Genomic DNA, 113,268 nt, shown 5'->3' with positions numbered 1-113,268 from the left:
TCCAGGAAGGCCCGATCCACCGGCATCTGGTGGCCGGGCATGGTCTCTTTCCCCATCATAGAAGCCTCCATCATGGGCTTCATATCGGCCCGCATCATCTGCATGTAGCGCTGGCTGGGGGCTACGCCATACCAGGATTTGAGCCAGCCGGTTAGTTGCGCTATTTCCTTGTTCTGCACGGCCACAATTGCCTGGGCCGCCTTGCGGATGCGGGCATCCTTCGAGACCTTCAGTATGGCCCCCGCCATCTCCACTGCCCCTTTGTGATGCTCAATCATCATGGACATGTAGGCAATGTCGAAGTTGCGCCCCGAGAGCTTTCTGAGCTCGTTCATGAACTGCATGGCCATGCTGCCATGGCCGCTGTGGTCGGTCTGGGCCAGGCCCCACCCGAGCAGCAGAGCCACTACGAAGCCGAACAATTTTGCGTGCATATGCGCCTCCTTAGAGATGGACTTGTCATGAACTAACCCACAAGCGGGCGTTAGCCACCTGTGTTGATGGGGGGTTTTCACTGAATAAACTCATACCTGCGGAACCAGCTTTCCCGCCGGTGCCCCGACCCTGGAACCCAGCGGCGCTCTGAAGGAGCGCAGCCGCAGGGCGTTGGACAGTACAAACAAGGAAGAGAGGCCCATGGCCGCCCCGGCCAGCATGGGCGAGAGCAGCCAGCCCGTAAAGGGATACAAGACCCCCGCCGCTACCGGAATCAAGAGCACGTTGTAGGCAAAGGCCCAGAACAGGTTGAGCCGGATATTGCGCAGGGTGGCCCGGCTCAGCGCGATGGCATTCGGCACCCCGCGCAGGTCGCCCGAGATCAGAATGACGTCGGCGGTCTCCATGGCAATGTCGGTGCCTGTACCGATGGCCAGCCCCACATCGGCCTGGGCCAGGGCCGGGGCGTCGTTGATGCCGTCCCCCACAAAGGCGACTCTGGCCCCTGAACGTTGCAGTTGTTGCACAGCCTGGGCCTTGCCTTCGGGCAGTACCTCAGCCAGCACCTCGTCTATGCCCAGTTGGCGGGCAATGGCCTGGGCGGTATGGCGGTTATCGCCGGTAATCATGGCCACCCGGAAGCCCAGCCGGTGCAGGGCCTGGATGGCCGCCGGGGTCTCGGCCTTGATGGGGTCGGCGACTGCCAGAACCGCCGTCAGCTGGCCGTTGATGGCCACGTAGAGCGGGGTCTTGCCCTGCTCAGCGAGTTGCCTGGACTGCGCTCTGAAGGGGGCGATATCCACCCCCCGTTGGGCCATGTAGCGCTCCGAGCCCGTGTCCACACGGTAGTGAGCGACCTGCCCGGTTGCGCCCAGGCCCGGCACGGCTTGGAAATCGAGCGGCTCCAACAGCTCCAGCCCTCGAGCCTGGGCGGCCCGCACGATGGCCTGGGCGATGGGGTGCTCCGATTTTTGCTCGAGGGAAGCCAGCAGCCTCTGTACCTCTGCCGGGTCGAAGTCCAGGGTTTCAAAATCGGTGAGCTCGGGGCGGCCCTGGGTCAGGGTGCCGGTTTTGTCGAGGGCCACAACGCGGGCCTCCTGCAGGGTTTGCAGGGCTTCCCCGGTGCGGAACAAGACCCCCATCTCGGCGGCCTTGCCGGTGCCCACCATCAGGCTGGTGGGGGTGGCCAGCCCCATCGCGCAGGGGCAGGCGATGATCAGCACCGCCACCGTGTTCACCAGGGCAAAGGTCAGGGCGTTCTCGCCGCCAAAAACCAGCCACACCCCCGCCGTGAGGGCCGCAATGATGAGCACAATGGGCATGAAGACCGCCACCACCCGGTCGGCCAGGCCCTGAATGGCGGGTTTGGAGGCCTGGGCGTTCTCGACCAGCCGGATAATCTGGGCCAGCACCGTACCCTCCCCCACTGCCGTGGCCCGGAAGGTCAGGCTGCCATTCTGGTTGAGCGTACCCCCCACCACTCGAGTACCCTCGCTTTTGGCCACCGGCACAGGCTCGCCCGTAATCATGCTCTCATCCACGTAGCTGTGCCCCGAGACCACCACCCCGTCCACCGGGATTTTTTCACCGGGGCGTACCACCACCAGGTCGTCCACGAGCACCTCGTCCACCGGCACTTCCAGCTCGGCCTGGCCCTTGAGCACCCTGGCGGTGCGGGCCTGCAAGCCCAGGAGCTTTTTCATGGCCTCGCTGGTGCGGCCCTTGGCGATGGCCTCGAGGTACTTACCCAACAAGACCAGCGTGATGACCACCGCCGCCGCCTCGAAGTAAACGTGCTGGGCTTTGGGCGGGAAGAGCTGGGGAAAAAGCACCACCGCCAGGCTATAGAAGTAGGCCGCCGAGGTGCCGATCATGACCAGACTGTTCATGTCGGGCGAACCCGCCCGCAGGGCCGAGAAGCCATGCCGGTAGAAGCGCAGCCCCGGCCCAAACTGTACCGGGGTGGCCAGGGCCAGCATGACCCAGTTCCACACCGCCTCGGGGGCCAGCGAGCGCAAGAACATGTGGGCCGGCATCCAGAGCATCGGCAGCATGGCCAGCAAAAAGAGCGGCAGCGAAAAGTAGTAAGCAACCGTGAAGGCCCGCCGGAGCGAAGCGATTTCCCGCTGCCGGGCTTCGCGTTCGACATCGGTGCGGTGCTGGCCGGGGGTGGCCTCGACCACCCCGTAGCCCGCCTCCCGCACGGCCCGTTTGAGCTGGGCCGGCCCGGTGAGGGCGGGCAGGTACTGAATGCTGGCCCGCTCGGTAGCCAGGTTGACGCTGGCCGCGAGCACCCCTTCGGTTTTGCGTAAGGCCCGCTCGACCCGCCCCGCACAGGCCGCACAGGTCATGCCGGTAATGCCGAGCTCGAGCTTCGCCACCAGGGGCTTGTACCCAGTCTCTTCAATTTTGGCCACGAGCGCAGCCGGGCTTACCTTTTCGGGGTCGTAGGTAACGCGGGCATTCTCGGTAGCGAGGTTGACCTGGGCCAGCTCCACCCCCTCCACCTTCTGCAAGCCCCGCTCCACGCGGGCCACACAGGCCGCGCAGGTCATGCCCTGAACGCCAATTTGAAGTTCTTTGCTCATAATGCCGATAGCCGATGGTCTATGGCCGATTGCCTAGAAAAACCATGCCTTAGAGCTTGATGACCCCAGCACGGGTTGGACGATTGCCTGAGCTCCCGAGGGGAGTGAAACTGCGCGCCGAAGGCAGCAGATGGTTTCACCGGATGAAAGCTGTTTGAAGAGCCTGCCTTGGCTGACATGGGAGTTAAGTTGCGCCTGTATGAGGTCTAAAGATGAATCCGGGCTGCGCTAGAAAATCATGCTCCGGGCGCAATACCCGAATGATTTTCGATCATGCCATTAACCAAAACATTGGTGGGAGGCACTTAGCGATACTTCAGCACTTCCATCAGTTCCTCGACCATCTGCTGGGTGTCGCCCCGCAAGGCGGCGCTGGCCACGTGGTGCTCGAGGTGGCTCTTAAGCACCATATCCCCCACCTTGTCCAGTGCGCCCTGCACCGCCTTGATTTGTTTGAGCACATCCACGCAGTAAGGCTCGCCCTCGAGCATCTTGAGGATGGCCTCGAGGTGCCCCTTGGCCGAGAGCAGGCGGTTGCGGGCCTCCTGCTGCACCTTGGGGTCAAGGTGCAGGGGGTGTTGGTGGATCATCTCAGGCCATCCTGGGGTGTAGCGAAGGGGAATCCACGCGGGCCGTGTAGCCCTCTTCCTGCACCGCCTCGATGAGCTTGTCCACCGGCGCAGAGCCGGTCACGGTAGCGCGGCCCTCTTGCAGCGAAACCTCCACCCGCTCCACCCCTTGCACGCTTTTGAGGGCTTCGGTCACATGGCGAACACAGTTGTTGCAACTCATACCTTCGATCTTGAGCTGGATCATGGTTTCCTCCACTGAGCAGAGTATACCCACCCCCCCTGGGGTGGGGTAAGGACACAAGTCACTTTTCATGGGGGTTCCTGACCGAGCTTTGAATCGGCTTGATACCATTTTTTTAGATGCACAACCGTCTTTCAGCAGCGTATGAGGTAGGAGTAGGCAGTGGAGGGTAGGTAGTGGGTTTCAAACACCTCTTCCTTACTACCACCTCCTACTACATGCAAAGCGTTCAAGTAAAGACTTTATCGCTATACTCAGCACAGCCTCTCATCAAAAATACCATTATCCTGTCCAGGACAAAGTTTTCTTGAAATCGGATGGCTCAAAATATGCGAAGAGCGCTGGATTCTACCCTGGGAGTGTTACCTTTGAGTCAGGAGGTGCTTTATGTATGCCCGTACCCACATCGAACAACACTTCACGGGCTCCGAGACCATCAGGGATGTGGTGATCGGAATGTCCGACGGGCTAACGGTGCCGTTTGCCCTGGCGGCTGGGCTATCGGGCGCAGTGGATAACAGTTTTGTGGTCTTGGTTGCCGGTATCGCCGAGGTAGCCGCAGGCCCCATTGCCATGGGGTTGGGCGGTTTTCTGGCAGCCCGCAGTGAGTCTGACCACTACAAGGCTGAGCTCGAGCGCGAGTGGCGCGAAGTGAGGGAACTCCCCGAGCGTGAGACCGAAGAGGTGCGAGCAGTATTCAGAAGGTTCGGGCTGGATGGCGAGCCTCTGGAACAAGCCACCCAGGCTGTCACGGCCAAACCCCAGGCCTGGGTAGATTTCATGATGAAAGAGGAACTGGGCCTGGAAAAACCCGACCCCAAACGGGCCTTGACCAGTGCGCTCACCATTGGCGGCTCGTACATCGTGGGTGGAGCCATTCCGCTGATACCCTATGCGCTTCGGCTTCCGATGTCGAGTGCGCTCTTGTGGAGCGTGGCAGTGACCCTGGTTGCGCTGGCTGTATTTGGGGCGGTCAAGGCTCGCTTTACCGGCATCAGCATGTTCAAAGGCGCATGGCAGACAGCCCTGGTGGGTGGTTTGGCAGCAGGGGTAGCGTTTGCGATAGCGCGCCTGGTGAGCGGGTTTGAGTAGGCGCAATTCGCGTCCTGGTTCGTCCCTACGAAGGCCAGGTGCCCATCACCCGCCGCAACACGATCAGCTCGCCGGTGTGGTAGGCATTGTGGGCAGCTACGATGTGAATCTCACGCAGGAGGTTGTGCTGGTGCTTGCCGCTATTGGGAAGCGGGGCCAACAGGTCCACCGCCAGATTCTGCACGATGGCCACCAGTTCCTGCCGATCCGCCATGAACTGCCGGATACTCGCATCCCAGCCTGAAGGGTCGGTTGTGGCGTTGGCATCGGGCCAGTAATCATCGGGGAAGGCGGGCCAGCGGTAATGGTCGGAGACGATGTAGTCCAGAATGTCGCGCTGGGCCAGCCGCAGGTGCTCGACCAGGTGCCAGAAGGTGTAGGGGCAGCCGGGGGGACGGATGTTGATGTGTTCCTCTGGAAAATCCGCCACCGCATCCTCGAAATCGGCATGGGCTTGCCGGAGGGTGAGTAGGTTTACCAGTTGAGTCCGCAGCTCGAGGTCGGGGTGCATAACTTCCTCCCAGCTAGGGGCGGGGTCGCTTGATGGTTTCGACATGGGCCCCGTTGTGCAGCACGGCGGTAAAAAGCTCCCACAAGGGCACCGCCAGCTCGGGCTCGGTGGTGAGCTCGGTAAAGCGAAAATAGGCAGCGTCGCCCGAAGGCAATACAAACGTGGGCGTCCCAAACACCCCTCTTTCGCCTGCTTCTTCCAGGTCGCGGGCCAGCTCGAGGCGGCGGTTCTCCTCGTCTTCCAGGTCGGCCATAAAGCGTTCCAAGTCCAGGCCCGCTCGGCTGACGGCCTCCACAAAGGTCTGGTCATCGTCCAGTTCTCGCCCGTCCTGGTGGCGCAACCGAAACAGCTCGAGGGCAAAGCGCAGGTGAGCAGCCTTTCCCTGCTGCCGGGCCGCGTGCGAGGCCAGAAAGGCCCGCAGGGCCCTGGGGCCCTCCAGGGGTTGCTCGGCCAGCTTCCAGACCGGGGCGCGGCGCGGCTGGCCCTGGTTTTCCGGGTGGTTGCCCTGCTCCAGACTGAAATGCCGCAGTTCCAGTTCCAGGCCCAGTTGGGGGGCTACCACATGAATCAGCTCGAGGCCCCGCCAGGCAAAGGGGCACAGGTAGTCGAGGTACACCGTAACGATCTGCATCGTTAGTCCCCAAAGTAATCGTAGGTGTGTGGGCCTTCCAGGCCCAGCATCAGGTCGAGGTTCTGCACGGCGGCCCCCGAAGCGCCCTTGCCCAGGTTATCGAAGCGGGCTACTAGAAGAGCCTGTTCGCGGGCGGGGTTCTCGAAGACGAAGAGCTCGAGCATATTGGTGCCGTTGAGGGCCTGGGGGTCCAGCACCGGGTGGTGCGCCCCGTAGGTTTCCAGGGGCATCACCCGCACAAAGCGCTGGCCCTGGTAGCGTTCTGCCAGAACCTCATGTAGCTCGGCCCCGCTGACTTTTTGGGGCAGGGCCCAGAGGTGAATGGGGATGAAGTCCAGCATGCCCTGGCGGAAGCGGGCCACCGCCGGGGTGAAGATGGGGGGGTGCTCAAGGCCCGAGTAAAGCGTCATCTCGGGCAGGTGTTTGTGGTTGAGCTCGAGGCCATAGGCGCGGTAGTCCCCGGCCAGCCGGTGCTCACCCCTCCCTTCCATGGCCTCCATCAATTGGCGCCCACCCCCGGAGTAGCCCGAAATGGCGTTCACCGAGGCCGCAAAGCCGGTGGGCAGGAGTCCCGCATCCACCAGGGGTCGCAGCAGGGCAATCACGCCGGTGGGGTAGCAGCCGGGGTTGGAAACAAAGCGGGCCTGGCGAATCTGCTCGGGCTGCTCGGAGCTTAGCTCGGGAAAGCCATACACCCAGCCCTCGGCCACCCGGTGGGCCGAGCTCGCGTCCAGAATGCGGGTCTCGGGATTTTCCAGCATGCCCACCGCCGCTCTGGCTAGGTCGTCGTGCAGGCAGAGAATGGCCACGTCCACCGCGTTTAGTAGCCGCTTACGCTCGGCTTCATCCTTGCGCTTGGCGGGGTCAATCGAGACCAGTTCGATATCGCTCCTGTGCTGCAAGCGCGCCCGAATCTGGAGGCCGGTGGTGCCGGCTTCGCCATCAATAAACACGGTGGGTTTTTTCATGGTTCTTCCCTCAACAGCTTTTTCAGCACCTCTACATCCAGCCGGTCTTGTGGGCGCAGCAAGCTCTGCTTGAGCATAACCAGCCCCTCTGGTTCCAGGTAGCGGATGGTGACATTCTCCAGTGGATAGCTTCGGCTATAGGGCAGCAGGTCGGTGTAGGTGTGGCCGTTCATTACGGTGAAGATGTCTATTGGAAAATCTTCGTTAACCCTGATGCAACCTTCCTCGCGGGTAAAGTCAGCAGGGCTCAGCTCTCGGGCAGAGCCGGAACCAAAACCCCCCAGCACCCTCAAAAGGCGCTCCAGATTTTGCTTAGAATCCTCTACCAGAACATCTACAACGAAGGTAGCCCTTGGAAACCCGCAGAGGGCTACAGCAAGCCCTCCTACCAGCATGAAATCAACCCCGCCCCTGGCGAGGGCGGCCAACAGACTTTCGAAGGTCGGAGGGCTCATTAGGTTTTACACCCAGTTCCAATAGCATGGCCCTCAGGCGAAAAACCATCGCCAGGGGCGATTCTTCGCGCGGCTTGCCAACCTGCTTGCGAACGGGTTCAAGGAGCCCCACATGCCTAGCTTAGCAGATGGTAGAGCAGGGCTTTCTGCGCGTGCAGGCGGTTTTCGGCCTGGTCGAAGACCCGAGACTTCCGGTGCAGGGTGGCCTCCTCTACCACCTCCTCGCCGTAGTGGGCGGGCAGGCAGTGGAGAAAAATTCCCTCGGGGTCAATCAGCTCGAGCATAGCCGGGTTCACCTGGAAACCGGCGAAGTCCTTGATTTTGCGCTTCTGGCTGGCCTCGGCCTCCTGGCCCATCGAGACCCAGACATCGGTATAGAGCACCTGGGCCCCCTCGGCGGCAGCGCGGGGGTCGTGGGTGAGGGTGATGTCGGCGCCCAGCTTGAGAGCTTCCATGTAGATGACCGCGTTGGGCTCATAGCCGCGGGGGGTGGCGATAGTTAGCTTTACGCCCGACAGCACTGCACACTGGATGTGCGCGTTGGCCATGTTGTTGCCATCGCCAATATAGGCCACCTTGAGCCCCCTGGTGTCGGGAAAGGTTTCCTCGATGGTCTGGTAGTCGGCCAGCAACTGCACCGGGTGCAGCAGGTCGGACAGGCCGTTGATAACGGGCTTGGAGGAGTATCTAGCCAGCTCCTCGAGGGTGGAGTGCAGGTAGACCCGGGCCATGATGCCTTCCACCCAGCGCTCGAGGTTCAACGCAATATCGCGCACCGGCTCACGGGTACCCAGGCCAATTTCGGCGTTGGTCAGATTCACTGCATGACCCCCGAGCTGGTTCATGGCCACCTCAAAGGTGGTGCGGGTACGCAGGCTGGGTTTCTCGAAGATCATGGCCAGGGTCTGGCCCTCGAGCGGACGCAACCCCTTGAAAGCCCCTCGCTTCATGGCGTGGGCGGTGTCCAGCACGGCCCGATACTCGGTAGGTGATAAATCGAGGTTGGAAAGAAAGTCGCGGCCTTTCAGGCTCGAAACCGGCTTAATAGCTTCAACCACAGGCTGCCTCCAAAGGTATCGTGCGTATAAAAACGCATCAAGAGGGTTTGATTATACACAGCATCTCGCTCGAGTCAGAGGCTCTCGAGGGCCACTTCAACCATCTGATTGAAGGTCTCCTGCCGCTCCTGCGGGGTGGTTTGCTGGCGGGTAATCAGATGGTCGCTGATGGTCAGAATAGCCAGGGCCTGCACCCCAAACTTGGCAGCCAGGGTATATAGGCCCGCCGCCTCCATCTCCACGGCCAACACCCCAAACTGGGCCCAAATTCGGTAGGCATCGGGCTGATCGTGGTAAAAAGTGTCGGTCGAGAGCACATTCCCCACCCGCACCGGCATTTCTTTGGCTTTGGCGTGGTCGTAGGCCCGGCGCATCAGCTCAAAATCGGCGATGGGGGCAAAGTTCTGTCCTCCAAAGCGCAGGTTGTTGATGGAGGAGTCGGTACAGGCTGCCTGGGCAATGACCAGGTCGCGCAGGCGCAGATGTTCGGTGATGGCCCCTGCCGTGCCCACCCGAACCAGGGTCTTGCAGCCGTAAAACTGAATGAGCTCGTGGATGTAGATGCTGGCCGAAGGAATGCCCATACCGGTGCCCTGTACACTGACCCGTTTGCCCTTGTAGGTTCCGGTATAGCCATACATGTTGCGAACCTGGTTGTATAGCACCGGGTTTTCCAGAAAGTTCTCGGCAATGTACTTGGCACGCAGGGGGTCTCCTGGGAGCAGAACGGCCTCGGCAATGGCACCGGACGGAGCAGAGATGTGTGGCGTCATGTCTGTACTTTATCGTGTAGAACAGATACCGTACATGGCCCCGGTTCGCTGGTTCGGAACCAAAGGTGGGCAAAGCCCTGCCGTATTTCCAAATTATTCATCGGCCCAGTCCCCAAAGCCCTGGTTATCGGACTGGCGCAGGATGGCGAGTTCAAGCTGGGTGGGGTTTTGAGCATACAGGCGGGCCGTCTGGTAGTCCACCCGGCCCTTGTTGTACAGGGAGAGCAGGCTTTCGTCGAAGCTCTGGTAGCCTTCCAGACCCTGTTCACGCAGCACTTCGCGCAGGCGGTCGGTCTGGCTGGGCTGCTTGAGGGCCTCGCGGATACGGGGGGTCATGGTGATGACCTCGGTCACGGGCACCCGCTCGCCATCGGTGGTGGGCACCAGGCGCTGGTGGATGATGCCCAGGAGGCTTTCGGCCAGCAGTACCCGGTTGATGTTGCGCTCTCCCTGGCTGAAGAGCTCGAGCATCCGGTTAAGCACGCTGCTGCTATCGCTGGAGACAAAGGTCGAGAGCACCAGGTGGCCGGTATAGACCGCATTGAGCACCGCCGAAGCGGTGGCCGGGTCGCGGATCTCGCCAATTACAATCACATCGGCGTTCTGGCGCATGGCTGCCAGCAGGGCCTTTTCGTAGGAAACCGCATCGGAGCCAATTTCGCGCTGGATCACTGCCGAACGCTTGGGGCGGTGCAGGTATTCGATGGGGTCTTCGACGGTGACGATGATGCGGGTGTGGTGGGTGTTGATCTCGTCTACCAGGCGGGCCAGAGTAGTAGATTTTCCAGCGCCTATAGGCCCAGTGACCAGCACCAGGCCCCGGCGCTGGTCGCGGAAGAACTCGAGGTACTCCCTACCCAGGCTCACCTTGCTGAGGTCTTTGTCCTCACTGCTCAGGGTATGCAGCACCGCACTGATGGAACCCCGCTGGTAAAAGAGGTTCACCCGTAGCCGGGTCAAGCCCGGCAGACTATAGGCCACATCCACCTGGCGGAAGGTTCGCAGGCGGGCCTGTTGCTGAGGCGTGCAGAGCTTCTCTGCCAGACTGGTGGTGAACTCCGGGGTGATGGCGCTCTGGCTCACGGTCTTGAGTTCACCCCCGATACGAGCCAGCACCGGCATTCCGACGTGCAGGTGGATATCCGAAGCGCCTTTGTGTACCAGCAGGGTGAGCATTTCTTCAAAATGCATAGGCAATCAAGGGGAAGCCTATCATCTTTGGCGTAGTCCTGATGCTGTGTTCAAACCGTAGAGCGTTAAGAATCTCCCTGCCTTCCTCATTAAGGGGCATAGAGACCGGTTTTTTAGGCCCCCTTGTTGAGGCAAAAAAAATCGCCCCTTCCGGGGAGGGTAGGGTTTTGGAAAAGCTCAGTCGAACGAGAGGCTATCGGCCAGTTGGGCCACCGGACGACCGGTGATGCGCTGGACAGCTTCGGGGATCAGGGGCAGGATGACCTCGAGGGAGTCTTTACACCCCTGGGGGCCGCCCGGCAAGTTGATGATCAGGGTTTTGCCCCGTACACCGGCCACCCCTCTGGAGAGGGCGGCCAGGGGGTTTTTCTTGTACGTCTCCATGCGGATTAGCTCGGCAATGCCGGGAGCCTCTTTTTCCAGCATCTCGCGGGTGGCCTCGGGCACGTGGTCGCGGCTGCTCAGACGGATGCTGCCGTTGGTCAGAATTAGATCCAGGCCGTCCCGATCTGTCCACAAGCGCAGCAAGCGCTTAATCTGGGCTGGCTCGTCGGGGATAATTTCATAGTTGGTAATCTCGTAGGGGCCGAAAGCCAGGGTCTCGCGCAGCACTGCATAGGTGCGGTCTTCGACCTCGCCACGGGCTTCACGGTCGGATATGGTGAGGATGCCGACTCGAATCATTTAGTACACAGTGTAGACCATAAAGATGATAGTTTTGGGTTATATGTGGCACGAGAGCATTCCACTGGAGGGCCGCTTTATCAGGCTCGAGCCTCTGGGCCTGGAGCACGCCCCTGCCCTGCTCGAGCACTTCGACGCCGAGATGGTGCAGTACCTGAGCAACGCTCCCCGAGAAGCCACCCTGGAGGCCATGCAAAACTACATCCGCTCGCTGCTGTCAGCCAAGGATCGGGTCAACTGGGCCATCTTCGACAAGGCCAGTAGCCAGATGGCGGGGCGTACCGGCTACGTACGGGTCAACCCCGAGTACCGTTCGCTGGAAACTACCACCTGGATTTTTACCCCCTTTCAGGGGGGCTATGTCAATGCCGAAAGCAAGTATCTGCTTCTCTGCCGCGCCTTTGAACAGCTAAAGGCCATTCGGGTGCAGTTCCGGGCCGATGCCCGCAACAGCCGCAGTTGCAAAGCCATCGAAAAGCTGGGGGCTACCTTCGAGGGCATCCTGCGCAAAGACCAGATTTATCCCAACGGCGTCATCCGCAACACGGCGGTTTACTCCATCATTGACGAGGAGTGGCCTCAGGTCAAAAAGGGGCTCGAGGCCCGGCTTTACAAGAAATAGTCCGGGCCCGTCCAACGTTAGGCTTTGATCTGTGAGGCAAAATCCAGGCTCTTATCATTTACCTGGGCATCGTCGCTTCAACCCCTCGCCCGGCGACAGCGGATACCGTCAGAATTGCTTTATTTGGCAAAAGGGGCGCCAAACTGGCCAGCGCTGTCGCCACCCTCTCCCGCAAGGGGAGAGGGAAAGGGGAAAACGATAAAAGCCTGAGGCAAAACCTACAAACCGGGCCTTTCCGACCCGAATCAGCTAGAATAGGGTCGGTTCCGGTTTTTTGAGCGAACGGGTGCCTGGTGATGAACCTGCCTGACTTGTTTCCCTGGGGGAAGTCGTGCATCTGACCAGCATTGCCATTTTCGATCACCACGCCTACCCGCTTTACACGGAAGAACGCTGGCGCACTGAACCGCTCGAGCGCTACTTCACCCTGAACCCAAGCCCCGAGATGCTCCCCTTTGTGCGGGACAGCCTGTTTTTTCGCCGCAGCCTCCGCGACCTGGCCGAGTTTTTTGGCTGTGAACCCAGTCTGGAAGCTCTCGAGGAAGCACGTCTGCGTCACCCCTACCTCGAGCTGGCCCGCTGGCTGTTTGCCGAGGCCAACATCTCGCACCTTCTTATCGAGGACAGCCCAGGCAACGACGACCTGTGGCCGGCAAAGACCCATGCCCAACACCTGGCTTTGGGGGTAGGGCGGATTGTGCGGCTCGAGGCTGAGCTGGAGCAATTGCTGAACCATCACGACAGCGCAAGCCGACTCCTGCAGGCCTTTGAAGCTCACCTGCGCGGGCTGACGCCATCAGCAGCCGCCTTCAAGAGCGTGGTAGCCTATCGCAGCGGCCTGGATATCGGGCGGCACAACCTGGTCGAGCTCGAGCGGGCCTACAGCGAATTGCGCCGCAGTCCACCTTCGCACCAAGCCCCGCGCATTACCAGCAAACCCTTACTCGATTCCATGCTATGGATCGCCCTGAAGGTAGCCTGCGAAACCGGCAAGGTGGTGCAGTTTCACACCGGCTATGGCGATTCCAGCCTGGATATGCGCCTGGCCAACCCCCTGGGGCTTCGCACGGTGCTCGAGGCCCCCGAGCTGCGCAGGCTTAAGGTCGTCCTGCTACACGGCTATCCCTACCTGCGGGAGGCCGGCTATCTGGCCAGCAGCTACCCCGGGGTTTATCTAGATCTGGGGCTTACCATTCCTGCCGGAAGCATACACGCCATGCGCACCGCCCTGCACGAAGCGACCCACCTGGCCCCCCTCAGCAAGGTGCTCTTCTCCACCAGCGCCCGCCACAGCCCCGAAATGTTCTGGATTGCGGCCCGCTGGGGGCGGCGCATTGTGGCGCAGGTGCTCGAGCAAGCCGTCTACAATGGCGATCTCAGCAGCGAAGAGTCCGATTGGGCTGCCCAGCGCATCCTTGCCCTCAATGCGGCCGAACTCTACGGCACCTTTGCCAGCTCTCCTACCGAGCCCGTGGTGTCATTGTTTTAGATTGTTCTGCCGCGAACGGTCTTTTTATCGCGCTCTTCACAAACGTAGCCGAGCACAAAAACGAGAATGCCTCTGGGCCCAGGCCAGGTTACGCACCCAAGCGCAGGCCGGGCCCGGCCCACGGGTGTTTGGGTTTCGAGTTTCCAGGCAGCCGCGGTTCGGTTCAGGACAAGACTTTCTTGAAGCTGGATGGCTCTGCGCCCTAACAACGCTACAGAAGGTGGGATTGGGTGGTAGTGAACACCTCTCCCCTACCCCCTGCTCTCTACCTCATCGCTCGACCAGTATGCAAAGTGCTCAAGCAAAGACCAAATCATGTAGCGCCAATGTTTTCCCCTCCGCCAAGCGCCGGCGCTCAGGGATTGCCCTCGAGCCCCTTCAAGCTGACTCGTGCCCCGGGGCCAATCTGGTTGCGGGCAAACCAGCCTTTGGGCACCACGAGCACCTGCCGGTAAACCAGCACAGGTGCGAAGCTCGGGCATGCCTTACCTACGGGCGAACTGGGGCAGGGTTCAACATCCCCCAGGGCTAGAACCTTCCCAAGCCGATCCAGAAAGGCTACCGAGATGGCCTCCTGGTGGCCCAGCCCCGACCAACTATCGTCGTGGGGAGCGGAAAACTGGTACAGGATGCCCTGCCCCTCGGATAGTTTGCGCCGGGGGAAAGGGTCTTGCGGATTGGGGTTGCGGATGACATAAACCTTGAGCGTTTGGGTTCCTTTATCGGTCGTGATGCGAAGCTCCTGACCAGGCTGAACGGGCCGCTGGGGCCGGGCCATCCGATTAAGGGTCTGGCCGGCTAGAAAATACCCGGCGGTTGAAATAGCGATAATCAGTGCCACCAGAATCACACTGTAGCCACGGAAGGGGCTCGAGCCGTTCATGGATTCTGCACAACCTCAATCTCGAACAAGAAGGGCCAGAGTTTCCCGGTCACGAAAATGCGCCGGTTCTGGCTGTCGTAGGCGATGCCGTTGAGCACGGCGTCGGGGTCGGGGTTGCGGGCCTGGGCCAGCAAGGAGAGGCCGGTCAGGTCGAGCCAGGCTTCCACGTTGCCGCTCTGGGGGTTGATGATGGCAATGCGGTTGGTCTGCCAGACGTTGGCCCAGATGCGGCCCTGAATGTACTCGAGCTCGTTGAGCCGCGTGACCGGCTGCCCCCCTGCCCGTACCGTAAGGGTGCGCTCGGGCCGCAGGGTACGCGGGTTGAGGAAGAAGAGCTGCGCGGAGCCATCCGACAGGATGAGCCGAGCCCCGTCGTGGGTCAGGCCCCAGCCTTCGGTCTGGTAGGTAAAGCGCCCCACCGGATTGAAGTTCAGGTCGTAGATGAAGCCCTCCTGGTTCTGCCAGGTGAGCTGGTAAAAGCGGTTCTGAAACAGGGTAATGCCTTCGCCAAAATATTTCTGGGCCAGCGGACGGCTTTGCAGCACCCGCCCGGTCTTGAGCTCCACCTTACGGATGCTGGACTGGCCGTAGAGGCCGGTGCCTTCATACAAAAAGCCATCGTGGTAGATCAGCCCCTGGGTAAAGGCGGTGGGGTCGTGGGGGTAGGTATTCACCACCCGGAAGCCCCACACCGGAACCTGGGGCTGGGCCAGGGCCATGCCCAGCAAAAGCCAGAGGGATAACAGGGCGCGAAGCACGCCTTTACCTTACCGCAAGCCCCCAAAGATGAATGAGACCGGGGTCAAGGGTGGAGTCTGGTATCGGCGCCAAGCCCTGCCTCTGCCAGCAGACCTTGCAGATACACCTGCAACTGGGCTTGCAGTTCCTCCGGGGTCTGGGTTGCATCCAGCACCACAAAACGCTCGGGTTCGGCGCGGGCCAGCTCAAGGTAGCCCTGCCGCACCCGCCGGTGGAACTCGAGGGGTTCGCGCTCGAGGCGATCCCGCCCTTCAAAGCGCTGCAAGCCCACCTCGGGGGGCAGGTCGAACAGGAACGTTTTGTGAGGCTTCACGCCCAGCGTCGCACCCTGGGCAACCTGGCGCAGCCAGGCCAGGTCTAGCCCCCGCCCGTAGCCCTGATAGGCCAGCGAGGAATCGAGCCAGCGGTCACAGAGCACCACCTCACCCCGCAGTAAAGCGGGTCGGATGAGGGTTTGCATATGCTCGGCGCGGTCGGCGGAGTAAAGCAGGTACTCGGCCTCGGCGCACATGGCGTCCTGGTGCAGCAATAGCCCGCGAATGGCCTGCCCCAGCCGGGTACCACCGGGTTCGCGGGTCTGCACCACCGCAAGGCCCTGCTGTTCCAACCAGGCCGCAAGCAGGCGCGTCTGGGTCGACTTTCCAGCACCCTCGGGGCCTTCGAAGGTCAGGAAGAGGCCGCGCAGGGTTTCTCCTTCGGTGTGAGCCCTCATAACCCCGTTGGATGCTCCAAAAACACCCAGGGCAGGCCAAACGCCTCTTCCAGCCGCGCAGCCAGGGCCTTGACCCCAAAGGTCTCGCTATCGTAGTGGCCTGCATAAATCACGTTAAGGCCCAGCTCGAAAGGCTCGTGGTAGTGCGCGTGCGAAGGTTCGCCGGTAATGTAAAGGTCGCAGCCCAAAGCCTGGGCCAGCCCCACATCACCGGCCCCACCCCCCGAGACAACGCCCACCCGGCGCACCTCATCCGGCCCCCCCTGGTGCAGGAGCGGCTGCATGCCGGTCAGCTCGCCGATGCGATCCACCACCTCGGCCAGGGGTTTTGCCGCGGCAAAGTGCCCCACAAAGCCAATGGGGCCGTACTTGGGGTGCGGGAAAGGCTCCAACCCCTGCAAACCCAGCTCGCGGGCCAGCACCGCATTGTTCCCCACCTCGGGATGGGCGTCGAGCGGCAGGTGGGCGGTGTAAAGGCTGATGCCTGCCGAGAACAACTTTTCCAGGCGTCTTTTCTGGTAGCCCACAATGGCAAACGGCTGCCCCCAGAAAAGCCCATGATGGGTGATCAGAAAGTCCACCTTGGCTTCTGCGGCCTGGTCGAAGATCGCCTGGGCCGCATCCACCGAGACCCCAATTTTTCGCACCTCGGCTTTACCCTCTACCTGCAAGCCATTGAGCGAGGGGTCTTTGAACTCGCGGATTCTGAGGTACTCATCCAGCCAACGAACCAGGGCATCGCGCTGCATGACTCAAGTCTAATACCGTCGTAATCTCGGCACACCCCAGGGCTCAATCAACAACTTCACGAGGCTGGCGGGAACCCAAGATGTTTTGCCTTCAGCCTTCAGCTTTCGGCCTTTCGCCCCAGTTCCCCCAGCCCCAGGCGCACCTCCTCTACCTCGTTCCAGGGCAGTATTTCGGTGCCCCGCTCGAGCGTCCGCTCGTGGCCTTTGCCCGAGAAGAGCACCGTGTCGCCGGGCCGGGCCTCCTTCAAGGCATAGCGGATGGCCTCGCGCCGGTCGGGCACCAGCACATAGCGGCGGGGGTCGCCGTGGGCCCGGGCCATGGTCTGCAAAATTGCCTCCAGAGGCTCGGTGCGGTGGTCTTCCTCGGTGAAGATGGCCAGGTCGGCCAGGCGCGCCGCCACCTGTCCGATGCCCGTTCGGCGGCCTGGATCCTGGTTGCCGGCAGCCCCGATCACCACCAGCAGGCGGTGTTGGGTGGTGGGGCGCAGGGTATGCAGAGCGGCCTCGAGGCTGGCCCCGGTGTGGGCAAAGTCCACCACCACCCGAAAAGGCTCGCGCTGCACCAATTGCATCCGGCCCGGTACACCCGGAAAACGGGCCAGCCCGGCCTGGAGTTGCGCCACCGAGAGGCCCATCCGGCTGGCGGCGGCCAGGGCTGCCAGGGCGTTCTCGGCGTTGAAGCGCCCCAGCATGGGCAACTGCACCGGGAACGACCCGATGGGCGAGATGACTTCAAACGATAGACCGCTGCTGCTTTCCTCCAGGCGCTGTAGCCGCCAGTCGCCCTGGGCGCCATAGCTCCAGGTCTGGGGGCGACCCGCCAGGGTTTGCGTCCAGGGGTTGTCGCTGTTCACCACCCTGAACCTCGAGCGCTCCAGGAGCTTCTTTTTCTCAGCAAAATAGTTTTCCATGCTGCCGTGCAGGTCGAGGTGGTCTTCATAGAGGTTGGTGAAGACACCCACTTCGTAAGAGAGCCCCCGCACCCGCTCCAGGGCCAGCGCATGGCTGCTTACCTCGAGCACCGCCTGCTGACACCCGGCTACTGTAAAGCGGTGCAGCATCTCCTGCACCTGCGGGGCCTCGGGGGTGGTGAAGTGGCCGGGCAAAAAAAGCTCCTCATCCCCAATTTTGACCCCCACCGTGGAAAGCCGGCCCACCGGCGGAGAGGCCGATTGCAACAGGTGGTGGAGCAGCACCGTAACGGTGGTCTTGCCCTTGGAGCCGGTCACGCCGACCAGCTTCAACTTTTGCGCCGGATAGCCCCAGAAGGCTGCCGAGAGGTCGGCCAGGGCGGCCCGTGCATCGGCCACCCGCAGGTAGGGTACGGGCAGGTTCAGCTCGAGCATCCCCACCACCGCCACCGCCCCCTTTGCAAGGGCCTGGGGAATGTAGTCGTGTCCGTCGAAGGGCCTGCGGCTCGGCAAGGGCACACCGGGCACGGCCACGAATACAAAACCAGGCTGCACCAGGCGCGAGTCGTGCGTAATGCCCGTCACTTCCACGGGGGGAGCGCTCTGGCCAAACAGGGAAAATAGCTCTGCCAGCGTCGGCATGGGGTTTAGTTTAGCGCCTGCTTACCGCTCCTCGAGCCGCTCCACGACTCCACCCACCCGCACCCACTCGGTAAAACCGCCCTCAATATGACACACCGGCTCCAGGCCCATCCGCTGCACCGTCTGGGCGGCCAGGGCCGAGCGCCAGCCCCCCGCGCAGTAAAAGACAAACTTCTTGCCCGAAGCAAAGATGGGCTTGTGGTAGGGGCTTTCGGGGTCTACCCAGAACTCCAGCATGCCCCGTGGAGCGTGGAAAGCGCCGGGAATCTTGCCCTCGCGCCTGAGTTCGCGGATATCGCGCAAGTCCACGAACACGTAGTCGGGGTGGCCCAGGTAACCCCTGGCCTCCTCGGCTTTGATGGTCTCGATCTCGGCCAGGGCAGCCTCGAGCAACGCTTTGTAGCCGATTTTCATACCCATGCCTCAATTTACTCATCCAGGCTCTTTAAGCTAGGTGTGCTATGCGAATGCTTTTGTGGCTCCTGCCTCTGATGCTCTCGGCGTGTGTGGCCGTACGACCTGAACCCACTCCCCCCCCACCGGTGCGGCCTGCACCCCAACCCACCAGCTTTGTGCTCAACGCGCGGCTGGGTTTGCCACCCTATCCGGGCAGCGTGGCCCTCAAGCGCGAGGAGCGGGGGGGCTCGAGCGAGGCCGAGTTCGAAACCCGCGACCCCCTCGAGCAGGTCTATACCTTCTTTCACAACTGGCTCACCAGCCGGGGCTGGGTACGCACCCGCCTCGAGTACAAGAGCGCTGCTACCAAAGTGGAGGCGGTGTACCAGCGGGGCGCTGAGCGCTTCCAGCTCGAGCTCGACCAGCAGGGCCGCAGCGGGCGGTATAAGCTCGAGATCGATTTTTAACCAGGGTTAGGGTTTCGGCCATCTAATCCTTCATTCGGCGATCCAGGGCCCTGGCATGGGCTTCCAGACCTTCCTCGCGGGCCATGCGGGCCCCCAGCGCCGAGAGCTTGCTGGCGGCTTCCTGGGTGAGCCCCACCACCGGAATCACCTTGAGAAAATCGCGTAGCGAAAGTCCACCGCCAAACCGGGCCGTGCCAGAAGTGGGCATCACGTGGCTGGGGCCTGCGATGTAGTCACCCAGCGCCTCGCAGGAGTGCTCCCCCAGGAACACACCCCCGGCGTTGCGTACCATCCCCAACGCAGCCAGGGGGTCGTGAATGGAGAGGCACAGGTGCTCGGGGGCGTACAGGTTGGCCAGTTCCAGGGCTTGCTCGAGATGCTCCACCAGCACCAGCCCGCTACGCTCCAGGGCCTGCCGGGCGATGGGGGCCCTGGGCAGGTCGGCTAGCTGGCGCTCGAGCTCCTCCGCTACCCGCTCCAATAGCTCGCGGTAGGCCGAGAGCAGCCAGGCTTCCGAGTCCGGGCCGTGTTCGGCCTGGGCCAGCAGGTCGGCGGCCAGCAGCTTGGGGTCGGCGGAGGCATCGGCAATGATGAGGGTCTCGGTAGGCCCCGGCAGCCCCTCCATGCCCACCACCCCGTACACCTCGCGCTTGGCCAGCACCACATAGCGGTTGCCCGGCCCCATGATTTTGTCCACCCTGGGCACCGTCTCGGTGCCGTAGGCCAGCGCGGCAATAGCCTGCGCCCCGCCCATGCCAAACAAGCGGTCGGCCCCCGCTACCCAGGCGGCAGCCAGTATGCCGGGGTGCACCCTGGGCGGCGTGGCCACCACAATTTCGCCCACCCCCGCAACCTTGGCCGGCACAGCCGTCATCAGCACGGTGGAGAGCAGTGGGGCCGACCCTCCCGGCACATACACCCCAACCCGATCCAGTGGGCGCACCAGTTGGCCCAGCACCCCCTCCGGCCCGGCCTCCAGAAAACCCCCCATCGGCTCGCGCCGGTAGAAGGCTTCAATGCGCTCCCTGGCGGTCTCGAGGGCATCCCGCAGGTCGGCATCCAGGCTCTCGTAGGCCTCCCGCCAGACCCGCTTGGGAATCTCCTCTACCGGATGCCCATCTATTTCCTGGCTAATGCGGTGCAAGGCGGCATCGCCTTCCTGTTCAACCTGGTGCAAAATATGCCGCACTGTTTCCAGCGCATCGCCATACTCCACCGTCATGCGGCGGTTTTTGAAGTGCCCACGGATTTGCTCTGGGGTTTTGATCATAAATAAGACCCTTTGGCAGCACAATTAAGGTCACAGGTCGCAGGTCAAAAGGTTTTGGGTCAAGAGTCAACGGTCTAGCGCAAGAGACGGGAACTTTTTCTTGCCATCGGCCATTGACCATAGACTATCGGCTCTTTGGGATTGGTTATCTGCGTTTGCGTTTTTGGCCTTCGGCTTTCGGCTCCCCCTAGTTATACCGTCTGCGGCGGCGACGACGGCGGTTGGAGCTCTCCCCTTCGCGCTCTTTGGGGGGCTCACCAGCAACCACCCTGGGCTTGCCAGGCTCCGGGGCCGCCACGCGGGGGCGGCCTGCGTTGCGCTGGGCGTTGGCGCGTGAACCCGGCTCCGAACGTCGCTCTAGAGGCTGCAAACGTTGCCCGGCCTCGAGGCGCTCCACCTGCACCAGCTCGGCCTCGAACACATGCTCCCCTACCTTCTGGGTAAGGCGCACCGGATAGCCGTCCTCGTCGAAGTAAAGCAGGCTCAGGCCGGGGCGCAGGCGGTAAACGCGCATATTGCGAAGGGTTTTCTCGCCTCCGGTGTCCACCTCGAGGGCCTGGTCGGGCAGGCGTTCGACATAGGCCCTGCCGCCCACCAGGGCGAATTTTTCGACCCCCCCCACCTCGAGGTTGAGCCTCCCCACCGCCAGAATGAGCGAGAGCGGGTCGTACATATCGGCCAGATAGGGAATGGCAAAGTCGTCCCTGCCCTGGCTCACCGTTACCAGGCCGTCTTCGCGGGAAAAATCTACCTCCATTACCCGGGCCCCGTTGCCCTCCACCCGCTCGCGGTAGCGGCGGGGCAGGCCCTCGCGGTCTACCTCGCTCTCCCAGCGCTGACGGGTTTTGGGCGGCGGAAGCTCCACATTGGCTTCCAGGGTCAGGCGCAGCCCATCCCGGCGCGGCTCCACGGTCAGGCGCTGCTCCCCTGCCGAGTGTCCGGCGTACCGAAGGCTATACCGTAGTGACTGCGGAATCGCCCAATCCATGTTCTCCATCCTACCAGCCCTGGGTCAGTCGCAAGTCCAGGGTCGAGGGTTCAGCGCCAAAGGATGAAGCGACCCAGATCACCAAAGCGCTTGTTTGTTACCTCACCCGTGTCTTTAGCCTTCGGCTTTCAGCTTTTGGCCATCGGCTATAGACTATAGACCCCTCATCTACCCCAGCGCCTCCGCCAGCAGCCGGTGAAAATGATGCACCCCCTGCTCCCGCGCCACGCTGAAGCGGCCCCGGTCGTAGAAGCGCGACTTGACTCCCTTCTGCACAGCCTCCACCACCACTTCGTCTTCCCGCTCCACCCGGTCGAGCGCAGCCCCAGCCCCCGCCTCGAGCTTGCCGGCGTCCCAGATATAGGGCAAAAACGAGACCTTGGTCAGCTCGGGCCCCAACGGGCGCACCACATTGACCGAAAGGCCCCAGGGGTAAAAGTTGAGCATCAGGTTGGGGAAGACCCAGTAGTAGTAGGCGGCAATGCGCTTGCCGTAGTCGGGGGAGTCTTTGGGCAGATCAAAGCCAGGCTCGCCGGGGGCCGCAATCCCCAGTTGCAGGTTGCACCAGTCGTAGACCTCGGTGGTGTAACTGCCGTAGTCAATGGCCGTGTTGAGCGAGGCGTGGATGAAGGGGATGTGGAAGCCCTCGAGGTAGTTGTCGCAGTAAAGCGCCCAGTTGGCCCGCACCAGGTAGTCCCGCGCGCGAGCCGGCTCGAAGTAAAACTGCCGGAAGGGCATCCAGCCGACGCGCTCCTGGATGGGCCGCAGCACCTCTTGCAGCGAAACCGCAGGGTTCAAGCTGGCAAGTAAAAACTTCTCCTGGCCCCAGGTCTCGAAGGCCACCCTGGGCAGGTCGTCCTGGGGGCTGGGAAAGCCCTGCACGCCCTCGAACTCCGGCATGGCCTGAAAGCAGCCATCCAGGCCAAAGCGCCGCCCGTGGTAGCGGCAGCGCAGGTAGCGGGCGTTGTCGCCGGTCTCGGCCACCAGCATCCCCCGGTGGGTGCACACATTGGAGAGCAGGTGCAGTTGGTCGTCAAAATCACGGGTCAGTACCAGGGGCTCGTCCAGGCAGCCCTCCAGCAGGATGAAGGGCTTGACCGTGCCGGGGGCCTTCAGGTCGTCGGTGTCGCCCACCCACTGCCAGCTCCGGGCAAAGACCTTCTCTTTGGTTTCCTCGTAAATGGCGGGGTCTTTGTAGAAGCTCGAGGGCAGGGTGGCGGCCTGGGCAATATCGGGGTGAACTTCCAGTTTCTTCATGGGTGCTCCTTGGGCGATTGGGCTGGGTGTTTTGAGTCAACAAACCAGGTCGGTACAGCCAGGCTTCGACTGTACGAGGGCGGTTGGGGTTTTATTTACCGGCAGCAATAATGGCCCTGGCAAAGCGCAATAATTTGGTCTGAATATCGAGCCAGAGCGGTTCCCATGAATAGTCGGTGCGGCGGTTTTTGCCGTACCGACTACAATACGACGCACCGCGTGCGTCGTATTGGTGGGAAACGCGACAGGAGCGCATGGCTCCCATTATAACAAGGCCCCCCGCGCCTCCAGCGGGGGGAGAGGGGGTGGGGGACTTACTTACCCCACTCCAGCTTGACAATCATCTCGCCGCCTCTGGGGCTTACGCTCACCTCGAGCTTGTCCCCACCCCGTCGGTACTCTGCCTGGTAGGCCAGGTTCTTCTTGCCCCCCTTGGACTTGAAGTTCACCTTCACCCAGCCCTTCGAGAGCAGGTCGCGGTGGTAGTAGCTAAAAATCTGCTCCACATCGCCCCCCCGGTAGGCCACGCGGTACTCGGTGTCCTCGCGGTCTTCCCACAGCACCCCGTAGCCCGGCATGGGGGTGATAAAGAAGATGGGCGGCCTGGGCACTACCGCCACCGGCGGCTCGGGATTGCTGGCCCAGCGGGGCTGCACGTTGTAGCGCACCACATCGCTCACCCAGTCGCGGTCGGGCAGCGGGGTGACCACAATCGAGAGGGCCCGGGCCAGGTTGCTGGCCCCCTGCACCCGCATCTGCCCGCTGCGGATGTCAGCAATCTGCGCGAGCGAGAGCGGCGTGCGGCTGGCCACCGCCAGTACCTGGTCTATGCCCGCAGGCCCGCTGATGGTGAACTCGTAGCGGGCCCCCGGCTCGGGGAAAAACCGAGTCTCGCCCGCACGCAGGTAGTTGTTCTGGTTGAAGGCGTTGGGCAGGATCAGGTCAATCTGGCCGTCGGCGTTGATGTTGAACAGGTAGACATAGGCGTTCTGGTTGACGCGGGTGTAAATTTTGATTTTGTCGCCGAAGAAGTAGGTAGCGTTGCCCAACCCCGAAGGGTCGCGGTCGAGCCAGGTCTGCACGTCCAGGTCGGTGGGCACCGGGTTGACAATGATGCCCTGGGGGCTCAGCACCGGCGCCGCAGAGGCCATCAGGCCCAGCAGCCCCATCATGCTTGCAATCAGTCGCTTCATCTCGTTCCTCCTGAACCCAGGGTAGGAAACCAGAAGCGCCCTGCCATGAAGCCTGCGTCAGCAAAACTTAACCTTGGCGTTGAGCGAATCTTTAGTTGCTACACCAAAAACCCCCTTATGCGAAAACTGCATAAAGGGGTTTTGGCGTTTTGGATTTGGTGGGCGACGAGGGACTCGAACCCCCGACTTCATCCTTGTAAGGGATGCACTCTACCAGCTGAGTTAGTCGCCCGTGTGGTGACCCCAAGGGGATTCGAACCCCTGTTACCGCCGTGAGAGGGCGGCGTCCTAGGCCACTAGACGATGGGGCCGTGGGGTTTTTGGCGTTGCGGGAATGGGCCCGCCAACAAGACCGTTCATCAGGGTAGCACAGGCTTGCCGGTTCGTAAAGCCAATCCCCCGGATTTCCCCGGGGGATTTTTGGTGGACCGCACAGGACTTGAACCTGTGACCAACCGATTAAAAGTCGGTTGCTCTACCAACTGAGCTAGCGGTCCGGTTTTGCAGCCTGTGGAGCAGAGAGCTTCCTACAGCCTTAGAGATTATAGGCAAAGGGCCCACTGTTGTCTATAGCGTGAGCAGCCCTAAAAAGGGCCGAGGGCCGGGCAGGCGCCGGCCCACGAGCTCCATTTGTTACCAGATATAGAAGATGGTCACGATGAAAAGCCACACCGCATCCACCAGGTGCCAGTACATCGAGGAGCCCTCGAGGGTACCCTGCTCGTGGTTGTTGATTTTGCCTGCCAGACCCTGAGCATAGGCCAGGGTGAGCCCGGTGCCCCCAATAACCACGTGCGCTCCGTGCAGCCCCACGATCAGGAAGAAGGCGGTAAACCAGAGCGCAGCCTTTTGGGCAGCTTCGGACTGCCCAGCAGCATTCAGCGCTTCAACATAGTGGCTCGAGGCAATGGCGAATTCCCAAATCTGGAAGAGGAAGAAGACCACCCCTAACAGGATGCTGATGAGCATCCCGAGCTTGAAGGGCGAGAACTTGTTAGTACGTAGATCATGGTGCGCGTAGTGCACCGTGAACGAGCTGGCCACTAGGAAGAAGGTGTTCAGAAGGGCCAGCCACAGGGCCGGACGGTGCTCCTCGGGCGGCAGCGCAGCCCCGGTCAGACGTAGGTAGAGGTAACCCGCTATCAGAATGCCGAATAAGGCAATTTCCGAGACGATGAACCAAGCCATCCCCACCCAGGCATTCGACTTGCCCGTAACAGTGTGGTGGACTACTGGGTGATCGTACTCCTTGCGCAAAGCCCACCTAAAGAGGCTATAGAAAAACACCACCAACCCCACCGCCAGCCAGCCACCCCAGCCAGGCACCCCACCCACCGGAGCGTTGCCCAGGTCGGGGGCCAGCGAGACCCCAATACCGGAGATCAAGAGCCCCACTGCAGTCATGAACGGCCAGATGGTAGGGGCCGGCAGGTGAATGGTAGCGGGGTCTACCGGGGTGGGCTTCAGGCCTTCTTTTTCCCAGTCGTAGAGGGGCCGCTCAGACTTGAACACCGTGGGGAACTGCACCGCAAAGTTGTAGGAAGGCGGGGGCGAGGAGGTGGCCCACTCGAGGGTATACCCGCCCCAGGGGTTGTCGGGGGCCTTGACGTTCTGGCGGAAGCTCTGGATCACCGCAATCATCCAGGCAATACCCCCCAGGGCCAGAATCACCGCCCCCACGGTGGAAGCGAAGTTCAGCTCATTCCACAGGTAGAGCCCATCCGGGTAGGTGTAGTAGCGGCGGGGCATCCCCAGGAAGCCCAGCACGTACTGGGGCATGAAGGTTAGCAGGTAGCCCACCAGGAAGAGCCAGAAGTGCATCTTGCCCCAGAACTCGGGGTACATGCGCCCGGTAATCTTGGGCCACCAGTAGTAAAGCCCGGCAAAGGCCAGGAAGCCCGAGCCCGCCATCAGCACGTTGTGAAAGTGGGCCACTACAAAGTAACTGTCCTGCACCTGGTAGTCGAAGGGCACCACCGCCAGCATCACCCCGGTAATGCCGCCCAGCAGGAAGTTAAACATGAAGCCCATCACGAAGAGCATGGGCGTTTTGAAGTCCAGTTGGCCGCCCCACAAAGTGCCCAGCAGGTTGAAGATCTTCACCCCGGTCGGCACCGCTACCAGCACCGTAAAGAAGACAAACACCAGCTGGAACAGGAGGCTCTCACCCACCGTGAACATGTGGTGCGCCCAGACCAAAAAGCCCACCACCGCAATGCCCACCAGGGCAAACACCATGAAACGATAACCAAACACCGGCTTGCGCGAGAAGGTCGAGGCCACTTCGGCGGCAATACCCAGGTAGGGGAGCAGCATGATGTACACCGCCGGGTGCGAATAGAACCAGAAGAACTGCTGGTATAGCACCGGGTCGCCACCAATGGTGGGATCAAACAAGCTGAGGCCCAGCTTGCGCGAGAGCAAGACCGTCAGGCTGGCTGCGGTAATACCGGCCAGGGCAAAAAGCGAGAGCATGGAGGTCGCAAAGATGCCCCAGACGAAGATGGGCATCTTCCACAGGCCCATGCCCTTGGCCCGCAGGTTGTAGACCGTAGCAGCGAAGTTGGCCGAGCCCAGGAGGCTCGAGAGCCCCACTAAGAGCACGCCCATCATGAAGAAGTCGGTGCCCAGGCCCGTAGTGCGCGAGAAGGGGTAGTAGAAAGTCCAGCCCACGTCCGGCGCCCCGCCAAAGAAGAGCGAGGCATAAATCAGCACCGCCGAGAAAACGAAGAGCCATGCCGCGAAGGCGTTAACACGCGGCAGGGCTACGTCCCGCTCCCCCAGCATGAGGGGCAGGATGAAGTTGCCAAAACCCGCCAAGCCCGCGGGGATGATAAAGAAGAAGAGCATGGTAGCCCCGTGCAGGGTGAGTACCTGGTTGTAGGCATCGCCCACCAGGAACTGCTGCTCGGGGCCCGCCAGCTGCCAGCGAATGGCCACCGCCATCAGACCGGAAAGCCCGAAGGCCACGAAGGACGTGACCAGGTAGATCATCCCGACTTTTTTGTGGTCACTGGTGGTCAAGAGATCCCAGACCAAAGCCCAGAAACTCATTCGGGAAGCGCTTTTTTGTGGAGTTGCAACCGCCATATTGACTCAAACCTCCCGTTAGAACTTCTCCAGCTTGCTAAAGTCTAGGCCATCCACCTTGTGGCTCATCAGGTAGGCCGCGATGGCCTTTACGTCGTCGTCGGAAAGGTTGGGGAAGGCCGGCATCTTGACGCCGGGCTTCATGCCAGGGGAGTTTTTGATCCAGGGCTCGAGGTACTCGGGCGTATTGGGCCACATCCCCGCCCCCACCGTGGTGCGGTTACCAAAGAAGGTCAGGTCGGGGTTGTTCACCAGGCCCTGAGATACCCCTTTAATGGCATGGCAGGCCGCGCACTGCTGTTTGTAGAGCTCCTCACCCCGCACCAGGGTAGGGTCGCTGGGCGTGGAGGCCTGGTAGGCTTTGGCGCCCGCAATCCAGCGGTCAAACTCCTCCTGGGGCACCACCTTGACCCGGAAGCGCATGTTGGCGTGGGAAGTCCCACACAGCTCCACACACTGCCCATAGTAGGTGCCCACCTTTTCGGGCGTAACCTCGAAGGGGATCACCACCCCCGGAATGGCGTCCCTCGCACCCACCAGACTGGTTATGCGGAAGGAGTGGATTACGTCGTAGTTACCGTCCACGCCGCCGGTCACTTCAAAGCGCACCGGTTTGCCCACCGGCAGGATGAGCTCGTTGGAGTTGCGAATGCCATGGTCTTTGTAGTGGAAGTCCCACCAGAACTGCCAGCCGCGCACCTCCACCACCATGGCCCCTGGGGTGGGGCGATCCAGCTTGAACATGCTCTGGGCGGTAAGGCCAAAGATGATCAGCACAATGACGGTAGGAATCACCGTCCAGGCTACCTCGAGGCGGTCGTTACCGTGCATCTGCTCGGGCTCGCTGGTCTCCTTACCCGTGCGGCGAAACTTGACCGTCACATAGATAAGCGCACCCGTGACCACCACGAACACCAGGGCCGCAAAGCCCATCACCCAGGCCAGCAGCCCCCGAACCTCGCGATTGAACGCCGAGGCATCCCGATCCAGGATGTTCAGGGTATGTCCCCCCGCCTGACCTGGCTCGGCCGCCAGCACCAACCCCAGCATAAGCAGGATTATCAAACCTATACTTCGTTGCAGCATTCCTACGTCCTCCCTTGGTTGCTTGGGCTATTCTAAGGCATTTTATTTGGAAACATTTCAGACACGGTTACCACAACCCGTACCCGGCCAGGGTATTGTATCTACATCCACAGGGCGCGGTCTACAGCCATCGCAACAAAAAGCAATGCCAGATATAACATGGAGTATTTGTACAGTGATAGCGTCCAGGGGCGCTCGAGGGTCTGATACAGGCGCAAGCTCTGCACCAGGAGTAGCCCATTCAACACCAATGCTGCCACCAAGTAAAACCAACGCAGCTCCCCCATCAGCACCGGAATCAGGGCAATAACCGCGGTCAGGATGGCGTAGAGGCAGATCTGATAGGCCGTTTCCCGCTCACCCCGCACCACCGGCAGCATAGGAATGCCCACTGCGGCGTAGTCGTCTTTGATCATGAGGGCCAGGGCCCAGAAGTGCACCGGCGTCCAGAAGAAAACGAGCAGAAATAGATACCAGGCAAAAAGGCTCAATTCGCCCGTTACCGCCGCCCAACCCACCAAAGGCGGGAAGGCCCCGGCAGCGCCGCCAATCACGATGTTGCTCCAGAAGCGGCGCTTCATGTAGAGGGTGTAAATGAGCACATACCAGCCCAGCCCGGCCATGGCCAGCAACGCAGTAGTCAGGTTGGCGCCCCACCACAAGAGCAGGAAAGAGAACACCATCAGGGCCGTGGCGAAAATAGCGGCATCGCGGGTGCTGATTTTGTCGGTGACGGTCGGGCGCTGAGCGGTACGCTTCATGCGGCCATCAATATCGCGGTCAATAACCATGTTGTAGGCATTGGCCGCACCCGCCGCCATATAACCGCCCACAAACACCACCACAAACAAGCCCAGGCCCGGCCAGCCTCCCGCCGCAATGAACATGGCCATCAGGGTGGTGAAAAGCAACAGGCTAATCACACGGGGCTTGGTTAACCAGAAGTAATCGCGCCAGGTGGCGCGTTCGGGATTGGCAACAGAGACCACCATAGTAGTTTACCTTGCTTCGGGCGCAGGAATCCTGGCCGAAGGCGCATGATACGCCAGACTCAGGGCCGAGACCGTGAGCAACAACCAGGTGACCCAGATTACATCGGACAGCAGCAGATGGGGTAGCTGGGTGTAGAGCGGCGCCAACTGCTGCACGTTGAGGTAACCCATGCCCAGTTGCAGGATAAATACCACCCCTGCTGCTCGAGCGAACCACCTGGTATAGATGCTAGGTCGAAGAGTCGCCACTAGATTAGCAATCAAGACCATATACACGCTCACCATCACCGCAATGAAGGGATGGTAGATGCGAAGCTGCACCAGAAAGTGCTCCCCTGGCGTGAGCGCACGGCCCACCGCTTCGGCGGTGTTACGCACGGGGAATAGGGTGTCGCCCAGCGAGGTCAGCGCCCCAGAGGCTGCCACCCCCAGAATTCCCATAAAGCCCAGGCCCAGAGCCCAGCCCACCCAGCCCTGCCCTTTCCAGACTGGGCGGTGATCGGGGTGGCTCGACCACCACGCCGTGAGGGCCAGTGAACCAATCAGGAAGAGGGTGTTGATGAGATGAATGGGGGCTATGACGGCCCTGGCAATGCTGGCATCCGCGCCCACCAGCCGAAAGAGCACCAATCCCGCTCCCACCAGGCTCTCGGTAATCATGAAGAACATCGAGAGCGCGGCCCCGAGCCGTACCAGGTGCCCTTGGGGGAAAGTTCGGCGCGACCAGACCAGAAGCCCAATGGTCAGGAGCAGCGAGAGGCCACTGGTGATGCGGTGGAAGAACTCAATGAAGGTTTCCAGACCCCGAAAAGCGGGCAGCACCTCGCCGTTACAGGTAGGCCAGTGCGCTCCACAGCCATCCCCGGAGCCGGTGGCCTGCACCACATCCCCCCACAGAATGACCACCAGGGTAAAAATCACCACGCCCCAGGCGTAGAAGGTAAAACGTCGGTTGTTCATAAGGAAAATCCCCCCTCTGGGGTATGCACCTCATTCTGCCAGAATCGTTCCAGAACCTCCATAAGGACATTTGTCCCCAAATGCGGGCTGAAAGCCAAAAGCTGAATGCCGAATTCAGGGCAAGCCCCTGTACATGGCTGCTTCTCATCCGTTTCAGCAAAGAGAAAACATTGGACGGAGAACTCAATAACCATCCTCAACGGATTCCAGCATGGGAAGTCAGTTTTCGGAGATGAACTCTACCTCACCGGCTGCCGCCTGGAAGCCTGCCCGTTTGTGGCTACCATCGCAAAAAGGCTTGTTTTCCGAGTGGCCACAGCGGCACAGGGCTAGTTTGGCCCGCTCGAGTACCCGTTCTTCCCCATTCAGGACGAATCTCGCGCCTTCTGGCAAATCCAGCACCAGCGACCCATTCTCACGCAAGCGGATTTTCATAAGCTTAGTTTAGGCATTATCGTTTGGCTCGAGCCGGGGCGATTGACCCTACTGGGTTCTGGGCTCGTAGTGGAGACTGGCTTTGAAGGCTTGTGAGCCTTTTATCAAAGTCGCCAACCTGCCGGAGGAGAAACCAACAATGCCCGTGAAATATCCAGGTACAACCGTTAGAGTAAGGAACAGTATGCAAAACCTCGAGTTCCCTCCCTACATCAAAAGCGAGCGGGTCAAGCAATGGATCACCCAGGCAGTCGCTCTATGCAAGCCCGATCATGTCCACTTTGCCGATGGCTCTGAAGAGGAGTACAACGCCCTCTGCGAGCAGCTTGTTGAGGCGGGTACTTTTATCCGCCTCAACCCCCAGCTGCGCCCCAACAGCTTCCTGGCCCGCTCCGACCCCAGCGATGTCGCCCGGGTGGAAGACCGCACCTTCATCTGCTCCATCAACAAAGAAGACGCAGGCCCCACCAACAACTGGGTCAACCCCAAAGAGATGCACGCCACCTTGCAGGGCCTGTTCGATGGTTGCATGCGGGGCCGCACCATGTATGTGGTTCCCTTCAGCATGGGACCGCTGGGTTCTCCCATTAGCTATATCGGCATCGAGATCACCGACTCGGCCTATGTGGTGGTCAATATGAAGATCATGACCCGCATGGGTAAGGCCGTGTATGACGTGCTGGGCGAGGATGGCGACTTTATACCCTGTATGCACACCGTGGGGATGCCTCTGGAACCCGGCCAGAAGGATGTCCCCTGGCCCTGCAACCCCAAGGTCAAATACATCGTGCATTTCCCCGAGGAACGCAGCATCTGGAGCTATGGATCCGGGTACGGCGGCAACGCCCTCCTGGGGAAAAAATGCCTGGCCTTGCGTATCGCCAGCGTGATTGGACGTGACGAGGGTTGGTTGGCCGAGCACATGCTGATCCTGGGGGTCGAAGACCCCAAAGGTCAGAAGACCTATGTAGCCGCCGCCTTCCCGTCGGCCTGCGGCAAGACCAATTTCGCCATGCTGATCCCACCCAAACCCTTCCAGGACGACGGCTGGAAGGTTACTACCGTGGGTGACGACATCGCTTGGATCAAACCCGGCCCCGATGGGCGTTTGTATGCCATCAACCCCGAGGCCGGCTACTTTGGGGTGGCCCCTGGCACTTCCTATGCCACCAACCCCAATGCCATGGAGTCCATCAAAGCCAACACCATCTTCACCAATGTGGCCCTGACTCCAGAAGGTGATGTGTGGTGGGAAGGCATGGACGGCCCACCTCCCGCCAAAGCCATTGACTGGCAGGGCCAGGAGTGGACCCCCGACTGTGGCCGTAAAGCCGCCCACCCCAACGCCCGCTTTACCGCTCCGGCCAGCCAGAACCCGGTCATTGACCCCGAGTGGGAAAATCCCAGGGGCGTACCCATCAAAGCCTTTATCTTCGGTGGACGCCGCGCCACGGTGGTGCCGCTGGTCTACCAGAGCTTCAACTGGTCGTTTGGGGTCTACCTGGGGGCCACCATGGGCTCAGAGATGACTGCCGCCGCCTTTGGGCAGATTGGCGAAGTGCGCCGCGACCCCTTCGCCATGCTGCCCTTCATCGGCTACCACATGGCCAGCTATTTCAACCACTGGCTGGATATCGGTCGCCGGGTAGTAGACCCACCCCGCATCTTCAGTGTGAACTGGTTCCGCAAGGATCAAAACGGCAATTTCGCCTGGCCAGGCTTTGGCGAAAACATGCGGGTTTTGAAGTGGATTGTAGACCGGGCTAATGGACGTGGTCGTGGCACCGAATCGCCGCTGGGGTACGTTCCCCATTACGAAGACCTGGACTGGCGCGGCCTGAACTTCAGCAAGGAGCAGTTCCAGGAGCTGATGGCCATTGACCGTGACCTATGGCTTAAAGAAATCCTCTCTCACGAAGAACTCTTCATCAAGCTCTACGAGCGGATGCCCAAAGAATTCCTGGCCATGCGTGAGCTGCTCATATCCAACCTCTGGCGTTCGCCAGAGCACTGGGATGTGGGGGGATTGGAAGACTAAACCCAGGTACAGCGCTTGCCCAACCTCCCCTCCATCAAGGGGAGGTTTTTTTAGGCATGTGGCCAACTTTCAGCAACGCACGAGATGGGGATAGGTGGTGGGAGGTAGGCGGCGGTATTCTTCATCTACACCCTACTCCCCACCTCCTAGTGGTCTGGTAAGTAAATTTATGGGTTCATTCCGAACGTAGCGAAGCGAAGAGAGGAATCTGATGTGCTTCAGTCCACTGTAATCACTGTTCCTTTGCAGAGCCAGATTCCTCGTTGCACTGCGTGCGCCTCGGAATGACTACAAGAAATCAAGAGCAGAAGTTGGGTTCAATGGAGGCATCTCAAACACTTTGTTACCAGACCACTAGTGTATGGTGGGTGTTCAAGTAAAGATGGTTCGGTCTTTGTAAAGAGCCCTCTATATTGAATACCGTGAACCGCTGCGATTTTTCCTTCTTCCACCGCTTGCGCGTCCGCTGGGCCGAGGCCGACCCACAAGGCATCGTGTTCAATGGGCACTACCTGACCTACTTTGATGTAGGCATTACCGAGTACTGGCGGGCCTTGGGTATCCCCTACCCCAGCACGGTAGAGCGCTACGGGGTGGATTTGTTCGTGGTCAAGGCCACCGTGGAGTACCATGCCCCTGCCCGCTACGACGACGAACTTGATATTGGCGTGCGTGTAGGACGCATCGGCAACAGCAGCATGCAGTTTGTTCTGGGCATCTTTCGGGGCGAGGCGCATCTAATCAGCGGCGAGGTGATTTATGTGGCCGCCGATGCCCAAACCCGCAAGCCGCAGACCGTTCCGCCAGCCCTGCGCGAACTGCTCGGTCACTAGACACCGCACTTACAGCTACCCATCAAGCGACTTGTCTCCCTTGCATCAAAAACAACCCCGTCATGCCATGAGAGAGCCAATAGGAAATCAGATACGCCCCTGTGCTAGAGGAGGAAGTTGCAGCGCACCAGATTCCTCGCTTTGCACGGAATGACCATTGCGGGGTTGAAATTGATGCATGAACGGCAAAGAAGAAAATTCACAGTAGTGCAATTTCCACAACAAAGCTCGATTACTCCACACCCTCGGCTTTCAGTTCTTGGGCCAGGGCCTCCCAGCCCTTACGGCCCATCAGGGCGTAGGTGTACTCCTTGCCCAGTTCCACCCCCGGCTGGTCGAAGGCGTTAATGTTCCAGAGCTCGCCCAGGAAGGCGGTTTGCCACATCAGGTGTTGTAGCAGCCAACCCAGGTGGTAGGCATCGAGTCTTTCCAACGTGAGGGTGTAGTTGGGCTGTCCGGCTTTGGCTAGGGCATGGGCGGTGGCCTTGGCCTCGGCATCCAGGAGCTCGAAGAAGCTCTTGCCGAAGAGGTACTCGAGCCCCTCGAGGCCCTTCACCGCCGGGATTTCCAGGTTTTCGCTGGGGGCCAGGAGCCGCACAAAGGTGGTGAGCTTGTCGTGGGGGCCCTCGCGGAAAAGCTGCACCTGGGCGTGCTGATCGGTGGTACCAATGGCCCTTACGGCGGTGGTGCCGGTGCGGACTTGGTTCCCCTGACGGTCGCGCATCTTGCCCAGCGATTCGTCGTGCAGTTGCACAAACCAGTCGGGCAGGTAGCGCAGGCGGGTCGAGTAGGGCATGAAGACCACGATGTTCTTACCCCTCTGGCTGAATAGATGGTTGACCAGGGCGGTCTGGGCCGGGAGGTTGTGTTCCAGGGCCCCTCGAGCCTGCTCGTTGGACTTTCGCGCCCCGGCCAGCAGGCTTTCCAGGTCTACCTCGGCAAAGGCCAGCGGCAGGGTGCCCACCGGGCAGGTCACGCTGAAGCGCCCACCCACCGAGGGAGGCACCTCGAAAGCCGTAAGGCCCTCGGCCTGGGCATAGGGGCGCAGAATGCCCTTGGCAGGGTCGGTGGTGACCACCACGTGTTTTTTCCAGTCGGTCACGGCCCGCTCGAGCCACTGTCTGAACACCAGAAAGGCCGCCATGGTTTCTGCGGTGGAACCCGACTTGGAAATCACATTGACCAGGGTTTTGTGGGGGTCAAGGCTGCGGAGCAGCCCAATAATGGGCTCGGGCTCCACATTATCCACAAAATGCAGCCGCACCGGGCCATTCCCCAGGGCGGCACTCACCGCCTGCGCCCCTAACGCCGAGCCCCCAATACCCAGCACCACCAGGTCTTCGACCCAGCCGTTGGCCTGGCGGTAACGCAGCACCCGGCGCAGGGTTTCGGTATCTTCGGGCACGTCAATCCAGCCCAGAAAGGCCTCGGGGCTGGATTTGCGATTCCATAGCGCATCGCGCGCCGCTTCCAGGCTCCGCGCATGGGCTGCCAGCATCGCTGGCCAGTCAATCCCCTGTGAGCCGATGCGCTGGGAATGTAGGTTCTTAAGGTCAAGATGCAACATGCGATTAGTCTAATCGGAAATGGCCAGATGGAAACAAAATGCTAGACTGAGAAAGGTGTCGCCTGTTGTTAACCAGTAGCAAGACCCAGAACTGCCATGACCAAACTTTCCCATGAACCCGTGGTGACCCCCCTATCGCCCGCAGAGCATTCGGCGGTGGCGACCCTGTGGCAGGGCCTGGAACCGCATCTGCACTATCTGACGGCTCACTCAAAAGCACAGGTGCGGGCGGCGCTGGAGTTCGCCTACAGAGCCCACGAGGGCCAGAAGCGCAAGAGCGGGGAGCCCTACATCATTCACCCGGTCGCGGTAGCGCAAATTCTGGCCGAGCTGGGCCTGGACGCCGAAACGCTCATGGCCGGGCTGCTGCACGACACCATCGAGGATACCGAGGTACGGCCTGAGGAAATAGAGGAGCGCTTCGGGGCGGCGGTGCGCAAAATTGTGGAGGGGGAGACCAAGGTTTCCAAGCTCTACAAGCTGGCCCACGCCGCCCAGGAAGACAAGCCCGCCGAGGAAAAGCACGCCGAAGACCTGCGTCAGATGTTCATCGCCATGGCCGAGGACGTGCGGATTATCATCGTCAAACTGGCCGACCGGCTGCACAACCTGCGTACCCTGGAGTTCATGCCCCCCCACAAACAACAGCGCATCGCCCGCGAAACCCTGGAAATTTATGCCCCGCTGGCCCACCGGCTGGGGATTGGGCAGGTTAAGCTCGAGCTCGAAGACCTCTCCTTCCGCTACCTCGACCCCGCGAATTACCAGGCCCTCGAGACCCGCCTCAAAAGCCACCGGGCCGAGCGCGAGGCCGCCGTACAGGCCGCCAAGGAGAAGCTCGAGCAAGCCCTGGCGCGCGACTTTATCCTCAAGCAGTCCATCAAGAACATCGAGGTCACGGGCCGCACCAAACACCTTTTTTCCATCTGGAAGAAGATGGAGCGGGAAGGCAAAGCCATCGAGCAAATCTACGACCTGCTGGCCCTGCGGGTGATCCTGGAGCCGCGCCAGGGCCCGAACCCCGAAGAGAACGCCCTGCGCGAGAAACAGGTCTGCTACCACGTGCTGGGGCTGGTGCATGCCCTCTGGCAGCCCATCCCGGGCCGGGTCAAGGACTACATTGCGGTGCCCAAGCCCAATGGCTACCAGTCGCTGCACACCACCGTCATTGCGGTGAATGGCCTGCCGCTAGAGGTTCAGATTCGCACCCGGGAAATGCACCAGGTAGCCGAGTTTGGAATTGCTGCCCACTGGCTCTACAAGGAAGGTGTGACCGACCCCGAGGCCCTCAAGCGGCGGGTGAGCTGGCTCAAAAGCATTCAGGACTGGCAGCAGGAGTACAGCAACTCCCGCGATTTTGTCGAGGCCGTCACCAAAGAACTGCTGGGTGGGCGGGTGTTTGTCTTTACCCCCAAGGGCAAAATCATCAACCTACCCAAAGGCTCCACGCCGGTGGATTTCGCTTACCACATCCACACCGAGGTAGGTCATCACATGGTGGGGGCCAAGGTCAACGGGCGCATCGTACCCCTCAGCTACGAGCTGCAAAACGGCGAGATTGTCGAAATTCTCACCGCCAAGACCGCCCATCCTTCCAAAGACTGGATGGAGTATGCCAAAACCCGCTCGGCCAAGCAAAAAGTGCGGATGTTCTTCCGCGCCTTTGAGCGAGCCGAGACCCTGGAAAAGGGTTCGCGGATGCTGGAAAAGTACTTCAAGCGGCGGGGACTGCCCAAACCTTTGGAAAGCCAGCTCGAGGAGGTGGGCCGCAAACTCATCAAAAGCGCCTCACCCGAGGATTTGTACGCAGCCATCGCCGGGGGCCGGGTGGCACCCCAGCAGGTTGCCCGCATCCTGGCTCCAAAAACAGAAACGGTCGCTCCCAAAACCAAGCCGGTCAAGAACGAGCTGGGCATCCGCCTCGAGTCCAATCTGAACGTCCCCATCAAGCTGGCCAGTTGCTGCGAGCCCGCCAAGGGCGATGCCATCCTGAGCTACATCACCCGGGGGCGGGGGGTGACTATTCATAAAGCAAGTTGCCCCAACATGCGCCGCCTGATGGAGCAGGATTCGGGGCGGGTGGTGCCCGCCTACTGGGAAGGGCTTGGCCGGGTCATGCAAATAGAAGTCCTGGCCGACGACCGGGCCGGCCTGCTGCGCGACATCATGGACGCCATTGCCTCGATGGGCAAGAGCGCTATGGGCGTGAACTCGAGTCCCACCTCACCCCTCTCCTCCTTGTTTCGCATCAATACCCGTGTAGACCTGACCGAAGGTGAGCAAAAGGTGCTGGATGAGCGCCTGCGCAGCGTGCCTAACGTGCGCACGGTGAACTGGTCGCAGGTACTGTAGGTGTCGAGGGTTGAGGGTCTAGCGTCGGGGGCCAACAGTGCAAAGGGCTTTTGCGCTTACCTATGGGCTCCAGTCTTCTGGCCATCGGCGACTTCCCCCTTATGAATCCGCTTCCAGCTCTGCTCATCGCCTTTGCTGTGGGCCTGCTGGCCGAACGGCTGGGCTGGCTTAGGCCCAATGCTGCCTGGGCTGCGGCACTGGTGGGCGGGTTGCCGCTGTGGGCGGGGGGCCCAACGGCTGCGCTGGCAGTCATTTTTTTGGTAGCGCTGGGCAGCATCGCTAGTCGGCTCAATCCCAAAAGCCATGACCGCTCAGGTCGCACGGCTTTTCAAGTGCTGGCCAATGGGCTTCCGGCTGCAATAGGCATGGCGCTGGGGTCGCCGGTCTTTTTTCTGGCTGCGCTGGCTACAGCCGCCGCCGACACGCTGGCCACCGAAATGGGCAGCCGTAGTCGGTGGGCCTGGCACCCGCTCAAAGGACGGGTAGAGACCGGAACCAACGCAGCGGTGAGTGGGCCCGGAACCCTTGCACTGGTGCTGGGGGCTGGGCTATTTGCGCCCTGGGCCTGGGGGCTGGGTGTGCCGGCTCAGGCTGTGGTGCTGGGCGGCATTGCCGGGGCTCTGGCCGACACCCTGCTGGGGTTGTTGGAAGACCGTTTTGAATGGTGGAGCAACGACCTGACCAATCTGCTGGCTACCGCCACAGGCGGTTGGGTGGCGCTGTGGCTGGCTTGAAGGGCTGAAACCGGCATTAACCTGAACAGTCATTTTTTGAGAGGCATTCTTTATACCCCTCATCCGGCGACACCCCAGACGCAGTTAATAACGTCTCCGGCACTATTCTCAGTGCGCCCGTGATAGAAATATCATGCTGCTCAACGGAAGTGCGAATTCTGGGGTTTGCAGCGGCGCAGCCTCGTGAATCACCCTTTCCTTACCCATTACGTTTCTATCGTGGAGATACTTCCTTATACTGCTACCGAGGTGTCGCCACCTTCTCCCGCAAGGGGAGAAGGAAAGGGGTTCTGGTGGATTGGGTATGACATCGGTTCAGGAAATGCCCCTGACTCAAACCAGGCTTGCATCAGGGCAGTGTAGAGCGCTCTTCGTATAATTTGAGCCATCCAACATCAAGAAAGCTTTGTCCTGGACAAAACAGTAGCCGCCCGGATGGGCGGCTACGTCTGTAAAGAGCGCGATATGCTGATGGTGGAAGGGCATTGCACCGCATTGCATGCCCTTTTGAGGAGGTCAGGTGCGCTGGCACAATCTATACCGTCGCTGGGTGTTGCAAAGGCACTTCCGCTTCGCCAAGGAGCATCTGGGCGATTATTTTTACGATGCCCTTACGGCGTATGCGCTGGGCCTGAGCAAGCTCAACGTTCCCGAGGCCAAAGAAGCCGCCTGGGCCTTGAGTGAGCTACGCAAAGACCCCATTCCAGGCTTTAGCGGGCAGCTCGAGGATATTTTTTTCACCATAGACTTTCATCTGCGTGAGCGCTACGGTCACGAGATTGCAGGAGCCTTGCGGCGCGGCCTCTCCCGCAACGACCTCGACCTCACGGTGTTTCGGGCCTACGCCTGTGAACGGCTGCTGCGGGTGCTGACGGCGCTGTCCGACCTGCGGCGGGAGTTGCTGGGTTTGGGCCAGACCCATCGGCAAACCCTCCTGACCGCCTACACCCACCACCGCCCCGCCCAGCCCACCACCCTGGGGCACTACCTGACGGGCGTGGAAAATCTGCTCTCGCGCGACTACCAGCGCCTGCGCTCTGCCTTCCATACCACCGACAAGTGCCCGCTGGGTGCTTCAACCCTGGCGGGCAGCCCCTATCCGGTAGACCGCAAGGCCCTGGCCCAGTGGCTGGGCTTTGGGGGCACCCTCGAGCACACCTACGATGCCATTGCGGCGGGCGACTGGGCGCTGGAAATTGCCTTTGCCCTGGCCGGGATGGGCACCAGCCTCTCCCGCCTGGTGGCCGACCTTTTGTTCTGGGCCGAGCAAGGAGGCTTTCAGGTAGCCGAAAAAATCAGCCAGGGGTCTTCGATCATGCCGCAGAAGGTGAACCCGGTGGTGCTCGAGCATGTGCGGGGCTTCCTGGCCGAGCTGATGGGCGGCCCCACCACCCTGGGCCACCTCAACTACAGCACCCCCTTCGGCGACGTGAACGACCACGGGCCAGGGGTACTCGAGCCCCTCTACAGCCTGTTTTATGCCGCCGAGGGGGCCGTGGCGCTCCTGCGGGTGGCCTTGCAAGAAAGCCGCTTTGTGCCGGAGGTGCTGGCCCAGGGCCTGCGCGACCGCAGCGTGCTGGCCTCCGAGCTGGTGGATGTGCTGGTTTCGGGGCACCACCTCTCGCTGGCCGAGGCCTACCCCAGAGTACAGGGCATGCTGCGCGAGCTGAGCAGCAAGGGTCGTACGGTGGCCGAGCTGGGCCTGGACGACCTGCAAAGCCACCTGGGCTTTGGCGACCCGGAGTTGCTGAAAGCCCTCGAGCCCGAGCGCTTTATTGCCCGTCGGCGGGTGCTGGGCGGGGCTGCCCCGGAGGCCCAGGCGATTTACCTGGACTACGCCCTGAACCGGCTGAAGCTCGAGCGCTTGGAGCTCAAGGAGCTCAAAAGTCGCCGTCGCAAGGCCCTGCGAACCCTGGCCCAGGAGCCCCTCAGCCTGCTGGGCGAACCCTCCCGAAGCGGCCAGACCCTGAAGGCTGCCCCGTAGTTCAGCCCGGCAAACCGGTGGATGCACGGTAACGGGTCGTACCAAAGACAAATAACCAAACTTTCAGCAACGCATAAGGTGGGGGTGGGCAGTGGGGGGTAGGGGGTAGGTTACCAACACCTACCCTCTACTCTCAACCTAAAATTGTGCAAAGTGTTCAAACGAAGATGGTATCACGGGTCAGAGGCTGGTGGATAGCACCTCTTCAAACCGCGCCAGGAGAACAGAAGTGGCCAAGGATCACCTGAAAGATGCGTTTACCCGAGCAGCAATCGTTCGCGGCTCAGGTGACAAAAGACAGCCGTGGCACTCAATCACTTAAGCTACAATCATTGTTGAATGCGCTCGAATTGGAGATCGTCCTGGACATCCGCCCCCGGTAAAACACACCTCGTCCGGTTGGGCCTGCCAACCCAACTGCGTACCCGTGCATAGGAGATGTATGCTCGAGACCCGTCTGCAACCCCACCGCGAATACCTGCTGGCCAACATGCCCGGCCAGAAGATGTTTTTGGCCCTCAAGGTGCGCCCCGAGGCCCAGGCTGCAGGGGCCCGGCCCCAACTGGCCATTGCCTTTGTGGTGGACACCTCCGGCTCGATGCGCGAGGTGGTGACCGAACCCAAAGAGCGCACCGGACAGAGCGTTCGGGTGGATGGCAAGTCGTATGAGGTGGTGCGCGGCGCCAAGAGCAAGATGGACCTGGTGGTGGAAGCGCTGCAAAACCTGCTGAATAGCCGCCAACTCCAGCCTACCGACCGTCTGGCGCTCATCAAGTTCGATGACCACGCCGGGGTGGTGCAGCCCTTTACCGATGCCGCCCACAAGGCCCGCTTGATCGCAGCCGTGGAGCAACTGCCCCAGTTCTCCGGCGGAACCCACATGGGTGCGGGGATGCTGGAAGGCATGAAGCAACTGCAAAAGGAGTCGGGCAGCCGCCGCATGATTCTGCTGACCGACGGGCAGGCTTTCGATGAGCCACTCGTTGAGCAAGCCGCCCAAGAGTTGGCCGAGGCCCACATCCCCGTAACTGCCATTGGCGTGGGCGACGACTGGAACGACGACCTGCTCACGGCCATCACCGACCGCACCCAGGGTAAGCCCTTCCACATTGTGCCCGATACCCAGAACCCGCTGCCCCCAAGCCTCAAGGCCACCGAGCTGCCCAGGGCTATTCTGGGCGAGCTGGAAAACGCCGCCAACGAGGTCATCACCAATATTGGCCTCGCGGTCAGAACCGTGAAGGACGTGACCCTGGATCGGGTCACGCGGGTCTACCCCACCCAGGCCGAGGTAGACCTGAAGGCCAGCCCCTACCCCCTGGGCAACGCGGCCAAGGGCGACTGGACGGTGTTTATCCTCGAGTTCACCCTGCCGGCCCGCCCGGCTTCGCGCATCCGCCTGGCCCAGATGGGCCTGACCTACGAGGTGCCCGGCCAGGGCTACCGGGGCGAGGTGCCCCCCATGGACGTGGTGGTGGAGTTCACCACCGACGAAACCCTGGCCGCCCGCATCGACCCCGAGGTGATGCAGTGGGTGCAGCAGCGCAACATTGAGCAGCTCATCAAGCAGGCCACGGTGGAGGCCCGCACCGACCCCAGCAAGGCCGCCAAAACGCTGGAACTAGCCCGCAACATGACCGTCAAGCTGGGCAACACCGCCATGACCCGCGCCCTCGATCAGGCTGTGGGTGAGCTCAAGAGCAGCAAGACCATCAGCATCGGCACCGCCAAGACCATCAAGATTGGGGCCAAGACCCAGGTACTCAAACAAGGGCCTGAGGCCGCGCCGGGCGGGGGCGACCTGCCCTCCGACGAAGAAATTCGCAAGATGACCGGCGCTTGATGGGGCCAGGGCGTGGGTATCCCCCCAAACAGGTGCACCGCACCGCAGTTTCGCGGGATTCTGGGGGCCAGTAAAAAGCTATACTCGAGCAGGTGTAGCCCAGATGTTTTGCGTCCTGTTCATATCGCATAACCCCTGTACTCTCGCGTAGCGTATGGAACGCTGCCCCTACTGTGCTTCTCCTATTCCACCGGGTGCAACCACCTGCCCGGCCTGCGGCATGGGCATCGATGTACACGCCAGCCACCACCTGCCGGTAGGCACCCGGCTCAAAGGCGGGCGCTACACCCTGGGCAAGGTGCTGGGGCAAGGCGGGTTTGGGATTACCTACCTGGGAGCCGATACCCAGGAGAACCGCCCCGTAGCCATCAAGGAACTGTTCCCCGAGGGGTCGTCGCGGCGCGCCAACTCGCGCAATGTGGTGCCGCCCACCAGTCTGCTGGGGGCTGGCTTTGCCGAGACCATGGAGAAGTTCGAAGACGAGGCCCGCGTGATGGCTAAGTTCAATCATCCAGGCATCGTGCGGGTCTTTGATATTTTTGAAGAAAACGGCACCGCCTATCTGGTGATGGAATTTCTGAAAGGCCAGACCCTGGGCAAGCGCATCGAGAAGCAGGGCAAGCTGCCAGCCCGCGAGGTGCAGGATATTGCGCTTAAGCTGCTGGATGCGCTGGAAGTGGTGCACAACGCGGGGATGTTGCACCGCGACATCAAGCCCGACAACGTGTTCTTGCACCAGGATGGCCGGGTGGTGCTGATTGACTTTGGCTCGGCAAGACAGTTTGCCCAGGGCAAAACCCTGCAACACACCCGGCTGGTGACCCCTGGCTACGCGCCTTTGGAGCAGTACGGCACCGCCGGCAAGTTTGGCCCCTACACCGACCTCTATGCCCTGGGCGCTACGCTTTATCACGCGCTGATGGGGGTGGTGCCCCCCGCCGCTACCGACCGGGTGCAGAGCAACCAGCCCCTCCGGCTACCCCCCGAGACCCCCGATGGCCTCGAGCAGGCCGTCAACCGAGCCCTGGAAATCCGGGTGGAGAGGCGCCCCCAGAGCGTGGCCGAGTTCCGGGCCATTTTGCTGGGCCAGCGACAGCCTACGCCCGCCGCCCGAACTGCCCCGGCTCCCGCACCGGCTACCGGCAACCTCTCGATTCGAGTGAGCCCGCCCCAGACTGCCGTGCGGCTGCAAGGCCCCAACAACTTTCAGCAGGTTGTACAGGGTGACACCGACCTGAAAGGGCTGCCGCTGGGCACGTATACCCTTTATGCCGACGCTCGAGGCTTTCAGCCTCAGCAGGTCAAGGTACAGCTCCGAGCTGGGAGCGTCCTCGAGGCCCGTTTCAACCTGGCCCCTGCGCAGCGCCCTACCCCAGCCCCCGTTCCCCAACCCCCTCCCACTCCCAACCCCACACCGCCCCCCCAACCCAATCCCACCCCCAGTCCAGTCCCCGAACCTTCAGCCAGGACACTGCATAACCTCCGGCTCAATCTGCTCACGCTGGTAGCGTTTTTGGCCCTATTTTATCTCTTCTTCGAGGTACGACCCGTCGGTCTGCAAACCCTCTTGCAACCCCTCGACCAGCAACTCGAGCGCGACTTTAACACCTGGGTGCCAAATTTCCCGGGGGTCTTCCCCTGGCTGCGGGCAGGCTTTTACAGCGCGATTGTGCTGGGCGTTTTCTACACCCTGAGCTTTCTGGTGACCCAGGTGGGCTGGCTTCTGCCGCTCCTGGTACTGGGCGGTACGGGCTTGCTCATCTACAACAACCTGATCTCGCCTGAGCAGGGCGCCCTGGCCGCCGCCGTGCTGGGCGCGGTGTATCTGGGGGTGCTGCTCCTGGAACGCCAGAGCATCCCCCTGGCGGTGGTGCTGGGCCTGGCGGCAGCGTTTCGCTGGGCCGACGCCGCCAAGGGCGAACTCCTGGAACCCGGTGGCCTGGCGGTCGCGGTGCTGATTCTATGTTTTGGTGGTATCGTTCGCTTGACCCGCGAACGGCGCAGAGAGGAGCGTAATCCATGATTGTGTGTAAGGTATGCGGAACCGAGAATCCCGATGGCACCCAGTATTGCGAAAGCTGCGGGGTCGAGCTCACCCCGGAAGCAGCGCCGGCACCGATCCCCGAACCGGTGATCACCGAGACCCCGCCCCCTGCACCCGAGGCAGCCCCCGCCAATCCGGCCTCGGGGCATGAGGCCGCCCTGCCGGCCGCACCCGAACCCTCTCCGCCCCCCCCTCCAGCGCCGGTCTTCCGTCCGGCCAAACTGGTCTTCAAGCGCTTTGGCGCCCTCACCAGTGAAACCATCCCCCTGCAGGGCCCGCGCCTGGTGGTGGGGCGATTTGATGCCTCTACCGGCCCGGTGGAGATTGACCTGACCGGGGTGCCGGGGGCCGAGAACATCTCGCGCCGCCATGCCGAGCTTTACTTCGAGGGGGTCTGGAAAGTGCGCGACCTGGGCTCGACCAACGGGGTCTTCATCAAGCGGGCCGGGGAAGAAGCTTACTCCCCCCGCCTGGTGGAGCCCGCCGAACTCAAGGACGGCGATGAGATTGCGTTTGGCAATGTAATTGTGGTCTTTCAGGAGGGCTAGCCATGCCGGACGAACGCTCCGAGTTGGAGCAGGCCACTCCGGCTTACGACACGGAGGACATCCAGGAAGTCGCTCAGGCTGAGGCTGAGGGCATGGGATCACTCTCGAACCAGCCTCCCCCTGCGTCAGAGGCGCCGCTGGATGCGCTGGATTTGCGGGAAATTGCCGAGGCCGAAGCCGAGGGTATGACCCACGCCGATATGGGCCTGCCCCCCGAGGAAGAGCTGGCAGACCCCGCTAAAGAAGCCCCTCCTCCTCTGCGCGAGGAAGGTCACCTCGAGGAAACCGTACTACCCTCCACCGTGAAAAACCACGAGCTACAGCCCGGCTCCCACACCTGGGGCCCCTTGACCTTTCAGGTGGAAGGCCCCTACCTGGGTAGCTGGATGAGGGCAACCCAGGGAGCCCAAAGGCTGCTGGTAGGGCCCAAACAAGATGGCCGCCTGCTGGCCGGGCTGGAAACCCACCGCCTGCTGCCCCGGCTGGTCTATGCGGGCCCCGAAGGCATGGCGGTCGAGGCGGTAGAGGGCGAGCCGGTAGGCCGCAAGCTCTCGCTGCCGGCGGCCCTGGGAGTGGTACAGCCTCTGGCCCAGCTGGTGTACTTCCTCGAGCTCAAGGGCCTGGCGCTTGTAGACCTCGAGCCCCAAGCACTCTACCAGACCAATCAGGGGCTGAGGCTGGCCCTGCCGCCCCGGCTGGCCCCCATAGGCGAGACCGCGCACAAAGTCTGGCGGCAGGGCTACACCCCCCCCGAGGTCCTGGCCGAAGCCACCGTGAGCAGCAAGACCGGGGTGTACCTGCTGGGGGCCTTGTTGTTTGAGCTGCTCACCGGCACCGCGCTGCTGGTGGAAGGGCCCAGCGAGCTGCTGCTCTCGAGCATCCCGCTGCCGGGCGTACCCCAGGCGCTGGCCCAGATGCTGGCCACCCCAGCAGAGCGGGCCAACCCCAAGCAGGCCCTGGCCCTGCTCAAGAAGCTTTCGCGCCCGAGCGAGGTGGAGGTAGTGCTGGAGTTTGGCGAGGCCACCAGCGTGGGCCTCAACCCCAGCCGCCACTACAACCAGGATGCCTACTCCTACCGCCTCGAGCGCGTCCAGTCAGAGTTTGGTCGCACCCTCTTGCTCCGGGCCTGCGTCTCGGACGGCATGGGCGGCATGGCCGCTGGTGAGCGGGCCAGCCAGGCCGCCGTCGAGACCTTCATTGCAGGCAACCTGCCCCACCCCCTCGACGACCCCCAGGCCCAGTCCGACTGGGGGGTGCGGCTGGTCTGGGCCGCCAATCAGGCCGTGCTCGAGGCCCTCGCGGGCCTGGACGGGGGCTGCACCCTGAGCGGGGTGATTCTGTGGGGGGCTCGCTACACCGTGGCCCACGTGGGCGATACCCGTATTTACCTCTGGCGTTCGGGGCAGCTCCAGCAGCTCACCCGCGACCACTCGCTGGTCGCAGCCCTGGTGGCCAGCCAGATGATTACCCGCGAGGAGGCCATGCACCACCCCGACCGCAACCAGGTCTTGCGTTCGCTAGGCAACCTGCGCCAGCCTCAGGAAGGCTACGTGGAGACCCTGGAAGCCACCACCGGCCAGGTTTCCGGCACCCTGGAGCCGGGCGAGGCGCTGGTGCTGCTCTCCGATGGGGTCTGGGGCGAGGTCACCGAAGGCCAGATGGCCCAGATTTTGAGCCAGGCCGGTAGCTCCCAGGCCGCCGCCGAAGCCCTGGTGCAGCAGGCGCTTACCGCAGGCGCTCCCGACAATGCCGCTGTGCTCATTATTCGGCGCAGGGCATAAAGCGCTCTTTACAAATATCGAGCCATCCGGGACTAAAAATCCTTTGCCCTGGACAGAACACTCGTTTTCGCGGGCGACCACGTCTGTGAAGAGCGCTTAATACCCCAGTCCTCAAACCGGGGATACATGGACTCTCCCACGTACCCTGTAGGGGCACATAGCATGGAGAGCAGCGAATGTGTGGTAAGCCCTCGCACTGGAAGTCCGTAGATTAAACCATGATCAGAATCTGCCCGCGAAGTTCACCAGCCCTAAAGGCCGCGGTGTGGATGTCGAAGTATAGCTCGCCCCGGTAAAGCCGGTTCAGGTCGTCCAGACTCAGCTCGAGCCGATCCGAAAAGGTGCCACTCTTGCCATCGGGGGCGCTTGTAACCTTGAGCGCCTGCAAAAGCGGGCCATTCTGCCCCCGGGCCCCCCGGTGGATATGCACTGCGCTGGTGAGGCGGGCGTTCAGGGCTGGGTCGTCCACAGGATCGCGGGCATAGTCACGGAAAGGCCCGCTCAAGTTAGCCACTGCTCCCTGGACAGTAAGGGTGAAGCCGGAAAGCTCGAGGCGCACCACCGCCAGAGCGGCTGTGTTGACCGGATTCGGTACCACTTCAACTCCGCTCAATACCACCGCTCGCGTGAAACCAAGGCTCTGTGCACGCACCGGGCTCAACCCAAGCGTCAGCGCGCTCGCACCCATCCCACTAAGAAACACTCGCCGCTTCATGACTCAAACCCCCTTTTTCAGCGTATTGATGGGCCCCACAGCGGGTGGGGCCCAGGTCTATGGATTTTATCGACGGACAAAGCCCTGCACGGCCTGGCTGGCTTGCTGAGGGGTGATGGCAACGGCAAAAGCCCGGCCTACCGGGGTTTGGGGGCCTTCTACCTTACCCCCCAGACTCAGCACCGCATCGCGCAAAACCGCCAGGTGGGCCTCCTCGTTCATGGCAATACTGGCCGCCGCAGAGAGCACCGCCTTGTTCTGGATGAGGGGGATAGCTCCCAGGTAGGCCCCGGTGAAGGCGGTCTCGAGGGCCACCAGCGTCTCCAGCACCTTTACCCGGTTGGCCGTGTTGAATTGCAGGTCGCCGTAGGTGAACTGGGGGCGGGCCACCGGCATTGCCGCAAAGGGCCCGCGGATGGTGTCGGTCAGGGCCTTAACGTGGGCCTCCTCGTGCTTGAGGGCCTCAGCCAGGTAGTCCCTGATCTCGCCGGGGAAGCTCACCGTAAGGGCACGGGTGTAGGCATCAGTGGCCAGATACTCGGCGGTGAGAGCCAGGTTGAGTACATCCAGGTCGCTCACCCCCTGCGACTGGGCCAACACCCGCCCCACCAAGCTGTGGGCGACCGCCGCCGAGAGGCCGGTAGCCGTCAAGACCTTCACAAACTGCCTGCGGGCCAGATTTTGGGGTTGCGTTTCCATATTTGCACCTCCAACCCGCTGTTCGCAGGAGGAGGGCTGTTTGGATTTCCCCCCGGCTACAGCCCTTTCTTTGGCGCGATCTTACAGTCTCAGGGTTGTGGTAGGCCCAGCAGGGTTGTGGGCCTTTGGCTCCCGCCAGGCGGCTCGAGGGAAACCGCCACCGCCCGGGCTCCGGCAGGCAGGCGCAGGCTCTTGAGGGGCGTGCGGAATGTGGGCAGGGGCACTGGACTGCCCTGGGCCAGGCCCCAGGCCTGGAAAACCTGGCCCCGTGGCGGCCAGCGGTCGAGGAGCACCAGGGCCGTCTTGTCGGCCCTCAAAATGGCCCGCCCTACCACCTGGCCCTGAGGGCTGGCCAGGGTGAGCACCTGGGTAACCGGATCACGCAGGGCCAGCAGCCAGCCCAGCCCCCACCAACCTCCATACCCCAGTACCAGCACCAGCAGCACTGCAGCGGCGCGAGACAGCCAGATCGCCCATGGAAGGCGTCTTGGGAAGTGCAGCTGGGCCATCACCCTCTCTTCCAAACCGGGGGGAACCGGCGCCTGCGGGCTTAGCTGGGCCAGGTCGGCCGCGGTCTCCTGTAGGGCCCGGGCCTCGGGCCAAAGCTCGGGGTAGCGCTTTAGGGCCTCCTCGAGGCGCACCCGCTCCTCCGCCGTCAGCCCTCCCAGAGCGTAAAGCGGTAGAAGCTCCCGCACCTCCTCAAGCTTCATGGAGTTCCTCCTTCAAACGAGTCAGGGCCCGCCGGGCCCGGGTCTTTAGGGTACCCAGGGGAATGCCCAGCCGCTCGGCGGCCTCCTGGTGGGCATAGCCCTGGTAAAAAATCACCTCGATGACCGCCCGTTCCTCATCACTCAGACAACCTAAGGCCTTCTGCAGCCGGATGCGATTGAGACGACCCTCCTCGTCCAGACCCAGCCCAGGCAGGTCGAAGGCTTCTTCCGCCGCCTCCTCCTGAGGCTCAAGCGGCTTGGGTCGGGCTTCCAGGCGGCGAATTTGATCCACCGTGGTGTGGTGGGCCACGGCCAGCAGCCAGGCCCTTGCCGAGGCCCGACGAGGGTCAAACTCCCGGGCGTTTTTCCAAATTTTGCTAAAGGCCTCCTGCACCACGTCCTCCTGGGTGGCCGCATCGAGCCCCATGCGCCGTGCGAGGCCCAAAAAAGCCCCGGCATAGCGGCGAAAAAGCTGTTGCAAGGCTGTCTCGTCACCCCGAACTACCAGGGCCAAGAGCACCTCGTCGGAGAAGGCCTCGAGGCTCATGCTCAGCCATGTTAACATACGGCGCCTTAGACCTCTTTGGTTTGCCGAGTACAATCAAGGCCGCTCCCATGAAAGCCCCGTTGTTGAACCAGGCTGGCCACCTCAAATTCATTTCGGCCTACAAACTCACCTCTCGCTCCGGCCATCCCGCCTCTTCCCCGAAGCTCCTCGCTGGGCAGGGGCAGGATGAATATCAGGGAGATCAGTACAAAGAGGGCAGCGTACATGAATATCTCCTTTTCCGCCCGGGTAAGCTATTGTTGAGGGCCTCGTGAAGTTTGTTTTTGGTCTCCTCGAGCCTGGCCACTACCTGTTTGGGCACCCCCTGCAAGGCCTGTTGTTCGACCACAGCCAGGTTTTCACGGTTGGCCTGCAAGGCCTTCTCCAGTGCAGCGGCCTGGGCTTTTTGTAATTCAGACAAAGACCTGTGGCACCCGCCCCACCAAAGCGGGGCGGGAAGCATTGCGCACGCCTGCTGATACGGAGACGCTTTCTTCGCCGCGAAGCGGGGTGTCAAGGTTCGGGGCCTTCGGGGACGGATACGGCAAGGGCCGTTCCTTGAGAACCGAGAAGCCTCGGACTGAAGTCCGAGGAGTTGTCGCTTTACCTGGGCGTGAAGAAGAAAGCAAAGCCCAGGAGCGCATAAACCCCCAGCAGCAGCACCCCTTCCAACCAGTTGCTCTGGCCATCCCGCACCACTGCGTTGGTGGCCAGAATCGAGGCCGCCAGGGCGGCGAGCTCCAGGGGGTTCTGGAACACCAAATCCATCGGGCGGCCCGCAAAATAGCCCACAATCACCAGAATGGGTGCTACCAGCAGGGCAATCTGCAGGGAAGAACCCACCGCAATCTGCACCGCCAGATCCATCTTGTTTTTCACGGCAAATACCACTGCCGCAAAATGCTCGGCTGCGTTGCCCACCAGCGGAATCAGGATGATGCCCACAAAAAACTCCGAAAGGCCCAGCACCTTGGTGGCCTCTTCCAGGCTGCCCACCAGAAACTCGGCCATCACCGCCACCCCCACCGTGGCAGCGGCCAGCACACCCACCGCCACCGGAAGGCTCCAGGTCGCCTCGTGGTGCTCCTGGTCGGAGATACCGGAGATCAGGTCTTTGTGAGTACGCAAGGAAAAATAGATGTTGGACAGATAAATCAAAATCAGCACTCCCGCTGTGGCCAGGCTGAACATCTGGTCGGGCAGGGCCGGGTTTTCCACCTTGAAAAAGTTGCGCTCAGCAATGTCGAAGAAGGCCGGCAGCATGAAGGCAATCAGGGTTAGGGTCAGGAGCGAAGTCATCAGGCCCGCAGCCTGAGCATTGAATTTCTGGGTGCTATGGCGCAAACCGCCCAGGAAGATCGAGAGCCCCAGCACCAGCAGCAGGTTGGACAGGATGGAGCCGGTGATGCTGGCCTTCACCACTTCAATCTTTCCGGCGAGCAGGGCCACCAGCGCGATGATCAGCTCGGCAGCGTTGCCAAAGGTGGCATTGAGCAGGCCCCCTACGGTGCTACCGGCCCTCGCGGCCAACTCCTCGGTAGCCCGGCCCATGAGGCCCGCCAGCGGCAGCAGGGCCAGTGCGGATATCAGAAAAATCCATACGTCTGGCGCGTGAAGCACTTCCAGTACCACAGCCAGGGGCACAAAGGCCAGCAGAATATAGTTCCACATGCCTCTAATCTTACGCCTTATCGCAGCTCTGGTTTTTTGCTGCTGAGATTGGCGGTAAATACGCGTTTAGTACGATTTTTACACCTGAAGATCGCTGCGTTCTTCTCGAGAACCGCTCTAACCCAGCCACTTCTCCATGAAAATCAGGTCGTCGCGGCGGTAGCCCAGGCGCTCGAAGAAGTCTTGGGCTTCGGCATACGAGGGCTCAACCAGCAGGTTCAGCTTCTGGCAACCCTTGGCACGCAGACGGGACTCGAGCTCCTCCAGCAGCCGCTTACCCCAGCCCTGCCCCTGCCCAAAGGGGTGTACCGCCATGTGGTAAAGCCAGCCCCGCCGTCCATCGTAGCCCGCCAGCAGGGCCCCCAGAATCTGCCCGTCTTCCTCCACCACCAGAAACAGGTCGGGGTCGCGCTCGAGCTTCTTTTGCAAACCCTCGAAGCTATCCGAGGGGTTGAGCTCCAGGCCAGCATCCTGCCAGAGGGCCAGCACGCTGGCGTAGTCTGCCATTCGGAACTCGCGGATGGGCATGATGCTACTAGCCTAGCGCAAAAGGCTGTCGCAGCAAAAGGGCTTTTCGCGCTTCTCGCTATTTCTGGGGAAATAGCGCCTCGGATAGCCGGGCCATCTCCGCAAGCTCCGGGTGTTCGGTCGCCTTGACCCAGAGGGCAGCGCGTAAGCTCTGGCCCTTGGTTTCAGCCTCGAGGGCCCGTTCGCTCCATTGTTGTCGCTGCTGCTCGGCCTGGCCAGCCCGCCACTCCGCGCTCTCGGCCCGCTGACGGTTGACCTCCCGCCCAAAAAAATACCCCGCCGCCGCAAAGGCAATGGCCTCCACTCCCGCAAAGAGGTAGAGGGCGCGGTTCCAGGTGGTCTCGCTCGAGGTCAGCAGGCTAAACATGTAAACCACCAGAACCGCAAACCCCATCAGCACCGCCACCCCTATCCAGATGGTCGCCCGATCCCTGCCATTGGTCGGTTTGTCTCCTGTCATAAACCCTCCCGTTTGTTGCAAAAATCACCGCGCAAGAGCGGTTTCAGTAAATAACCTGGGGGTGAGGCAGTCGGTAACATCATCGGGGAAGCGGTTTGCCATCCTCTATATCGAATTAAACCGCAAACCGCCATAACTGGCTGCCATGCGGTGAAAGCAGGAACGATGCTTCAGGGGTATCGCGCCAAGCGCCACGCACGCTGGCCTGAAGTTCGCATATCGACAATCAAAGGATTCCGAAAGGGCCCGCAACCAGCGATAAGCGCTCTGCTACTTGGCTATCAGCTATCAGCTATCAGCTATCGACCATGCACTATCAGCCCTCTAGGGCTTGAACACCACCTTGATGCCCCGCCGTGTAACCGCGGTTCTGATGGCCTCGGGCCAGGCTTCCAGGCCAAACTGATGGGTCACCATGGTTTCGATACCGTTTAGCTCGGGTAGCAGCTTCACGGTCTGGGCAAAGTCGTCCCAGCTATAGGCGTAGCTCCCAAAGAGCCCAATCTCGCGGAACCAGTAGGGCGAAAAATCGTGGAGGGCGGTAGCGGGGGCTCCCAGCAGCAAGACCCGCCCCCCCTCGAGCACCGCCCAGCTGGCCTCCTGCAAGCCTCCAGGAGAGCCGGAAGCCTCCACCACCCCCTCGAAGCCACCCCGCCAGGAGTTTGCTTTCAGAATACCCCTGTAACGCCGGGCCCCCATTGCTTGCTGGGCAGCCTGGGTAGAGGGGAAAATCTGGTTGGCGCCAAACACCCTGGCCAGCTCGGCCTGGCGGTGGTGGCGGGCTACAGCGTACAAAGGCCCCTCGAAGCCCAGCACCCTGAGCATTTTGATGGCCAGGAGCCCAATGGTTCCTGCCCCAATGACCAGAATCTGCGCTGGCCAGTCCATGCTGTCGGCAGACCCGTACAAACCCTCCGGGTTTGGCCGGAGCCCCGTCGGTAGCCTGCCCTTCCCCCAGGCTTGCCGCAACCCGTGCAAGACCACCGCCGCAGGTTCGGTCAGCACGGCGCGTTCATCGGGCACCTGTTCGTCTATGGGAAAGATGCGCTCGCGGTGGGCCACCATGCGCTGGGCCCAGCCACCCCCCAGGCTACGGCAAAAGCCAATCATGCCGGGCGCAAAATTGCCTTCGGCCACGCTAGCGCACAGGTGATCGTCGCCTCTAGTACAGGCCGGACAGTCGGGCAGGCCGCGCTCGAGGCACGAGAGCACCGGATTGACCGCCACCCGCACCCCCCCCAGCTCGGCCAGAATTTCGTGTCCCAGCACGGCTGGAAAAGAGAACATCCCCGAGAGGGTGGGCGCTTGTTTGCCGTAGAGCAGGGCCAGGTCGCTCCCACAGATGCCCGCCAGCCGCACCTTCAAGCGCTCAAAGCCCGGAGGACGTTCAGGCTCGGGCAGGATGGCCAGTTGAAGGGACAGCGCCCTGGGGGGATAGCGTTTGCCCAGCAGCTTGGCGGCCACATAACGCGGTATGGAGGGCGTGAAAAGCAAACCGCGCATGAGCACCTGGGAACCAGCACCCTGGCGGGTCAGGCTTTGGGCAGGGGCTGCTACCGTGGTTTGCATTCCCCTCCATTTTGCCCCGAAATGTGCCCTGGGAAAAGATCATCGCAAAACCGTTTGCAGATTCTGCATCACCCTCCGGGTGGCGGGCGATTTGTTGAGGGTGTAGAGGTGAATCCCCGGAACCCCCGCTTCCAGCAGTTCCTGGGCCTGGCGGGTGGTGTGTTCGACGCCAATTTCCAGCACCTCCTCGGGGGTCTGGGCTTTCTCCAATCGGGAGAGCAGCGGCCCCGGAATACTGGCCCCACACATGTCCATAAAGCGGCGAATCTGGGCCAGGTCGGTTATGGGCATCAGGCCCGGCACAATCGGCACCTCGATACCAACCCGGCGCGCGCGTTCGACAAAACCAAAGTACAGGGCATTGTTGAAAAAGAGCTGGGTCACCACGAAGTCCAGCCCGGCATCCACTTTGCGCTTCAGGTTTTGCAGGTCGGCCTCGAGGCTCACCGCCTCCGGGTGTCCTTCGGGGTAGCCTCCTCCCGCCACGGCAAAGGTAGCGCCGAACTCAGAACGAATCAGCTCAACCAGCTCGGAGGCATAGCGAAACCCCCCGGCCACCGGCTGGAATTCCCGCACACCTTTGGGTGGGTCGCCCCGCAAGGCCATGATGTTCTTCACCCCCACCTGGGCGTACTGGTGCAGCACCGAAAGCAACTCTTCGCGGGTACTGCCCACACAGGTCAGGTGGGCCATGGCCAGCAAGCCCACCTCGTTCTGGATGCGGGCCGCCCACTGAGCGGTCTTGCTTCGCTCGCTGCCCCCAGCGCCATAGGTGATGGACACAAACGCAGGTTTGAGGGGCTTCAACTCGTGCAGGGTGCGAAAGAGCGCAACCTCCCCCTGCGGCGTTTTGGGTGGAAAAAACTCAAAGGAGATGACGGGTTTGGCGCTTTGCAGCAGGGTGCTAATCTTCATGGCTTACCCATTCCACTGCTTGCAAGCCCTCGGCAAGCATTTGCTGGATGTCGTGCGGGCTTTCCAACCCCACCGATAGGCGGATCATCTCCGGCCTGACCCCCGCTGCCAGACGGGCAGGCTCGGCAATTCGGGAATGGGTGGTTGTCCAGGGGTGCACCGCCAGGGTACGGGCATCGCCCACGTTGGGGGCCTGGATGATTCGCAGATGGGCCAGAAAACGGCTGGTTCCTTCTATCCCCCCCCGAATTCCAAAGGTCAGGATGCTACCAAACCCACCCCGCAGATACTGGGCCGCCCTGGGGTAGGCAGGGTCGGAGGGGAGGCCCGGATAGCGCACCCAGGCCACCTGGGGCTGGGACTCGAGCCACCGGGCAAGGGTCAGGGCGTTTTGACAAGCCCGCTCGATGCGCAGCTCGAGGGTCTCCAAACCCTGGAACAGCAGGTAGGCATTAAACGGCGAAAGTACCATACCGCCCAGCGATAGCCCCAGTTGGCGCACCCGCTCCAGAAAACATCGCGCCCCGAACTGCTCCCAGGGAATTTTGCCCTGGGCATCGGGGTTGGTGAACTGTGGGTAGTGCTGCCAGAGCGGGGTTTCCCGCGACAGCACCGCTCCCCCCAGAATCGAGCCGTGCCCGCTGGCCCACTTGGTCAGGCTGTGCACCACCACGTGCGCCCCGTGCTCGAGCGGGCGGGCCAGGGCCCCCACCGCGCCAAAGGTGTTGTCCACCACCAGGGCTACCCGGCGCTCTTCGCAAAGCCGGGCAAGCCCCTCTAGGTCTGGAAGTTGCAGCGATGGGTTCCCCAGCACTTCCACAAACACGGCCCTGGTTTGTTCATTCAAAACCGCCTGTACCGCCTCCACCTCGGGCTCCACAAAATGCACTCGAATACCCATCAGCCCAAACACCTGGTTCAAAAGCCCCACCGTGCCCCCGAACAAACCGGGGCTGGCCACAATTTCATCGCCCGAGCGCACCAGGGCCAGCAGGGTAGCAAAGCTGGCAGCTTGCCCCGAGGCCAGACACACCGCTCCGACGGCGCTTTCCAGCGCAGCCAGACGGGCCTCGAGGGCCGCTACTGTGGGGTTCTGGATGCGGGTGTAGGTGTAGCCCTGGTTGGTGGCAAATTTATAGGCTCCATCTTCCAGATCCGTAAACCCATAGGCAGCGGTGGCATAAATCGGCACCCCCACCGGGTGGTAGGGATCATGTTCGGGAAGCCCACTCAAAACAGCTAAACTGGCAAAATCCATAAACCCTCCTTCAGTGCTACTTGAAGAAGGGCACATCATCCCTTCTTCCATCTTTCCCCTGGGGTCTTTGCTGTGCCTAGCGACCACCGGGGCGGATTTGGCACCAGGCGCGGGTATTTCTCGGTAATGGGCGAGGCCACCCGCAGGTTGCCGCAGCTTCGTCGGGCCGTTCCCTCCACTGCTCTTGATAGAAGAACCACTCGCCCCAACGGGCAAGGTTCTCTGCAATGCTATGGGCTAAAAGTAGCAGCGTCAAGGCTGCCCGGAGCGCCTTGCTCCTTGACCGTGCAGTCGCCGTTTTTTGCAGTCTGTCAGCGTTTCCACCAAGAGGTGAAGGCAAAATAGAGGCCTCTTTACCAAATCCATCTGAACCTCTTGCCTTCTCCCCTGGACGGGAGAAAGTGGCGACACCCCGTCAGCGGCATGCAGGAATGACGTCAGTGAGGTCAATGGCTAGGTCTGGGGTGTCGTCGGATGAGGGGGCTTTGGAACGATTCTCAAAGATGACGATCCGGGTTTTGATATAACTCACCAGGGCAGCACTGCCCCAGTCTCCCCGGATTGCTTTGCGGCCAACGAAAACCAATTTTGGGGTCAAGCACGCAACTTCAGATGTACCCCACCCGCTTGAGTTCTGCCTCCACAGCAGCCAGCACCTGCCGGTAGGCCTCGTCCAAGGTTACCCCGCGCAGGGTAGCCCCCGCCGCAGGCACGTGGCCGCCCCCTCCCAGCTTTACCGCCACCGCCTGGGCCGAAACGCCGCCGCGGCTGCGGATGCTGAGCTTGATACCCTCCTCGCGCTCGCGCAAGAAGACTGCAATCTGGCTGCCTTCGGCATAGCGAATCATGCCCACAAAGTCGTCGGAGTCCTCTACCGTAACCTCGGAGGGCATGTGGGCCGTGACGAGCAGGCCGTTATAGTGAAACCCCACCGTGGAGAGTACCGCCCCCAGGGCCTTAAAGTAGCTAACCGGTCGCCACTGCAAGCGGTCGGTCAGCTCGGCCAAATGCACCCCATGCCCCACCAACTCGGCAGCGGTGTGGAGTACCTCGGGGGTGGTGTTGGCAAAGCGAAAGTTGCCGGTATCGGTAATGAGGCCGGTCAGCACCGGCGTGGCGATCTCGGGGTTCCAGGTCACCCCCAGCGCGTCTATCAAATCCTTGACCATCTGGGCCGTGGCGGCCTTGGAAGGGTCTACTACCGAAAGGTAGCCGAAACGGGGATTGGTGCCGTGGTGGTCAATGTTGATGACAAACCCTTCCACCGGCGCACCGGCCACCCGGCTCGGTTCGGCGGAGTCCAGCACCACCAGGGTGGCGCCTTCCGGCACATGGGTAATGGGCTCGCTGTATTCGTCTTCCTTCACCAGAAAACGCAGGTAACGCGGTGGGTCGGCAATCCAGGTCACTTTCTTGTCTAAAGCCTTGAGGGCTCGAGCCAGCCCCAGTGAAGACCCAATGGCATCGCCATCAGGATCCACGTGCGAGACGATGATGATGGGGCCCTCGAGCTCGCGCAGCGTGTCTGCAACGGTGCGAATCTTCTCCCAATAGCGCGGCTCGGGGCCGTTGAGTGCAGCATCCATAGCACCTAAACTATAACGGCTAACCGCGCTGGGAATTTGATGTTTCTGAGTTCTTGTGGGTAAGTCGCAAATTGCGAAGCGTAAGCACAGACCCCCCACAGGCTATAATCCCGGTTGGACTTATGGAACGACTCATCTCCCCTACCGCATCCCTCAAGGGTACCCTGCGCGTTCCCGGCGATAAATCGGTCACCCACCGGGGGCTGATGCTGGGCGCCCTGGCCCAGGGCGAAAGCACCCTCTACTACCCCCTCAAGGCCGGCGACACCCTCTCCACAGCCCAGGTCATGCGGCAGTTGGGGGCCGAGATTAGCGAGCAGGGCGAGCATTTTCGCATCAAAGGGGTGGGTCTCAAGCTCCACGAGCCCGCCGACGTACTGGACTGCGGCAACGCCGGAACCCTCATCCGGCTGGTGGCCGGAATTCTTTCGGGGCAGGAAATCTTCACGGTGCTCACCGGTGACGCCTCGCTGCGGCGGCGGCCCATGGGCCGGGTAACCACTCCTCTGCGGCAGATGGGGGCCCGCATTGAGGGGCGTGAGGGCGGCAAGCTGGCGCCCCTGGCCATACGCGGCGGTGGCCTGCGGGGCATCCACTACGAGCTTCCGGTGGCCAGCGCGCAGGTCAAAAGTGCGGTCTTGCTGGCTGGTCTGTTCGCCGAAGAGGACACCGAGGTGGTGGAGCCCGCCCCCACCCGCGACCATACCGAGCGGGTCTTCCGGCACTATGGCCTGCCCATCGAACTCGAGGGCCCCCTCATCCGCACCCGCCGGGCCGAGCCGTTCGCCGCCAAAGACCTGACCGTTCCGGGCGATTTCAGCAGCGCGGCCTTTTTCCTGGTGGCGGCCCTGATTACCCCCGACTCCGACCTCACCCTGGAGGGGGTGGGTCTCAACCCCACCCGCACCGGCCTGCTCACGGTGCTCAAGGAGATGGGCGCCGACCTGAGCTGGCAGGTCAGCGAAGGGCAGGACGGCGAACCGGTGGGCCGGATTCGAGCCCGTTCGTCCGCGCTCAAAGGGGTATCGGTAGACCCCAGGCTGATTCCGCTGATGGTGGACGAGGTGCCCATCCTGGCCGCCGCGGCAGCCTGGGCCGAGGGCGAGACCTTTATTCCCAACCTGGAGGAACTCCGCGTCAAGGAATCGGATCGCGTAGCGGCCATCGCTAAAAACCTGCAAAACCTGGGCGTGCCCGTCGAGGTGGGGCACGACTGGCTCAAAATTCGGGGCGGTAGCGTGCAGAGCGGCGGCATGGTGGAGCCTTTCCACGACCACCGCATCGCCATGGCCTTTGCGGTCTGCGGCCTGCCCACAGGGGTGGTGGTGAAGGAGGCCGAGTGGGCCAGCATCAGCTTTCCAAGCTTCTGGGAAGACCTGGAGCGGCTAGCGGGTAAGGTTTAGTGCAGTAGCCCCAGGAGTCTGAGCAAATGTCGAAATGTACGAGCAAACTCGAGATGTCACACCGATATGCGCTGAGGCAATCACAGGCTCGTATGTGCCGTGACCTCCCGCTTTCTGACTTGCGACCTGAGACCCAAGACATGGGGCAACTCGCCGGCTTTTTTGCAATAGCGTTCTGGCACTGCACCTAGCATATGCAAGGCATCATCACCATAGACGGCCCCTCCGCCTCGGGGAAAACCAGCGTGGCCAAGCTGGTCGCCCAGCGCCTGGGCATCCCCTACATCTCCAGCGGCCTGCTGTACCGGGCGGTGGCCCTGATGTGTTTGCTCGAGAACGTCTCCGCCGAGGAAATCGAGCAAAAGCTGGGGAAGTACCGCCTCGAGCTCAAGCCCACCCCCACCCAGAACCTGGTTTTTCTGGACGGCCACGAGGTGAGCGAGGCGTTGCACAGCCTCGAGGTAGACCAGATTGTCTCTGCCGTGGCCGTGCGCCCGGCCATCCGGCAGTACGTCAACGACGTACTACGCAGAATTCCGCCTCCGTTCGTGGTGGACGGGCGCGATATGGGCAGCACGGTTTTTCCCCAAGCCCAACACAAGTTTTATCTGACCGCCAGCCCCGAAGTGCGGGCCAGACGCCGCGTCCCCGAGCGGGATGCAGCCTTCGAGACGGTGCTGGCCGAAATCATCCGGCGCGACCAGGCCGACCACCAACAGAGCGCACCTGCCAGGGATGCCATCATCCTGGACACCAGCCACCTCGACCTCGACGGGGTGGTACGGGCGGTGCTCGAGCACATCGCCCCCTCGTCCTAGCACAACAGGGTTATACCAGCTTTACGCGGATAGTTTGGGCACTCCAAAGCCCCCTCATCAGGCAACACCCCAGATGCAGTCAATGGCGTGATAGCACTGGCGGGGTTTCGCCACCTTCTCCCGCAAGGGGTTCACATGGTTCTGGTATTACCCCTACCACCCTGCCCATCAACTGCGCAGCGACACCCCCCAAACAGCCCCGTACCCACCAGGGGTTGATTCTTAATACAACCCCATTTTTCCCGTAACACCCATAACGCCCCACCCCCGAAAGTGCCTCTGATAGGTGCTTTCCTGGATTGGCGTTACTTGCGGGGGCAAGTAACGGTTCTTTTCGCGCTTGACCTTGAGGTTTTTGCCTAGGTTGGGGTTAGCAAGAACTCTACGGAGCGAACCCTATGCATGAAAAACGCCATTCCATCCATATCTGGCTCTACCAAGCCATTGTACTTGCGCTAGTCGCGCTGCTGGCAGCCTGCGGTGGCCCAACCAGACCCACCGCCCTGCCCGCCAGCGATAACGGCTACCTGCTGACGGTGCCCATCACCGCCAGTGACACCCCCGAAGGCCTGGCCCAGCGCTACGGGGGCGAGGTGATTGCCTGGCTAGGGGAGCAGGCCATCCTGAAGCTCAGCAGCCAGGCCGCAGCCGCCCTGCAGGGGAGGGGGGTCTCGCTGCAGAACACCACCCTGCAACCCAACGCCACCGTGCGCGCCCCGGCCACCGCCCTGGGCTACAACTCCTGGGCCGGGGGGTTCAATAGCTGGGCGGGAGGCTTCAATAGCTGGGCTGGTGGCTGGAATAGCTGGGCGGGGGGTACCAGTACCATCCCCGCCCTCCCCAGCGAAAACCGCTTCCAGTTTATGCTGACCAAGGTGCCCCAGGCCCAGGCTCTGGCCCGCAGTTTTGGGCAGGGCATCAAGGTAGCGGTGCTGGACACCGGGATTGACCTGGCCCACCCCCAGTTTGTGGGTCGGCTGGCCCCTTTAGGTGAACACAACGACTTTGTAGATAGGGACGGCATTCCCCAGGAGGCCGCCGGCACCATGTACGGGCACGGCACCGGGGTGGCCAGCCTGATCCTGCAAGTGGCCCCCCGGGCCACCATCCTGCCCATCCGGGTCTTGAATGGCGATGGGGCGGGCACGGTGGCTGATGTGATCTCGGGCATCCAGCACGCCATAAATATGGACGCAAAGATTATCAATATGTCCTTGGGAACCACCGAAAACAACGCGGCGCTCAAGACTATGGTGGACGCTGCAACTGCACAGGGCAGGTACATCGTGGCTTCGGTGGGCAACACCGGCGACAGTAACATTACCTACCCCGCCGCCTGGGCCAGGAGCGGGAACGGGCAGCAATTCCTGCTAAGCGTGGGCAGCGTGAGCAGTGCTCTGACCATGTCGTTCTTTTCCTGCACAGGCACAGTGTTGGAGCTGGTGGCACCGGGTGAGGGAGTGGCAGGAGCCTATCCAGGCTTGCGCTATGCCTTCTATCGCGGTACCTCTTTTGCCACCCCACAGGTCTCCGGAGCGCTGGCACTTGCCATGACTGAGACCGCTCAGGGAAACTGGGGTACCCTCGAGTCACGTCTCTGGAGTGCAGGGAGTCCCATAAGCGATTACCGCTTTATCAATCTGGTGCGATTCTTGCAGGAGTTACCCGAAGCACCCCGCAAACAGGCTCTGTTTGTGGTGGGGAATACCAACCTGAGTGCTGGGGATGCAGCTCTTCGAACCCGCCTCGAGAGCATCGGTTATATCGTTACTGTTCGAGCTGATGCAGCCAGTATGTCTACTGATGCTATAGGCCGCGATGTGGTCGTTGTATCAGGGAGTGTAAGCCCTGGCAACGTAAGCACCAAATTCCGTGATGTGGCAACCCCTGTGGTGGTAATGCACTGGGATCTGTTCGACGAGATGCGGATGACCGGTGGCAAGGCTGGCGATCGCAACACCCAGACCGGACAGACCCAGGTCACCCTGCTTAACAATACCCACCCCCTCTCGGCAGGCCTGCCCGGAGCGAGCCTCTCTGTTTACAGCAGCGCTGACGCACTTAACTGGGGTAAGGTGGCAGCTGGAGCGGTGAGCGTAGCCAGCCTGACCTCTGACAACACCCGCTCGGTTTTGTTTGGCTACGATATTGGCACTCTTATGCAAAGCGGGCTTGCTTTACACCGCCGGGTGGGCTTCTTCCCCAGCAGCACCGGCACCACCCGCCTGACCAATATGGGAATGCATCTGCTCGAGGCCGCCGTCACCTGGGCCGTATCGGGAAACTAAGGAGCTGCCATGTTGACCGAATCCAAGAAACCCCAACTGCAGGCCATCCTGGTGATGGACTCCCGCAAGACCTCGCTGTCGGTGCGCCACCAGAACTTCACCGGGGCCTGGTCGCAACTGTACAAGGCAGGCGACTTTTACCTGGATCTGAGCCTGAAACCGAATAACCACAAAGCCTACCTGCAAGGGTACCTGGTGGCCGATCCTAGCAGGCTCGCCCAGATCCAGGGCACCACCGCCCTGCGCAACGAACAAACCCAACTGACCGCACCCCTCAGCCTGACCGGCTCGTTCCGGCTGGAGGTGCCCACAGGGGGCGCCTACCATCTGGAGATTGCCCTCCAGGATCAGGTTATCCGGCTGGAGCACATCGAAATCTAGCCCGGTGTCACCAAACCCAAACCCCCAGGTAGGTTCCAGGGGGTTCGATAATGCTATAGCTCAACCCTCAAACCCCAGCAAGAAGGGGTCTTCCAGCATCTCGGCCACAAAGCGGCAGAAGCGGGCGGCGTCGGCCCCGTCAATCAGGCGGTGGTCGTAGGAGAGCGAGAAGGGCATGATGTTGCGCGGTTCAAAAGCGGCCTTCTCGGCGTTCCACACCGGCTCTATGCTGCTACGCGAAACCCCCATAATGGCCACCTCGGGCCAGTTGACGATGGGGGTGAATCCCGTCCCCCCGATGCCGCCCAGGTTGGAAATGGTGAACGAGGCCCCCTGCATCTCCTCGGGGGTGAGTTTGCGCTCTCGAGCCTTGGCGGCAATCTCGCCCAACTCGGCAGCCAGGGCGATGACGCCCTTTTTGTCCACATCGCGCACCACCGGCACCAGCAAGCCCGTGGGGGTGTCCACTGCTACCCCAATGTGGACGTAGTCTTTGTAAATGATCTCGTTCGTGGCGGTATCGATGGAGGCGTTGAACTTGGGGAACTGCTTGAGCGCAGCGGCGGCAATCTTCAGCAAGATGGCCGTCATGGTAACCTTGGCCCCGCGTTTTTCAGCCCGGGGGGCCATCCTTTTGCGCAGGGCTTCCATCTCGGTGATGTCGGCCTTGTCGAACTGGGTCACCATCGGGATGGTGCTCCAGGCCTGGGCCATGCTGCGCACCGTAGCCCGGCGAATCCCCGACATGGCCTCACGGCGCACCGGACCAAACTTGCTGAAGTCGGGCAGCGCTGGAGCAGACGGGCTCGAGGGCTGGGGGGCAGGCGCGAGCACCGGCGCCTCACCCGAAGCAAAACGCTTTACATCGCTCTCGGAGATGCGGTAGGCGGGGCCGCTGCCCACCACCTCCAGCAGATTAACCCCCATTTCTCGAGCCAGCCGGCGCACACTCGGCGCCGCGGGGATCAGCCGGCGCTGCCCTGCCGGAGCGCCGGGCAGAGAAGCCGCGCTACGCGGGGGGGCCGGTACGCTGGGGGGTTGGGCTACTGACGGTGTACTGGCAGGCTGGGCTGCGGCAGGGGCAGGGGTCGGCGGGGGGGGCGTTGCGGGTGCAGGCTTGGGGGTTTCCGCAGATGGCGCAGTACCGCCCAGAACCGCTATCACCTGCCCGCTTTTCACCTCGTCGCCGGGTTTGACCATCACTTTAGAAACCGTGCCCCCTTCGGAAGCGGGAGCTTCCATTACGGCCTTGTCGGTTTCCAGTTCCAACACCGGCTGTCCTGCCTCTATGGTATCGCCTTCCTTGATAAGCACCCCCACCACCACAGCGGAGGTCACGTTATCGCCCAGGTCGGGTAGTTTGAGTTCGGCCATGCAATGCTCCCTTCGATCGCACCAATAGCTCATTGCGAATGGCTGTTCTATTGCTATGAGCTATCGGCCATTGGCTATCAGCGTTTGTGCGGCGCCTCCCGCTTGGGGTCAATGCCCAGTTTTTTGATGGCTTCGGTGAGGGTATTGACGTTAACCTTGCCTTCGCCGCGCAGCGCCGAAAGCGCTGCCACCACCACATGCCTGGCATCCACCTCGAAGAAGTCGCGCAGGGCCTCGCGGGTCTCGGAGCGCCCATAGCCGTCGGTGCCCAGACTGTGGATGGGGCGGTTCAGGTAGCCCGAGAGCAGGTCGGGCAGCACCTTCATGTAATCCGAGGCGGCCACAATCGGGCCTTCGGTGGGGTTCAGACACTGCGCCACATAGGGCAGCCTGGCCTTGCTGCTGGGGTTGAGACGATTGTGGCGGGCGGTTTCCTGGGCCTCGTAGTAGAGGGCTTTGTAGCTGGTCGCGCTCCAAACGTCGGCGGCAATGTTGTACTCGGCGAGCATCTCGGCAGCCTTGATAACCTCGTTCAGGATGGTGCCCGAACCCAGAAGCTGCACTCGAGCCCGGGGCTTTTTCAGCTCACTCCGTTTGAACAGGTACAGACCTTTCAAGATGCCCTGGCGGGTTTCCTCGCGTGGCTCGGGCATGGCCGGCTGGGCATAGTTCTCGTTCATCAGGGTGATGTAGTAGAAGATGTCCTCGCCATCGTGGTACATGCGCTTGAGCCCGTCTTGCAAGATCACCGCCAGCTCGTAGGCAAAAGCCGGGTCGTAGGCGGGCATGTTAGGTACCGGCAGGGCCAGTACATGCGAGTGGCCGTCCTCGTGCTGTAAACCCTCGCCGTTCAGGGTGGTACGGCCTGCCGTGGCCCCCATCAGGAAGCCCTTGGTGCGCTGGTCGCCGGCGGCCCAGACCAGGTCGCCCACCCGCTGCAAGCCGAACATCGAGTAGTAGATGTAGAAGGGAATGGTGGGTATGCCGTGGTTGGCATAAGCCGTACCGGCGGCGATAAAGCTACACATGGCCCCGGCCTCGTTGATGCCCTCCTGGAGCAACTGGCCGGTCTCGGACTCGCGGTAGACGGTCACGGTGCCGGCGTCTACCGGGGTGTAAAGCTGGCCCTTGGGCGAGTAGATGCCCACCGAGCTGATAACCCCTTCCATGCCAAAGGTGCGGGCCTCGTCGGGCACGATGGGCACGATGAGTTTGCCCACCTCCGGGTGGCGCACCAGCTTGGTGAGCATCCGCACAAAGGCCATGGTGGTGGAAATTTCCCGCCCGCCCGAGCCCGTCAGAAACTCCTCAAAAAAGGCCAGGTCGGGGGTGTTGAGCCGGTACTCGCGCACCCGCCGCTCGGGAATCAGCCCGCCCAGGGCCTTGCGACGCTCCAGCATGTAGCGCACCTCCGGCGAGTCCGGGCCGGGGTGGTAGAAGGGGGTTTTCTCGAGGTCCTCGTCCGAAATCGGAATACCCAGCGCGTCGCGAGCCTCGCGCAGGTCTTCTAAGGTGAGCTTCTTGACCTGGTGGGCCACGTTCTTGGCCTGGGCGGTGGGACCCAGGCAGTAACCCTTGACGGTGCGGGCGATGATGACCGTAGGCGAGCCCCGGTGCTCGGCTGCCGCTTTGAAGGCCGCGTAAATCTTGCGGTTATCATGCCCACCGCGCGAGAGCGTCAGGCGGTCGAGGTCCTCGTCGGTCATGCCCTCAATTAGCCTTTGCAGGGCCGGGGTGTTGAAGAACTTTTCCCGCAGTTCCTTGCCGCCGTAGGCCGCGTAGCGCTGGCTTTCGCCGTCCACCAGTTGCTCCATGCGCTCCAGCAACACCCCCTCGGTGTCCTTAGCGAACAACTCGTCCCAGGCACTGCCCCAGACCACCTTAATCACGTTCCAGCCGTTGCCGCGGTAGACGCTCTCGAGCTCCTGGATCACCTTGGAGTTGCCCCGCACCGGCCCATCGAGGCGTTGCAGGTTGGCGTTGATGACGAACACCAGGTTGTCCAGCTCTTCGGAGGCCGCTACCCGCAGAGCGCCCAGGGTTTCGACCTCGTCCTGCTCACCGTCCCCCAGGAAGGCCCAGACCTTGGCGCTGGTCTTGGGCTTGAGGCCGCGGTCTTCCAGGTAGCGCATGAAGCGGGCCTGGTAGATGGCTTGCAAAGGCCCCAGACCCATGCTGACGGTGGGAAACTCCCAGTAGTCGGGCATCAGCCAGGGGTGGGGGTAGCTGGCCAGGCCACGGCCCGGCCCGCCCAGCAGTTCGCGGCGAAACTTGCCCAGGTCGTCCTCGTTCAGGCGGCCCTCCAGGTAACTGCGGGCGTACACCCCCGGCGACATATGCCCCTGGTAGAAGACCAGGTCGCGGTCGGGGGAGTCCTGGCCCCGGAAAAAGTGGTTGAAGCCCATCTCCATCAGCTCGGCAATGCTGGCATAGGTGGAGATGTGCCCCCCGATGCCGTCGGCCTTCTTGTTGGCCTGTTGCACGATGGCGATGGTGTTCCAGCGCAGAATGTTGGCAATGCGCTGCTCGAGCTCGAGGTCGCCGGGGTAAGGTGGCTGATGCTCTACCGAGATGGTGTTCACGTAAGGGGTGTTGACCTTGTCGTGGATGACCACCCCATAGTGGTAGGCGTAGTTCTCGAGCATCTCCATGAGCTGTGCGACCCGGTCTCGGCCCGCAGTGCGCAGGATGTACTCGAGGCTCTCGCGCCACTCCTGGTTCTCGAGGTCTTCTAGTTTGATCTGCTCCTCGGCAGATAGCCCCGCACGGGCAGCAATCAGTTCGCGGTCTTCAACCATTGGGCGCTCCTTTGAGCCGATAGCCGATAGCCCATGGCCGATGGCTCTCTTCTTCACGGCCTCTGGCATTCAGCATTTGGCGACTGTTTTTTGTCATCAGCCTTACATTACAGCAGATTTTCGGGGAGCCAATCGTAAGGAAGTATGTTTTTTACAGCTTATAAAAAACTTTTACCAAATGGCAAATTTGACCGCTGCAATCTTCGTGTCCAAGGAATCAATCAGGTTTATCAGATGCCTGGCAGGCTGCCGCTATGAAGCGTTGGCAAGAGGGCCGAAAACCCTGCGGTTCAGGGAAGGGGGATAATGGCGTCACTCGGAAAGGCGGCGGGGGCCACTGCTGCGCCTTTTTGCACAGTGAACTTGGTCAGGTACTCGCCGTCCTGGGGATCGCGGTAGACCTCGGTGTGGCCGGCGTTAAGGTTGACAATCCAGACCTCGCGAACCCCGTTCTCAGCGTAGCTGGGCAGCTTTATTTCACGATCGTACTTGATGCTGCTGTCCGCAACTTCGATCACCAGAAAAGCGTCGGCAGGGGTCGGGTAGGCAGTGGTGTAGAAATCGTCTCTGGGCTTCAACAGGGCTACATCGGGCTGGGGAAGCCCCAGGTCGCCCATACGAAGGGGGTTCTGGCTGCTTACCAGGGCGCGTTCGCCAAAGACCTGCTCCAATAGCTTGACCATGCGAATAATCGTGCCCGCGTGACTCTCCCCAATCCCCATTTCGTAGACCTCTCCGTTGATCAACTCAATACGCTTGGATGGGTCGAGCAGACCGGCTCTGTCCATTGCCAGCAGCTCGTCTACCGTCCACTTTTTTAGTGTTACCATATCTATCAGGATAGCGCATTCGGGCATGACCCCGATGAAACCACTGGCGCGACCCTTGAGTTTTTCCAATGCTCAACCGCACCAAAGCGGGGCCGTTTTCAGCTCTCGGCTTTTAGCTTGTGGTTTTTAGCCCACTACGGCCCCAGCTTGCGCCTGAGGTACAAAAGCAAATCCTCCAGCGCGGTGCGCAGGGCCCGCTGCTCGCGCAGGATGGCCTCGATGCGGTCTTCGGGGGTGGCCAGGGTGAGGGTTTTGAAGATCATGTTGGTGTTGCCGCAGCGTGGGCAGGGGATGGTGGGAGGCGAGCTGGAGGGGGCGTAAAAGATGCGGGTGTTGTCGCGGGTGCAGAGCATGTACTTGGCCCCTGCTGCTTCGCCGCGCCGGATGGCCTCGGCCAGTTCCCTGGCTTCTTCGGTGGCGTAGCCCAGGAAGAAGTCGCCCCCTACCTCCTCGATAGAAGGTACTACCTCGCGGGTAGCGGTCAGGTCGGACTTCAGACCGCGCGGGGCTGTCCAGGAGATGCCATTCCACTTGAAGTGGCGCAGGTGGCGCTTGCGGGCCTTGTCTTCAATTTCGACAATCAGGTTGACCTCGGGGTCTTTGGGGTAGTAATAAAGCCGGACTGCCGCCACTCCGCTCAGCGCAGGCTCCGGAGGCATGGTGTAGGAAAGGGGGCCGTCCACCTTCAAGCGGCTGCTATAACCCACCAGGTTCTGCAGGTCGTAGAGGGTCAGGCCCGGGTGCTCAAAATCGCCCTCCAGGAAGGCCCGCACCTTGGCAAAGGCTTGCTCGAGACCCACATCTACCATAGCTGGCTAAAGTCTACCATCCAGGTCAAGGGGCAAAAACCACGGCCTGGCACCCGGACAGCCCAGAGGTTGTGTTGATCATCGGCCATAGGCTATGGACTATCAGCTTTGCTTGGCGCTTTCAGCCACTGACCCAAACACCAAATCGTATAATGACCCCTCGTGTTGATTCGCGCTGGCAACACCGACTTCCCCCTACCCAGGCCCCCCCAGGTGCTCGAGGTGGGCTTTGGCGACGGGCGCTTTACCGCTCAGATTGCCCGCCTGTACCCCGATTGGCAGATTCTGGGGGTGGAAATTTCGGCGGGCTCGGTAGCCCGGGCCCTTAAGCGCTTTCGGCGGGAGGGCATCGGGAATGTGCAGATCTACCACGGCGAGGCCCTTTTTGCCCTGCGCAACCTGGTGGCCCCGCGCAGCCTGCGGCGGGTCTACGTCAACTTCCCCGACCCCTGGCCCAAGGCCAAGCACGAAGAAAACCGCCTGTTGCAGCGGGCTTTTTTCCGAAGGCTTTCTACCCGGCTGGCCGAGGGGGGCGAGCTGTTGCTCACCACCGACCACGAGGAGTACTGGCGGTTTGCCCAGGCCGAGGGCCAGGCCAGCGGGCTGTTCGAGGTCGAGACCCCACCCCCGCCCCAGCACCACCTGAGCACCAAGTACGCCCTCAAGTGGAAAGAGCAGGGTCGCAGCTTCTATCACGCGGTTTTTCTCAAGATGGCCGAAGACCCCACCCCCTGGCCCCCCCTACCGAGGTATCCTATGCCCCATGCCCTGATGTCTGGTACGCTACCCGAACTCAACCATTTCGAGAAAACTGTGGTTCGTTTTGAGGGTGGCACCGCCATACTGCTCGAGGCCACCCGCGCCCTGGGCCCCGCAGGCGGCTACTACTTTCACACCCACATCGAGGAAGAAGACCTGATCCAGGATGTGCTCCTAGAGGCCCGCCCCAGCGCACATGGGTTGTATGTGGGCATCTCTCGCTTTGGCGCACCTCTCAGCACCGCAGGGGTGCGGGCTGCGGTGGAGTGGCTGGTGGGCTGGCTCGAGGGCCAGGGTCTAGCAGTAAAGCAGCAGTCGTACTAGTGCATAGTCGTACAAATACCCTTACAGAGCCGCCCATTTTGGCACGTACAATGCTGTATGCTCTGGCAAAAGCCGTAGTAGACGCCCTTTCGTTCCTCCCCTACAGCGTAGGGGAGGTTAGGTGGGGTTGCTGAGCAGCGCCTTCGTGTAGTTGAGCGGTTGAGGGCTTCGCCCAATACCCTCCCCGCCCTCCCTACGCGGTAGGGAGGGGACTAGAGATCAATACCTCCGAGAAACCTGGAGGTGTATGGACATCTCTACGACGGTGTACTAGGCAGTCTTTCGTAAAGCGATGTCAATCTTGCAGATGTGCTGGGTCAGCCAGTCTGCCAGCAAGGCGTGCAGGCTTTCCAATGCTGCAACGGAGACTTGATGGGCGGTGTGTTCGCGGTTAAAGTCGGCCCATAGCTGTAAAAACTTGTCGTGGGCCTCCTTGTTCTTCTGAGCCACCTTACAGCCCCGCAGGGCCATGCAAAGCTCCTCGTAGGCAAAATGGGTATTAACGTAGGCATCCAGAAAGATAAACACGTCCTCCACCGCACGCCGGTCAAGCTGGCCTGTTTTGCCCTGCTCAATCAGGTTCTCGATGCGATTGACATAGTCAAACAGGTTCTGATGCTGAAGATCGGTTCGCGTATCGCCGACCTCGTACTGTTCACTCCACTGGATTGGCATGCTCACCCCCGCTCGAGGTTTGTGCGGAGCATTCTAGAGGGGTGAGGGCAGAAAAATGTCCCGATACGGGCTAAGGAGTGCTACCACTGCCCAGCTGGTTGAACAACACAAACCCCAGAAGGCCAAACCACAGCAGGAGCAAAATCACACTGCCCCAGCGCTGCCAGAAGGTGGGTTTCTTTTCCGGCTCGACAATCTGGGTAGTGAGCACTTCCGGGTCGGTGCCGCTTTGCAGATGTACCGGCTTCCCATCGTTGGCCTCGAGCGGCAGGGCATAGGGCCTGGGGTTTTCGGCCACCTGGCTGCCAATCGTGACCACCACTGCACTAATGTTGTCGGGGCCGCCCCAGTCGTTGGCCAGCTTGATCAGCTTGGCCACCGCCGGCTCGGGGGGGTTGGTAAGGATCATCTCGGCAAGCACCTTGTCCTCCAGCACCCCACTGAGGCCGTCGGAGCAGAGCAAAAACACGTCGCCGGGCCGCACCTTGAGACCCACCAGATCCACCCGCGCCTGAGGAAACGAACCCAAGGCATTGGTGATGACGTTGCGCCAGCGGTGGTTGCGGGCTTCGTCCTCACTCAAGAGGCCCTGGCGCACCCGGTCGGCTACCCAGGAGTGATCCTGGGTCAGTTGCAAGAGTTCTCCGTCGCGCAGCAGGTAAGCCCTCGAGTCGCCCACATGGGCAATCAGGGCATAGGGCAGGTCGAGCCACAGGGCGGTACAGGTGGTGCCCATCCCCCGCGATTCGGGCTTTTGCCCGGCCAGGTAGATGGCCTCGTTTGCAGCTTCGTAGGCTTCCAACAGCCCCTGCGGCGAGGGTTCGCTACGCTTGAGCACCTCCACAATCTGGCTTACCGCCATCTGCGAGGCCACCTCGCCGGTTCGATGCCCACCCATCCCGTCGGCTACGATAAAAATACCGCCGTAACTGGTGACGAGCTGGCTCACCGCATCCTCGTTGAGGGCCCGCTTGCGGCCCGGGTCGGTCAGGGCCGCCGCAAAGACCATCGGGAGGCTGTCGGAACCTGGCATACAAGGGGCATTATAGGCCACCCCAGGGGAGTTTGAGGCCAAAAATCACACACCTATTCTCAATTGCAGCCGTCTCATCATTTGCTTCATGGCTTTTACCCTACCCTGGAATGTGTGAGACAGTTCTATTTCAATCTACCCCGGGGCCCTATGGGGGTGCTCTTGCTGGCGCTGGCCGGAACGGTGGGCCTGTTTCTGGTGTTCTGGCTCCTGACCACGTTGTGGGTATTGGCTGTGGGGGCCGGCATCGTCGGCGCTCTGGCCTATGGCTGGCGGCGTCTGGAGGCCCGGTTTCGTCGGGGCCGCTGGCGCAGGCTCCCTGAGCGGGTTCGGCGCTGGGAAGACTGATTTAGGCCGATAGCCCAAAGCCAAAAGCTCAAAGCCTGACGCGGGAGTCCGGCTGGGAAGGGAGGAAGTCGAAGTCTATCCTGCTCGGCCTTGCACAAGCGGCCAGCAACCTCCCTAGTTGCAAACCAGGTTCACAGCCAGTGCCTTTCCTCTGCCATGCGACCTGAGACCCGAGACTTGCGACACTTACCAGGCACCTTTGCTCAGGCACTCGACATAAAGCGGACAGCCCTCGCAGCGCGGTTTGCGGGCGGTGCAGTGGTAGCGCCCGAACAGAATCAGGGCGTGGTGGATAAACACCCACTTTTCCCTGGGAAAGAGGCGCTCGAGGTCGGCCCCAATTTTCTCGGGGTCTTTCTGCTGGGAGAACCCCAGTCGGCTTGCGAGGCGCATCAGGTGCGTATCCACCGCAATCCCCGGCACCCCGAAGGCCGCCCCCAGCACCACGGTGGCGGTCTTCCAGCCCACGCCGGGCAGCTCGCGTAGCTGGGCCTTGTCCACCGGCACCTGGCCCCCGTGCGCCTCCACCAGCTTCCGGGCCAGCAGCACCAGATTCCTGGCTTTGGCACGGTACAGGCCAATGGTCTTGATGTAGGGCTCGACCTCTTCGGGCGTGGCCCTGGCCAGGGCGTGGGCATCGGGAAAGCGCTTGAAGAGCGCTGGGGTGGCTTTGTTCACCGAGGCATCGGTGGCCTGGGCCGAGAGCACCGTAGCCACCAGCAGCTCGAACGGGTTGGTGTGGGCCAGCTCGGTAGCAGCCTGGGGGTATAGCTGCTCCATGACCGAGAGCACCTTGGCCGCTCGAGCCTTCCGGGCTTTCAGGGACTCCCGCCCCCTCCCCTGGGGCTCTTTGCTGCGGCTCTGCGCTTTTGGCGCCGGGCTTTTGGCCTTTGGCGTTTGGCTTTTCGCTATTAGCTTTCGGCGTTCAGCTTTGGGCCCCTGGCTCTTCCCTGTACCCTCGACCCTGGGCATATTTCAGTACGCCTTGGCGAACAGAATCCGCTTGCCGTAAGCACTGGGTTTGCCGCACCGAATACAGCTTCCGTGGGCTTCGGGTTCATCGTAGGGGATGCAGCGGGTGGTGGCGGTGGTCTCGGCCTTGATCTGCTTTTCGCAGTCCTTGTCGCCGCAGTGGAAGGCCTTCACGAAGCCCTGCTCGACCTTTTCCTTGAACACCTCGTAGCTGTCCACCTCCCAGGTGTGGGCGTCGCGGAACTGCAAAGCCCGCTCGTAGAGGTCGTGCTGGAACTGCTCGAGCCGGCCCGGCAGCAGAGCCTGTAGCTCGGCAATCTGCACGGTCTCCTTGCCCCCCAGGCGGCTGGCCAGCACCGCCGTTCCGGCCTCCACATCGCGGGGGCCGACCTCGAGGCGCAGCGGTACGCCCTTCAGTTCCCACTCGTTGAACTTATAGCCGGGGCTGTACTGGTCGCGGTCATCCAGGTATGCGCGGATACCCGCTTGCTTTAGCTCATGGAGCAGTTTCTCGCACGCCGGGAGAACTGTCTCTCGAGTCTCAGCTTTGTAGATGGGCACGATCACCACCTGGATGGGGGCCAGGCGGGGCGGCAGAATCAGGCCCTTGTCGTCGCCGTGGGTCATCACGATAGCCCCCACCACCCGGGTGGTAAAGCCCCAGGAAGTGGTGTGAACGTACTTGTTCTGCTGGTCTTTGTCCTGGAACTGGATGTCGAAGGCTTTGGCGAAATTCTGGCCCAGGTAGTGCGAGGTGCACGATTGCAGGGCCTTGCCGTCCCGCATCATGGCCTCGTAACTGATGGAATAGACCGCCCCGGCAAACTTCTCCGAGTCGGTTTTGGGGCCTTCCCAGCCGGGAATGGCGCACCAGTCGCGCAGCACCGTGGCATACACCCCGGCCATGCGGCGGGTTTCCTCTTCGGCTTCCTCCTGGGTGGCGTGGGCGGTGTGGCCCTCCTGCCACAAAAACTCGGTGGTGCGCAGAAAGAGCTTTGTGCGCAGCTCCCAGCGCACCACGCTGTTCCACTGGTTTAGCAGTTGGGGTAGGTCGCGGTAGGTGCGGATCCACTTGGCCCACATGTGCCCGATGATGGTCTCGGAGGTCGGGCGCACCGCCAGGGGCTCTTCCAGCGTCTCGCCCCCAGCCTGCGTTACCACGGCCAGCTCAGGGGCAAAGCCCTCCACGTGCTCGGCTTCTTTTTGCAAGAAGCTGATGGGAATGAAGAGGGGGAAGTAGGTGTTGGAGTGTCCGGTTTCCTTGAACATGCGATCCAGCTCGCGCTGGATGTTTTCCCACAGGGCATAGCCGTAGGGCTTGACCACCATGGTCCCGCGCACCGGGCCGTAGTCCACCAGGTCGGCTTTGAGCACCACTTCGTTGTACCATTCGTTGAAATCTACAGATTGGGGAACGAGGCCTTTGTCCTTCGCCATACCGACCCATCATAGCGGATGTCACACAGAAGTTGCGTTGCCAGCGAAAAAAGTTGGCTGTAACGAATCCAGCCTTTATGAAACGTCTAAGTAACCAGACCTTGTAACCAAAACTGCCGGTCGAGCGCTTAGTATGAATTGCGTTTTCAAAACCAGATCCTCAGAAAGGAGGTAGTTTCAGCAGTTTCTGAACAGTTTGTTGTGGTTGCAGCCAAAACCATCCCTCAGATTCAACAGATTCTTGAATAAAGGAGCAATCGTGCGCAAGTCCCTACTCACACTAGGTGTGGCAGGTCTGTTGACAGCCTGCGGAGGCTTCAAGTCAAGCCAGCCCACACCTGAGGTCATCGCAGCCCTACCCCCTCAACCCACAACTTCCACCATGGTCAACGAGACCCCCACGCGCTGGTTTGTGGAGCTTTCCGGCGGGGCGGTTTCCGATGGCATTAGCCTCCAAAGCGTGCAAGCCCAACAAGCAGCCTTCCGTCAGGCCGCCCAGGCTGCAGGCGTCAAAATCCTTTACTCGTACACCGAGCTGGTCAACGGTTTCTCGGTGGAAGTACCCGGCAACGATCGCAAGTTGCTCTACACCCTACCCGGAGTGGAGGGCGTTTATCCGGTGGGGATGTACAAGCTACCCCCGCGTGAGGCAGCCAATCCCGATCTGGCCAGCGCCATCACCCAAACCGGAGCCGACATTGCCCAGAACGACCTGGGCCTCACAGGTCGGGGCGTGAAGGTGGGCATCATTGACTCCGGGATTGACATCCAGCACCCCGCATTTGCAGGCCGCATTGTAGACGGCTACGACTTTGTGGGCGACGCTTACGATGCCTCTGACCCGAGCAAGTCCACTCCGGTTCCCGACCCCAACCCCGACGACTGTGACGGCCACGGCACGCACGTAGCGGGCATTGTGGGCGGTAAGGATAGTCAGATCACCGGCGTGGCCCCTGGGGTCACATTTGGGGCCTATAAGGTTTTTGGTTGCGAGGGCTCCACGGGGGATGACGTAATCCTGGCTGCCCTCGAGCGGGCCGAGACCGCTGGTATGGATGTGGTTAACATGAGCCTGGGCTCGCCCTTCGGCTGGAGCATGCTGGGCAAGGCCGTTACCAAGATGGTCAAACGCGGCACCGTGGTGGTGGCGTCGGCTGGCAATAACGGCAACCTCGGGCTATTCGCAACCGGTGACCCCGCCGCCACCCAGGGCGTTATCAGCGTGGCCTCCTTCGACAACGTTAGCGTGAATGCCCAAAAAGCCATCGTGAACGCCACCAACAGCCCGCTCGGCTATCTGGTGCTGGGCGGGGCTGAAGCCCCCCCCACCAGCGGCACCAGCGCCGAGGTGGTCTGGATTGGCCGCTCCTGCAATGCTGATGCCCTGCTCGCGAACCCTGCAGGGAAGGTGGCCCTGATCGAACGCGGCGCGTGTACCTTCAACGAAAAATATCAGAAGGCCGTTGCTGCCGGAGCGGTGGGCGTCATCATTCACAACAATGCAGCAGGCCTCTTTGCGGGCGGTGGCATTGTGGGGGCTCCGGGGGTCTTTGGCATCAGCATCTCGCTAGCCGATGGCCTGGCTCTGCGCGCTCTCACCTCCCCCACCACGCTAACCTGGACTGCCGGTACCACCCTGGTTGCGAACCCCACCGGCAACTTAATCTCTAGCTTCAGCTCCTGGGGTCTTAGTCAAGACTTGAAACTCAAGCCCGACCTGGGCGCGCCCGGCGGCCTGATTCGCTCGGCCCTCCCGTTGGAGCAAGGCGGCTACGGTATCTTGAGCGGCACCTCCATGTCGGCACCGCACGTTGCGGGTGCAGTAGCCCTTTTGCTGGAGGGCAACCCCGCGTTCTGGCGTACGCAGCGCCCCAGCGAGGTCATCAAGTACCTCCAGAATACCGCCATGCCCAAGCCCTTCGCCCTGGCCCCAGCCAGCGGTTTCCCGGAAACCAGCTTCCGCGAGGGCGCCGGGATGATTGACATCGTGGCAGCAGTGCAGAACCGTGTGACCGTGACGCCTTCCGCCATTTCCTTCGCCGAAAAGGCAGGCGCCCACACCGAACGGCTGGTGCTCAGGAACCGCAGCAACGTGCCGCTCATCTACCGGCCTACCCACCTGGCAAGTCCCTCGGCCACGGGCAGCATTTATTCGCCTAGCTTCAATACCGCAGCCGCCACGGTCAGCTTCAGCCATAGCCAGATCACCGTGCCGGCCAGGGGCGAGGCCATCCTGACCGTAACCATCACGCCACCGGCGGGCCTGGCAGCCAAGAGCCTGTATGGGGGTTACATCCTCCTGAACCCGGTGGGTGCGGGCATCAAGATGAACGTGCCCTACGTGGGCATGCCGGGAGGTTATCAGGCCATTCAGGTACTGACACCGGCGGCCTCTGGCTTCCCCCTTCTGGGCAGGCTTAACGCCGCAGGCACCGCATTCGACATCCTGCCCGGCGGGGGCACCTTTACCCTCCAGGGCAACGACGTACCACAGATTCTGGCACACTTCGAACACGGGGCCCAGGCCTACGAAATGGTCATTCTCGACGCGGCCACCAACGCCCCCATCCACCCCAAGTTCAATCGCGCTGACTACGGTGAGTACCTACCCCGCAACTCCTCGGCTAATGGCTTCTTCGCCATTGCGTGGGATGGAACCCGCATCACCAAGTACAAAAACGAGGACATCTACGGCAACAAGATTCCGGTACCCAGTGAGTTCCAGGCTGTACCCAACGGGCAGTACAAACTGCAAATCCGGGTGCTCAAACCCACCGGCAACCGCAACAACCTCGCCGACTGGGAAACCTGGACTTCGCCGGTCATCACCCTGGCCCGTCCGTAAGCCCTGCACCCTTTCCAGAAGACCCGCCTCGGCGGGTCTTTTTTGCGTATGCTAAAGGCACATGGAACTGCGCGGCCCCCGCATCCGGCTTCGCCCCCCCCGCCCGGAGGACACCGAGGCGCTGTTTGCATTGATGTCCGACCTCGAGCTGGCCCCTTTTGTGTACTGGAACCCCCACCAGAGCCCCCAGGAAACCTACGAGTACCTGGAGTGCTTGCAAGCCAAGGAGGGCTTTTTCATCATCGAGGCCGAAGGCCGACCCGCCGGGGTGATTGGGCTGCACCTGGACTGGCCCAACAAGCTGGGCGAGACCGAGACCTGGCTGGGGCGGCCCTACTGGGGTACCGGCCTCAACACCGAGGCCAAGGTGGTGCTCTTCGATTTTGCCTTTGGGCCCTGGGACTTGCGCCGTATCCAGGCCATTGCCCACGTGCACAACCCGCGCTCGCAGCGGGCGCTGGAGAAGCTGGGCTTTCAGCGCGAAGGGCTCTTGCGCCGCTGGCGCTGGATTCGCGGGGAGCCCTGGGATTTTTACATGTACAGCCTGCTGCCCGAAGAGTGGATGTCAAGCCGGCCACCCATTTTTTACTAGCGTAATCAACGTCGTTACACTCCCGCGATAGGTGTACCAGGCGCTACAATGGGGTACTAATCCATTTTGCGCCGGAAGAGCGTATGCCCACGCCTGCCTGCTTGTACCTGCTTGACGAGCCCCACATGCGGGTGGGGGAGGTGCGCCACGACCTAACCCCCTCGCGCCCGGTACAGCTGCTGGTCTACCTGGCCTGCCGGGGGGAGTGGGTAAGCCGCGAGGCGCTGGCCGCCCTCTTCTGGCCCGACAGCCCCGAGGAGGAAGCCCGCCACAACCTGCGGGTGGTGCTGCACCGGGCCAGGGCGCTGCCCTGGGCCGGGGGCCTCGAGGTCGAGCGGGAGCGGGTGAGGCTCTTGATGGACACCGACACCGCCCATTTCCGACAGGCGCTGGGCCAGGCCCGCTGGGAACAGGCTGTGCGCCTGCACCGGCGGCCTTTTTTGCAGGGCTTCCCCTTGCAGGACGCACCCGCCCTGGAAGACTGGGCCACCCTCGAGCGCGAGAGCCTGCTGGAGGCCTGGCAGCAGGCCGCCCGCCACCACGCCGAGGCCCTCCAACAAGCCGAGCAGCACGCCGAGGCCTGCAAGCTGCTGGCGGAAATCCTGCGGCAGAACCTGTTAAGCGAGGACGTGTTGCAGGACTACTTGCGGGCCGCCTACCTGGCCGGGCAGCGGGAGGCGGCCCTGAAGCTCTATGAACGCTTCGCAGGGGAGCTGAGACAGGAGCTGGGGTTGGAGCCCATGCGGGCCACCCAGGAACTGGCCCAGGCCCTGCGGCGGAGTGAGCCGCTTCAAGCAGTCCCACCAAAACCGCCGCCCAGGATTCCCCTCGAGGTGCTGCGCCCGCCCCGCCTGGTAGGCCGCGAGGCCGAGCAGGCCCGGCTGCGGGGGTCGTCGGCGCTGCTGGTCCACGGCGAACCGGGGGTGGGCAAGTCCCGCCTGCTCCAGGAGGTCTTCCCCCAAGCCCCGCTCCTGCGGGCCCGCGAAGGGCTGGAGAACGTGCCCTTCTACCCGGTGCTGGACTACCTCAAGGCAAATCTTGCCAACCTCCCAGACCTGGGCCCCTACCGCGAAGACCTGGCCCGGCTGCTGCCGGAGGCCTACCCCGGCTTCGCCCCGCCCCCTGGCGAGCCCGGCAGCGCCAAAGCCCGCCTTCTGGAAGCCCTGGCCCGCGCCCTGGCCCCCGCCGGACGGCTGCTGTTCGACGACCTGCAGTGGGCCGACGAGGGCACCCTGGAGCTTTTGCTGTACCTGCACAGCCGGGGGCAGCCCTGGGCAGGGGCCTACCGGAGCCACGAGGTGGGGCCGGCCCTGGCAAAAGCCATCGAGGCCCTACGCGGAAGCGGGGCGGAGGAGCTGGCCCTGGAGCCGCTGGCAGCCCCCTCGGTGCAAGCCCTGCTGGCCGATTTGATTGGGGTGGAGGAAGGGCCCCCGGTCTTTGCCGGCTGGCTGCACGGCCAGACCGGCGGCAACCCCTTCTTTGCCCTCGAGACCCTCAAGGCCCTCTTCGAGAACGGGGTGCTGCGGGCCGAGCAAGGCCAGTGGCACACCGACCTGGACGAGGTGACCCGCGACTACAGCGAGCTGCAAATCCCCCCCAAAGTGGCCGAGGTGATCCGCCGCCGGGTGGGCCGCCTCTCCGAGCCCGCCCTGCGGGTGGTGCAGGCCGCCAGCGTGGTGGGCGAGGGCTTTGGCCCCAGGCTGCTGGCCGGGGTGACCGGGCTTTCGGAGTGGGCGGTGCTGGGGGGACTCGAGGAGGCCGAAACCCTGGGGCTCATGCAAAGCGCCCAGTTTACCCACGACCTGATCCGCCAGGGGGTGTACAGCGACCTTCCATCCTCGAGGCGAACCATGCTTCACAGTACAGTAGCCCAAAGTCTCGGCGAGGCCGACCCGGCGTTGCGGGCACGACATCACCAGGCGGCAGGTGAGCTCGAGCGGGCCAGCCGCCTATGGGAGGAAGCCGCCGAAGGCACTCCCGATGCGGCGGTTGCGGTAGGGCTTTTGCGCAGAGCGCTGGAAACCAACGCTGACCCCAGGCGGAAGATAGAGCTCGAGCTCAAACTTATCCAGCAACTGGGCGGCGCCGGGCTGTACGAAGAGGGCAAGAGCCGCCTCGAGGCCCTCTTGCAACAGTCTCTAAGCGTTTCCCAACGGGCCTGTGCCCTTGCCTTGCTGGCTGGGGTACATGTGCAAAACATGCAGGTTGCCCTGGCCGAGCCCATCCTGGCCGACCTCGAGCAAAACTATCCTTTCGACCTCCTGGACGAGCACGCCCAGGTTACGGTGGGCCTTTTGCGCAAGTCCTGGCACTTCCAGAAAGGTGAATACGACCTGGCCCTGGACATGGCCCGAAAGCTGGCCGAAATCTATGCCCAGCACCACGACCCGGCGACCCGCTTCGACCTGGTTCTACTCAAAAACGATATGGGAGCCCAGCTTACCCAACTGGGTCGCCTGGACGAAGCCCGGCGCGAACTGGAAGAAGCCTTCGCCCTCGCACAGGCTCTACACTCGCGTCACGGCAAGATCTCCTGCATGAGCAACCTGGTGTACTACTGGATTGTACGGGGTGAACCGGCGCAAATTCTGGCGCCCGCCAGGGCCGTGCTGGCCGAAGACCCGGCCTACGAGGAAGGACGCACTGACAACCTCGAGGTCAATCTAGGCACCGCCTGCTTGCGCCTCGAACGCTGGGAGGAGGCCATCGGCCACTACGAGGCGGTGCGCCAAAAGGGCCGCCACCCCATGTTCGGCCTCCTGGCCCGCACCCGCTTGTTTGGGCTATACCATCAGACCGGCCAGCCCGAAAAAGCCCACCGGGCCCTGCAAGAGGCCCTGACCTTCCTGCCCAAAACCGCCCACCTGCCTACCCGCGCCATCCTGCTCACCCTGTCCCTGCAACACGGCACCCCTGAGGAGCTGGCGATGGTGCGGCAAGCAGTTGAGCCCCTCGAGCGCACCCGGCTTCCCCGTGAGGTGCGGGCCCAGCTCGAGGCCGCCGAGGCTGCTCGAGGCTGAGACGCCGGTGTAACGCTTCCCCCCCTACCCTACCTGCCATGACCCCCAGGCTGCGCCAGAGCCTCCTGGTACGGGTGTACACCACCCCCGGCCCGGACGGCCTCCCCCGTTCCACCTACCGCGTACACGACCTGAAGACCGGTACCGAGGTGGAGCTGGCCACCTGGGAGGAGCTGCGGGCCTACCTACAGCGCCGCTGGCCGCGCCGGTTGCGCTGAGACGGTGGTGTAACGCTTTGCAGCTACAGTGCCCCTCGAGGCTCCCCCAAACCCAAGCTGGGGCAGTACTCAGGAGGTGAAATATGCGGCCTTTGGTACATTTGGTAGCGGGACTATTGCTGGTGTTGCTGGCGGGGTGCGGCAACCGCCCGGGCCCGGACACCGGCCCGCAGGTGTTCGTGGGCGAGATTGCGGGCAGCGATGCCCTGATTGCGCTGGTGGTGGAGCAGGGGCGTTTTCTAGCCTACAGTTGCGGGGGCCCGGATAGCTGGCAGCAGCTTACCGGCTGGTTCGAGGGCGAACTGCAGGGCGGCAGCCTCCCGGTCACCACCGGCAGCTATGGCCTGGTGCTGAAAGCCAGTCCGAGCGGTACAGGGTGGAGCGGTTCCCTCGAGGCCGAGGGGCAGACCCGCAGCTTTAGCCTTGCCCCGGCCAAACCGGACAGCCCCGCCGGGCTCTACATCCTGGACAACGAGGCCCGCGAGGCTGGGCTGATCATCGCGAACAACCTCAAAACTGCGGGGGTCTACTACGGCAAGCAGAGCGGCGTGACCGCCACCGTGCAGGTCAAGGACGACCTGGCGAAGATCGCCACCCGGCCCACCCAGCTCACCGTGACCTCCCCGGCCTACGGCGGCAGCGAGTTCACCCTGAGCAGCACCACCAAGGTGCAGGCCGCGCCAGTCGAGCCCCGCCTTCCTATCCCAGTGAACCTGCACCGCATAGCCGCTCAGATGCTGGAAGAAACCCGCGGCAGCGAGATGGCCCCCGACTGGAGCAGCACCGCCCGGCTGGCCGGCACGGTGCGCCCCTTCTACCGCCCGGATATCACAGCGCCGGCCTACTTCGAGCTACCCGTACTGCCGCAGGGGTTCATTCTGGTCTCAAATGGCGAGCACGATTATCCGATTACCCACTGGAGCGATACCTTCACCCTCTCAAAAAGCCTCGAGGCTTCAGCCAAGGATAAGGGTCAGACCTCGGCCCGCTACTATAAACTCGATACTTTGTTTTATGTGGCCGAGGATAGCCAGGGTAACCGCATCGCCAGTTATGGCAGTGAAATCGCGCAGATTGTGGGGGTCTCGTTCAACCAGACCGAGCGAATGCTTGTCGCCACCGCTACACCCCAGACGCCCCAGCCCGAGGATACCGACCCCACCAACTCGCGGTTCGTGATTCGACAAGACCCCCCGCCCAACATCGTCTTCAGGCCCTGGGGCTCCTGGCGCGAGCAAAAAAGTGGATTTGCATCAGCTTATGCCCCCTGGCTCAGACTGCTGGCCGAGCGTGCCAGAAGCGACTGGGAGGTTGAAAAGGCCATTCAGCGCAATGGTGAAGCGCTGGTTGCGGGAAACAAGTACGAGGTAGCTACCCTCTACCCGGGTGTGAAGTTTCGTACCGACCGGGACGTGAGCGCACACATTGCTTTAGAGCTCAAGAAGTCCTCCGATGCCAGAGTGCCCGACACGCTGGTGATTACGGTGCGGGCCAGTGCGCCCGAGAACACTGCCTTCGGCCTTGAGTTGTCTTACCGCAACGGTGTGACCGAGATGCTGCGCTATACCGTGGTACGACCCCCCGCTACTCCAAGTGGCGTTCGTGCCCAGTCCGACGATTGGAGCCGGTGGACTTACCATAGCGCGGGCGGCAACTCCGATCAGCGTACCTACTGGCAGGAAACCCACCCCACCAAGGGCTGTCCTACGGGCTGCGGCCCGGTGGCTTGGGCCATGCTCTTTGGCTGGGCCGACTTCAAGGCCGCTCAGGATCACCCCCGCTGGAAGAACCGCAGGGGTATCTACCGCGAGAACGGGGGCCGCACCGGTGGAGCGGTCGCGCCCAAGGTTATGGATCAGGGCATCCGTAACGTGATCCTCGAGCTGAACCAGGCCATGAATACCGACTGCTTTATGGGCGGGGGCCTTACCGAGCCCTGGGACATGATCGGAGCCTCGAGCTACCTCGAGGGACGCACCGCGGCCAGTCTGCGTACGGAGTACAGTGGGTTGCTGATTCCCAGCGACAGCTTACGCACCCGTGCGCAAGACTCCATTCGCAGGCATGACACCCCTGCCGTCATCGGTATCGGCCTGGCTCCGGCGCACTACCCGCTGGCCTACAAATACCGCTACCGGACCCGCCTGATGGTCGGTATTGGGCCGGTTGGCATTACCGAGTACCAGTATCAGTTCAAGGTAAACCAGGGCTTTGGGCGTATATCGCCCACATCCAACGAGCCCATCACCGAGTGGGTTCCAGCCGATACCTGGTTTGTGGGAGAAATCCTGCCATAGCCCTTCCAAACTAACCAAATCCCGCCCCCAAGGCGGGGTTTGGTTCGTTCCCCAGTTTGTTGCTGGCTGAACACCGGCTCATCTGAACCATGCCAGCATAGCTAGGAACTGAATTTCACGAAACCAAGATTTTTGGTATTTTGGTTATATGGAACTGGCCAAGCTCAGCCGCAAAGGGCAGGTCTCCATCCCCCGCAAGCTGCTGCGGGCGCTGGGGATCTCGGGCGAGGGCTACTTTCTGGTGGAGCTCTCCCCCGATGGGGGCATTCTGCTGCGCCCTGCCGGGGTCTACCCCATAGAGCTGTACAGCCCGGAGCGCATACAGGAGTTCTTGCAGGAGGACGCCCTAACCGAAGAGGAGCGCTCTAAGCTCCATAACCTGTCGGAGCGCTGAGCAGTGCGGCTCTTCCTGGATGCCAACGTGCTCTTTGCCGCCGCCTGGCAGGAGGGCCGCTCGCGCGCGCTGCTGGTTCTGGCCCGGCAGGTGGGGTGTACCCTGCTCACCTCCCCGCATGCGCTGGAGGAGGCCCGGCGCAACCTGCAAGCCCAGCGGCCTGCAGCCCTGCCCATCTTGCAAGCCCAGATGGCCGATCTGAGCCTGGTGAGCGAGGCACCGGCAGAGCAGCTCGAGAAGGCCCTGCAAAGGGGGCTCCCCCTCAAGGACGCACCCATCCTGGCTGCGGCCTGGGCAGCTGGGGCGGAGGTGCTGGTTACGGGTGACCGGCGGCATTTCGGCCACCTGATGGGGCAGCCGGTAGAGGGGCTGCGGGTGCTCACTCCTGGAGAAACCCTGGCCGAGCTGATGGAGACGCGGAAAACAGAGGGCTAGGGCCTGGGTTTTCTACGCCACCACCCAGCCGTACTGCTCAAACAAAGGCTCGTACTCCTCCGGCACAAAGAGCCGGTCTTCGGGGTATTCAACCTCCACGTACCGCTGGGGCCGCAGGAGCCGGTGGCTGGGGTGGGCCAGGTCGATCACATAGCGCTGCGGCGGCTTGCCGGCGGTCAGGTAGCGCAGCTCGAAAGCCAGCAGCGTTAGGGGGTTCTGCGCGTCGTAGAGCCCCCGCTGTTGCGCCCGGCTCTGCTTGACGGTGGCCCGCGCCCCTTGCAGGGTGCGGGAGGCGTTCACCTCGGCCCAGAAGCGCTCGGGCTGCAAGACCGCACCGAAGGGGGTTGGCTGCTCGCGGAAGGGGTCTATGTTGGGCCAGATGAAGTAGGGGCTGGCGTGAGCCCCTTCCAGCAGGCGGGTGTTGTAGCTGGCCCGCCGTGGCCGCTGGGGAGTGGGGTTGGGCACATTTGGCGCGGCAAAGCAGAGCAAGCGCCCATAGCCGTCCAGCACCTCGCGGCCATAGGCCAGGTAGAAGCGGAAGCTTTCGGGGGTGTGCTGGTAGAACTCGAGGTCGTCCTGCACCAGGGCTTCCAGGGCCAGGGTGGCCGCTTGGGCGTGGTGGGCGTGGTTGGCGCTCACCCCCGGCTGCACCCGCGCTTGCAGGTGGGCCCGCAGGGGGGGCTCGAGGGCTGCGGCCATAGCCTCTAACTGCCCCTGCAAAAAACCATCCCAGCTCGGGTCGGCAATGCCCACGTAGCGCTCGCTGCCGTCGGCCTGCTTGCGAAACAGCCCCTTCTCCGGCGCATCCACCCCCAAAAAGCGCAGCGCCAGGTTGGCCAGGGCCCGTGTAGAGATGGTGTCGCCGTCGCTCACCGCCTGCTTGGGCGAGCCGATGCCCTGCCCATAAACCATCAGGCCCGCGTTTCCTACCAAAAAGGCTTTGCCCTGCCGCACTACCCGCCGTACCAGTTTGTCCTCGGTCATACGGTACCCCTTTCCTGGCCATTCTCCACCCAGGGGCGTTATATGCGGGTTATGAAGCTCGAGGTTGAGACGCTGGTGTAACGCCAACGGTGCTACAACATAAGCAAAGACACCGGAGGTATCTATGCGCCAATGGAACCGACTCCCCTGGCCCTCTGTTTCGTCTCTGGCGCTCACCGCCTGGCTGCTGGTCGGCCTGGCCTTCCTGCCCCACGGACTGGGCCAGGAGATGCGGGTCGAGACGGTCAGCTACAAAAACGGCGACCTCGAGCTTCGCGCCTTCCTCTACCGTCCCCCAGGCCCAGGGCCCTTCCCCGCCATCCTCTACAACCACGGCAGCGAGAAGAACCTGGCCTACATCGATCGGCTGGCCGTGCCCTTTGTACGGCAGGGCTACCTTTTCTTCGCGCCCAACCGCCGGGGCCACGGTCGCTCACCGGGAACCTACATCCTGGACGTGCTCAACACCCTGCGCGGGGCGGAGTGGAGCCAGGCTCTGGTGCGGCTGCACGAGGAACAGCTCTCCGACCAGCTCAGCGGGGTGGCCTACCTGCGAACCCTGCCCTTCGTGAACCCAGAGCGCATCGGGGTATATGGATGGTCGTTTGGGGGCATCCAGACCCTGCTGGCCGCCGAGCGCCCCGACAGCGGCTACAAAGCCGCGGTAAGCTGCGCGGGGGCCGCCCAAACCTGGCCCAACTCACCCGACCTGCGGGCTCGCCTGAGCGCAGCCGCCCAAAGAGCGGCCCTGCCCATCTTTTTGCTGCAAACCCAGAACGACCACTCCCTGGCTGCCATAGAGGGCTTATCGGAGGTACTCCGCCGAAGTGGAAAGCCCTACCAGGCACGAATATTCCCCGCCTTTGGCACCACCCCACAGCAAGGGCACGAGTTCTGTGTCCAGGGTAGCGAGATTTGGGGGCCTGAGGTGTTTGCCTTCTTTGCCCAGCACCTTCGCTGAGTAAACATCACACTGGCCTGTTTTTCGTTCTTGGAGCCCCGCCCTTGGGCGGGGTTTTTCCTTGAGACGCTGGTGTAACGCTGGCCTCCTATTCTGCCCTCAATCGCCCGGCACCCTGCTCCTTACGCATGGGCAGAGACTTACCAAAGGAGGCCACATGAAACCCTTTATCTGGACCACTGCTAGCCTGCTCATCGCCGCCCTCTGCGCTTGCGGCACCACCAGCCCCAACCCCGGCAACCCCGGCCCCGGTACGCCCAACCCGCCCGGCAACTCCGGCGGGCTCGGCTTCAAGGCCGCCTCCCTGCTGCCCGAGAAGCTCAAGGACTTGGAGCAAGAACTCTCGCCCCTGCTGGTAGAGCTGGTGGAGCTGGCCCGCAGCCTGAGCCGCAACAACAGCACCCTTACCGGCACCCTGACCCAGAGCGGCAACACCTTCAGCTACAGCGCCACCCCCAACAACCGCCTGCGGGTGGTCTGGAGCGATGGGGTGATTTACGAGTTCGCCGTCGTGCAGTTCCAGGGCAGCCTGAGCAGCGGGGCCGGGGCTTTCTACAAGGGCAACCACCTGCTCCAGTACACCGCCTCGCTCGACCCCGACGGCGAGCTGGGCCCGGTAAACCTGAGCCTGCGCTCGCAGCGCCAGGGCGCCAACCTGAGCGTGGGCCTGGGCGGCAGCGCCACCTTCGAAGGGCAGGCCCACACCCTGAACCTGAACTATGCCCAGGTAGTGCTCTCCGACTTTGGCCCCGGCTCCATCGAGTTCCGCCACCAGGACACCCTGCAGGGCAGCCTGAGCGGCCCCAGCTTGCAGGTGCAGATAAACGAGACCTACGACTTCCGCCTGGTGGGTTCGGGTAGCCTGGTGATGCAGACCATCCGCACCCTGAACAACACCTGGAGCGAGGGGGGCCAGCAGTTCCGCCTGTCAAACGGCCTCATCAAGCGGGTCTTCCGCGACGGCAACCCCATCGAGCCCGACTTCTGGACGGCCTCGGGCGACCTGCTGCGGGCGGGGGTGCGGGTAGGGGGGTTGGGGCAGCAGTTTGTGGGGAGCAACCTCGAGCAGTTCCTGGACACCCCTTCGGGGCGGGTGCGGCTGGGGGCCTTCCGCTTCTGAGCTTGTCAACCCCAGGGTCAGGGTGCAACACTGAGCTTCCAAACCCAAAGACGTACAACACCCGGTTTGTAAGGGAGGGCGTGGTGAGACGAAAATGGCTGGTTCTCGGGCTGGTACTGGCACTGCTGGCCGCCTGCGGGGGCGGTTCCCCCACCCCTCAAGGCACCTGGGATAACTCGAGCTGGGACGCTGCCACCTGGCAGTAGGGAGGTATTTATGAAAGGGCGCAATATCTTCTACTTTGGCCTGGGAGCACTCCTGGTCGCCACCGGACTATACGGCCTCTCGGTGGGCAACCTGACCACCTTCACCGCCGGCACCCCCATCCGGGCCAGCGAGGTAAATGCCAACTTCAGCACCCTCAAGGCCGGCATCGCAGCGCTGGAAACCGGCAAGCAAAACCGGGTAACCGCCACCTGCGGTGAGGGTAGCAGCATCCGGGTGATTAATGCCGACGGCACGGTGGTCTGCGAGGTGGACGACGGCGGGGCCGGAGGGGGTGGGGACATTACCGCCGTCAACGCCGCCGAGGGCCTGAGCGGCGGGGGCACCAGCGGCGATGTGACCCTCTCGCTGGCCGATGGTGGGGTGAGCACTGCCAAGATTGCCAACGGGGCCGTCACGGCTCCCAAAATTGCCGCCGGGGCGGTGGGCAGTGCCGCCCTGCAAAACGGCGCCGTGACCGCTGATAAAATTGCCAACAACGCCATCAACAACACCAGTCAGGTGGCTGCGGGTTCGCTCGAGCTGAATGATCTGAGACAATTCTCGTTAGCAGGAGTTGGTTATGCCCCTTTTACCATCCCGGCCCGCTCTTGTGTGGCTCGAGAAGTCACTGCTTCTGGTACCCAGATCGGCGATATGATAATCGCGGTTCCAGGCGGAACCTTTGTCTTTCCAGCAGGAATCTACACCCTGCCCACCATCGTCGAGGTGGCGGGGCAGGCGGGCGTGGTATTTTGCAACGGCACGTCCTCCGACATCACCCACAATTTTTCCGTCAGTCTCAGGCGTATCCCGAACTAGTGGTCTGGTAACAAAGTAATCCGAATACTTCCAATGAACCTAACTTCTGCCCTTGACTTCTCGTTGTCATTCCGAGGCGCACGCAGTGCAACGAGGAATCTGGTACTGCATGGGTACAATGAATATAGTGGACTGCGACGCATCAGATTCCTCACTTCGCTTCGCTGCGTTCGGAATGACAAGTAAATAAAGTTACCAGAGCACCAGAGCAGTTTTGCAGACCGGCAGCTAGCGCATTACTGGGCTTGCTGCTAGAACACGGCCTGTCCATCGGTAGAATGGGCGCATGGACATGCTCCCGGTGATTGCCGAGTTGTCGCAAAAAACCCCTTCCAAGATTCTGTTGGTCGTGCTGGACGGCGTGGGCGGGCTGCCGCAAACGCCCGGCGGGCCCACCGAACTGGCGGCAGCCCACACCCCCAATCTCGACGCCCTGGCAAAAGAGAGCGCTCTGGGCCTCCTGACCCCGGTCTATCCGGGCCTGGCCCCCGGCTCGGGCCCCGGCCACCTCTCGCTCTTTGGCTACGACCCCTTCCAGTACCTGGTGGGGCGGGGGGCGCTCTCGGCCATTGGAATCGGGGCCGATTTCCAGGACGGCGACGTGGGGGTGCGCGGCAACTTTGCCACCCTGGACGCACAAGGCCTGGTGGTAGACCGCCGGGCAGGCCGGCCCAGCGACGCCGAGAACATGCGGGTGGTGGGCAAGCTCGAGGCCGCCATTAGCGAAATCGAGGGGGTGCGGGTGAGCTTCTACACCGAGTCCGAGCACCGCTTTGTGGTGATTTTGCGCGGGGCCGGTCTGGGCGAAAAGGTGAGCGATACCGACCCCCAGAAAACCGGCGTGACCCCCCTCGCCTCGCACCCCCACGATCCAACCGACGCGGCCAGCGCCAAAACCGCCCGCGTGCTCAACGCCCTCACCGCCCGCATCCGGGAAGTGCTGCAGGACGAGCCGCAAATTAACGGCGCGCTCTTCCGGGGCATCTCCGAGAAACCCCGGTTTCCCAGCATGGCCGAGGTCTACAAGGTGCGCCCGGCCTGTGTGGCCAGCTACCCCATGTACAAGGGGGTGGCCAGCCTGGTGGGCATGGACGTGCTGCCGGTGGAGGGAGCGGAAGACGCGCCTGAGGGCAAGGTCAAGGCCCTGCAAGCGCACTGGAACGAATACGACTTCTTCTACCTGCACTTCAAGAAAACCGACAGCACCGGCGAAGACGGCAACTTCGCGGAGAAGACCCACAAGGTGGAGCTATTCGACCACCTGCTGCCCGAGCTGCTGGCCCTGAAGCCCGACGTGCTGGCCATCACCGGCGACCACTCCACCCCCTCGGTGCTGAAGGCCCACTCCTGGCACCCGGTACCCCTGCTGCTGCACGCCCCTTATCTGCGCAACGACCCCGCCCAGCGCTTCACCGAGGACGAAGCGGCCAAAGGGAGCTTAGGCCACCTGCGCGGGGTGGAGCTGATGCCCTTGCTGCTGGCACACGCCGGCAAACTGCAAAAGTACGGGGCCTAGCGATTGCGGGCCGGGCGCAGGGCGGTCTGGGTGGGCAGGCGGTAGCCGTGGTTGTCCGGCGCGTCGTCGGTGGCGGCGGTAATCACCCGGCCCGAGCGCAGGCGGGTGCCCTCCCCCACCAGCCAGACCGCGCCCCAGGGGCGGTAGGTGCTGCTCAGGGTGTCTTTGGTCACCTTGCCGTTCGCGAAGCGAATGGTGCGGTAGACGTTCACGGTGGCCCCCTCGGCGGCCCAGTCCACCTGCACAAAGCGCTGGGCGGGCAGCTCGGGGCTCACGATGTAGCGGGTGGGCGGGGCCGGGGTGCGGCTCAGGATGACCGGGTTGCTCCAGGTAACTTCGCGGTCTTTGGTGCCGAACACGCGGAAGGTGAGGCGGCTGCCGCTCACGCTGCTCTGGATGAGCAGGTGGCCGGGGGTGTCGTTTTTGAACCTGAGGTCGAGGGAAGGCAAAAACACCGCTGCATCGAGGCCGGTGGGCTGATAGTAGCGCACCTGGTAGCTGTGCGGGCGGCGCTGCACGATGGGCAGCCCGGAGAAGTAGGCCGAGCGGAAGAGGGTGGTGGAGACCTGGCACATGCCCCCGCCCACGCCTTCCACGGTCTGTTCGCCGGAAATCACAAAGGCTTTTTTGAAGCCGGTGCGCTCGGAGACCTCGCCCATGGCTTTAGCAAAGGAGAAGGTCTGGCCGGGGGCAATCTGCACCCCGTTCAGGCGGCTAGCTCCCAGGGTGATGTTATAGCGGCGTTCGTAAGAGGAGCCCGCAAAGGAGGTGGTGGCCTCGGCCAAGAGCTGGCGGATGCCCAGGTTGTAGTAGTAGGGCGCACCCCTGGGGTGAAGGGTGTGGGTCACCGGAAGCACAAACTCACTCTGCCCAGCTTTGAGGGCCCCCTGGTAGCGTTTTTTGGCCTCGGCAACCGCAAAGCTGTGGCCCATCTGGTCTACCAGCACCCAGTCCTTCAGGGCTTCGTCGTAGAGCCAACGGGCCTCCCGCGCAGGCCGGGCGGCTTTGCTCAGCAGGGTTTCGAGCTGGCCCACCCCGCCAATCTTGATGCGCTGCGGGCTGCCCACCGTAACAATCTGACCCTTCTCGATGCGGTTCTCGAGGGCGTAGTAGATGCCATCGGGCCCGGCCAGGGCCGAGGAAATCCAGACCAGCAATGCTAGAGCGGCTATTCGCATAGCTACAATCTACGCCCAGATTTGCGTAAAAACTGTGCAATTCAACCCTGCCCCCGCTCATGCCGCATCACCCAGTGTTCCAGCACCTCGGCATAGCGCTCGGGGGACAACCGCGGCTGGCTATAAAACCCCGCCCTTATGCGCTGCCGCTGGGCCTCGAAAAGGATCACCGCCGCCGCTACCGATACGTTCAGGCTCTGCACCATGCCCATCATGGGAATCTGGATATGCCCGTCCGCTAGCTCGGCGGCTTCCGGCGAGACCCCCCACTTTTCGGTGCCCAACAAAATGCAGGTCGGGCGGGTGTAGTCGGCCTCGCGGTAGTCCATCGCCCGCTCGGAAAAATGCGCAGCCAGCACCTGAAACCCCTTAGCTTTCAGGTGCGCAATCGCCGAAGCCGTGTCCTGGTGGATGTGGAGCCCCACCCACTTGGCCGCCGAGCCGGAGGTCTCGTTGTAGGTTTTACCTTTCAGCTCGAGGCCCTCGGCGCCCTCGAGGTCGGGAATCCCATGCTTGGCCGGAATCGCATGGGCCTCCAGCACCCCCACCGCATCGCAGGAGCGCAGGATGGCGGAGAAGTTGTGAGGCTTGTGCACCCGCTCCATCAGCACCGTCAGGTCGGGCTGGCGTTTGTCCAGCACCGCGCGCATTTTGGCAAGGCGTTCCGGCGTCACGGGGGTTCATTGTATCGTGCCAAAATAGCGGTATGAAAGCCATCGTGGTAGAACAAAACGGCCCCCCCGAGCACCTGCGCTACCAGGAGCTGCCCGACCCCAGCCCCAAAGCGGGCGAGGTGTTGGTTCGCACCACCCTCACCAGCCTCAACTACGCCGACGTGCAGGCCCGGCGGGGCGGCTACGAGGCGGGCTCGCCCCCACCCTTCATCCCTGGGCTGGATGCAGTCGGAGTCGTAGAAGCGCTGGGGGATGGCGTGGAGGGCCTGCGGGTAGGGCAACGGGTGGCGGTGTTTGCCACCGGGGGTTCGTATGCCGAAAAGGTAGTCGCCAAAGCGGTACTCGCCTACCCGGTTCCCCCCGAGCTGCCCGACGAAGCAGTGTCGGGCCTCACTGCGCTGGTTACGGCCTACAACACCCTGACCTGGGCCGGGCGGCTGCAAAAAGGCGAGACCGTGCTGGTACACGCCGCCGCCGGAGGGGTGGGGAGTCTGGCGGTACAGATGGCCAGAGCACTGGGCGCCGGACGGGTGTTTGGAACCGTGGGCAGCCTCGCCAAGACCGGGTTTGTGCGCAACCTGGGAGCCGATGAAGTGCTGGGCTACGAGGGCTTCGCCGAGCAGGTTCTGGGCCTCACCCAGCAACAAGGCGCCGACCTGATCCTGGACTCGGTAGCCGGCGAGGTCTTTAACCAGGGAATGCAGTGCCTGGCCCCCTTTGGCCGGATGGTGGTGTATGGGCACGCCGGCGGGCAGCCCGGCACCTTCGAAACCAGACCCCTGCACCGCCAGACCAAGGCTGTGGTGGGCTACAGCAGCGGGCACTACCGCCGCAGCCGGCCCGAGCTGCTAAGGCCCACGGTGGAAGCGGTGTTTGAGCTGCTAAAGGCCGGGAAAATCCGGCTGGAGATTGGGGCCCGGTTCAAGCTGGAAGAGGCCCCCAAAGCCCACGCCCTGATGGAGAGCCGCCAGAGCATGGGCAAAATTCTCCTGTATCCCTAAACCTCCCGCTCGGTGCGCGAAAGGGGCCAGCTCGACACCTCGGCCAGCGCGGCTATCTCCTCCGGGCTCAGTTGCAGGCGAACCGCCGGCATCAGGCCTTGTAGTTGTTGCACGCTGTTAGCCCCAATGATGGGCGCCGTCATGAAGGGGCGCGAGAGCAGCCAGGCCAGCGCTATCTGCGCCGGGTGCGCCCCGTGCTGCTGCGCAATTTCCAGGATTTTGTCCAGAATCTTCCAGTTCTGCTCGCTAAAGCGCCCACTGGCGATGCCCTGGGCCCGTACACTCTCGGGCAGGGGCTGGTCGCGGCGGTACTTGCCGGTCAGGAAGCCACCGGCCAGGGGGCTATAGGGAATCACCCCCAGGCCGTAGGTTTCGCACACCCTGGCCAGTTCCCGCTCGAAGTTCATGCGGGTGGGCATGGCCAGGCTGTACTCGGGCTGGATGGACACAAAGCTTTCCAGGCCGTGCTTGTCCGAGGCCCACAAAGCCTGCATCAAGCGCCAGGCCGAGAAGTTGGAGCAGCCGATGTAGCGCACATAGCCCTTGCGTACCAGATCGGTCAGGGCCGATAGGGTTTCTTCGATGGGCACCTGGTTATCTACCCAGTGCACCTGGTAAAGGTCGATGTAGTCTATCTGTAAGCGGCGCAGGCTGTCCTCCACGGCCCGCATGATCCAGGCCCGCGACAGCCCCTCGCGCTGCAAGGGGTGGTTGCGCCCTTCGGAACCGCCGGGCCCCATGGCCCCGCGCACCTTGGTGGCCACAATCACCCGGTCACGCAGCCCCCGGCTCTTGAGCCAGCGACCAATAATTTCCTCCGAAACCCCGCCGGGGTTGCCCGCGGCCCAGGTGGTGTAGATATCGGCGGTGTCTATCAAATTGCCCCCCGCTTCCACAAAGGCGTCCATAATGGCAAAAGCTGTGGGCTCGTCGGCAGTCCAGCCAAACTGCATGGTGCCGAGGGCGATGGGGTGAACAAACAGGCCGGATTTTCCCAGTCTACGGTAGCTCATAGGGCTCGATTCTACGTCGGTCATGCCTCAGGTAAAGGGCACTGGCTCCTATATGGAGAGCAGCCATGCAATGAGCATGTATAAAGAGCAACCCATCTTTCGGCAGTGCAGTAGGTGACACCAACTTTAGCCGTGTAGCCTACTTTCAACGATACCCACGACGAAAGTGGGTGGTGAGTTTGAAACGTCTACACCCTACTTCCTACCCCCACTTCCTGGGGTATGCAAGGTGTTCAAGCAAAGATGGCATGAAGCACACCCTCCCCCACCCCTCGGGGAGGGGTTTTTCAGTGAACCAAATCCGGTCAGGTGGAGGCCGGCAGGGTATGGGCATTGGCTCGCAAACGTTCGATGAGGGGGCGCAGCAGGTCGCGCTTGAGCTTAAGCGACTGCCGGTTGACGATGAAACGGGCGGTGGAGTGGGCCAGCACCTCGAGCTCCGCCAGACCCGCCGCCCGCAGGGTGGCCCCGGTCTGCACCACGTCCACCACGGCATCGGCCAGCCCGGTAAGGGCGGCCAGTTCGACGTTGCCCGCCAGTTCGATGATGTCGGCGACCATGCCCCGTTCGCGCAAGACCTGAGCGGTAAAGCGTGGATACTTGGTGGCCACCCGACGGATGGGGCCGGTGGCCTGGGGGTGGCGAATCAGCGAGAGGCGGCAAGCACCGGTGCCCAGGTCTACGGGCTCGTAGACATCGCGCCCCGACTCCAGGAGGACGTCGTTGCCCACCACCCCCACATCGGCAATGCCCAGGTCTACGTAGGTGGGCACATCGTGGTTGCGGAGCTCGAGGATCGCCACCCCCCCCTCCTGCCCGTGCAACAAAGCCCGCTCGTTTTCGAGGGTCGGTAGGGCCAGACCTGCTCCTGCCAGGGCGTTGTAACCATCGGCAAAGTTGCGCCCTTTGGGCAGGGCCACGACCAGCGTGAAGCGTCCCCGTATCATCCGAGCTTTCTTATATCACAAACCATCCGGTAAGACTCAGGCAAGCGCGGGGAAACCAGACTGCCTTGCAGGCTTTTATCGTTATCCCCTTTCCCTCTCCCCTTGCGGGAGAGGGTGGCGACAGCGCCAGCCAGTAAGTGCTCCTTTCGCCCAATTAAACAATACTGGCGGTAACCGCTGTCGCCGGGTGAGGGGTTGAAACGACGATGCCTAGGCACATGATAAGAGCCTGACTGCCCTGCATAACCTTGACGCATAGCGCATAAGGCCGTATATTGAAATTATCAGCCCCGAAAAGCGGGGGTTTTTTATTTAACATGGCCAAAGAACGCCTGGACAAAGTGTTGGGACACCTGGGGGTGGGCACCCGCAAGGAGATCCATAAACTGGCTCGAGCGGGCCTGATTACCGTAGACGGCCAGGTTATCACCGACGCAGCCTTCAAGTTTGACCCCGCTTTGTCGCGCATTGAAGTGGCAGGCGAAGCGCTGGTTTATCAGACTTTTTTTTATGTAATGCTCAACAAACCGGCAGGCTATGTCACCTCCACCAGGGATCCCCACGGCATTCCCATCACCGCGCTATTGTCCGAGGAATGGCAGCGAAGCGACTGGATGCCAGTAGGGCGCCTGGACAAGGATACCGAAGGGCTCTTGTTGCTGACCACCGATGGCGAGTTGCTACACCGCCTGACCCACCCGCGCTGGAAGGTAGCCAAGCGCTACTATGTCGAGCTGGCTGCCCCGGCCACACCCGAGGATGTAGCGGTGTTTGCATCGGGCACACTTGAACTCGAGGGCGAGCCGCTCCAGCCTGCCGAACTCTTTATTGGCCCCGACCCCCACAAGGTGGAGCTGGTAATCCGGGAAGGCAAGTTTCACCAGGTTAAGCGGATGTTCGCTGCCAGGGGCAACCAGGTAACTTATCTCAAGCGGGTTGCTTTTGGGCCGCTAAAGCTGCCCCCCAACCTCGAGCCCGGTGCTTTCCGCCCTTTACATCCTGAGGAAATAGCCGCGCTGTATGGGGTCGTGGGCATGCAACTATAGAGCGCTCCCCACATGTTTTGAGCCACCCGATTTCAAGAATGCTTCGCTCTGGACAGAGCGGCCACCCATCCTGACAACCACGCCTGTGAATAGCGCGAAACAGGGCCTCTCCAGCCAATCCAAACAGTTGGCGTACTCTTTGCGAAGGATACATTTCGCTGCGGGGGAGCCATAGTTCAGCCGCAACATCCTGAAAGCTTCCCAGAGTCCCATGTTTTCAGAAATTGCTTCCCTTCGTCCACGCTGATGCTATGAATTGTATAGTACAACATGTTTGGCCGCTGAAGATGGGCTAGAGTAGGCCCTTGTATGGAAGCCGTTAGTGAGCGTCTTCTCTCGGTCAAGGAAGCTGTGCTGACCCGCCGCAGTATTCGCAAATTCAAACCCGAGCCGATTCCCCGAGAGAAGCTGGAGGAGATGCTTTCCCTGGCCCTCAAAGCCCCCAGTTCCAACAACCTTCAGCCCTGGCGGGTGGTGGTGGTGCAGAACCCCGAGCTCAAGGAGCGCTTGCGAGAAGCCGCCAACAACCAGGCCCAGGTGAGCTCGGCGCCTGCGGTGTTCGTGGTGTACAGCGACATGAAAGAGACCCTCGAGCGGGTCGAGGAAATCTTCCACCCTGGTTTTTCCGAAGAACAAAAGCAAGCCAGGGCCACGAATATGCGCAAGGCCTGGGAAGGCAAAAGCGACGAAGAGCGCGAAAACTGGGGCAAGGCCCAGGGCTTCATTCTGCTGGGTTTTCTGATGCTGATTGCCCGTTCGTTTGGCTACGACACCGTACCGATGGGCGGCTTCAATGCCGCCAAGGTCAAGGAACTATTGGGCTTGCCTTCGCATGTGGCCATCACGGCTTTGTTGCCTATCGGCGTTGCAGACGAAACCGGCTACGAACACCACCGCCACAACCTCGAGCGCGTGGTGCGCTGGCGGTAAAGGTTGTCTTTACTGAGAAACTTGCTCTAGGCTAGGAGCATGTACGATCTGCTGCTGTCCATCCACAACATCACCCGATGGCTGGTGCTGCTGGCTGCCATTTACCTGATCTACCGTAGCCTGAGCGGGCTCAGGAGCCGCACCTACGAGCCCGCCGATCGCCAGGCTGGCCTGATTTACACCGGCTTAATGGATTTGCAACTCTTGCTGGGCATCTTGCTACTGATTTTGAGCCCGCTGGTTCAGAGCGCATGGGGCAACTTTGGCGCAGCCATGCAAAATAGCCAGACCCGCTTCTTTATTGCCGAACACTGGGTGTTAATGCTGGCCGCAGTGGTTCTGGCGCATGTGGGCAGCGCCCGCGTCAAAAAAGTTACCGATGCCTCGCTCAAACAACGCCAGGCCTTGGTCTGGTATGGGCTCAGCCTGGCTTTGGTATTGCTGGCTACCCCCTGGTGGCGACCCTTGCTACGCCTGGGATAACACCCGATACAACAAGACATTTATCGCACCCCATCACAGCGTGGCCGCCCATCCCGGCGGCCATGTCTTTGTCCAGGGCAGAGGATTCTTAGTCACGGATAGCTCAACATTTGTGAAGAGCACTCTAACTCCGCTTAGCTTGATGGGTTCGTATCCGCACAGGGCGTCAAAAAAACTTCTGTGAGGTCTATCCTGGGCCAAAAGCAATAGAGGAGGCCGAAGCCTCCTCTATAGGAAGGGACTGCAAGTTTATTTCTTGACGGTTTCCTTCAGGGCTTTGCCGGGTTTGAAGGCAGGATACTTGGAAGCGGGAATCTTGATCTTTTGGGTGGTGCCGGGCTTCACGCCAGTGCGGGCCTTGCGGCTGCGCACTTCGAAGGTGCCGAAGCCGGTCAGTTGCACTTTGTTTCCGGCCTTGAGGGCATCCTCAACTTTGCTGAGGAAAGCATCCACAGCGGCCTTAGCGTCTTTTTTCTTCAAGCCAGCGGCAGCAGCTACTTGGTCAATCAGGTCAGCTTTGGTTCTGGTTTTCTTAGTTCCAGCTTTTGCCATATTGTTACCTCCTTTATTTTCCCTTCAGCACGGAGTGTATCACACCTTATCCACAAAATGCAAGCACCAGGGCGATGCTGGAGGCAGTTTCGCTCTGAACAGAATGCCTAAACGGTGGGCTTTCTGTGGTATTCGGGCGGCAAAAGCGCGGTTACGGCGGCCTCGAGCTGCCGTGTCACCTCTTCTAGGGTCTGGTGGTCGGTCTTTCCGGGGGGTAGGGCAATGGGGTCACCAAACACCACCCGAAGGGGCCGCCGCAAACGCGGCCCCTTCCCTACCGGCCAGGCTTTATCGCTGCCGATAATGGCCGCCGGAACAATCGGAGCGTTAGTACGCAAGGCGATGGCGGCCACACCGGTTTTGAAAGGCTCGATAAAGCCGGTGCGACTACGCCGTCCCTCGGGGAAGATACCGAAAGCCACGCCGTTCTTGAGGGTGCGAATAGCCGCCTTGATAGCGCCAAGGTCGCCTGCCCCCCTCGAGACCGGTATCACATACAGCCGTGGCAACAACCAGCGCAGGATGGGGTATTTGAACACATCGTCGCGTGACATGTAGCTCACCACCCTGGGGCAGGCCACCCCCATCACCACCGGATCCAGAAAAGACATGTGGTTGGAAGCCAGAATCACCGGGCCTTCTTTGGGAATCTTCTCGGCACCTTCCACCTTCAAGCCAAATAACAGGTGAAGCAGCACTCGAGCCAACACTTTGGCGCCACGGTAAACCCCAAGACCGTACTCGTACATCGCACCCCATCATAGAGCCCTCTTCACGAAAAACGAAGCATCCGGGGCTAAGAATCCTCTGTCCTGAACAGTACAGTGGCCGCCTAGAAACTCGAAACCCAAGCACCCATGGGCCCGGCCCACGCTTGGGGGCCTAACATGCGTCTAGGCGCAGACGCAATCTCGGTTTCGTGAGCGGCCCCGTCTGTGAAAAGCGCGATACGCAAAAATCCCGGCGCTACGCCTCAAAAGCCGGTGAGCGAGCGCCAAGTTGGCTCTGGGGTTCTCTAAAGCACCTACCTTAAGCGAGTCGTACAACGACACGCCCCCGTACCTGGCCTTTCAGGATGGCCTGGGCCAGCTCAGGCACTTCTTCCAGCGTTACCACTTGCATGACAGCCTCGAGAAGGGGCTTGGGCAGTTCTTGAGATAAGCGCTGCCAGGCCACTAAGCGCTTTTCCTTGGGGCACATCACCGAATCAATGCCCAGGAGGTTCACGCCCCGCAGGATGAAGGGGAAGACGGTGGTCTCGAGCTTCACTCCACCCGCGTTGCCGCAGGCCGCCACGCTGCCGCCATAGGCCATGCGCGGCAATACCCCGGCCAGCACTGCCCCACCCACGGTATCCACCGCCCCGCCAAACCGTTCGGACTCGAGGGGCTTTGCCGGAGCGGATAAAACAGCGCGATCCAAAATTTCACCGGCTCCCAGCGATTTCAAATAGCCCTCTTCGCTCGGGCGTCCTGTAGCCGCCACCACCCGGTAGCCCAGCCGGGCCAGCAGGGCTGTAGCCACGCTACCCACGCCCCCTGCCGCGCCGGTTACCAGCACTTCTTTGGATTTATCCAGGTGGTGGGCCTCGAGGGCCATCACCGCCAGCATGGCGGTAAAGCCTGCCGTACCGATGCCCATGGCTTGCTGCAAGGTGAGCCCTTCGGGCAGGGGCACCAGCCACTCGGCGCGTACTCGAGCCAGCTCCGCCAGCCCGCCCCAGTGTCGCTCGCCCACGCCCCAGCCGGTCAAAACGACGGCATCGCCCGGCTGGTAATCCGGCGAGGCCGACTCCACCACCGTTCCGGCCAGGTCAATGCCCGGCACCATGGGAAAACTACGGATAACCTTGCCCGCGCCGGTAATCGCCAGGCCATCCTTATAGTTGAGGCTGCTGTAAGCCACCCGCACCAGCACATCGCCGGGGGGCAACTCATCCACCGAAGCCTGCCGAATCTGGGCCGTATAGGGGTCGCCCGATTCCACTACCAAAGCCTTGAAGGTTTGCATGGCTACAAAATACAGGATGCCAACAGGATGCGTTTCGAATTGGCTCGAAGTCAAAGGCCGATAGCCAGTAGCCAAACACAAAAAACCCCCTGTACCAAAGAGCTTTTTTCCTCCAATTGCTATGCCACCGTGTAGAGCAGCAAAATAAGCCTAATCCCCCTAACCCTCGCTGTGGCCCGTGACCCTCGACCCTTGGCCCCCAACTCTGCTAGGCTTCTGCCATGACGCCCCTGGTCAGTGTCGAATGGTTGCACCAGCACCTCGGCCAACCAAAGCTTCGCATTGTGGACTGTCGCTTTTCCTTGCAAGACCCGATGGCCGGAAGGCGGGCCTACCAGGCAGGGCACATTCCAGGGGCCATTTTTTTGGATCTGGAGCAAGACCTCTGTGCACCCGCAAGGCCCGATCGCAAAGGAGGCCGCCATCCTTTGCCCGCGCCGGAGGCCCTGGCCGAAACCCTGAGCCGGGCCGGCATCGGCAACGAGCACCTTGTGGTGGCCTACGACGAACCCCCCGCCGGTGGCATGTATGCCCCGCACCTGTGGTGGCTTTTGCGCTGGCTGGGCCACGACCAGGTGGCCGTGCTGGATGGCGGTATAACAGCCTGGAAAGAGGCCGGCCTCGAGGTTTCTACCCTGGCCGTCGAATACCCCGCCACCTCCTTCAAGGCCCACCCCCGGCCCGAGATGGTAGTGGATGCCGACGCCGTGGCCCAGCGCCCGCCGGCCACCATCCTGATTGATTCCAGGGCCCCCGAGCGCTACCGGGGCGAGGTAGAGCCCATAGACCCCGTGGCCGGACACATTCCGGGGGCCATCAACCGCAACTGGCTGGACAGTCTGGAGGCTTCGGGGCGCTTCAAGAAAGCCGAGGCCCAGGCCGCACGGTTTGCCGGGCTCGAGGGCGAAATAATTGCCTACTGCGGCTCGGGCGTCTCGGCCACAGTGAATGTGCTGGCGCTCGAGCTCATCGGCAAACCGGCCAGGCTCTACGCGGGTTCGTGGAGCGACTGGATATCGGACAGCCACCGTCCGGTGGCGAAGGGCGTGGAGTAATACCAAATCTGCTCAGAAGTGACCCAAATGCAATATAAGAGACCCTCGGACGCGCCCCCTGGCGCGGCAAGTGAGGGGCGCGTTTAGCGCCGCTCACGCGCAGAGTTGGTATAACGAGCCGGGCTGGCATCCATACAAAAGCCGCAAAGCCTGCGGTTTCTGCCTTGAGCCAGGGCCACCAGCCCGGTGCACGGCCTGCTGGTGCGCTATGCTAGGGGGGAAATCGGTCAAGGGCAGCGGCTTTGGCCGCGCCTTCGGGGGGGCGACACCGCGCACAAACAGCCGTATTGACGGACTTGACTCCAAACAGATTTAAACCTGCAAACGGCAGGACAGAGGCCCTCGAGTACGCGGGCAGGTGGTTGGTATGAACGAGGCAGGTAGCAACCAGGCCGATGTGGTGGTGGTGGGCGCGGGGATTTCGGGGCTGGTGGCCGCTCGAATGCTGCAAGGGGCGGGGCTCAAGGTAATGGTGCTGGAGGCTCATCACCGGGTGGGGGGGCGGCTTTTGAGCAAAACCCTGCCCGACGGCTCGACCTTCGACCTGGGCGGGCAGTGGGTGAGCCCGGACATGCCCAAGGTTATGGCCCTGATCCGGGAGCTGGGCCTGACCACTTTCGAACAGCACAACTCGGGGCGGATTGACCTGGCGGTGCAGCCGCTCTCCTCGATGGACAAACTCACCCAGGCCGAGTGGGCCTGGGTCAAGGCCCAACTGGATTTTCTGGTCGAGAGTGTAAATGTGGAGAAGCCCTCGGCCACCCCCAATGCCTCTGCGCTGGATGTGCAGAGTGTGGAGGAGTGGAAGCGGATCAACCTGGACAGCCCCTATCTGCGCAACCTCTTCGACCAGATTATCCGCACCGAGTACACCATCGAGCCCAAGGACTTCTCGGTGTTGCACCTGCTTTATAGCCTGAAGAGTGCGGGCGGCTTCGAGGGGGTGCTGGGCCTCGAGCGCGGCAACGAAACCCTCCGGGTCAAGGAAGGCATGCAGACCCTCTGCACCCGGCTGGCCGAAGAACTAGGCGATGCCCTCCGGCTGAACTGCCAGGTCTACGACATTCTGCACGATGCCCAGGGCGTCACCGTCATTGCCGAAGGCTTGAGCGTGCGGGCCGGGCGGGTCATTCTGGCCATCCCGCCCAATCAGGTCACCCGCATAGACTTTGAGCCGGTGCTGCCCCGCCGCCGCACCAAGCTCATGCAGCGGCTCGAGATGGGCTCGGTAATCAAGTGCTTTGCCCTCTACGACCACCCCTTCTGGCGTCACAGACCCGCCACCCCCATAGACCCCGACCGGCTGCTCTTCGACGACACCATCGATGCCACCCCCTACGACGAGCGCAACCCCGCCCTGGTGGCCTTCATCGGGGGAGACGATGCGGTACTGTGGAGCGACAAGCCATTTGAAATTCGCCGCCGGGCGGTGCTGGAAGACCTGGCCCTGGTTTTTGGGGAGGAAGCCCTCTACCCCAGGCTCTACTTCGACCACGACTGGCTCACCGAGCCCTTCATTGGCGGAGGCTACCAGTGCTACGCCCCGCCGGGGGTGATGTCGGCAGGGTTCGAGGAACTGCGCGTTCCCATCGGGCGTATCCACTGGGCCGGAACCGAGACTGCGGTGCACTACTACGGCTACATCGAGGGGGCCATCGAAGCCGGGGAGCGGGCCGCTAAGGAGGTTCTGGAGAGCCGATAAAACTCTGCAAAACCCCCATCTGCCCACATTGCGCGCCGGGCCTCAAGGTAAACTTGGGCAGACGTATGGTGGCCCTGACCAGCCGACTCAAAACCTATCTCGATCTGGTTCGTTTCGAGCATACCCTCTTCGCCCTGCCCTTCGCCTACGGCGGCATGCTGCTGGCCGCCCGGGGCTGGCCGGGCTGGGAAGTGTTTGCCTGGATTACCGTGGCCATGGTGGGCGCCCGCACCGGGGCCATGGCCCTCAACCGCCTGATTGACCACCGCATAGACGCCGCCAACCCCCGCACCGCCGGGCGGCACCTGCCCAGGGGGGCTGTCAAACCCGGCGAGGTGCTGGCCCTATCGGTGGTGGGGCTGCTGCTGCTCAGCCTGGCCGCCTTCAACCTGAACCCCCTCACTGCCCAGCTCCTGCCGGTAGCGGTTTTCTTTCTGGTGGGCTATAGCTACACCAAGCGCTTTACCTGGCTGTGCCACTTCTGGCTGGGCCTGACCATCGGAGCCGCCACCGCAGGCGGCTGGATTGCCGTTACGGGCGCATTTGAGCCCGCACTGTTCGCGCTCTGGGCCGGTACCGCCTTCTGGCTGGCGGGCTTCGACATCCTCTATGCCACCCAGGACTACCAGTTCGACCGCGAAAACGGCATCTACAGCATTCCGGCCCGCTTTGGCATCCCCACCGCGCTGCGAATTGCCCAGGTCTCCCATGCGCTCACCTTTGGCTTCTTCTTGCTGACGGGGGTACTGTGCGGAGTGGGCTGGGTTTACTACCTGGGGGTGCTGGGTGTGGGCGCGGTGCTCTGGTACGAACACCAACTGGTAAAACCCCACGACCTGAGCAAGGTAGACCAGGCGTTCTTCCAGGCCAATGTGGTGGTGAGCCTGGGGATGCTACTGACCATTTTCCTGGATACCTTGATTTGAACCACCCTGAAGCCGCGTTCCCGTTATCCTCGAGTCATGTCAACGCTGGGCTTGCTGCTCTCCCAGGGGCTCGTAACTGTGGGCCTACTCGTGCTGGTATATGGATTTTTCCGCACCTTTAGCCCCAGCCAATACGACGAGCTTGGCGTTGTTTCGGTTCTATTCGTTCTGGCGGCCCTGGCCGTAGTCAACCCGATCTGGGGCATCTGGCTCAAGCCGTGGGGGAGCTGGCTTCTTTACACCCTCCTGTCGGCTGTGGGAGGGCTTTTTCTCTTGTCAACTGCGGCCTGGCTTTACGATCTTCTGCGACCTACTGGGGTCAACTCGCTTGGCCCCGCAGCCATGGCCTTTTTGCTACCGGCCTTTCCCTATGTGTTTTCCAGCCTGGTTGCCCTTGCAATTCGCTGGTGGATACATCGCTAGAGGCTCCAGGAGGCCGGCAAGCGGTCTTTGCCGCCTAACCCCCCAGCAGCGAGCGCATCTGCCGCTGGATGAAGCGGGTGGCCCAGGCGGGGGCCAGCCGGTAGAGGAAGTCCATCAGGCGTGCATCGGAGCCCACCAGCACCCGGAAGCGGTTCTGCTCCATGCCGGCGATAATGCGCCGGGCAGCTTCCTCGGGCGGCAGGGGTTTGAGCGACGAGCGCCCCTGGCCTTCCGTCTGGCGAATCTCTACCCCCGAGTTGGCGGTAATGTTGGTGGCGACCGCCCCCGGAAAGACCACCGTGACCCGCACCGGTGTGCCCAGGAGTTCGGCATACAGCCCCTCGGTTAGGAGCTTGACCGCCGCCTTGGAGGCCCCGTACAGGCTCTGCCCCGGCACCGGCAGAAAGCCGCCCATGCTCGAGATGTTCACAATATGGGCCTCGGGGCGTGCCAAAAGGTGTGGCAAGAAGGCCTTGGTCAGGTACAGAGTGCCGTAGAAGTTGACGTTCATGACCCGCTCAATGGCCGCATAGTCCAGGTCGTTCACCCGCACAAAGGGTTGGATGATGCCCGCGTTATTGATGAGGCCGTCCACGGCGCCGTGCCGGGCCAGAACCGCCGCCGGGAGGGCCTCCACGGCCTCTCGCACAGTAATGTTGAGCACGTGGGTCGAGAGGCGCCCTGGGTTTGCGGCCAGCGAAGCGGTTTCTTGCAAACCCGCCTCGTTGATGTCCACTGCAGCAACCTGCGCTCCCCTGGACAATAGCTGCAGCACCAGCTGGCGGCCCAAGCCGCTTCCCCCACCGGTGACCACGATTACTTTCCCCTGCACTTGCATGACTTCACCTCCTAGGGCACTTTTACCACATTGCAGCAGGTGTATTGCCCCCCAGGGTCAGGCCCGAAGCTCGGCCCAGACCTCCCGCAGCATCTGGGCTACAGCGTAGGCATCGTAGAGGTCGGAGTAGCCCATCAGCGAGAGGCGGAACACCTTGCCCTTGAGCTGGCCCTGTCCGCCGATGATGGTGGCCCCCCGCGCAGCAAAGGCGTTTTTGACCTGGCTGTAGGAAATCCCTTCGGGCAGGTAAAAACAGGTGGTGGCAGGGCTCCTCACCTCGGGCACCACTTGCAGGCCAAGTTGCTCGCCGGTGGCGTACAGCAGGTCGTTCTGCTGTTTCTTGAGGGCCAGGTGCTCGGGCAGGCGGGGCAGCAGGTCTTCTAGCACGGCGGCGGTGGCAGCCACCAGGTTGATGGCGGGCGTCCAGGCCGACTCGCCGCTCTTTTGCACCTTGAGCTCGGCCCCCAGGTTGAGGTAGAAGCTGCGGGGCTTCAGGCGCTCCAGGGCGCGGGGCGAGAGGGCCGCATAGGCCAGCCCCGGCGGGCACATAATGCCCTTTTGCGAGCCACAGGCGGCGGCGTCGAGGCCCCAGCCCTCGAGGGCAAACTCGCTGACGAACAGGCTGGTAATGGCATCCACCACCACCAGCGCCTGGGGAAAGCGGGCCTTGAAGACCTGGGCCAGCCCCTGCACGTCGTTAAGGGCCCCGGTGGAGGACTCGGAGTGGGTGAGCAGCAGCCCGGCAAAGGGGCCCACGGCGCTTTCCAGGTGCTCCGGGCGCACCACCTGGCCCCAGGGGAGCTCCAGACGAACGACCTCGAGGCCCGCTTCTGTGGCAATCCTGGCCCAACGCTCGGAAAAGTTGCCGTGCACCGGCACCAGCACCCGCTCGCCGGGGGCAAACAGGTTCTGCACCAGCGCGTCCATGGCCGCCGTGCCCGAGCCGGTAAGCAGGAGCACCTGGCCCTGGGTCTGGAAGGCGGCCTCGAGGCCCGCCTTGGCCTGCAAGAAGACCTGTTTGGCGGCGTCCGAACGGTGGTGAAGCTGCGGACGGGAGAGGGCTTCTAAGGCTTTGGGGTGCAGTTCCACCGGGCCGGGAGTGAGCAGGCGAGGGCGGTACATGGGCTCTATTTTAGCCAGGATGAGGCTGGTATCCTGTCATACCACCTTTGCTCGAACCTTGGCATACTGCAGGAGCGGTGCAATGGGGAGAGGGGTTGGGGCCCCACTACCCGCTCCCTCTTGTTTGTATTGGTAAAACCCGGTGGAGCCCGATAAAACTTCCCCTATGGCTACAGCGCGGCCAGATCCACCCGCTCGAGCACATCCAGCCCTCGCAGCGCCTCCAGCACCGCCTCGCTGGGGCGCTCGTCTATGGCCAGCACAAACAGCGCCTTGCCGCCGGGGTTGTCGCGGCCTAGCTGCATACCGGCAATGTTGATCCCGTTCTCGCCCAAGAGCGTACCCACCTTGCCCACCACCCCCGGTCGGTCGCGGTTCACGCAGACCAGCATGTGCCCGCTGGGGATGGCCTCCACCATGTGGTCGTCAATGCCTACAATGCGGGGCTTGCCCCCCAGCACCGCCCCTCGAGCCACCCGCGACTCCTTGTCGGTCTCGAGGCGCACCTCCAGCACCTGCCGGTAGTCGAGCGACTGCTCAACCTGGCGGGTGATGAGCGAGATGCCCCGATCCCGCAGCAGGGGCCGCGCCGAGACCAGGTTGGCCGCCCCTACTTCCAGCACCTGCTCCAAAAGCCCCTTGGCCACCGCCGAGGCGATGGGGTCGGGGTTCTTCTCGAACTCCCCGTAGTAGGAAACCTCGACTGTCTGGGGACGGCCCTGGGTAATCTGGGCCAGCAGCTTGCCCAGCGCCTCGCCAAGCGGCAGCCAGGCCGAGAAGAGCTGCAAGCCCTCGGCGTCGAAGCCGGTGTTGAGGGCATGGGCCAGGTTGCCTTGCAGGGTCTCGATAACGCGCTCGAGCACCGCCTCCCCCACCCGCTCCTGGGCTTCCAGGGTGTTGGCCCCCAGGTGGGCGGTGTGCACCACCCTGGGATGATGCACCAGTGGGTGTTCGGCGTTGGGAGGCTCCTCTACAAACACATCCAGGCCCGCCCCCCACAGGTGCCCCTCGTTCAGCACCTCCACCAGGGCCTTTTCGTCCACAATGCCGCCCCGCGCCGCATTCACCACCACCGCCCCTTTGGGCAGCAGGTAAAGCTCGCGGCGGCCAATCATCCCCCTGGTTTCCTCGGTAAGAGGGGTATGTATGGTTAGAAAGTGGCTCTGGCGCAGCATATCGGCCAGGTCGTCCAAGAGCTCCACCCCCAGGGTCTGGGCCCGGCTGCGGGGGATGTAGGGGTCGTAGGCCAGCACCCGCATATCAAAGCCCTTGGCGAACTTGGCCACCTGCCCCCCAATGCGCCCCAGGCCCACAATCCCGATGGTCTTGTGGTTCAGCTCGAGACCCAGGTACTTGCGATCCCACTGGCCCTGGCGAATTTTCTGATCCGACTCCACCACGCCCCGCGCTGTCGCCAGCAACAGGGCCCAGGCCAGCTCCGCCGCCGAGCGGGTGTTGGCCTCGGGTACGTTTACCACCAGAATGCCCCGGCGGGAGGCGGCCTCGAGATCCACGTTATCCACCCCCACCCCACCCCGGCCCACCACCTTGAGGTTGACCCCGGCCTCGAGCAGCCTGGCATCCACCTGGGTACGGCTGCGGGTAATGAGAGCGTCATACTGCCCGATTACCTGCAAGACCTCTTCCCGAGCCATTCCAGGCCGATAATCGAGCCGAAGATCCGGGTGCTTCACCTCACCCAGCCGCATTTCATCGGTTACAAGCACTTTCCACATAGTTTTGTCCTGGGAGCCAGCCGGTCTACCCCGGCATTCGCCCCAACCTTATCACCTTGTCCCAGATGGCACAAGCTCTTGGAGAAGGCGAAGCCGGTTCGTATTGGATTCAAAAACAAAACCAAAGATTCAGGAGCTTGTCTTTTTGGAATCCTGAAGCACACCCCACCCTGTCGGTCGGTGAAAAAGCGTCTCCTGTTGGTCGAGTTGATTCGTCGCTACATAGCGACGAAATATCCGAATCGAAAATGGCGGTCAAAACCCTCTCCCAGCAGGAAAGGGTAGGGCGAGGAGAAAAGATTGGACGATACCAGAGCAGCAAATGTACTTTTCATTTCGCCGGTCTCAGTAGTATCAGATACTCAAAGTGTCAGGCTCTATCCAAAATCCCATGAGGCCCACAGAACAAACCCTGTGCTAGACTTACGGAACAGGTGTGACCTTACCCAAAAACCCTGGTGACGGGCCGACAGCCCGAACCACAAAGGAGAAACTGCATGAAAATAGCCATCGTAACCGACTCGACCTCCGACCTACAGGCCCGCGCTGCGGAGATGGGCGTGGAAGTGGTACCCCTCTACGTCAACTTCCAGGGCAAAATCCACAAAGACTGGGTGGAAATCACCCCCGCCGACATCTTCGCCGGGGTAGCCGCCGGGGCCGCGATGCCCAGCACCAGCCAGCCCTCCCCCGCCGACTTCAAGGCCGCCTACGAGCGCGCCCTGCAAAAAGCCGACCACGTACTCTCGATTCACATTTCCTCCAAGCTTTCCGGTACGGTAGGCTCGGCCAACCTGGCCGCGCAGGAGTTCCCAGGTAAGGTTACGGTCTTCGATTCGCTGGCCGCCAGCATGGGCATCGGGATGATGGTCGAGCGGGCCAAGGAGCTTCTGGATCAGGGGGCCGACCTGAAGCAGGTACTGGTCGAACTCGAGCGCATCCGCGCCGACCACATCGTGCGCTTTACCCTGGCAACCCTGGACTACCTCAAGAAAAACGGGCGCATTGGCGGGGCCCAGGCCCTGCTGGGAGGCCTCCTGGGCATCAAACCCATCCTGACCGTCAAGGAAGGCAAGGTCGAGGCTGCAGGCCGGGCCAGGGGCGAGAAAAAGGCGCTGGCCGAGATGGTCGAGTCGCTCAAGACCTGGGCCGCAGGCCGTCAGAAAATCCGTATCTACTATCTCTATAACGCCGAAGAAAGCGATGTGGCTGCATTCAAAGCCGCCGTACAGGCTGCCGGGCTGCCCCTGGAAGAGCGCATCACCAGTAGCATCGGGGGCGTGATTTCCACCCACACCGGGCCGGGGCTGTACGGGTACTACGCCTACAGCCTGTGAGATGCCGTGTGGGTTGCTAATGGCTCGATAACCGAGATAACCGACCTGCGACGGAGGGTTAGCATCTTTGGAGCGCGGCCACAAATAACCCAGCCTCCCTTGAAGGCCGTTGAGGCCAGTAGCGCCCATCAGTGACGCGTGCGTTTGCTACAAAATCAGCTATACTCGCCTGAATCAGGTTTTTAGGAAAGGCAAACGGGAGGTAGAGATGGAACGTACCGCATTCGTGGCCGATTCAACCCTGGGCCTGAGCCCCCAGGAAGCCCTCGAGCGAGATGTGTATGTAATCCCTCAGCAGGTCATTATCGAAGGCCAGAGCTACCGCGACTATGTGGAGATGACCCCGGACGAGGTGATAAAGGCCCAGCTCGCTGGCAAAAAGGTGAGCACCAGCCAGATTTCACCGGTGGATCTGGAGGCTTTGTACAGGGATTTGCTCGAGAAATTCGACCGGATCGTTTCGGTACACGTCTCCAGCAAGCTTTCGGGCACCTGTGCTACAGCCCGTATGGTAGCCGAGAAGTTCGGCAACCGCGTCAAGGTGATTGACGGCCTGACCCTTAACGGTGGGCTTTCCTTTGTAATCGAGGAGGCCCGGCGCAAGCTCTCGGCGGGGGTGCCCTGGGACAAGCTGGAAGAAGCCATCGCCCCCCTGGTAGAACGGGTGCGGGGCTTCGTGCTGCCCGCCACACTGGAATATTTGCACCGAGGCGGGCGGATTGGCGGCTTGCAGCATTTCATCGGCTCCCTGCTCAAGCTGCTGCCGGTGCTCGAGGTGCGGGATGGGCTGGTAAGGCCCCTGGCCCGGGCCAGGGGCTGGCACAAGGGCTTAGAGGAGCTTTCCCAGGCTTTTCACCAGGCCTTTCCCGAGGGAGCGCGGGTGATCCTGGCCCACGCCTACAACCCCCAGGGCACCGAGGAACTCCGCAAGCTCATCAGCCAGGAGGGTGTGGTGATTGAGGACGTGCGCGAATGCGGCCCCGCCGTGGCCGCCCACACCGGCCCCGGCACGGTGGCGCTGTTCGCTGCACCAAGGTGAGCCAGGGTTCACACGCCAGAGTTAGGCTCGAGGGCCCCCACGCTCGCCACATGGCACTGGTCAAACCCCGCGCTGAAAGCACAGCGCCTTTTGGCCCCAGGCGTTCAGCTCTCGGCTGACAACACCCCCCCTCCCCTGTTATTGTCTGGGCGTGCGTGCCGTGGTGCAAAGAGTCTCCCGGGCCCAGGTGGTCGTAGCGGGCGAGATCGTGGGCCAGATTGGACAGGGGTTGTTGGTACTGCTCGGGGTGGGTAAGGGCGACACCCCAGACGATGCCGCCTACCTGGCCCGCAAGATTGCAGGGCTGCGGATTTTTGCCGATGCCGAAGGCAAGATGAACCTGGCCCTGCCCGATGTCGGGGGCGAGGTGCTGGTCGTGTCGCAGTTCACCCTGTATGGCGATACCCGCAAAGGCAACCGGCCCAGCTTCATCGAGGCGGCGCTGCCCGAGGAGGGCCGACGGCTATACGAGCGTTTTTGCGACCTGCTCACAGCGCAGGGGCTACATGTCGAGACTGGCGTTTTCCAGGCCCACATGGAGGTGTATCTGGTCAACAATGGGCCGGTGACCATCTGGCTGGATTCGGCGGAAAAACAAGCCCCCAGGCGTGTGTGAGGACAATCGGGGTGTTCCAAGCAAGGTGAGCTCCTTTATTCCAACGGAGAAAAAGTTAGGGTCGTAAGGAAAGGTAGCGGTACGGGAGGCATTGGAGGCGGAATACCGGAAGACCCCGGCTTCGATCAGCAGTCTGGCAAGGAAGTATGGGGTGGGGATGGTACGGCGTGGGGGTGGTGCAGCTCGAGAGTAATCAGATCAAAGGAGGGGTCGGAGTCTACGTGAGGAAGACGTTCATTAGGAAAAAGTATGCGGCTCCAGGTAAAAAAATCCCATATTAGTTCGGATTCCTTATTGAGCATGAGTCTACTGCCCTGACTTACTTCCATTTGGATTAATCACCTCTGTAACCCGAATAGTTACTCTCCTACTCTTGAAAGTTGAAGGGGTCTGATAACTTTGTGTTGTAGTCTTGATAAACGCTCAGATCCTCAATCTGCCAGGGTTCCCCCGGAAACATCTCCTCCCAGATGTCCTGGAAAAACTTCCGAACATCGTGCGGCAGCTCGAACGGCAGTTCCAGCTCATCCTCGAGATGAAGCGCTTGCAGGGCGCTATTCGGAAGTGCACTGAGGGCATACCGCCAGGACTCCTTGACCCGCTGGGCCGACTTGCGGGGCATAAACTCAAAATAAGGCCGGATGTGGTTCTCGACCAGCTTGCGGATGCTGCTGGGATTGATCATGTTCAAGTTGGCGATGTCCTGGGCGCGTTCTTCGTTGCCCTCCCCGAGGGTAGCAAAGATTTGGTGCAACCAGTGGCTGTTGACTATGATCACTCGCTTACCTTTGGCGCCCATCGTTTCTCCTTCAGCACAGGGAACACAGTGATGATTCGGCCATCCTTATCGTATATGGCGCTTACCATGATTGTTGTGGCATATTCCTTTCCTCCTTCGTAGTACCCTCCTCCCACTGTTTTACCCATGGAGAATGTCTCTATGGAGAATATCTCTACGGATGCACCACTGTACTGTTTCGCTGATGGAGACCGCAGGGGGGGTGCTGTCCGGGCTGGTGCAGGCGGCCAGGAGGAGTGGGGGGAGGGTGTGGAGATAACGGGGTAACATGGGGAGACCTCTTCAAAACATCAGCGCAGTAGTCTAGCAGAACAACACGTTTGTTTTGCCCTCATCGCTTTTTTGCGTTCCAAATGTTTCTTGCAACAAACCTTTCCGCGGCCTCGAGGTTCCCGCACACTTACCGTCGCTTTTTATCCTTGAACGGAGGTTCACCATACTTTTCGGTAAGGGTGGGTTCTATGAAAACCTGCGGGTTGGCCTCCCAGGCCCGTTGCATAATGGCTCGCATCAGCTCGGCCCGGTTGCTGAAAGGGTGGAGCATAAACGGTGATCTCCGATCAGAGTTAGCCGTTTGAAAAGCAATAATGAACGAGAGGTTGAAGAAGTTACCGTGACCTCCTGGCGCAATCTCAATCACCGTAATATCCCTTTGAGACCTCTACGCACAGTGTCCAAAAGAAAATCCCCAAAATCGTCGAAAACCGTTTCAATAGCTGCAGATGGTATTTCAGCACTTGGGAAGACGAGCGCTACTGGCGATTCATTCTCTTCATTACGGCGGCTCAGGTCAATAACGAAAAGACGGCCATCCCCAAGATCTGCGATAGGCAAGAAATACTTTGGAAAGCCCTTACTGCGCAAGGCTTTAGTGAGCCAGAGTAGATCTGGTACTGCTCCTCCCGGATATTTTCCTCCCATGAGACCATAGATTTCTTCACTTCCCACTGTTATTTGACCATATTCTAGAAGATAGGTTCTAAACATGGGCGGAAAAACAACGTCAAGCTCGTTTTCAGCATCACTTACAACCGATTCTTCTAGCTCACCTACAATATCTTCTGGCTCTAATAAGTCTTTGTTCTGGCTAAGAAGGCCGAGAGCTTCATCGAAGTTTTTTCGACTCATTAGTATCCTCTTATTCATTCTAGCTTCTGCTACTGGAGCCCGACTTTGAACTCGCCCAGGGGCACGTAATTACACCCGGTGATCTTGTGCCGGTCCAGGGTTTGCTTCAGGTCTTCGTGAATGAGAACGAATGCAAATAGCTCGGCGGGACGAAAGAGTAGGTGGCCCGCCTGCAGGATCTCCTCGGTTAGCACCAGCCGCCTCACCGCAACGATACTGCTTGGGTAGTCGGGGCCTAACACCAGGTCAGAGCGGGCAAAGTCTACCGCGGGATAGATCTCAAGCAGGTGAAAGGCCAGGTAGTCCACATCGAGTTTCTCCCCCGAGACCTCGTCCAAAACATCCGCCGGGAAGGCCTCGAACCGGATGGGAAAGGTAGCCAAAAGTTCCACCAGCCGTCGGGAGTACATATCGATCCCGGTGCCGCAGGCGTAGTTGTCCACAAACTTTGCCTTCTTGGGTACGAAGAACTTGAAGCGTTCGGGCCGCTTGGTGAGGGGTTGGGCCAACCACCAGTGGGGCTCACAATCCTCTATCGTCGGCTCCGAGTCGGCCAGCAGGCTTCGGCTTCCCCAGCCTCTAATCCTGGATTCAAAAATGTAGTACACCCTCTACCTCCTGTCGGACATAAACACTTAGCGGAAGGCTTGGTTCAGCGAAACGCCTCCCCCTTTGGACTGGATCTCGTGGGCAAGCTTCCCGGCCAGCGCTCTCACCTCTTGGGCGACCCGCGCATCGGACCAGCCTTCGATTAGTGAGCGAGTTTGTAATTGATACAGCTCTCTTTGGACACTTTGCGTATAGTTGGGATGCGACCCCCGGTGGAAGGGCATTCCCATGGACAGGCTGTCGGAAGCGGTGGTGGGAATCAACAACCCATTGTAACTTGCATCCATATCGAACCCACCCCTAACGGCCCTTTTGAGGGCTGGATCTGTGCGGAATAATTCTTGTGGAATCAGGTGGTGCGCCTGCAGTCCATCCCCGACCTTTCCCCCGAGGTTTCGATCCAGTCGACTGGCCATCCCCAACGCCTTCGCCACCCGACCAAAGGAAATGACCCCGGTCACCCGCTCGGCGGTGCTGAGGGACTGTCCGGTGAAGAGATCCCTGCCGGTCAGGGCTCCGTAGATGCCGGTGATGGTGCCCACCAGGGGGTTGAAGCCGGCCACGAAGCCCACCGCCCCGCCCAGCTGCTGGTTGGCCCGCCGCTGGTACTCCGGGCTCAGCAGGGTGGAGACGTCGTCCACGTAGCCCTGCAGCAAGCCCTTGTAACCCGCAGCGTCGAAGAAGGGGCCCCCGCTGGGGTCACGCACCTTTCCACCCACCTGTTTGGCCTGGAGGCCGGCCCACGCCACCTCGGCCATGCGATCCAGGCTCACGCCCCCCGACCCCACCCCGCGGGCCGCAATGACCACGGCGGCGAACTCGATGGTGAAGCTCAACTGCTCTTTGGGGTCTTGCCAGGTCTTAACGAAGTCGAGGACGGCCTCCACCTTAGCCCGGTATGCCTCAGGCAGCTTGCCCTGGCGGATTAAGGCCTCCGCGTGGCTCTTGAGAAGTTCGGCGGAACGATTGGCCAGTTTGTCGGCCAGGTTGCCGCCCATCTGGGCTAGTTGTTCGTCGGTCTTGTGCCGGAGTTCCTGCTCCAGGGTTTGAGCGTACTCGTTGAGGGCTTGCAACCAGCGGACGAAGTCTTCCCAGGACTGGGGCGTAACCACAGGCGGGGTATCCCTCTGGGGCCCCCACCCCGGCGGCGGGTTCACGCCAATGGGGCTGCCGCCTGGGCCGACCGGGGGTAGTTGGGGGAGCGCGATGGTGCTGGGGGCCACCACACCCAGGGGGCCGTCCTGGGGGTTCGTGCTGGTGGGCGGGGGCGCGGTCTGGCCCGGAGGGGTGGGGACGGTGGGAGGAGCTAGGGGGCGGGGGCTGCATCTCCGTGGGGGTACTGAGTTTTTCAGGTGGTTGGGCTGCGGCTGTAAGGCTACCCCCTCGAGACCCTCGAGGTTCCCGCACACTTACCATCGCTTTTTCTCTTTGAATGGGGGTTCACCATACTTTTCGGTAAGGGTGGGTTCTATGAAAACCTGCGGGTTGGCCTCGCAAAATAACATGTTATGTCTAAAAACCACTAACTTGCATTTGGGGTAACTGCCCCCCCATCCACTGCTGACCTTCAAATACCCAAACCTTGCAACAGAGCAAGATCTACCTGACTTTGCGAGCCTTACTGAACCTAGCTAATCACTGGTGCTAGTCACAAAACGATGTTAGCAAGGCACAGGTTCGGGAAGGCGGCGATGAGGTTGATGGCAATGATGAGGTAAGCCCACCAAGCAGTAAAGCCAAGTTCAGTACGGTGATGGCGTTTCTTGGCACCGAAAAAACGGGTTAGTTGAGACAACAACCTTTCGATGGACATACGCTCTGACCAGGTCTTATGGGCACAGAACTTGAGACACGCCGGAACCTGGCTTCTGTCCTTATCCCTGAAGCCCAAATCCACCAGGATGATGGCCTGCTGATTGAACTGCTGAAATAAAGCATTGAAATGCTTGTCAGCAACATTGGCCG

At 61.8% G+C, this 113,268-nt stretch carries 104 protein-coding genes, 3 tRNA genes, 2 pseudogenes and 1 riboswitch (1 of these 110 only partly in view); of the genes and pseudogenes, 43 read left to right on the top strand and 66 right to left on the bottom strand.

The window, feature by feature from the left end:
• The 4 genes from J3L12_RS02085 to J3L12_RS02070 all read right to left on the bottom strand — a co-directional run.
• Positions 1–434, bottom strand: partial view of a DUF305 domain-containing protein gene (locus J3L12_RS02085; RefSeq protein WP_208013382.1) — the 5' portion only. It extends 163 nt beyond the left edge of the window; 434 of the gene's 597 nt are visible here — the first part of the coding sequence; the start codon lies at positions 432–434; the stop codon falls past the left edge of the window.
• A 90-nt stretch (positions 435–524) separates the two neighbouring features.
• Positions 525–3,023: a heavy metal translocating P-type ATPase gene (locus J3L12_RS02080; protein WP_208013381.1), complete on the bottom strand. Its 2,499-nt coding sequence runs from the start codon at positions 3,021–3,023 to the stop codon at positions 525–527.
• A gap of 305 nt (positions 3,024–3,328) precedes the next feature.
• Positions 3,329–3,613 (bottom strand): metal-sensitive transcriptional regulator, encoded by a 285-nt coding sequence (locus J3L12_RS02075; RefSeq protein ID WP_208013380.1) that lies wholly within the window; start codon positions 3,611–3,613, stop codon positions 3,329–3,331.
• 1 nt (position 3,614) lies between these two features.
• Positions 3,615–3,839, bottom strand: a complete 225-nt coding sequence (locus tag J3L12_RS02070; protein WP_208013379.1) for a heavy metal-associated domain-containing protein — start codon at positions 3,837–3,839, stop codon at positions 3,615–3,617.
• Between the two features lie 384 nt (positions 3,840–4,223).
• On the opposite strand from J3L12_RS02070, the gene J3L12_RS02065 reads away from it, so the two are divergent.
• Entirely contained in the window at positions 4,224–4,928 is a 705-nt protein-coding gene (locus J3L12_RS02065) for a VIT1/CCC1 transporter family protein (protein ID WP_208013378.1), read from the top strand.
• A 25-nt stretch (positions 4,929–4,953) separates the two neighbouring features.
• Here J3L12_RS02065 and J3L12_RS02060 read toward each other — a convergent pair whose 3' ends face one another.
• The 8 genes from J3L12_RS02060 to J3L12_RS02025 all read right to left on the bottom strand — a co-directional run bounded on the left by J3L12_RS02060 (position 4,954) and on the right by J3L12_RS02025 (position 11,199).
• On the bottom strand, positions 4,954–5,484 hold the full coding sequence (locus tag J3L12_RS02060) for a DinB family protein (protein WP_208013377.1): 531 nt from the start codon (positions 5,482–5,484) through the stop codon (positions 4,954–4,956).
• The gene (locus tag J3L12_RS02055) at positions 5,453–6,070 is read right to left on the bottom strand and encodes a DsbA family protein (RefSeq protein WP_208013376.1); all 618 of its coding nucleotides are present in this window, start codon (positions 6,068–6,070) and stop codon (positions 5,453–5,455) included. Before J3L12_RS02055 ends, J3L12_RS02060 begins: the two co-directional genes overlap by 32 nt.
• Positions 6,071–6,072: 2 nt before the next feature.
• Positions 6,073–7,038 carry an N-acetyl-gamma-glutamyl-phosphate reductase gene (gene argC, locus J3L12_RS02050; protein ID WP_208013375.1) on the bottom strand — a complete coding sequence of 322 codons (966 nt, stop codon included), beginning with the start codon at positions 7,036–7,038 and terminating at the stop codon, positions 6,073–6,075.
• Positions 7,035–7,493: a hypothetical protein gene (locus J3L12_RS02045; protein ID WP_208013374.1), complete on the bottom strand. Its 459-nt coding sequence runs from the start codon at positions 7,491–7,493 to the stop codon at positions 7,035–7,037. The genes argC and J3L12_RS02045 overlap by 4 nt, the downstream gene beginning before the upstream one ends.
• 116 nt (positions 7,494–7,609) lie before the next feature.
• Positions 7,610–8,551 (bottom strand): ornithine carbamoyltransferase, encoded by a 942-nt coding sequence (gene argF, locus J3L12_RS02040; RefSeq protein WP_208013373.1) that lies wholly within the window; start codon positions 8,549–8,551, stop codon positions 7,610–7,612.
• Positions 8,552–8,625: 74 nt separating this feature from the next.
• Positions 8,626–9,324, bottom strand: coding sequence for a purine-nucleoside phosphorylase (gene deoD / locus J3L12_RS02035; protein ID WP_208013372.1), 699 nt, complete (start codon positions 9,322–9,324; stop codon positions 8,626–8,628).
• A 93-nt stretch (positions 9,325–9,417) separates the two neighbouring features.
• Positions 9,418–10,515, bottom strand: a complete 1,098-nt coding sequence (locus J3L12_RS02030; protein WP_208013371.1) for a PilT/PilU family type 4a pilus ATPase — start codon at positions 10,513–10,515, stop codon at positions 9,418–9,420.
• Positions 10,516–10,692: 177 nt separating this feature from the next.
• Positions 10,693–11,199, bottom strand: coding sequence for a MogA/MoaB family molybdenum cofactor biosynthesis protein (locus J3L12_RS02025; protein WP_208013370.1), 507 nt, complete (start codon positions 11,197–11,199; stop codon positions 10,693–10,695).
• 25 nt (positions 11,200–11,224) lie between these two features.
• Between J3L12_RS02025 and J3L12_RS02020 the strand changes: the two genes are divergently transcribed.
• Complete coding sequence (locus tag J3L12_RS02020; RefSeq protein ID WP_347708815.1) at positions 11,225–11,821, top strand: GNAT family protein; 597 nt, start codon at positions 11,225–11,227, stop codon at positions 11,819–11,821.
• 331 nt (positions 11,822–12,152) lie between these two features.
• The gene (locus J3L12_RS02015) at positions 12,153–13,310 is read left to right on the top strand and encodes an amidohydrolase family protein (RefSeq protein ID WP_208013369.1); all 1,158 of its coding nucleotides are present in this window, start codon (positions 12,153–12,155) and stop codon (positions 13,308–13,310) included.
• Positions 13,311–13,665: 355 nt separating this feature from the next.
• Here J3L12_RS02015 and J3L12_RS02010 read toward each other — a convergent pair whose 3' ends face one another.
• The 6 genes from J3L12_RS02010 to J3L12_RS01985 form a co-directional block, all read right to left on the bottom strand.
• Complete coding sequence (locus J3L12_RS02010) at positions 13,666–14,193, bottom strand: DUF192 domain-containing protein (protein WP_208013368.1); 528 nt, start codon at positions 14,191–14,193, stop codon at positions 13,666–13,668.
• Positions 14,190–14,951, bottom strand: coding sequence for a glutaminyl-peptide cyclotransferase (locus J3L12_RS02005; RefSeq protein ID WP_208013367.1), 762 nt, complete (start codon positions 14,949–14,951; stop codon positions 14,190–14,192). Before J3L12_RS02005 ends, J3L12_RS02010 begins: the two co-directional genes overlap by 4 nt.
• Positions 14,952–14,995: 44 nt before the next feature.
• Positions 14,996–15,637 carry a dTMP kinase gene (gene tmk, locus J3L12_RS02000; RefSeq protein ID WP_208013427.1) on the bottom strand — a complete coding sequence of 214 codons (642 nt, stop codon included), beginning with the start codon at positions 15,635–15,637 and terminating at the stop codon, positions 14,996–14,998.
• 23 nt (positions 15,638–15,660) lie between these two features.
• The gene (locus J3L12_RS01995) at positions 15,661–16,413 is read right to left on the bottom strand and encodes a Nif3-like dinuclear metal center hexameric protein (protein WP_208013366.1); all 753 of its coding nucleotides are present in this window, start codon (positions 16,411–16,413) and stop codon (positions 15,661–15,663) included.
• 98 nt (positions 16,414–16,511) lie between these two features.
• On the bottom strand, positions 16,512–17,966 hold the full coding sequence (locus tag J3L12_RS01990; RefSeq protein ID WP_208013365.1) for a UDP-N-acetylmuramoyl-L-alanyl-D-glutamate--2,6-diaminopimelate ligase: 1,455 nt from the start codon (positions 17,964–17,966) through the stop codon (positions 16,512–16,514).
• 21 nt (positions 17,967–17,987) lie between these two features.
• Positions 17,988–18,380, bottom strand: coding sequence for a rhodanese-like domain-containing protein (locus J3L12_RS01985; protein ID WP_208013364.1), 393 nt, complete (start codon positions 18,378–18,380; stop codon positions 17,988–17,990).
• Between the two features lie 47 nt (positions 18,381–18,427).
• Between J3L12_RS01985 and J3L12_RS01980 the strand changes: the two genes are divergently transcribed.
• On the top strand, positions 18,428–18,829 hold the full coding sequence (locus J3L12_RS01980; protein ID WP_208013363.1) for a hypothetical protein: 402 nt from the start codon (positions 18,428–18,430) through the stop codon (positions 18,827–18,829).
• 22 nt (positions 18,830–18,851) lie between these two features.
• Here J3L12_RS01980 and hisD read toward each other — a convergent pair whose 3' ends face one another.
• From hisD to J3L12_RS01920, 11 genes and pseudogenes are all read right to left on the bottom strand, one after another.
• On the bottom strand, positions 18,852–20,099 hold the full coding sequence (hisD, locus tag J3L12_RS01975) for a histidinol dehydrogenase (RefSeq protein WP_208013362.1): 1,248 nt from the start codon (positions 20,097–20,099) through the stop codon (positions 18,852–18,854).
• Positions 20,100–20,286: 187 nt separating this feature from the next.
• Positions 20,287–21,087, bottom strand: coding sequence for a DUF3108 domain-containing protein (locus J3L12_RS01970; RefSeq protein WP_208013361.1), 801 nt, complete (start codon positions 21,085–21,087; stop codon positions 20,287–20,289).
• Positions 21,088–21,255: 168 nt separating this feature from the next.
• Positions 21,256–22,344 carry an aromatic ring-hydroxylating dioxygenase subunit alpha gene (locus J3L12_RS01965; RefSeq protein ID WP_208013360.1) on the bottom strand — a complete coding sequence of 363 codons (1,089 nt, stop codon included), beginning with the start codon at positions 22,342–22,344 and terminating at the stop codon, positions 21,256–21,258.
• 653 nt (positions 22,345–22,997) lie between these two features.
• Positions 22,998–23,537 (bottom strand): annotated as a pseudogene (locus J3L12_RS16645) (DUF4384 domain-containing protein); the annotation flags it as partial.
• 156 nt (positions 23,538–23,693) lie between these two features.
• Positions 23,694–23,769 (bottom strand) — tRNA-Val (locus J3L12_RS01955).
• 3 nt (positions 23,770–23,772) lie between these two features.
• Positions 23,773–23,848: transfer RNA gene (locus J3L12_RS01950), tRNA-Glu, on the bottom strand.
• A 110-nt stretch (positions 23,849–23,958) separates the two neighbouring features.
• Positions 23,959–24,034: transfer RNA gene (locus tag J3L12_RS01945), tRNA-Lys, on the bottom strand.
• 136 nt (positions 24,035–24,170) lie between these two features.
• Complete coding sequence (locus J3L12_RS01940) at positions 24,171–26,591, bottom strand: cbb3-type cytochrome c oxidase subunit I (RefSeq protein ID WP_208013358.1); 2,421 nt, start codon at positions 26,589–26,591, stop codon at positions 24,171–24,173.
• 54 nt (positions 26,592–26,645) lie between these two features.
• A complete protein-coding gene (gene coxB, locus J3L12_RS01935; RefSeq protein ID WP_208013357.1) occupies positions 26,646–27,713 on the bottom strand; it encodes a cytochrome c oxidase subunit II in 1,068 nt (355 codons plus the stop codon).
• Positions 27,714–27,814: 101 nt separating this feature from the next.
• Positions 27,815–29,665: pseudogene (locus tag J3L12_RS16640) on the bottom strand (heme o synthase).
• Positions 29,666–29,884: 219 nt separating this feature from the next.
• A complete protein-coding gene (locus J3L12_RS01920; RefSeq protein WP_208013354.1) occupies positions 29,885–30,100 on the bottom strand; it encodes a CDGSH iron-sulfur domain-containing protein in 216 nt (71 codons plus the stop codon).
• Between the two features lie 184 nt (positions 30,101–30,284).
• Between J3L12_RS01920 and J3L12_RS01915 the strand changes: the two genes are divergently transcribed.
• Positions 30,285–32,138 (top strand): phosphoenolpyruvate carboxykinase (GTP), encoded by a 1,854-nt coding sequence (locus J3L12_RS01915; RefSeq protein ID WP_208013353.1) that lies wholly within the window; start codon positions 30,285–30,287, stop codon positions 32,136–32,138.
• A gap of 422 nt (positions 32,139–32,560) precedes the next feature.
• Positions 32,561–32,971 carry a thioesterase family protein gene (locus J3L12_RS01910; RefSeq protein WP_208013352.1) on the top strand — a complete coding sequence of 137 codons (411 nt, stop codon included), beginning with the start codon at positions 32,561–32,563 and terminating at the stop codon, positions 32,969–32,971.
• Positions 32,972–33,203: 232 nt separating this feature from the next.
• Here the strand turns inward: J3L12_RS01910 and J3L12_RS01905 are convergent, their stop codons facing one another.
• Positions 33,204–34,538 carry a glucose-6-phosphate isomerase gene (locus tag J3L12_RS01905; protein ID WP_208013351.1) on the bottom strand — a complete coding sequence of 445 codons (1,335 nt, stop codon included), beginning with the start codon at positions 34,536–34,538 and terminating at the stop codon, positions 33,204–33,206.
• Positions 34,539–34,634: 96 nt separating this feature from the next.
• Here J3L12_RS01905 and J3L12_RS01900 point away from each other — a divergent pair, with 96 nt between their 5' ends.
• From J3L12_RS01900 to J3L12_RS01870, 7 genes are all read left to right on the top strand, one after another.
• Positions 34,635–36,890: a bifunctional (p)ppGpp synthetase/guanosine-3',5'-bis(diphosphate) 3'-pyrophosphohydrolase gene (locus tag J3L12_RS01900; protein WP_243454825.1), complete on the top strand. Its 2,256-nt coding sequence runs from the start codon at positions 34,635–34,637 to the stop codon at positions 36,888–36,890.
• A 62-nt stretch (positions 36,891–36,952) separates the two neighbouring features.
• A complete protein-coding gene (locus tag J3L12_RS01895) occupies positions 36,953–37,624 on the top strand; it encodes a DUF92 domain-containing protein (protein WP_243454824.1) in 672 nt (223 codons plus the stop codon).
• Between the two features lie 520 nt (positions 37,625–38,144).
• Complete coding sequence (locus J3L12_RS01890) at positions 38,145–39,608, top strand: lyase family protein (RefSeq protein WP_208013350.1); 1,464 nt, start codon at positions 38,145–38,147, stop codon at positions 39,606–39,608.
• 442 nt (positions 39,609–40,050) lie between these two features.
• A complete protein-coding gene (locus tag J3L12_RS16875; protein WP_208013349.1) occupies positions 40,051–41,451 on the top strand; it encodes a VWA domain-containing protein in 1,401 nt (466 codons plus the stop codon).
• Between the two features lie 154 nt (positions 41,452–41,605).
• Positions 41,606–43,474 carry a protein kinase gene (locus J3L12_RS01880; RefSeq protein ID WP_208013424.1) on the top strand — a complete coding sequence of 623 codons (1,869 nt, stop codon included), beginning with the start codon at positions 41,606–41,608 and terminating at the stop codon, positions 43,472–43,474.
• The gene (locus J3L12_RS01875) at positions 43,471–44,043 is read left to right on the top strand and encodes an FHA domain-containing protein (protein WP_208013348.1); all 573 of its coding nucleotides are present in this window, start codon (positions 43,471–43,473) and stop codon (positions 44,041–44,043) included. Before J3L12_RS01880 ends, J3L12_RS01875 begins: the two co-directional genes overlap by 4 nt.
• A gap of 2 nt (positions 44,044–44,045) precedes the next feature.
• The gene (locus tag J3L12_RS01870) at positions 44,046–45,824 is read left to right on the top strand and encodes a protein phosphatase 2C domain-containing protein (RefSeq protein WP_208013347.1); all 1,779 of its coding nucleotides are present in this window, start codon (positions 44,046–44,048) and stop codon (positions 45,822–45,824) included.
• A gap of 211 nt (positions 45,825–46,035) precedes the next feature.
• Here the strand turns inward: J3L12_RS01870 and J3L12_RS01865 are convergent, their stop codons facing one another.
• The 4 genes from J3L12_RS01865 to J3L12_RS01850 all read right to left on the bottom strand — a co-directional run bounded on the left by J3L12_RS01865 (position 46,036) and on the right by J3L12_RS01850 (position 48,495).
• Positions 46,036–46,443, bottom strand: coding sequence for a CHRD domain-containing protein (locus J3L12_RS01865; protein ID WP_347708816.1), 408 nt, complete (start codon positions 46,441–46,443; stop codon positions 46,036–46,038).
• A 162-nt stretch (positions 46,444–46,605) separates the two neighbouring features.
• Positions 46,606–47,238, bottom strand: coding sequence for a ferritin-like domain-containing protein (locus tag J3L12_RS01860; protein ID WP_208013345.1), 633 nt, complete (start codon positions 47,236–47,238; stop codon positions 46,606–46,608).
• A gap of 89 nt (positions 47,239–47,327) precedes the next feature.
• Positions 47,328–47,948, bottom strand: coding sequence for an anti-sigma factor (locus J3L12_RS01855; protein WP_208013344.1), 621 nt, complete (start codon positions 47,946–47,948; stop codon positions 47,328–47,330).
• Positions 47,938–48,495, bottom strand: a complete 558-nt coding sequence (locus J3L12_RS01850) for a sigma-70 family RNA polymerase sigma factor (protein WP_208013423.1) — start codon at positions 48,493–48,495, stop codon at positions 47,938–47,940. The genes J3L12_RS01855 and J3L12_RS01850 overlap by 11 nt, the downstream gene beginning before the upstream one ends.
• 271 nt (positions 48,496–48,766) lie before the next feature.
• Between J3L12_RS01850 and J3L12_RS01845 the strand changes: the two genes are divergently transcribed.
• The gene (locus tag J3L12_RS01845) at positions 48,767–48,907 is read left to right on the top strand and encodes a hypothetical protein (protein WP_208013343.1); all 141 of its coding nucleotides are present in this window, start codon (positions 48,767–48,769) and stop codon (positions 48,905–48,907) included.
• 191 nt (positions 48,908–49,098) lie between these two features.
• On the opposite strand, the gene cax is transcribed toward J3L12_RS01845, so the two are convergent.
• From cax to J3L12_RS01810, 7 genes are all read right to left on the bottom strand, one after another.
• Complete coding sequence (cax, locus tag J3L12_RS01840; protein WP_208013342.1) at positions 49,099–50,166, bottom strand: calcium/proton exchanger; 1,068 nt, start codon at positions 50,164–50,166, stop codon at positions 49,099–49,101.
• 117 nt (positions 50,167–50,283) lie between these two features.
• Positions 50,284–50,694, bottom strand: a complete 411-nt coding sequence (locus J3L12_RS01835) for a GNAT family acetyltransferase (RefSeq protein ID WP_208013341.1) — start codon at positions 50,692–50,694, stop codon at positions 50,284–50,286.
• Between the two features lie 58 nt (positions 50,695–50,752).
• Positions 50,753–51,154: a hypothetical protein gene (locus tag J3L12_RS01830; protein WP_208013340.1), complete on the bottom strand. Its 402-nt coding sequence runs from the start codon at positions 51,152–51,154 to the stop codon at positions 50,753–50,755.
• A gap of 324 nt (positions 51,155–51,478) precedes the next feature.
• Positions 51,479–52,657: a zinc-binding dehydrogenase gene (locus tag J3L12_RS01825; RefSeq protein ID WP_208013422.1), complete on the bottom strand. Its 1,179-nt coding sequence runs from the start codon at positions 52,655–52,657 to the stop codon at positions 51,479–51,481.
• Between the two features lie 105 nt (positions 52,658–52,762).
• The gene (gene metF, locus J3L12_RS01820; protein ID WP_208013339.1) at positions 52,763–53,638 is read right to left on the bottom strand and encodes a methylenetetrahydrofolate reductase [NAD(P)H]; all 876 of its coding nucleotides are present in this window, start codon (positions 53,636–53,638) and stop codon (positions 52,763–52,765) included.
• Positions 53,628–54,896, bottom strand: a complete 1,269-nt coding sequence (locus J3L12_RS01815) for an aminotransferase class I/II-fold pyridoxal phosphate-dependent enzyme (RefSeq protein WP_208013338.1) — start codon at positions 54,894–54,896, stop codon at positions 53,628–53,630. The genes metF and J3L12_RS01815 overlap by 11 nt, the downstream gene beginning before the upstream one ends.
• A gap of 44 nt (positions 54,897–54,940) precedes the next feature.
• Positions 54,941–55,090, bottom strand: a riboswitch (SAM riboswitch).
• Between the two features lie 414 nt (positions 55,091–55,504).
• A complete protein-coding gene (locus J3L12_RS01810) occupies positions 55,505–56,482 on the bottom strand; it encodes a bifunctional oligoribonuclease/PAP phosphatase NrnA (RefSeq protein WP_208013337.1) in 978 nt (325 codons plus the stop codon).
• Between the two features lie 122 nt (positions 56,483–56,604).
• Here J3L12_RS01810 and aroA point away from each other — a divergent pair, with 122 nt between their 5' ends.
• The 4 genes from aroA to J3L12_RS01790 all read left to right on the top strand — a co-directional run bounded on the left by aroA (position 56,605) and on the right by J3L12_RS01790 (position 61,372).
• Positions 56,605–57,885 carry a 3-phosphoshikimate 1-carboxyvinyltransferase gene (gene aroA / locus J3L12_RS01805; protein WP_208013336.1) on the top strand — a complete coding sequence of 427 codons (1,281 nt, stop codon included), beginning with the start codon at positions 56,605–56,607 and terminating at the stop codon, positions 57,883–57,885.
• Between the two features lie 194 nt (positions 57,886–58,079).
• Positions 58,080–58,703, top strand: coding sequence for a (d)CMP kinase (gene cmk, locus J3L12_RS01800; protein WP_208013335.1), 624 nt, complete (start codon positions 58,080–58,082; stop codon positions 58,701–58,703).
• Positions 58,704–59,101: 398 nt separating this feature from the next.
• A complete protein-coding gene (locus tag J3L12_RS01795) occupies positions 59,102–60,991 on the top strand; it encodes a S8 family serine peptidase (RefSeq protein WP_208013334.1) in 1,890 nt (629 codons plus the stop codon).
• A gap of 9 nt (positions 60,992–61,000) precedes the next feature.
• Positions 61,001–61,372 carry a hypothetical protein gene (locus tag J3L12_RS01790; protein WP_208013333.1) on the top strand — a complete coding sequence of 124 codons (372 nt, stop codon included), beginning with the start codon at positions 61,001–61,003 and terminating at the stop codon, positions 61,370–61,372.
• 60 nt (positions 61,373–61,432) lie between these two features.
• On the opposite strand, the gene J3L12_RS01785 is transcribed toward J3L12_RS01790, so the two are convergent.
• From J3L12_RS01785 to J3L12_RS01770, 4 genes are all read right to left on the bottom strand, one after another.
• Positions 61,433–62,746, bottom strand: coding sequence for a 2-oxo acid dehydrogenase subunit E2 (locus J3L12_RS01785; RefSeq protein WP_208013332.1), 1,314 nt, complete (start codon positions 62,744–62,746; stop codon positions 61,433–61,435).
• Positions 62,747–62,823: 77 nt separating this feature from the next.
• The gene (gene aceE, locus J3L12_RS01780) at positions 62,824–65,544 is read right to left on the bottom strand and encodes a pyruvate dehydrogenase (acetyl-transferring), homodimeric type (protein WP_243454822.1); all 2,721 of its coding nucleotides are present in this window, start codon (positions 65,542–65,544) and stop codon (positions 62,824–62,826) included.
• A gap of 290 nt (positions 65,545–65,834) precedes the next feature.
• A complete protein-coding gene (locus J3L12_RS01775) occupies positions 65,835–66,374 on the bottom strand; it encodes a Uma2 family endonuclease (protein ID WP_243454821.1) in 540 nt (179 codons plus the stop codon).
• Positions 66,375–66,508: 134 nt separating this feature from the next.
• A complete protein-coding gene (locus J3L12_RS01770; protein ID WP_208013331.1) occupies positions 66,509–67,183 on the bottom strand; it encodes a hypothetical protein in 675 nt (224 codons plus the stop codon).
• 162 nt (positions 67,184–67,345) lie between these two features.
• Here J3L12_RS01770 and J3L12_RS01765 point away from each other — a divergent pair, with 162 nt between their 5' ends.
• Entirely contained in the window at positions 67,346–68,266 is a 921-nt protein-coding gene (locus J3L12_RS01765) for a methyltransferase domain-containing protein (protein WP_208013330.1), read from the top strand.
• A gap of 270 nt (positions 68,267–68,536) precedes the next feature.
• Here J3L12_RS01765 and J3L12_RS01760 read toward each other — a convergent pair whose 3' ends face one another.
• A complete protein-coding gene (locus J3L12_RS01760) occupies positions 68,537–68,941 on the bottom strand; it encodes a bacteriohemerythrin (protein ID WP_208013329.1) in 405 nt (134 codons plus the stop codon).
• 70 nt (positions 68,942–69,011) lie between these two features.
• On the bottom strand, positions 69,012–69,974 hold the full coding sequence (locus tag J3L12_RS01755) for a Stp1/IreP family PP2C-type Ser/Thr phosphatase (protein ID WP_208013328.1): 963 nt from the start codon (positions 69,972–69,974) through the stop codon (positions 69,012–69,014).
• Between the two features lie 114 nt (positions 69,975–70,088).
• Between J3L12_RS01755 and J3L12_RS01750 the strand changes: the two genes are divergently transcribed.
• A complete protein-coding gene (locus J3L12_RS01750) occupies positions 70,089–70,322 on the top strand; it encodes a hypothetical protein (RefSeq protein ID WP_208013327.1) in 234 nt (77 codons plus the stop codon).
• A gap of 186 nt (positions 70,323–70,508) precedes the next feature.
• Here the strand turns inward: J3L12_RS01750 and nth are convergent, their stop codons facing one another.
• Positions 70,509–71,294 carry an endonuclease III gene (gene nth, locus J3L12_RS01745; protein WP_208013326.1) on the bottom strand — a complete coding sequence of 262 codons (786 nt, stop codon included), beginning with the start codon at positions 71,292–71,294 and terminating at the stop codon, positions 70,509–70,511.
• A gap of 3 nt (positions 71,295–71,297) precedes the next feature.
• Positions 71,298–72,731, bottom strand: coding sequence for a proline--tRNA ligase (gene proS, locus J3L12_RS01740; protein WP_208013325.1), 1,434 nt, complete (start codon positions 72,729–72,731; stop codon positions 71,298–71,300).
• A 382-nt stretch (positions 72,732–73,113) separates the two neighbouring features.
• Between proS and J3L12_RS16870 the strand changes: the two genes are divergently transcribed.
• From J3L12_RS16870 to J3L12_RS01705, 7 genes are all read left to right on the top strand, one after another.
• Positions 73,114–75,576 (top strand): S8 family serine peptidase, encoded by a 2,463-nt coding sequence (locus J3L12_RS16870; protein ID WP_279381083.1) that lies wholly within the window; start codon positions 73,114–73,116, stop codon positions 75,574–75,576.
• Between the two features lie 61 nt (positions 75,577–75,637).
• Positions 75,638–76,168: a GNAT family protein gene (locus J3L12_RS01730; RefSeq protein ID WP_208013323.1), complete on the top strand. Its 531-nt coding sequence runs from the start codon at positions 75,638–75,640 to the stop codon at positions 76,166–76,168.
• Between the two features lie 83 nt (positions 76,169–76,251).
• Positions 76,252–79,188 carry an AAA family ATPase gene (locus tag J3L12_RS01725; protein ID WP_208013322.1) on the top strand — a complete coding sequence of 979 codons (2,937 nt, stop codon included), beginning with the start codon at positions 76,252–76,254 and terminating at the stop codon, positions 79,186–79,188.
• Between the two features lie 38 nt (positions 79,189–79,226).
• Entirely contained in the window at positions 79,227–79,406 is a 180-nt protein-coding gene (locus J3L12_RS01720; protein ID WP_208013321.1) for a hypothetical protein, read from the top strand.
• 83 nt (positions 79,407–79,489) lie between these two features.
• Positions 79,490–81,703 (top strand): hypothetical protein, encoded by a 2,214-nt coding sequence (locus J3L12_RS01715; RefSeq protein WP_208013320.1) that lies wholly within the window; start codon positions 79,490–79,492, stop codon positions 81,701–81,703.
• Positions 81,704–81,851: 148 nt separating this feature from the next.
• A complete protein-coding gene (locus J3L12_RS01710) occupies positions 81,852–82,097 on the top strand; it encodes an AbrB/MazE/SpoVT family DNA-binding domain-containing protein (RefSeq protein WP_208013319.1) in 246 nt (81 codons plus the stop codon).
• 3 nt (positions 82,098–82,100) lie between these two features.
• Complete coding sequence (locus tag J3L12_RS01705) at positions 82,101–82,532, top strand: PIN domain-containing protein (protein WP_208013318.1); 432 nt, start codon at positions 82,101–82,103, stop codon at positions 82,530–82,532.
• Between the two features lie 12 nt (positions 82,533–82,544).
• Here the strand turns inward: J3L12_RS01705 and J3L12_RS01700 are convergent, their stop codons facing one another.
• Positions 82,545–83,516, bottom strand: coding sequence for a hypothetical protein (locus J3L12_RS01700; RefSeq protein ID WP_208013317.1), 972 nt, complete (start codon positions 83,514–83,516; stop codon positions 82,545–82,547).
• A gap of 124 nt (positions 83,517–83,640) precedes the next feature.
• Here J3L12_RS01700 and J3L12_RS01695 point away from each other — a divergent pair, with 124 nt between their 5' ends.
• The 5 genes from J3L12_RS01695 (at position 83,641) to J3L12_RS01680 (ending at position 88,139) form a co-directional block, all read left to right on the top strand.
• Positions 83,641–84,477 (top strand): alpha/beta fold hydrolase, encoded by an 837-nt coding sequence (locus tag J3L12_RS01695; RefSeq protein ID WP_208013316.1) that lies wholly within the window; start codon positions 83,641–83,643, stop codon positions 84,475–84,477.
• Between the two features lie 157 nt (positions 84,478–84,634).
• On the top strand, positions 84,635–85,597 hold the full coding sequence (locus J3L12_RS01690; protein ID WP_208013315.1) for a hypothetical protein: 963 nt from the start codon (positions 84,635–84,637) through the stop codon (positions 85,595–85,597).
• A gap of 83 nt (positions 85,598–85,680) precedes the next feature.
• Positions 85,681–85,803, top strand: coding sequence for a hypothetical protein (locus tag J3L12_RS16865; RefSeq protein WP_279381082.1), 123 nt, complete (start codon positions 85,681–85,683; stop codon positions 85,801–85,803).
• A gap of 10 nt (positions 85,804–85,813) precedes the next feature.
• Positions 85,814–86,623 carry a hypothetical protein gene (locus tag J3L12_RS01685; protein WP_208013314.1) on the top strand — a complete coding sequence of 270 codons (810 nt, stop codon included), beginning with the start codon at positions 85,814–85,816 and terminating at the stop codon, positions 86,621–86,623.
• Positions 86,624–86,909: 286 nt separating this feature from the next.
• On the top strand, positions 86,910–88,139 hold the full coding sequence (locus J3L12_RS01680; RefSeq protein WP_208013313.1) for a 2,3-bisphosphoglycerate-independent phosphoglycerate mutase: 1,230 nt from the start codon (positions 86,910–86,912) through the stop codon (positions 88,137–88,139).
• Here J3L12_RS01680 and J3L12_RS01675 read toward each other — a convergent pair.
• Entirely contained in the window at positions 88,136–89,317 is a 1,182-nt protein-coding gene (locus J3L12_RS01675) for a VanW family protein (RefSeq protein ID WP_208013312.1), read from the bottom strand. The two genes, J3L12_RS01680 and J3L12_RS01675, sit on opposite strands and share 4 nt — an antisense overlap.
• A gap of 41 nt (positions 89,318–89,358) precedes the next feature.
• The gene (gene trmH, locus J3L12_RS01670) at positions 89,359–89,991 is read right to left on the bottom strand and encodes a tRNA (guanosine(18)-2'-O)-methyltransferase TrmH (protein ID WP_208013311.1); all 633 of its coding nucleotides are present in this window, start codon (positions 89,989–89,991) and stop codon (positions 89,359–89,361) included.
• A 32-nt stretch (positions 89,992–90,023) separates the two neighbouring features.
• Here trmH and J3L12_RS01665 point away from each other — a divergent pair, with 32 nt between their 5' ends.
• Positions 90,024–90,992, top strand: a complete 969-nt coding sequence (locus tag J3L12_RS01665) for a zinc-binding dehydrogenase (RefSeq protein WP_208013310.1) — start codon at positions 90,024–90,026, stop codon at positions 90,990–90,992.
• On the opposite strand, the gene J3L12_RS01660 is transcribed toward J3L12_RS01665, so the two are convergent.
• Positions 90,989–92,005, bottom strand: a complete 1,017-nt coding sequence (locus J3L12_RS01660) for an aldo/keto reductase (RefSeq protein ID WP_208013309.1) — start codon at positions 92,003–92,005, stop codon at positions 90,989–90,991. The two genes, J3L12_RS01665 and J3L12_RS01660, sit on opposite strands and share 4 nt — an antisense overlap.
• Before the next feature lie 305 nt (positions 92,006–92,310).
• Complete coding sequence (gene hisG, locus J3L12_RS01655; RefSeq protein WP_208013308.1) at positions 92,311–92,952, bottom strand: ATP phosphoribosyltransferase; 642 nt, start codon at positions 92,950–92,952, stop codon at positions 92,311–92,313.
• Positions 92,953–93,269: 317 nt separating this feature from the next.
• On the opposite strand from hisG, the gene J3L12_RS01650 reads away from it, so the two are divergent.
• The 3 genes from J3L12_RS01650 to J3L12_RS01640 all read left to right on the top strand — a co-directional run bounded on the left by J3L12_RS01650 (position 93,270) and on the right by J3L12_RS01640 (position 95,411).
• Positions 93,270–93,998: a pseudouridine synthase gene (locus J3L12_RS01650; RefSeq protein ID WP_208013307.1), complete on the top strand. Its 729-nt coding sequence runs from the start codon at positions 93,270–93,272 to the stop codon at positions 93,996–93,998.
• Positions 93,999–94,307: 309 nt separating this feature from the next.
• Positions 94,308–94,928 (top strand): nitroreductase family protein, encoded by a 621-nt coding sequence (locus J3L12_RS01645; RefSeq protein WP_208013306.1) that lies wholly within the window; start codon positions 94,308–94,310, stop codon positions 94,926–94,928.
• Positions 94,929–94,967: 39 nt separating this feature from the next.
• The gene (locus J3L12_RS01640) at positions 94,968–95,411 is read left to right on the top strand and encodes a hypothetical protein (protein ID WP_208013305.1); all 444 of its coding nucleotides are present in this window, start codon (positions 94,968–94,970) and stop codon (positions 95,409–95,411) included.
• Positions 95,412–95,660: 249 nt separating this feature from the next.
• Here the strand turns inward: J3L12_RS01640 and J3L12_RS01635 are convergent, their stop codons facing one another.
• The 3 genes from J3L12_RS01635 to J3L12_RS01625 all read right to left on the bottom strand — a co-directional run bounded on the left by J3L12_RS01635 (position 95,661) and on the right by J3L12_RS01625 (position 97,973).
• The gene (locus J3L12_RS01635) at positions 95,661–95,963 is read right to left on the bottom strand and encodes an HU family DNA-binding protein (protein ID WP_208013304.1); all 303 of its coding nucleotides are present in this window, start codon (positions 95,961–95,963) and stop codon (positions 95,661–95,663) included.
• A gap of 107 nt (positions 95,964–96,070) precedes the next feature.
• On the bottom strand, positions 96,071–96,712 hold the full coding sequence (locus J3L12_RS01630; RefSeq protein ID WP_208013303.1) for a lysophospholipid acyltransferase family protein: 642 nt from the start codon (positions 96,710–96,712) through the stop codon (positions 96,071–96,073).
• Positions 96,713–96,992: 280 nt separating this feature from the next.
• Positions 96,993–97,973, bottom strand: coding sequence for an MDR family oxidoreductase (locus J3L12_RS01625; RefSeq protein WP_208013302.1), 981 nt, complete (start codon positions 97,971–97,973; stop codon positions 96,993–96,995).
• A 221-nt stretch (positions 97,974–98,194) separates the two neighbouring features.
• Between J3L12_RS01625 and J3L12_RS01620 the strand changes: the two genes are divergently transcribed.
• From J3L12_RS01620 to J3L12_RS01605, 4 genes are all read left to right on the top strand, one after another.
• Positions 98,195–99,028 carry a sulfurtransferase gene (locus J3L12_RS01620; protein WP_208013301.1) on the top strand — a complete coding sequence of 278 codons (834 nt, stop codon included), beginning with the start codon at positions 98,195–98,197 and terminating at the stop codon, positions 99,026–99,028.
• A 367-nt stretch (positions 99,029–99,395) separates the two neighbouring features.
• Entirely contained in the window at positions 99,396–100,730 is a 1,335-nt protein-coding gene (locus J3L12_RS01615) for a flavin monoamine oxidase family protein (protein ID WP_208013300.1), read from the top strand.
• 65 nt (positions 100,731–100,795) lie between these two features.
• On the top strand, positions 100,796–101,656 hold the full coding sequence (mqnP, locus tag J3L12_RS01610; protein WP_208013419.1) for a menaquinone biosynthesis prenyltransferase MqnP: 861 nt from the start codon (positions 100,796–100,798) through the stop codon (positions 101,654–101,656).
• A gap of 36 nt (positions 101,657–101,692) precedes the next feature.
• Entirely contained in the window at positions 101,693–102,079 is a 387-nt protein-coding gene (locus J3L12_RS01605; RefSeq protein WP_208013299.1) for a hypothetical protein, read from the top strand.
• Between the two features lie 34 nt (positions 102,080–102,113).
• Here the strand turns inward: J3L12_RS01605 and J3L12_RS01600 are convergent, their stop codons facing one another.
• From J3L12_RS01600 to serA, 3 genes are all read right to left on the bottom strand, one after another.
• A complete protein-coding gene (locus tag J3L12_RS01600; protein WP_208013298.1) occupies positions 102,114–102,917 on the bottom strand; it encodes an SDR family oxidoreductase in 804 nt (267 codons plus the stop codon).
• A gap of 57 nt (positions 102,918–102,974) precedes the next feature.
• Positions 102,975–104,039, bottom strand: coding sequence for an aminotransferase class V-fold PLP-dependent enzyme (locus J3L12_RS01595; protein ID WP_208013297.1), 1,065 nt, complete (start codon positions 104,037–104,039; stop codon positions 102,975–102,977).
• 170 nt (positions 104,040–104,209) lie between these two features.
• A complete protein-coding gene (serA, locus tag J3L12_RS01590; RefSeq protein ID WP_208013296.1) occupies positions 104,210–105,775 on the bottom strand; it encodes a phosphoglycerate dehydrogenase in 1,566 nt (521 codons plus the stop codon).
• A gap of 497 nt (positions 105,776–106,272) precedes the next feature.
• Here serA and J3L12_RS01585 point away from each other — a divergent pair, with 497 nt between their 5' ends.
• From J3L12_RS01585 to dtd, 3 genes are all read left to right on the top strand, one after another.
• The gene (locus J3L12_RS01585; protein ID WP_208013295.1) at positions 106,273–107,112 is read left to right on the top strand and encodes a DegV family protein; all 840 of its coding nucleotides are present in this window, start codon (positions 106,273–106,275) and stop codon (positions 107,110–107,112) included.
• Positions 107,113–107,320: 208 nt separating this feature from the next.
• Positions 107,321–108,151 carry a DegV family protein gene (locus tag J3L12_RS01580; protein WP_208013294.1) on the top strand — a complete coding sequence of 277 codons (831 nt, stop codon included), beginning with the start codon at positions 107,321–107,323 and terminating at the stop codon, positions 108,149–108,151.
• A gap of 151 nt (positions 108,152–108,302) precedes the next feature.
• Positions 108,303–108,767: a D-aminoacyl-tRNA deacylase gene (dtd, locus tag J3L12_RS01575; RefSeq protein ID WP_208013293.1), complete on the top strand. Its 465-nt coding sequence runs from the start codon at positions 108,303–108,305 to the stop codon at positions 108,765–108,767.
• Between the two features lie 367 nt (positions 108,768–109,134).
• Here the strand turns inward: dtd and J3L12_RS01570 are convergent, their stop codons facing one another.
• The 6 genes from J3L12_RS01570 to J3L12_RS01545 all read right to left on the bottom strand — a co-directional run.
• The gene (locus tag J3L12_RS01570) at positions 109,135–109,545 is read right to left on the bottom strand and encodes a hypothetical protein (protein ID WP_208013292.1); all 411 of its coding nucleotides are present in this window, start codon (positions 109,543–109,545) and stop codon (positions 109,135–109,137) included.
• 421 nt (positions 109,546–109,966) lie between these two features.
• Complete coding sequence (locus J3L12_RS01565; RefSeq protein WP_208013291.1) at positions 109,967–110,110, bottom strand: hypothetical protein; 144 nt, start codon at positions 110,108–110,110, stop codon at positions 109,967–109,969.
• Positions 110,111–110,202: 92 nt separating this feature from the next.
• A complete protein-coding gene (locus tag J3L12_RS01560; protein WP_208013290.1) occupies positions 110,203–110,694 on the bottom strand; it encodes an SMI1/KNR4 family protein in 492 nt (163 codons plus the stop codon).
• Between the two features lie 29 nt (positions 110,695–110,723).
• The gene (locus tag J3L12_RS01555; protein ID WP_208013289.1) at positions 110,724–111,302 is read right to left on the bottom strand and encodes a hypothetical protein; all 579 of its coding nucleotides are present in this window, start codon (positions 111,300–111,302) and stop codon (positions 110,724–110,726) included.
• Between the two features lie 27 nt (positions 111,303–111,329).
• The gene (locus J3L12_RS17045) at positions 111,330–112,712 is read right to left on the bottom strand and encodes an AHH domain-containing protein (RefSeq protein WP_208013288.1); all 1,383 of its coding nucleotides are present in this window, start codon (positions 112,710–112,712) and stop codon (positions 111,330–111,332) included.
• A gap of 239 nt (positions 112,713–112,951) precedes the next feature.
• Positions 112,952–113,268: hypothetical protein (locus J3L12_RS01545; RefSeq protein ID WP_208013287.1), on the bottom strand; the 317-nt coding region annotated here is incomplete at its 5' end.

This window comes from Meiothermus sp. CFH 77666 (assembly GCF_017497985.1).
Lineage (GTDB): Bacteria > Deinococcota > Deinococci > Deinococcales > Thermaceae > Meiothermus.
This window is presented reverse-complemented; position numbering and strand designations above follow the sequence as displayed.

Excerpts from the sequence above, each read along its gene's own strand:
- J3L12_RS01595 (WP_208013297.1), bottom strand. The coding sequence starts at position 104,039 with ATGTACCGCCCTCGCCTGCTCACTCCCGGCCCGGTGGAACTGCACCCC.
- J3L12_RS01795 (WP_208013334.1), top strand. The coding sequence starts at position 59,102 with ATGCATGAAAAACGCCATTCCATCCATATCTGGCTCTACCAAGCCATT.
- proS (WP_208013325.1), bottom strand. The coding sequence starts at position 72,731 with ATGGCGAAGGACAAAGGCCTCGTTCCCCAATCTGTAGATTTCAACGAA.
- J3L12_RS01815 (WP_208013338.1), bottom strand. The coding sequence starts at position 54,896 with ATGGATTTTGCCAGTTTAGCTGTTTTGAGTGGGCTTCCCGAACATGAT.
- J3L12_RS01645 (WP_208013306.1), top strand. The coding sequence starts at position 94,308 with ATGGAAGCCGTTAGTGAGCGTCTTCTCTCGGTCAAGGAAGCTGTGCTG.
- J3L12_RS01940 (WP_208013358.1), bottom strand. The coding sequence starts at position 26,591 with ATGAGTTTCTGGGCTTTGGTCTGGGATCTCTTGACCACCAGTGACCAC.
- aroA (WP_208013336.1), top strand. The coding sequence starts at position 56,605 with ATGGAACGACTCATCTCCCCTACCGCATCCCTCAAGGGTACCCTGCGC.
- J3L12_RS01635 (WP_208013304.1), bottom strand. The coding sequence starts at position 95,963 with ATGGCAAAAGCTGGAACTAAGAAAACCAGAACCAAAGCTGACCTGATT.
- J3L12_RS16875 (WP_208013349.1), top strand. The coding sequence starts at position 40,051 with ATGCTCGAGACCCGTCTGCAACCCCACCGCGAATACCTGCTGGCCAAC.
- J3L12_RS01920 (WP_208013354.1), bottom strand. The coding sequence starts at position 30,100 with ATGAAAATCCGCTTGCGTGAGAATGGGTCGCTGGTGCTGGATTTGCCA.
- argC (WP_208013375.1), bottom strand. The coding sequence starts at position 7,038 with ATGAAAAAACCCACCGTGTTTATTGATGGCGAAGCCGGCACCACCGGC.
- metF (WP_208013339.1), bottom strand. The coding sequence starts at position 53,638 with ATGAAGATTAGCACCCTGCTGCAAAGCGCCAAACCCGTCATCTCCTTT.
- deoD (WP_208013372.1), bottom strand. The coding sequence starts at position 9,324 with ATGACGCCACACATCTCTGCTCCGTCCGGTGCCATTGCCGAGGCCGTT.
- J3L12_RS01990 (WP_208013365.1), bottom strand. The coding sequence starts at position 17,966 with ATGCCGACGCTGGCAGAGCTATTTTCCCTGTTTGGCCAGAGCGCTCCC.
- nth (WP_208013326.1), bottom strand. The coding sequence starts at position 71,294 with ATGCCCAGGGTCGAGGGTACAGGGAAGAGCCAGGGGCCCAAAGCTGAA.
- J3L12_RS01785 (WP_208013332.1), bottom strand. The coding sequence starts at position 62,746 with ATGGCCGAACTCAAACTACCCGACCTGGGCGATAACGTGACCTCCGCT.
- J3L12_RS01915 (WP_208013353.1), top strand. The coding sequence starts at position 30,285 with ATGCAAAACCTCGAGTTCCCTCCCTACATCAAAAGCGAGCGGGTCAAG.
- J3L12_RS01660 (WP_208013309.1), bottom strand. The coding sequence starts at position 92,005 with ATGAGCTACCGTAGACTGGGAAAATCCGGCCTGTTTGTTCACCCCATC.
- J3L12_RS02065 (WP_208013378.1), top strand. The coding sequence starts at position 4,224 with ATGTATGCCCGTACCCACATCGAACAACACTTCACGGGCTCCGAGACC.
- J3L12_RS01565 (WP_208013291.1), bottom strand. The coding sequence starts at position 110,110 with ATGCTCCACCCTTTCAGCAACCGGGCCGAGCTGATGCGAGCCATTATG.
- J3L12_RS01980 (WP_208013363.1), top strand. The coding sequence starts at position 18,428 with ATGCGAATGCTTTTGTGGCTCCTGCCTCTGATGCTCTCGGCGTGTGTG.
- J3L12_RS01965 (WP_208013360.1), bottom strand. The coding sequence starts at position 22,344 with ATGAAGAAACTGGAAGTTCACCCCGATATTGCCCAGGCCGCCACCCTG.
- J3L12_RS01700 (WP_208013317.1), bottom strand. The coding sequence starts at position 83,516 with ATGACCGAGGACAAACTGGTACGGCGGGTAGTGCGGCAGGGCAAAGCC.
- J3L12_RS01995 (WP_208013366.1), bottom strand. The coding sequence starts at position 16,413 with ATGCAGCGCGATGCCCTGGTTCGTTGGCTGGATGAGTACCTCAGAATC.
- J3L12_RS02060 (WP_208013377.1), bottom strand. The coding sequence starts at position 5,484 with ATGTCGAAACCATCAAGCGACCCCGCCCCTAGCTGGGAGGAAGTTATG.
- J3L12_RS01625 (WP_208013302.1), bottom strand. The coding sequence starts at position 97,973 with ATGCAAACCTTCAAGGCTTTGGTAGTGGAATCGGGCGACCCCTATACG.
- J3L12_RS01580 (WP_208013294.1), top strand. The coding sequence starts at position 107,321 with ATGGAACGTACCGCATTCGTGGCCGATTCAACCCTGGGCCTGAGCCCC.
- J3L12_RS01855 (WP_208013344.1), bottom strand. The coding sequence starts at position 47,948 with ATGAAGCTTGAGGAGGTGCGGGAGCTTCTACCGCTTTACGCTCTGGGA.
- J3L12_RS01985 (WP_208013364.1), bottom strand. The coding sequence starts at position 18,380 with ATGAAAATCGGCTACAAAGCGTTGCTCGAGGCTGCCCTGGCCGAGATC.
- J3L12_RS01850 (WP_208013423.1), bottom strand. The coding sequence starts at position 48,495 with ATGAGCCTCGAGGCCTTCTCCGACGAGGTGCTCTTGGCCCTGGTAGTT.
- J3L12_RS01710 (WP_208013319.1), top strand. The coding sequence starts at position 81,852 with ATGGAACTGGCCAAGCTCAGCCGCAAAGGGCAGGTCTCCATCCCCCGC.
- J3L12_RS02080 (WP_208013381.1), bottom strand. The coding sequence starts at position 3,023 with ATGAGCAAAGAACTTCAAATTGGCGTTCAGGGCATGACCTGCGCGGCC.
- J3L12_RS01900 (WP_243454825.1), top strand. The coding sequence starts at position 34,635 with ATGACCAAACTTTCCCATGAACCCGTGGTGACCCCCCTATCGCCCGCA.
- J3L12_RS02070 (WP_208013379.1), bottom strand. The coding sequence starts at position 3,839 with ATGATCCAGCTCAAGATCGAAGGTATGAGTTGCAACAACTGTGTTCGC.
- J3L12_RS01790 (WP_208013333.1), top strand. The coding sequence starts at position 61,001 with ATGTTGACCGAATCCAAGAAACCCCAACTGCAGGCCATCCTGGTGATG.
- J3L12_RS01665 (WP_208013310.1), top strand. The coding sequence starts at position 90,024 with ATGAAAGCCATCGTGGTAGAACAAAACGGCCCCCCCGAGCACCTGCGC.
- J3L12_RS01560 (WP_208013290.1), bottom strand. The coding sequence starts at position 110,694 with ATGAGTCGAAAAAACTTCGATGAAGCTCTCGGCCTTCTTAGCCAGAAC.
- cax (WP_208013342.1), bottom strand. The coding sequence starts at position 50,166 with ATGTGGAACTATATTCTGCTGGCCTTTGTGCCCCTGGCTGTGGTACTG.
- J3L12_RS01895 (WP_243454824.1), top strand. The coding sequence starts at position 36,953 with ATGGGCTCCAGTCTTCTGGCCATCGGCGACTTCCCCCTTATGAATCCG.
- J3L12_RS01650 (WP_208013307.1), top strand. The coding sequence starts at position 93,270 with ATGGCCAAAGAACGCCTGGACAAAGTGTTGGGACACCTGGGGGTGGGC.
- J3L12_RS01825 (WP_208013422.1), bottom strand. The coding sequence starts at position 52,657 with ATGCGCGGTTTGCTTTTCACGCCCTCCATACCGCGTTATGTGGCCGCC.
- J3L12_RS02025 (WP_208013370.1), bottom strand. The coding sequence starts at position 11,199 with ATGATTCGAGTCGGCATCCTCACCATATCCGACCGTGAAGCCCGTGGC.
- J3L12_RS01830 (WP_208013340.1), bottom strand. The coding sequence starts at position 51,154 with ATGACAGGAGACAAACCGACCAATGGCAGGGATCGGGCGACCATCTGG.
- J3L12_RS01860 (WP_208013345.1), bottom strand. The coding sequence starts at position 47,238 with ATGGAAACGCAACCCCAAAATCTGGCCCGCAGGCAGTTTGTGAAGGTC.
- J3L12_RS01690 (WP_208013315.1), top strand. The coding sequence starts at position 84,635 with ATGAAACCCTTTATCTGGACCACTGCTAGCCTGCTCATCGCCGCCCTC.
- hisG (WP_208013308.1), bottom strand. The coding sequence starts at position 92,952 with ATGATACGGGGACGCTTCACGCTGGTCGTGGCCCTGCCCAAAGGGCGC.
- J3L12_RS01810 (WP_208013337.1), bottom strand. The coding sequence starts at position 56,482 with ATGGATGCTGCACTCAACGGCCCCGAGCCGCGCTATTGGGAGAAGATT.
- aceE (WP_243454822.1), bottom strand. The coding sequence starts at position 65,544 with ATGGTTGAAGACCGCGAACTGATTGCTGCCCGTGCGGGGCTATCTGCC.
- J3L12_RS01695 (WP_208013316.1), top strand. The coding sequence starts at position 83,641 with ATGCGCCAATGGAACCGACTCCCCTGGCCCTCTGTTTCGTCTCTGGCG.
- J3L12_RS01835 (WP_208013341.1), bottom strand. The coding sequence starts at position 50,694 with ATGCCCATCCGCGAGTTCCGAATGGCAGACTACGCCAGCGTGCTGGCC.
- J3L12_RS01620 (WP_208013301.1), top strand. The coding sequence starts at position 98,195 with ATGACGCCCCTGGTCAGTGTCGAATGGTTGCACCAGCACCTCGGCCAA.
- J3L12_RS02020 (WP_347708815.1), top strand. The coding sequence starts at position 11,225 with ATGATAGTTTTGGGTTATATGTGGCACGAGAGCATTCCACTGGAGGGC.
- J3L12_RS01760 (WP_208013329.1), bottom strand. The coding sequence starts at position 68,941 with ATGCCAATCCAGTGGAGTGAACAGTACGAGGTCGGCGATACGCGAACC.
- J3L12_RS16870 (WP_279381083.1), top strand. The coding sequence starts at position 73,114 with ATGGTCAACGAGACCCCCACGCGCTGGTTTGTGGAGCTTTCCGGCGGG.
- J3L12_RS01720 (WP_208013321.1), top strand. The coding sequence starts at position 79,227 with ATGACCCCCAGGCTGCGCCAGAGCCTCCTGGTACGGGTGTACACCACC.
- J3L12_RS01585 (WP_208013295.1), top strand. The coding sequence starts at position 106,273 with ATGAAAATAGCCATCGTAACCGACTCGACCTCCGACCTACAGGCCCGC.
- hisD (WP_208013362.1), bottom strand. The coding sequence starts at position 20,099 with ATGATCAAAACCCCAGAGCAAATCCGTGGGCACTTCAAAAACCGCCGC.
- J3L12_RS02010 (WP_208013368.1), bottom strand. The coding sequence starts at position 14,193 with ATGAACGGCTCGAGCCCCTTCCGTGGCTACAGTGTGATTCTGGTGGCA.
- J3L12_RS01725 (WP_208013322.1), top strand. The coding sequence starts at position 76,252 with ATGCCCACGCCTGCCTGCTTGTACCTGCTTGACGAGCCCCACATGCGG.
- J3L12_RS01730 (WP_208013323.1), top strand. The coding sequence starts at position 75,638 with ATGGAACTGCGCGGCCCCCGCATCCGGCTTCGCCCCCCCCGCCCGGAG.
- mqnP (WP_208013419.1), top strand. The coding sequence starts at position 100,796 with ATGGTGGCCCTGACCAGCCGACTCAAAACCTATCTCGATCTGGTTCGT.
- J3L12_RS02045 (WP_208013374.1), bottom strand. The coding sequence starts at position 7,493 with ATGAGCCCTCCGACCTTCGAAAGTCTGTTGGCCGCCCTCGCCAGGGGC.
- J3L12_RS01775 (WP_243454821.1), bottom strand. The coding sequence starts at position 66,374 with ATGGTAACACTAAAAAAGTGGACGGTAGACGAGCTGCTGGCAATGGAC.
- J3L12_RS01875 (WP_208013348.1), top strand. The coding sequence starts at position 43,471 with ATGATTGTGTGTAAGGTATGCGGAACCGAGAATCCCGATGGCACCCAG.
- J3L12_RS01675 (WP_208013312.1), bottom strand. The coding sequence starts at position 89,317 with ATGCGAATAGCCGCTCTAGCATTGCTGGTCTGGATTTCCTCGGCCCTG.
- J3L12_RS01605 (WP_208013299.1), top strand. The coding sequence starts at position 101,693 with ATGTCAACGCTGGGCTTGCTGCTCTCCCAGGGGCTCGTAACTGTGGGC.
- coxB (WP_208013357.1), bottom strand. The coding sequence starts at position 27,713 with ATGCTGCAACGAAGTATAGGTTTGATAATCCTGCTTATGCTGGGGTTG.
- cmk (WP_208013335.1), top strand. The coding sequence starts at position 58,080 with ATGCAAGGCATCATCACCATAGACGGCCCCTCCGCCTCGGGGAAAACC.
- J3L12_RS01640 (WP_208013305.1), top strand. The coding sequence starts at position 94,968 with ATGTACGATCTGCTGCTGTCCATCCACAACATCACCCGATGGCTGGTG.
- J3L12_RS01600 (WP_208013298.1), bottom strand. The coding sequence starts at position 102,917 with ATGCAAGTGCAGGGGAAAGTAATCGTGGTCACCGGTGGGGGAAGCGGC.
- J3L12_RS01680 (WP_208013313.1), top strand. The coding sequence starts at position 86,910 with ATGGACATGCTCCCGGTGATTGCCGAGTTGTCGCAAAAAACCCCTTCC.
- J3L12_RS02055 (WP_208013376.1), bottom strand. The coding sequence starts at position 6,070 with ATGCAGATCGTTACGGTGTACCTCGACTACCTGTGCCCCTTTGCCTGG.
- J3L12_RS01685 (WP_208013314.1), top strand. The coding sequence starts at position 85,814 with ATGAAAGGGCGCAATATCTTCTACTTTGGCCTGGGAGCACTCCTGGTC.
- J3L12_RS01615 (WP_208013300.1), top strand. The coding sequence starts at position 99,396 with ATGAACGAGGCAGGTAGCAACCAGGCCGATGTGGTGGTGGTGGGCGCG.
- J3L12_RS01630 (WP_208013303.1), bottom strand. The coding sequence starts at position 96,712 with ATGTACGAGTACGGTCTTGGGGTTTACCGTGGCGCCAAAGTGTTGGCT.
- J3L12_RS02075 (WP_208013380.1), bottom strand. The coding sequence starts at position 3,613 with ATGATCCACCAACACCCCCTGCACCTTGACCCCAAGGTGCAGCAGGAG.
- J3L12_RS01970 (WP_208013361.1), bottom strand. The coding sequence starts at position 21,087 with ATGGATTGGGCGATTCCGCAGTCACTACGGTATAGCCTTCGGTACGCC.
- J3L12_RS01905 (WP_208013351.1), bottom strand. The coding sequence starts at position 34,538 with ATGTTGCATCTTGACCTTAAGAACCTACATTCCCAGCGCATCGGCTCA.
- J3L12_RS02030 (WP_208013371.1), bottom strand. The coding sequence starts at position 10,515 with ATGCATTTTGAAGAAATGCTCACCCTGCTGGTACACAAAGGCGCTTCG.
- J3L12_RS01770 (WP_208013331.1), bottom strand. The coding sequence starts at position 67,183 with ATGGTAGATGTGGGTCTCGAGCAAGCCTTTGCCAAGGTGCGGGCCTTC.
- J3L12_RS01880 (WP_208013424.1), top strand. The coding sequence starts at position 41,606 with ATGGAACGCTGCCCCTACTGTGCTTCTCCTATTCCACCGGGTGCAACC.
- serA (WP_208013296.1), bottom strand. The coding sequence starts at position 105,775 with ATGTGGAAAGTGCTTGTAACCGATGAAATGCGGCTGGGTGAGGTGAAG.
- J3L12_RS01715 (WP_208013320.1), top strand. The coding sequence starts at position 79,490 with ATGCGGCCTTTGGTACATTTGGTAGCGGGACTATTGCTGGTGTTGCTG.
- J3L12_RS01755 (WP_208013328.1), bottom strand. The coding sequence starts at position 69,974 with ATGCCAGGTTCCGACAGCCTCCCGATGGTCTTTGCGGCGGCCCTGACC.
- J3L12_RS01870 (WP_208013347.1), top strand. The coding sequence starts at position 44,046 with ATGCCGGACGAACGCTCCGAGTTGGAGCAGGCCACTCCGGCTTACGAC.